Raw genomic sequence first — 111,769 nt, forward strand, 5'->3', positions numbered from 1 at the left:
GCGCGATCTTGGATCAGTGCGCGCCGGCTGCAGCTTCTGCGCCGGCGGCCGACTTCGCCGGCTTGGTCAGCCAGATGAAGACGATCAGCACGATAAACAGCACGGCCGAAATCCAAAAGATATCGTTGGCGCCCAGCATTGCGGCCTGCTGCGAGATCACACGTTCGATCACGCCATGGGCCTGCAGGTTGGGCATGCCCAATTGCGTGTACTGGTTGATCGACGACGCATAGGCCGGGTTGTACGGATTCACGTGTTCAACCAGTTGCGCATGGTGCAGGGCGGAGCGGTTGTCCCACACCGTGGTCGAGATCGATGCACCGATACCGCCGAACATGATCCGCACAAAGTTCGATAGCCCGGAGGCGGCCGGAATCCGCTCGGGCGACAGACCCGACAGGATGATCGACGTGAGCGGGATGAAGAACATCGCCATGGCCGCGCCCTGGATCAGCGTCGGGATCATCAGCGTCCACGTATCTACCTGTACGGTAAAGCGCGAGCGCATCCAGAACACCAGCGCGAAGGTCATAAACGCCGTGGTCGCGACCCAGCGTGCATCCATCTTCGGCAGGTTCTTGCCGATCACGGGCGAGAGAATGATGGCGAAGATGCCCACCGGTGCCATGATCAGGCCCGCATCGGTGGCGGTGTAGCCGACGATGGTCTGCAGCCATAGCGGCAGGATCACGAGGTTGCCGAAGAACAGGCCGTACGCCACGGAGATGGCGACGACACCCGCGCTGAAGTTGCGGCCCTTGAACAGCGTCAGATCGACCACGGGGTGATCTTCGGTCAGCTCCCATATGAGGAAGAACGCGAAGCCCACGATGGCGACGACCGTCAGCACCACGACTTCGGTCGAGTTGAACCAGTCGAGTTCCTTGCCGCGATCAAGCATCAACTGAAGCGAGCCGACCCACAGGATCAACAGCGCCAGGCCGATCTTGTCGATGGGCAGCGAACGTGTCGGCGATTCACGGTCCTTGTAGATGACCCACGTCGCATAGGCAGCCAGGATGCCCACCGGGATGTTGATGTAGAAGATCCAGGGCCAGCTCATGTTGTCGGAGATCCAGCCGCCGAAGATCGGGCCCATGATTGGCGCGACCAGCGTCGTCATACCCCACAGCGCCAACGCCATTGAGCTTTTGGCGGGCGGATAGGTCGACAGCAGCAACGATTGCGACAGCGGAATCATTGGGCCCGCCACAGCGCCCTGGATGATCCGGGCGGCGATCAGCATGCCCATATTGGGCGCCAGCCCGCACGCCCAAGACGACAACACGAACAGCAGGATCGACGTAACGAACAGGCGCACCTGCCCAAAACGCTGCGTCAGCCACCCCGTAAGCGGCACCGAGATGGCATTGGCCACCGCAAACGAGGTGATGACCCACGTGCCCTGGTTCGGGGCCACGCCGAGGTCTCCCGAAATTGCCGGGATCGACACGTTGGCGATGGACGAATCCAGCACGTTCATGAAGGTAGCCAGCGACAGCGCAACTGTGCCAATCGCCAGTTTGGCGCCGGTCAGTGGCGGTAGCGGCTTGGGCGCGGCGGTAGCCATGCGTCAGACCTTGGGTGCGGGTTGCGAAGTGCGCGGAGCCGATACGGCCGGCACGGTGGAAGCGGCCGGCGCCGTTGCACCGCCGCGACCTGCGTTGGCGCTGATGATGCTCGCGATGACCTGATCGGCGTCCTTGCCAGCCTGATCGTAGACGGTGGTTTGCAACGGCGATGCAACCGGTGCGGTCGCCAGGCTCTGGCCGCCTTCGTCATGGATGTCGACCTTGGCTTCCATCGACAGACCCACGCGCAGCGGATGGTCCTTCAACTCCTTCGGATCGAGCGACACGCGCACCGGCAGGCGTTGCACCACCTTGATCCAGTTGCCGGTGGCGTTCTGTGCCGGCAGCAGCGAAAACGCCGAGCCCGTACCCGCCGAGAAACCGACCACCTTGCCGTGGTACGTCACGCTGCTGCCATACACGTCGGCCACCAGTTCAACCGGCTGGCCCACGCGCATATGGCGCACCTGGACTTCCTTGAAGTTGGCGTCCACCCAGAGCTGATCCAGCGGCACGATGGCCATCAGCGGCGTGCCAGGCGCGACGCGCTGGCCGACCTGCACTGAACGCTTGGCTACATAGCCCGTGACAGAGGCGGGCAGGCTCGTACGCGCATAGGCGAGATAAGCCTCGCGGACCTTCGCCGCGGCTTGCAACACGTTCGGGTGACGCTCCAGCGTGGTCTGCTCGGTCAGCACGCGGTTGCCCTGCAGTTGTTCCTTGGCGGCTTCCAGGGCGGACTGCGCAGCCTGCACAGCGGTTTGTGCGTGCGAGATTTCTTCCTGCGAGACGGCGCCCGTACCGGCGATCTGCTTGCGGCGCGCCAGATCATCCTTGGCCTTGGCGAGATCGCTCTCGCGCATGGCGAGCGTGGCGGTGTAGGCGCTGGTGTTCGAATAGAGCGTGCGTACCTGGCGCACCGTCTGCGCTAGCGCGGCTTCGGCCTGCTCTAGTGCGACGCGCGCATCGGCACGGTCCAGTTCGATCACGGGCTGGCCGGAGGTCACAAGCTGCGTGTCATCGGCGCGAATGGCGATCACGGTGCCCGCCACCTGCGGCGTCACCTGGACCACGTTGCCTTGCACGTATGCATCGTCGGTGGACTCGAACCAGCGGCCGTACAGGCCCCAGTAGAGGCCGTAGCCGACGCCGGCAACCACCAGTGCGGCGGCCAGCGTGGTCAGCATGCGCTTGCGCTTGCCGTTGCCGTTGCCGGTAGGCGTTGCCGCGGGGGCTGCGGGCGCGGGAGCAGCGGACGGTGCGGCTTGGGGCTTGTTGTCACTCATGATGTTGGCTCGAAAGAATACGTTGGAACGGTCGGTTCAGTTCAATTCAGTACAGGTCAGCCATGCGAGGCGGCGGCCTCAGGCTTGGCGCCCGGCAGGTCTTCTGCCGTATAGCCGCCGCCGAGGGCCTTGATGAGGGCCATCTGTGCGTCGAGTCGGCGTGCCTGCAGGTCGGTCGCGAGCTTGCGTTGCTGCAGCACGGTCGTCTCGGCATTCAGCACCACCAGCTGGGTGCCGAGGCCTGCGCTGTAGCGCGTACGGGCCAGGCTGTAGGCGCGCTCGGCCTCGCTCAGGGCGGTACGCTGGATCGCGATCTGAGCATCGATGCTGTGCAGCGCGGTGATCTGGTCAGCGGTGTCGTGCAGGGCTTCGGTCAGCGTCTGGTTGTAGCTGGCGACGGCGGCGTCATAGTTGGCGTACTTGCCCCGCAGGTTGGCGCGCAGCTTGCCGCCCTCGAAGATCGGCAGCTTGAGCGCCGGACCGATGCCGAGCTGACGCGATGCGCCGAGCAGCAGGTTTTCCGGCGCGATCGAAGCCAGCCCCAGGAATGCAGTCAGGCTGATATCCGGCAGGAACTGTGCCTTGGCCACGTCGATGTCCTTCGACGCTGCTTCCACTCGCCAGCGTGCAGCCACGAGATCCGGGCGGCGGCCGATCAGATCGATGGTCAGATTGTTCGGCAGCTTGGGCGTGGCTTGTGCGAGTAGCGTCGGGCGCGCAATCGTCAAGCCGCGGTCCGGGCCCTTGCCCAGCAGCGCAGCCAGCTGGTTGCGTGCGAGCGTGATCTGCTCGTCAACCTGCTCCAGTTCCGTCTGCGCGGCAGCCACGTTGGCGCGCGCCTGCGTGGTCTCGACTTGCGTATCTAGGCCGGCACGCAAGCGTTGGCCGGCAAGGTTGGTCAAATCCTTGCGCTGCGCGATGGACCGTTCGGCCACGTCGCGCTGCGCGTAGAGTGCAGCCAGCTTGGCGTAGGTGCGTGCCACCGTGGTCGACAGCATCAGTCGCGAAGCCTGGCTTTCCGCTTCCATGGCCTTGTCGTCGGACAAGGCGGCTTCCAGCGCGGAGCGATTCTTGCCCCAAAAATCGAGGTCATAGCTCACGCCAAGTTGGATCTTCGATTCCGTGAACCAGCGGCCGGCCAGTGGCGTACCTTCAAACATGTCGTATTCCGACAGGCGCTGGCGTGTCATGTCGGCATCGAGCCCGACGCTCGGATACAGATTCCCGCGCACCACATCGGCCATCGCACGGGAAGCGCGCACGCGAGCAAATGCAACCTGCAGGTTCGGGTTGTCCTTGATCGCCTCGTCTACCAGCGCACGCAGTTGCGGATCGTTGAACTGGTCGACCCAGTCCAGTGACGGCCATTGGCCGCCTTGCGAGGGCAACGATTGCGTGCTCGCCAGTTGCCCGGGCGTTGTCAGTGTCTGCGTGCTGTGCGAATTGCCGAGGTTGGCGCAACCGGCCAGCACGGCCAGCGTCACGGCGGAAAGCGCCACGCCCAGGCGCGCCGGCCATTGCGCGCGCATGCTGCCTGCGCGGCTTAGGGGCGAAAGTGCCTGAGGGGCGGAGTGCAAGGCGTTCATGTTGTTCGATGTATCAAGCGGTCGGGGAGAGCAAGAAGCGTTTGGTGCTGCGTGTCCATTTCGGACAAGGTGGCGTCAGTGTCAGTGATCGGCGGGGCGCATGCGGTGGCCCTCCGTGGCGGCACCGTTATCGAGAATGCGCTTGAGAAGTCCGCGCAGCGTATCGACGTCGCCCGGCGTGAAGCCGGCAAAGAAACGGTTCAGCACGTGCGTATAGATGGCCGGCATGCGGTCGGCCAAGTCCCGGCCGGCTTCGGTCACCTCCAGATGCACGACGCGGCGGTCGGATTCGCTGCGCACGCGCTCGATCAAGCCGCGCTTTTCCATGCGGCTGAGCATGCGTGTAAGCGAACCGATGTCGGTGTTCAGTTCGCGGCCGAGGTCGGTCGCGGTCTGGCATCGGCCGTTAGCGAGCAGCACCAGGCAACTGGCCTGGGAATGGGTCACGTCCATCGCGGCAACTTCCTGCTCGATGGCCATGGACAGCGCTGTCTTAGCGCGCCCCACGAGGTAGCCCACGCTTTCGCACATGCGGTAGTCCTCCACCCGGAAGAGCGTTCCGGCAGCAACTTCGGTGGCGGGTCTTGTCTGTTTGGACATCTTATGTATGCACAATCATTGTCCGGACAAATATACGAATTGACGCAGCAAACGGCAAGGTACTGAATGTGTGATTCCATTTTTAGAAATAATGAGTGATCTCATATTCACCCAATCCACGTTCCTTCACCGATTCGTCAACGAGTGTCATGTCTTGCGCATCGCAGCATGCTAGAATGTCAGGTTATTCCGCGAGCTGAATTTGGGTGCTGTCCCGGGCTCGTGTCACGTCTTTTCGAGTTCACATTCCATGCGCGCGCTTCGCAACATCGCCATCATTGCCCACGTTGACCACGGCAAAACCACACTGGTCGACCAGCTCCTTCGCCAAGCCGGCACGTTCCGCGAGAACGAGCAGATCGCCGAGCGCGTGATGGATTCGAACGACATCGAAAAAGAGCGCGGTATCACGATCCTGGCCAAGAACTGCGCGGTCGAATACAACGGCACGCACATCAACATCGTCGACACGCCGGGGCACGCGGACTTCGGTGGTGAAGTGGAGCGTGTGCTCTCGATGGTCGATGGTGTGCTGTTGCTGGTGGATGCCGTGGAAGGCCCGATGCCGCAAACGCGTTTTGTGACGCGCAAGGCGCTGGCCCTGGGCCTGAAACCGATCGTCGTGATCAACAAGGTGGACCGCCCGGGCGCGCGTCCGGAGTGGGTGATCAACCAGACCTTCGACCTGTTCGACAAGCTGGGCGCCAATGATGACCAACTCGATTTCCCGGTGGTGTATGCATCGGGCCTGAACGGCTACGCCGGCCTGACCGACGACGTGCGCGAAGGCGACATGAAGCCGCTGTTCGAGACCATTCTCGACAAGGTGCCGCAGCGTAACGACGACCCGAACGGTCCGTTCCAACTGCAGATCATCTCGCTGGACTACTCGAGCTACGTCGGCAAGATCGGCGTGGGCCGCATTACGCGTGGCCGCGTGCGTCCGCTGCAGGACGTGGTGGTCAAGTTCGGCCCGGAAGGCAACCCGATCAAGGGTCGTATCAATCAGGTGCTGAAGTTCCGCGGTCTGGAGCGCGAACTGGTGCAGGAAGCCGAAGCCGGCGACATCGTGCTGATCAACGGTATTGAAGAACTGGGCATCGGCTGCACCGTGTGTGCGCCGGACGCCCAGGAAGCCCTGCCGATGCTGAAGGTGGACGAGCCGACGCTGACGATGAACTTCTGCGTCAACACCTCGCCGCTGGCAGGCCGTGAAGGCAAGTTCGTGACGAGCCGCCAGCTGCGCGACCGTCTGGACCGTGAGCTGAAGTCGAACGTGGCACTGCGCGTGAAGGACACCGGCGACGACACGGTTTTCGAAGTGTCGGGCCGTGGCGAACTGCACCTGACGATTCTGGTGGAAAACATGCGCCGTGAAGGCTACGAGCTGGCCGTGTCGCGCCCGCGCGTGGTGTTCAAGGAAATCGACGGTGTGAAGTGCGAGCCGTTCGAGCGCCTGACCGTGGACGTGGAAGACGGCCACCAGGGCGGCGTGATGGAAGAGCTGGGCCGCCGCAAGGGCGAACTGCTCGACATGGCGTCGGATGGCAAGGGCCGCACGCGTCTGGAATACCGCATTCCGGCCCGTGGCCTGATCGGCTTCCAGGGCGAATTCCTGACGCTTACGCGCGGCACGGGCCTGATCAGCCACATCTTCGACGACTACTCCCCGGTCAAGGAAGGTGATCTGGGCGAGCGTCACAACGGCGTGTTGATCTCGCAGGACGACGGCGCTGCCGTGGCCTACGCGCTGTGGAAGCTGCAGGATCGCGGCCGCATGTTCGTGTCGCCTGGCGACGCGCTGTACGAAGGCATGATCATCGGCATCCACAGCCGCGACAATGACCTGGTCGTGAACCCCATCAAGGGCAAGCAGCTGACCAACGTGCGCGCGTCGGGTACCGACGAAGCCGTGCGCCTGGTGCCGCCGATCCAGATGTCGCTGGAGTACGCGGTGGAATTCATCGCCGACGACGAGCTGGTGGAAGTCACGCCGAAGAGCATCCGCCTGCGCAAGCGCCACCTGAAGGAGCACGAGCGCAAGCGCGCATCGCGTGAAGAAGCGGTCTGATCGACAATCGATCTGCCAGAAAAACGCCCCGAGATTCCGGGGCGTTTTTTTTTGCTCGGCGATAACGCTGGCGTTATGGCCGAATGCGCGCGAAGGCTTGTGCCGGATCTTCGATCAGGTCCTGCGCATATTCCAATCCGATGTGCAGGCGCACGATCGGGCGGGGCCAGCTGCAGACTGATCCGCGCTAGTAGGCGTGCCCGCCACATTGCTGACCGTTGCCAGGCTTTCATACCCGCCTTACGAGGCGCCAATGCCGAACGGCGTCAGCGCATCGACGAAGCGTTCGGCGGCGACATGGTGCGTGGGTCTCAAAGAGGGGCGCGTCACGGCTGCGCGGCAGCGGCGCCCACGCGAAAAGCGCCAAGTTCCTGCGCGTCGAGCTGGGCGAGCAGGCCGGTTTCCCAAGCCAAATATTGCCTGGCCGCTGCTTTGTTGCCGTCGTGCCGATCATGCACGAAGAAGAGATAGTCGATGCAATCGGCGTCAGGCGGTGCGCTGTCGGAACCTTCGGTGGCGTAGCCGGCGGCAGTCCACGCGGTGATGCCACCGGCCAGCAACTTGAGACGCGATGCGGCTTGCGGCGCGTGTGCTGCCCAATCTGCCGCGGCGAGCTGAGCGATGCGCGGGTCGTCGGCGATCAGGACGGCATCGCGGTCGGCGGCCAGGGCCGGCAAGCGTGGACGAATGGCCCATGTCGCGCCAGGCACATGGGCGCGGCGGAAGCTCATGCTGGGGCGCAGGTCGATCACATGTGCGGTGCCGGCCGCGAGCGCAGTGGCGAGTGCTTGCGCGCTGACCTCGGGCAACGGTTGCGGCAATGCTGTTGTGGTTGCCGGCAGGCTCGCATGGCTGGCTAGGCCGTCGCGCAGCACATAGGCATCGTGACCGAGTTGCCGCAGCCAGCTGGCAACGATGGGCGCGCGGACGCCGTCGGCATCGAACAGCACGAGGCGCGCGTTGCGCACGCCGACGTACTGATCAGTTGCCTGGATCAATTGGCCGCCCGGCGCATGCTGGGCGCCCGGCAGGCTGCCGTGGGCAAACTCATCAGGGGTGCGGACATCGCACAGGAAGAGGCTGTGTTCGTCTTGTGCAACCCAGCGTGCGAGCGTTGCTGCATCCACCTCGGGCACGGCAAAGCGCGCTGCAAGTTGCTGACTGGCCTCGCGCATGTCCTTGACGGTAGCGGGCGCAATGACATCGGGATAGCGGCGGGTGCTGCCGTGTTCTAGTGGAAGGTCTTCCAGATACCAGCCTTGCGTGCCATTCTCCAGCGCCATCACGGGGTTCGGGATGCCGAGGTTGATCAGCGTCTGCGCACCGATGATGCTGCGCGTACGGCCCGCGCAGTTGACGACGATTGGCGTGGTTGCATCGGGGACAAGCTCGCGGATGCGCAGCCCCAGTTCGCCGTTCGGGCAGCAGATCGACGACGGGATCGTCATCTTCAGATATTCGCTGACGGGGCGGCCGTCGACGACGACGACGTCGTCGCCTCGTTCGCGCATGGCCGCTAGTTCGCGTGCGGTGACGCGCGGCGTGTGGTACGCCCACTCGACGAGTTCTCCGAAAGTTTTGGATGGCACGTTAACGCCGGCAAACAGCGTAAAGCCTGCCTGCGCCCAGGCTTGAGCGCCGCCTTGCAGTACGTGCACGTTGGTGTAGCCGATGGTGCTCAGGCGATCGGCCGCGCGATCGGCAACGCCATCGTCGTCGTCATAAACGACCATGCGAACCGCGCGGCGTGGCGCAAGGCGTGGGGCGTCAATCTCAAGTCGGCTGTACGGCAGCGGGACGGCGTAGAAGAGGTGGGCTTCGCCGTACTGGCCGTGCTCGCGCACGTCGAACAGCGCGATCTCTGCGCCGTCGTGCAGCCACGCTTTCAGGGTCTGGGCGGTAACGAACGATGTCATCTCGATGCGAAACGAATCAAAAGGGGTTAGCGACGCCCCTCCGCGCAAGCAGCGCGAATTGCAGGCAACGCGATGCGGGTTGCGCCTGAAACCGATTCAGTGTCGGACTGTGATTTTCCTGCGGCTCGGTGGCGGCCCGAACGTAGTGTTTGTTCAGCGTTATTTGTGTATCGGGCAGGTTATCGGCCAGAATTGGGCCGCACAATTTAATTTTTAGCGGAAATCGATTAGAAACTCTGAAGTATCGGGATCAGGATGCGAAATCTGGACATCGATCTGCTGCGCACCTTCGTGGCGATCGCACAGTACGAAACATTTGCCGCGGCAGCGGCGCGGGTGGTACGCACGCAGTCGGCGGTTACGCAGCAGATGCAGCGGCTGGAGGAGGAAATGGGCTGCGCGCTGTTCGAAAAACGCGGCCGCCACAAGACGATGACGCCCGACGGCGTGCGGCTCGTCGCCTATGCGCACAAGATCCTGGCGCTGAACGACCAGGCTGTGCAGGTCATCCAGACCGGCGGCCCAATCGAGAAAATCCGCATCGGTTCACCGCACGATGTGGCCGATTCGATCCTGCCCAATCTGCTGCGGCGGTTGTCCAAGCTGTCGCCGGAATTGCAGATGGAAATCAACGTTGGCCGCAGCCCGTTCCTGATGGACGCGTTGCGCGACAAGACGCTCGATCTGGCGATCTCGACACGCTATGACGATGCCTTTCCCGGCATCAAGCTGCGCACGTCGCCGATGGTGTGGATCTGCGCGGAAGACTTCATCTTCAATCCCGCCGCGCCAGTGCCACTGGTCCTGGCCGACGAGTTGAGTCTGTTCCGCAAGTTGTCGATCGAATGCCTGGACGCGCACCACATTCCGTGGCGCACGAGTTACCTGTCGCCCACGCTGACGGGCATCAAGGCTGCGATCAGCGCGGGGCTCGGCGTGACGGCGCGCACAACCGAATTGCTCGATGCCAATATGCGTGTGCTGACAGAAGCCGATGGCCTGCCGCGCCTGCCGGAAGTGGCGTTCTACCTGTACGTGCAGCCGACGTGCACCAGCGCCGTGCTGCGCGATCTGTTCGACTCCACCGATCGCATCGCCACCCGGTTCGGGCCGCCCTTCATGTGAGCGGCATCGCCTCGGCCGTGACCGCCGCGCGCGGGCTGCGCCACTCGGGCGGTTTCCACAGGTAGCGAATGTCCCGATCGCGGAACACATCAGCCCACATTTCGCGCCATTCGTGGAAGGTGAGGGTGATCGGGTTGTGCGTGTGAACCTGCCGCGTGATGCCGAAAACGGGGGCGTCCTCCTCCGGGACGAAGCTGCCGAACATGCGATCCCAGATGGTCAGCACGCCGGCATAGTTGTGGTCGATGTACTGCGGGTTCTTGGCGTGGTGCACGCGATGCACCGACGGCGTATTCACGTATTGCCCCAGCCAGCGCCAGAAGCCGGCGTAGCGCGAATCCAGCGCCCCCAGCCGTGTATGGACGAAAAACTGGAACGCGAGATTCAAGCCCACGGCGAGGATCACCCAGTCCGGCGTAAAGCCGATCCATGCAAGCGGAATCCAGAACAGCCACATGCCGGAAATCGGATAGGTCAGGCTCTGGCGGAACGCCGTCGAAAAGTTCATGCCTTCCGACGAGTGGTGCGTTACGTGCGAGGCCCACATCCAGCGCACGCGATGGCTGGCGCGGTGGAAGAAGTAGTACAGAAAATCCTGCAGCAGCAGGAGCAGCACGAATGACCACCACGTCTCGGGCACTGTGCGCAGGCCGTGGCTGTACGTCCACGAATACACCGTCTTGATCATCAGCCATAGGAAGAACGCATCCGACGCCTGGTGCATGAGCGCGAGGCAGGCGTTTGAAACGGTGTCTTTGAAGCTGTAGACAGACGGGTCGCGCTTGCGCCAGTACCACGCTTCGGCGCCGATGGTGAGCAGGAAAACCGGCGCAAAGGCCAGCAGGATCAGGCCGGGGTCGAAACTCGACGCGCCCGGGGCGGCGTTGGCAGGGGTCATTGGATTGTTGTGATGTGTGTCGTCTCCAACCGGCAGGTATACGCCCAACACCGGAGCTGCGAAAGGGGGCAGGCTAGAGCCATTCCTCGCTTCAATATGCTGTCGTGTACAGTGCGAGCCGTTATTCCCACAACAACATCCGAGACATGCAATCCACCGTTTCCATCGCGCCCCAGGCTGAAGTCCAACCCAACGTGATCGGCGAAGTACGCGGCGGCATCGGCTGGCTGACGCTGAACCGGCCGCAGGCGCTCAACGCGCTGTCGCTGGAGATGATCCGCGCGATGTCGCATGCGCTGCTGGCGTGGCAGCACGATCCGGAAGTCCACGCTGTCATCCTGCGTGGCGAGGGCGGCAAAGCCCTGTGCGCAGGCGGCGACATCCGCTTCTTCCACCGCGCCGCCACGGCCGGCGACCCGCAACTCATCACCTTTTTCACCGAGGAATACCGCCTCAACCACCTCATCTTCAGCTATGCCAAGCCCTACATCGCGCTGATGGACGGCGTCGTCATGGGCGGTGGCATGGGCATCTCGCAAGGCGCATCGCTGCGCGTGGTGACCGAACGCACGAAGATGGCCATGCCCGAAACCAACATCGGCCTGTTTCCGGACGTGGGCGGCGGGTGGTTCCTGGCGCGCGTGCCGGGTCATGTGGGCGAATACCTGGGCGTGACCGGCCAGATGATTGAAGCGGCCGATGCGTTGTCGGTCGGCCTTGCCGATTGCCACGTCACAACGGAGGCGCAGGCGGCTATCGTTCAGCGCCTGCGCGACGGCACCTGGGGCAGCGCCGAGCAGATCACCGCCTGCTTTACCGAAGCCGCATCGGCGCCCGATGATGCCAAGGCCATCATCGCGCCTCACCGCGAGGCCATCGATGCCTGCTTCAGCCAGAGCAGCGTGCAAGGCATCTTGGCCGATCTGGCTGGCAGCACGGATGCCGAATGGGCCGCGCAGACCGCCGCGCACATGGTCAAGCGCTCGCCGTTGATGATGGCGGTGACGCTGGAGTTGATCCGCCGCGGCCGCCACACCACGTTGGCCGATGAGCTGCGCCGCGAGCTGGACATGATGACGCACGTGTTTGCCGAAGGCGACGGTATCGAAGGCATTCGCGCCCTCGCGGTCGACAAGGATCATGCGCCCAAGTGGAAGCACGCCAGCATCGACGCCGTGCGTGACGATGAAGTGGCCGCCTTCTTTGTTTCGCCTTGGCGCCGTGAGCAGCATCCGCTGCTGGGGCTGTCGGACTAGAACCAGGCAACTGCGCGCCTGGATTTTGAACCGTTGACTTGCTGTGACCGCTGAACGCCCCTCGCCGAACCCGCGCCGCTTGTCGCTTGCGCCCATGAGGATCAGCCTTGTGATCACACATGACGAACTGATTTTCTGCGTGCCGCAGAAGTCCCCCAATCTTGTTCACGGCGTCGATTTCCGGGTTGGCCAGAACATGTGCCGCGACACCGGCAAGCAGCTCGAAGCCGCACGGCTGCACGTGCTGGGCCAGTTCGCCCGCGAGGAGCGCGATCGTCGCCTTATGGCAGCAGACGCGTTGTTCTCCAAGGCCATGGACTCCGGTGATGCCCCCAAAGCCCAGCAGGTCGGCCAATACCGGCAGGCGCTTCACGAGGTGCCGGAGCAACCGCGCTTCCCCGCCAATTTCACTTGGCCGGGACATCCCGGATGCGCTGTCGGATCCGGCGCCTTCCAACGACCAAAACACCAAGACCCAGACCACGGACACATGACGCAAGCCCCATAGGAAACCGACGCTGCGCTCCCTACCGTAGCAAGAGTCATCGGCGCGCATGTCACGCACATGCGCGCATGACGACCCATTCAACGCTTATCAACCGTGGAGCCATCATGACAAAAGTCATCGTCAATCTGGTAGGGGATAAAGAGAATCTGAAAACGCCGGCCGTCACAATCGACAAGGCGCGGTGGGGGCACAACGGATATACGGAGTTCGGCAAGGAGCAGGAAGTGCCTGCCAAAACATACACCGCGACGATCTACAGCGATGGGAAGGTCTATCGGACCAAAGAGGTCACAGTGCCGGCAAACGGCCCTGTGACGTTAAACATCAGCGTCGACTAGCACTGAAGACAGCGCCTGGACGCCCCCAGCGCCACACCCCGCAGCAAGCGAGCCCCGCCACCGCGCGGGGCGTTTTTTTTTCTTCTTCCCGTCGAGGAGCCGCATGGCATCTTCATTCTTCCACGGCATCACCACCACGATCATCGATAGCGGTCCACGGCCAATTGCCGTGCCCTCGTCGTCCATGATCGGCCTGGTAGACACCTACACCCCCGGCGCGGATCTCGCCCAGCCCGATGTGCCGGTGCAGATCACCAACCCGCGCGAGGCCGCGCAGGCCTTCGGCCAGAACAGCGCCATCCCCCGAACCATCAACGCCATCTATGCCCGTACCTCGGCTGTCATCGTAGGGATGGGTGTGGCGAAGACGGATGACGCCAACGTGCTTACTTCCGGCATCATCGGTGGCGTCATGCCGGGCTAAGCACCGGTCTGCAGTCGATGCTCGATGCCAAATCCCGCTTCAATCTGCAGCCGCGCCTGCTGATCGCGCCCGGATTCTCCGCGCGCCAGCCGGTCGCGACGGCCATGGATGGGCTTGCCGACTAGCTGAGCGCCGTCAGCCTCATCGAGGGCCCGAACACCACCGACGCAGCCGCGCTCGCGTATGCGCGCAACTTCGGTTCCAAGCGCCTCACGACAAAGGGCATTGCCAGTGTATTCAATGGAATCCCAATTCGACTTAAATGCGAGCCCGTCAGTAAGTTGGCAGAGGGTGTAACGAACAAAACTGCTTCGAACTGTTCCGATACAAGGCCCCGCTTTTCCGGATGTTTGTAGTGATGATGGCTGCCAGTGATGCGCCCCAGCTGCCAGCCGTTATCGAGGGGCATCTGGATTAACTGCCCAGACTGCATAGGGGTCTCCGGTTGTTCTGTGCGTAATTCCACACACGGATGCGACTGGGGCAAGTGCAAATGTGTGGTTGTGTGTGTGGAGGGGCGTGGAGTGCAGAGGCGCAGCGCCCTGTTCGGCTGGGTGAGGGGGCGCCACCCCCTCCGACGCCCTTCAGTTCAACCCGGCCGGGTTGGAGATGCGCAGCCTCCACCCACCGTCGCGGCCCTTTTCTATCACTTGCGTCGCGGTCCCGCGCTCTTCGTGATCGCGGCCGTCCGGTAGCGTCACGTTCAGGGTCCAGTCGAGCAGGACGAGGGCTATGTCGCCGCTCGTCAAGACGCGGCGCACTTCGTTCCGGATACGCGGGCGTAGTGGCAGCAACTGCGCCAGGCCGGCGCGCAAACCGCCGGGGCTTTCCTGCACCACCTCGCCATTCGTCATCCGCATCGTGGCTTGATTGCTGAACAAGCCGAGCACGGCATCGAGATCGCCGGCGTTCAACGCGGCATCGAAAGCGGCCGGAACCTCATCGGGCGAGCGGCATGCGACCGACTTGTTTTCGATCGCCGCGACAAATTGCCCAATGATCCGCGCCACCTCAGCCGGGGCTTCCAGCGGCGACAAGTGTCCCGTTCCGGGCAGGACGTGCATCGCCGCATGCGGAATGCGCGGCAACAGTTCTGCCTGGAGTGTTGCGATGCGATCGACCTGGTCGAGCTCGCCAGAGATGACGATTGTCGGTGCGTCGATAGACGTTGTTGCCGCAGTAATGTCTTCGCGCATGGCCAGCTCGGGCCAAGCCGATTTGGCCTGCGGCGCGCCCCTCAGACTGTCTTCGATGACTTGCTCGCGGTAAGCGGCGTCGAGCGGTTTCGCGGTCAACACGTGATCGATCACGAATTCCACTGACTCGCGCGTTTGATAGGCGCCCGTCAATGTCGCCCGCTGGGCGTCGGAAAGCAGCATCGGCGACGGCGGCGACGGCGCGACCAGTACGAGACCTTCCAGGCCGTTCGGCCGGCGCGATGCCATCAGTTGGGCAACCTTTCCCCCCATCGAATGACCGATCAGAACATAGCGGCGTAGACCTAGGGCTTCGATAACGCCTTCGGCGTCGGCGGCGAGATCAGCAATGCCGTAGTGGTCGGCGGGCGCCTCGGAGTCGCCCCAGCCGCGGTGATCGGTTGCAACGATCCTGTACCGGTCAGCCAGTTCGTCTGCTACCGCATCCCATGTTCGCGCCGAGCCACCGTAGTAGTGCAGGAACACCAGGGCCAGCTCGCCGTTGCCCCGCTGTTTGACGTGAATGTGCGTGCCGGTCGAATCGATCACCATGTTTGTGCCCCTGTCCGTTCGTTGATACAGGCATCGTAGATTCGATTTTTTCGTTTGATAATCTGTCAATCAGACTATTCAGCCGATAATGCTGTTATCGAATCGGAGGGCAGCATGGACCGGCTTACAAGCCTCGGCGTATTCGTCGCCGCTGTGGAGGAGGGCAGTCTGGCGGCGGCGGCGCGCCGCTTTGGGCTGTCGGCGGCGATGGCCGGCAAGCACGTGAGTGCCATCGAGGCCGATCTGAATGCGCGGCTGCTCCACCGCACCACACGGCGCTTGAGCCTGACCGATACAGGCCAGACCTACTACGAACGCTGCAAGCGGATTCTCGAAGCCTTCGATGAAGCGAGGCGGGAAGCGAGCGATACCCAAGGCGCGGCCCGCGGTGTGTTGCGCATCGCGGCGCCCGTCACGTTCGGCGCGATGCACCTGGGTGAGGTCGTGGCGCGCTACATGGAGGACCACCCGAACGTCGCTGTGGAGGCGCAGCTGGGTGACCGCTATGTCGATCTCATCGATGCGGGCGTTGACGTGGCGATCCGGATCGGACGGTTAGAGGCGCCTGGGCTTGCGACGCGCAGGCTCGCCCCCTGCCGAATGGTCGTGTGTGCCTCGCCCGCCTATCTCGAGCGCCACGGAACGCCCCGCAGGCCGGAAGAATTGCTGAGCGCGCAACGACTGGTGTTCAGCGAGGCCGTGTCGGCCGGAGATTGGACACTACGCGACCACGGGAATCGCGCGCACGTCATCGACGGACCTTGCCGGATGGCGGCCAACAACACACAGATGCTGCTCGCTGCCGCTGTTGCGGGAGCCGGTATCGCGTACGGCCCGACCTTCGTGTTCGGCGGGCACATCCGGCGCGGCGAGCTTGTGGAGCTGCTGCCAGCCTATCGCCCCGCGGAGCTGACGATTCAGGCGGTCTACCCAAGTACGCGACGCATTCCGTTGAAGGTGCGTCGGTTTGTCGACTACCTCGTCGAGACGTTTGGGGATGTCCCGCCTTGGGATCGCAAGGACATGTCTTAGAGGCAGCTGTGTGAGCTTTGAAAGCGGATGTTGAGATGGGCCAGAGTCTCTCGCATGAAATGACGGCACGATGACAGAGAGGGGTTCTGTTTTAATTAACAACAGAATTCAATATTAGTAATATCACTCTATGGAGCGCTCGGGTCACGACCTGTAGGCTTGCCCGTGACGATGCAATCTCGCACTCTCTCTCCACGTCTCCCGCATCGTCTTCTAGCGCAGCTTGCCTGCGCTTTTTTCTTTGCCCGGCGTTACGCAGCGGCGGCCTCTATCACGTCTACTCGATAGTGCCGTGCAGGTAGGAACGGAAAATCTCACATGGACATGAAATTGTCACAGATGTGGATTAACCGCTTCGTTGTTGATTTGTGAGCCGCCCATGCACAAAATGCCCGCAAGGGGATAGCGTGCGGGGAACGTCATGCAAGGTTGGTCAATTCAGGAGTTCAAAGGCTGCTCCATTCATGTTCTTGCTGTGCTGGGCCGGGGCACCCAATTCAGGTACGCATACACTGGATTTGTCTGCGCTCCGAAGGAGGGAGGCACGGCATATCCGCAGATGCAGCGGTTCCACCATACATCCGCTGACTTTGATTCCTTTGACGCTGCAATTTCGGCGGGCATGCGCGAGGGCCGTGCAATCGCCGAGCGGTGGTTTTCTATGGCCATCGAGGAGCGAAGCCAAGCGTTGTGAGAACACTCACAAAGGTGCTTGCCGATGCGTGTAGAACGGCAACAGCTTGTCCTCAAGAATCGCGTCTACCGCATCGAGGCTGCGCGGCTCCGGGTTCAGCCACGCATCAATGTTCTCCAGCTTGATCGGTACCGGGCAGCGGTCGTGCCCGGCCTCGGCAATCTCCGGCGGCGGATCGTCGGTGATGATGGCGAACGACAGCAGATCCTTCTCGCCGGGCCTGGTCGCGCGCCAGTGTGACCACACGCAGGCGACGAGCAGCGTCTGCGGCGGGTCGGGGCGGAATTCGAGGATGGCGTTTGTGCCGTCTGGCTGCGCAACGTATTCATAGAACGCGTCGACCAAGATCAGGCCGTGCGTGTGGCCGTACTGGCCTTTCCAGAAGCCGCGCAGATTGTCGCGGCGGGCGTTGTAGGTGCCGGGATATTGCTCGTCGTAGAAGGCAGGTTTGCCGGCGGGGCGGCACTGATACCGCATCGGTTTGACGACGCGCCGGCCGTTCTCCATCACCATCACGGGCGCGTACCAGCCGGGGTAGATGCGCGAGTCGCGCGGCTTGAGTTCGGTGCTTTTGAGTTCTTCGAGCTTGCCCTTGGCCGCCGCGATCTTGTTGGTGGCGATGCGGACGTCTTCAGCGGCTTTCTTGGTGGCCTTGGCGGCAAGGGACTGCTGGGCTTTCTCCAGCCGTTCCGTCTGCTTGGCCAGCTCCTGCAGCAGCGCGATCTCGTCTGCGGCCATGCGTGCGCGGATGACCTCGGCGATTTTCTTTTCTTCGTCCGTCTCGGGCGATTCGAGGAAGTGCGCGGTCATTGCCCTCGGCACGCGCATCTTCGGGTTGGCGAAGTACTCCATCACCATCCGCGTGAAGTCGTCGAGCGACATGATGGCGCCGTACTCATGTACGAACCGTCGATAGTCGGCTTCGATCTGAGCGGAGTAGCACATGGGCACTCCCTGGCGGTGGGTGTCTGATCATACGCCGCGTGGCGGCTTACCAGCCGTCGCCAGGATCGCGCTTGCCTCCGATCTTGACGATCATCTCTGACAGCCAGCTCTCTTGTTGCAGTGCTGCCCGCAGGACAAAAAGCGCGGCGCCGAGGGGATTGTCGGGATAGACGAAATACTGTTCGGCTTCTAGGCGCCAGGCGTGGTAGCCGACGTTGTGGAGCGCGCGGATCTCCCAGAGGAGCCGCGTGACGGTTTCGTTGTCGCGGTGCTCTTCGGCTTGCGATGGGGACAATCAAGTCGCGATTGATAGCCGGTTACGCCCGGTGCGTTTCGCTTCGTAAAGAGCCGAGTCAGCACGTGCGATGAGCTCATCGATCGCCTCGTTGGGAGCCAGCGTCGCGAGCCCGAGCGAAAGGGTCAGCGTGGGGATTTCCTCATCTTCATAAGCGTTGACGCGATCGAGAATGCGCTTGGCCAGGTCGACGGCATCCGTCTGTGAGCATTCGTTGAGCACGATCATGAATTCTTCTCCACCCCAACGAATGACAGCGTCGCGACTGCGGACCGCTTGCCGGAGCATGTCGGCCACCTCGGCCAGTACGCGGTCTCCGGTGGGATGACCGAACTCGTCATTGATCCTCTTGAAGTGGTCGATGTCGCACATGGCGAGGGTAAGGGGGCGCTGCAGCGTCCTGGCGGTCTTGTACCGCTCCGCAAGGAGCTGCTCGCCATGGTGACGATTGTGCAGGCCGGTGAGCTTGTCTTTGGTGGCTGCACGTAACAGTGCCTGTTCCCGCTCTACGCGTTTGGTAATGTCTTTGCTCACACTAACGTAGTGGCTTATACGCCCTTTCTCGCCGAATATCGGCGAGATGCTTTGTTCTGCATGGTAGAGCGAGCCGTCACGGCGCCGATTGATGAAGGTGGCGCGAAAGTTTTGTCCGCTGGCAAGCGAGCGGCGCATCGCCGCATAAAAAGCCTCGTCATGTTTGCCTGACTTGAACATGGCGGGCGTGCTGCCTTGGATTTCGTCGACCGTGTAGCCCGTTGATTTGGCGAAGGCAGCATTTGCGAAGATGATCCGAGCTTTTGCATCCGTAAGCATGACCGGGTCACTTGTTGCATCAAGCGCGCGTGCGAGCAGTCTGTTTGTCTGCTCTGCCTGTTCGTAGTCGGAAATATCCTGTTGCACCGAGACAAAATTGGTGACCGACCCGCTGTCGTCGCGAACTGGCGAAATGCTCCAGCGGACGGTGTAGCTTGAGCCGTCCTTTCGATAGTTCGTTGCGGCGCCCTCGAAGAGTCGCGCCTCTTCCAGGCAAATGCGAAGTTCATCAATCAACGCCGGATCGGTGTCAGGACCTTGAAGAATCCTAAGGGAGTGGCCGCGTAGCTCGTCCAGAGAATAGCCCGTCATGGCTGTGAACGCTGGATTGGCAAATTGCACTCGGCAACCGACAGCGATGTCGGCATCGGTGATCACGATGGCATTCCATGCCTGCGTGATGGCCGCCTCGAATAGTTTTAGCAGTGGTGTGCTCATAGGTTACCGGGCTCGGTTGTCCAATCGAACGGGGTTGATGGGAATCAGCCGTCCGCCAGCTCGGACGGATCGGCCCGAAGCTGGATAGCCGGTGTGCCCGCGGCCGGTCCGGCTAAAGTCCGTGTGACGCTCAGCGACTGTTTGATATCGGTGGCATTGCTCTGAACGCAGGCTTTGCGAACAGATAGCCTTGCATGAGCGTGATACCCGCGGCAGCCAGGAAGTCGCGTTCCGGCGCCGTTTCAACGCCTTCGGCAATGACCCGGATCCCGAGGTCGTTGCAGATGCTGAGCACGCCGCAAACAATGCGTTGACGCACCAGATCTGAATCGATTCCTCGGATAAGTGCCATATCCAACTTGATCAGGTCCGGCTGGAAATCGGCGAGTAGGGTGAGCCCCGAGTGGCCGGCACCGAAGTCATCAATCGCGGTTTGGAAGCCGAACGACTGATACGCCCGAAAGATTTCGAGGAGGTGGGGGCGGTTGATGATGTCTTCGCCTTCGATGGTTTCGAAGATGATCCGATTGATGGGAAAGCCGAATTTTTCGGCCGCCTCAAACGTCGTGCGGATACATGCGGCAGGCTGATACACCGCGTTCGGCATGAAATTGATGGATAGGAAGGTGTCCATTCCGATCCCGGCCGCCTGCTCAATTGCGGTGGTGCGGCACCGTTGGTCAAACCGGTAACGGCTTGCTTCGTCCACTTGCGTCAGCACCGATGCGGCAGGCTCTCCGTTGGGTCCGCGTACCAGCGCTTCGTGTGCGTAAGCGTCGCCCGTGCGCAGATCCACGATCGGCTGAAATGCGAAGGCCATCTCGATAGAGGTGCCATCATCGGAGTTGCATCCGGAGCAGCGCCTGTTGGGTGCCGATGGTTGGCTTGCGCTATGGATCTGAATCATCTTGGCAAAACGAGTAAAGGATTTTGGGCAACGGCTTCACGCCTGGTCGGGGCGTGGTCGTTGAATACTGCACACTCCTGCCAAGCAGGCTTGTGCGACGTTGACTTCACTCGAAGTGCAGTACAGCGCCAGTAGGGATCGACGCGAGCTAACTTCGCTCACGTGACGGGGAAGGGGGGGGTTGGATGATAGATCAATTGCCCATCCCGCGCAGTGCACTCTTAGTCGGCAGAGAGGGGGGGCGGGGGATGACCGATCACCGCTGCCGGCGGATCCAGCTCGCCAAGGCCAGTAGTACGCACAGGCCAGCCAGCCACAGCGGCAAACGTGTAAGTCCGAAGATCGCCGCTCGGTAGCTCGGGAGTGAGGCGTACCACTGGGCGGGTTCGGACTGGGCAGACAGCGTGTACGTCAAAAAATGAGCGGTGACGGCGACAAGCCAAGCGCAAACAACTACCCGCGTGCGAGCCATAGCTTGACCGCGTTATTTACTTCGGTGGTGATCTCAGGTGCCGCCAACCGGTCCTTGTAAATTGTTTGGTGCGCCTGAGCGGCTGGACAGATTCGCAGATGTACCGATCGATGACCTCCGAGAGCAGCGGATCTTCCTGCTTGGCGGTCTTCAGGGCGCCTGGCTGGTCGAGCTCCTTTTCGCGCTTCACGAGCCAGGCCTGCGCAGCCGGCGCACGGTCGAACGTCTTGGTCTCTGTATGTACGACAACGCCGCCTTCCTTCCGGCGGATTTGGGCCGTGTACCCTATACTCCCGTCCCTGCGTTTTCGCTCGCTGATCGAGCCGATTTTTCCTCGGTGCCACGCCGTAGCATCGGGCCGAAAAAATGAGCGGAAACCGCCACAAATCACATGAAATCGCGCAGAAAACAGTAGGGTGTAAGCGCTTGAATTCAAACCGTATTCCAATGAAATCAACGCCTAGGCGGCTGAGCGTGGCTCCGATGATGGACTGGACTGACCGACATTGCCGGTTCTTCCATCGCCAGATCTCGCGCCACACGTGGCTCTACACCGAAATGGTGACCACGGGCGCGCTGCTGCACGGCGACGTCCCCCGCCACCTCGATTTTGACGAGTTCGAGCATCCCGTGGCGCTCCAGCTCGGCGGCAGTGAACCGGACGATCTGGCCCAGGCCGCGCGCCTCGGACAGCAGTGGGGCTACAAGGAAATCAACCTCAACTGCGGCTGCCCGTCGGAGCGCGTGCAGCGCGGTGCGTTCGGCGCGTGCCTGATGGCCGAACCGAAGCTCGTCGCCCAGGGCGTCAAGGCGATGCGCGATGCGGTGTCGATTCCGGTCACGGTCAAGCACCGTATCGGCATCGACGCGATCGAGACCTACGATTTCGTGCGCGATTTCGTCGGCACCATCGCCGAGGCAGGTTGCGAGACGTTCATCGTGCACGCGCGCAATGCCATCCTGAAAGGCCTGAGCCCAAAGGAAAACCGCGAGATTCCGCCGCTGCGCTACGAAGTCGTCTACCAACTCAAGCGCGATTTCCCGCATCTGGAGATTTTGCTCAACGGTGGGGTGCAGACGCTCGAGCAGATCGACGCGCACCTGGCGCACGTTGATGGCGTCATGATCGGCCGTGAGGCGTATCACCATCCGCATCTGATGGCAGCGTTCGATGCGCGCTACTACGGCGCAGGCACCGAGGCCCCCACGCGCGCCGAGGTGGAAGACGCGATGATCGGCTACGTCGGCCGCTGGGTAGAGCGTGGCGGCTACGCAGGTGCGGCGGTGCGGCACATGCTGGGGCTGTATCGCGGTGTGGCGGGCGCGCGCGGCTGGCGGCGCGTGCTGTCGGACTCCAAGGCGCTGAGCCGCGTCAAGACGCTGGCCGACGCCCATGCACTGTTCGACGAGGCGCGTGCCCACCTGCGGCGTGGCGAAGAATCGAATGAGGAGGCGGTAGCGGTTTGATGCGGGGAAAGGGGCGTTGCCCCGATCGCTGAATGCAAAAAAGCCCGCGAATGCGGGCTTTTTCTTGAAACTTGGGGTGACTGATGGGATTCGAACCCACGACAACCAGAATCACAATCTGGGACTCTACCAACTGAGCTACAGCCACCGTTGTTACCTGACCAGCGTGTCGCCGTTCAAGGAAACAGCGATTATACAAACATTCTTTCGCCTTGCCTAGAGGGTTTCGCAACGGAGTTCAACGGCCCTCCGCCACGATGGTTCCCTGGTGGTACACAATCTTCCAGCCATCCGGCGTCCGTCGCCACAACGTCGCCCGGCGCGTCGTCCGGTTCGACTGCACCAGCGTGTAGGTCAGCAAGTAGTTATCCGGCGCAATCTCCTGGCAGCGGAAGTCCCGCGTTTGCCAAAAATCCTCGCCGATGTGGCCGTGGCGCGCATCGAGAACACCGAGCACATAGCTACGGCTGTAACGCTGACCCGAGGCTCCGGTTTCCCAGAAGTCTTCCGTGGTCATACGCTCGAAGTCTTCGCGGCGCGTGCCGAATTCCGGGCGATGGAAAATGGGTTCGCGCCGGCGCAGTTCTTCCAGCACGCTCAACAGACCGGGGGCGGTGTCCAGAGACGGTTCCATGCGGCAAGCCTCCTGGGAAAGCTCCAAGCATACCGCGCAGCGGGCGTGCCTTAGCGTTTTCGCGCTGCACAATGCGTGGCTTGCGCTTCGCCCCTATGATGGCGCCTTCGCCTTTTTCGGAAACCACTTCGATGCAACGCACTGCCCGTATTGGCCTGTCTTCGCTGACGATCGCACTGTCGCTGGCTTGCGGCACCGGCGCCTTTGCCGCCACGATTCAGAAACCGCAACTCGACGCGCTGCTCGCCGCCGAACAATCGAAGGCAGCGGCCGATCTGAACAGCTTTCTTGCGGAAGCCGCGAAGGCCGATCCGCAAGTCGCGGGCAGTGTCGCCGCGTACCAGAAGAAGGCTCCGGTGGCCGGCGATGACCTCGTCAACATCGGGCGCCTGCTGGGTCTGTACAACCGCCTGCACAACCAGCAGGCCGTGATTGGTTCGATCGAAAAGATGGTCGCGCTGCCCACGGTGCGCGACGACAAGATTCCGCAGTACGAAAACCCCGCCGTCGTCGCGTTTGGCAAGCTGATCGAGGGCATGGCGCGAGATTTCGGCTTGAAATACCGCAACGTCGACAACCGCGTCTTTGAAGTTACGCTGCCCGGCACCGGCTCGGACGAGTTCGGCATCCTGACGCACGCCGACGTCGTACCCGCCAAGGCCGAGGAGTGGGTGCTCGGCGACGGCACCAAGCTCGATCCGTTCAAGGTCACGCGCGTCGGCAATCTGCTGTACGGCCGTGGCACGATTGACGACAAGGGCTCGATTGCCGCTGCGATGTACGCCATGAAAACGGTCAAGGACAGCGGCGTGCCGCTCGCCCGCACAATCCGCCTGATGATCGAAACCACCGAAGAAACCGGTGGCGACGGCATGAAGTATTACCGTGAGCACACGCAATTGCCCGCGTACAACATCGTGCTCGACAGCAAGTACCCGGCCGTGGTTGCAGAGAAAGGCTCGGGCGCATTGAAGGTGTTCTTCCCTGCGCAAGCTGGCGATGCTTCGCATACGGCCATCGTTTCGATGACGGGCGCGGCGTCGGCCAGCTCGATCCCACAAACGGCCACCGCCACGCTCAAGGGCGGTGATCTGGGCGTGGCCGCTGCCGCGCTCGAAGCCAAGCGCGATGCGTTTGTGAACAGCTTGGCTGCGCAGGGCAAGTTCTCGATCGACATCGCACGCACGGCTGACAGCATCGTCGTGAAGGTCACCGGCACGTCTGCACACGGCTCGCGTCCGGAAGAGGGCGTCAACCCGCTGCCGCGCCTCGCGCTGTTCCTACGTGCAGCCGATCTCGGTCTGGCGGACAACGCCTACGCCCATGCCGTGCGCTACCTCACCGAACTTTACGGCACCGACTACCTCGGCAGTACCATGGGCGTCGCCTACAAGGACGACTTCATGGGGCCGCTCACCATTTCGCCTACGGTGATCGGCGACAAGAATGGCCGCGTGGAGGTGACCGCCAACGTGCGCATGCCGCGCGGCAAAACGCCCGACGCGCTGCGCGGCGAGATCGCCGGCAAGATCAACGCATGGGCCAACGCCAACCATGTCGCCCTTGAAATCAACCACGACCAGGGCAACTGGATGGCGCGCGATCCGAAGGGCGCGTGGCTGTCGACGCTGCTCAACATTTTTGGTGACACCACGGGCCTCGATGCCAAGCCCGTTCCGACGGCCGGCAGCACGACGGCCAAGCTGATGCCAAACGCCATTAATTTCGGCCCTGCGATGCCTGGCAAGAAGTACACCGCGCACAACGCCAACGAGTACAAGGAAGTACCGGACCTCGACCTCGATATGCAGATGTTCACCGAGATGCTCGTGCGCATTGGCAATCTGCAGTCGATGCAATAACCGACACCGACCCACGATCGCCATGAACATCATCCGCGCCAAATCGTTCACTGCCGAGCGTGCCTGGGGCGCGCTCGATATTGCCAATATGGGCGGCATCACCACGCGCCTGCACTGGACGGACCAGCCATACCGCTGGCACGTCAACGACGGCGAGGAGGTGTTCGTGGTGCTCGACGGCACGGTCGACATGCATTACCGCGAAGCCGGCGAGGAGAAAGTCGCGACGCTGGAACCCGGCGATATCTTCTTCGCCGGGGTCGGCTGCGAGCATGTGGCGCACCCGCGCGGCGAGGCAAGGATTCTCGTCGTCGAGAAAGCCGGGAGTGTTTAGCGGCTCGCCTGCCGGTCGCGGCGCAAAAAAAAGCCCGCAATGTGCGGGCTTCGAATTCAGCGATCTCATTGCCCCTGAGGGCATTCGCAATACTACTGTCACGTACGCCAAACAACATCGGGGTAAACGTCTGTGTCACCGACGGAACATCGTTAAATGTGCCGTTCCAGCAACTTGCGAACAGAAAAAACAGCCCGCTCAAGCGGCGGGCCGAAAATCAGTTGAAGAAAGCCCTGTCCTCAGGGCACGGCAAGTGTATGAAATCAGTTGCGGCGGCAGCATTGGGGTATGCCCTGATCGGGCGCCGCAACGAGGTTTGCGGCCCTTGCTCGTCCTTCTTTTCCTCAGCAGCTTTCGGCGCCAGCGGTACGCGAGGCCACCGGGATCGCGTCCAGCATGCGGCAGATGGCGGCCATGCTGCCGACCATCGTACGGCGCTGCTCCCCCTGGTAGATGCGCACGCCCTGGGTTTGGCGGAAGGGCACCGGCTGTACCGGGCGGCGGTGGGAAGACATCGATCCGAGTCGCATGGCAGACCTCGTGAGTTCGGGTGGAAAAGCGAGCGGCAAGACTCCGCCCTGGCGAGCCGCTGGCTCACCTCAAGGTGGAATCAAACAGCGAAGGTTTGGCGCTGAGATGCGCCGGGGACTTACGGAGCAGCAGGCCGGATCAGACCGACGGCCAAGCCCTCCAGGTGAAACTCATCACGATCCAGATCAACGTGGATCGGTTCGAAATCGGGATTCTCGGCAATCAGTTCGACATGGCGGCCCTTGCGCTGGAAGCGCTTGACCGTGACGTCGTCGCCCAGTCGAGCCACGACGATCTTGCCGTTGGTGGCTTCACTGGCGCGCTGCACGGCCAGCAGATCGCCATCGAGAATGCCGGCGTCGCGCATGCTCATACCACGCACCTTCAGCAGAAAATCGGGCTGCGCAGAAAACAGCGATGGATCAACCTGATACTGGCGATCAATGTGCTCCGCAGCCAGGATCGGACTACCGGCGGCCACACGGCCCACCAGCGGGAGAGTCAATTGCATCAGCCCCATCGACGGCAGCGAGAACTGATGCTGCGCCGTCTCGCCTGCCGCCCGCAGCCGAATGCCACGTGAGGCGCCCGGCGTCAGTTCGATCACGCCCTTGCGTGCCAGCGCGCGGAGGTGTTCCTCAGCCGCATTGGGCGACGAGAAGCCAAACTCCGCGGCAATCTCGGCGCGCGTGGGCGGGAAGCCCGTGCGCTGGGTCGTCTGGCGGATGAGGTCATAAATCTGCTGCTGGCGGGGGGTGAGGGTGGCCATCGGCGTACTGTATATTTGAACAGGTGCTGTGATTTTATACAGTGACGCAGGAAGCGCAAGTGATTTTGTTGTGATCTGTTGCGCGCGTGCCCAGTCCCTCTGATCGGCGTCAAAACCCATGCGACTGGTTAGAAGCTTATGTGCAATCCATGCAGGCGCGGCTGCAGGGAATCGCATAAAATCAAGGCCTTGACCGATTTTTGCATCGCCACATAACCCGATTGAGCTTCATTGGGTTGGCCCGAATGTCACCATGTCCGCCTTCAATCAAGAGACCGTTCTGAGCGTCCATCACTGGAATGACTCGCTGTTCAGCTTCAAGACCACGCGCGACCAGGCGCTGCGCTTCCATAACGGCCACTTCGTCATGATCGGGCTGGAGGTCGAAGGCAAGCCGCTGATGCGCGCCTACAGCATCGCGAGCCCGAACTACGAAGAGCACCTCGAGTTCTTCAGCATCAAGGTGCAGAACGGCCCCCTGACGTCGCGACTGCAGCATCTGAAGGTGGGCGACAAGCTGCTGGTGAGCAAGAAGCCGGTCGGCACGCTCGTACTGGATGACCTGCTACCCGGTAAGAACCTGTATTTGTTCGGCACCGGCACCGGCCTCGCGCCGTTCATGAGCATCATTCAGGACCCGGACACCTATGAGCGCTTCGAGAAGGTCGTGCTGCTGCACGGCGTGCGCCAAGTGAGCGAGTTGGCTTATGCCGACTTCATCACCCGGGAATTGCCGAACAACGAGTTCTTTGGCGATCAGGTGCGCGATAAGCTGATCTATTACCCCACGGTTACTCGCGAGCCGTTCCGCAACATGGGCCGCCTGACGGACCTCGTCGACAGCGGCAAGCTGTCTGTCGATATCGGCCTGCCCCCGATGGATCCGGCAGTCGACCGCGCCATGATCTGTGGCAGCCCGGCCATGCTGGAAGACACCTGCAAGCTGCTCGACGCCCGCGGTTTCAAGATCTCGCCGCGCATGGGCGAAGCGGGTGACTACGTGATCGAGCGCGCCTTCGTCGAGAAATAATCGATACGGCTTCTGTTGCAAACGCCGGCCTGGGTGCCGGCGTTTTGTTTTTGCCGGCGCCCCGGGCAATCCCGCGTCGGCAAAGGCGATGCGGGCGGATACAATGCGCGCCTTGCCCACCACGCATGTCTGCAACGATGTCCTTGCCTACCATCGCCATCCTCGCCACCGGCGGCACGATCGCCGGCTCTGCTGACGACGCTGGCTCCGCCGCACGCTATCGCGCTGGCGCCGTCCCCATCGATCAACTGCTCGCGGCCAGCAAGCTTGGTCTGGAGCGCCTCGCCAACGTGCGCGCTGAACAGGTCGCCCAGATCGACAGCAAGGACCTGACGTTTGACGTATGGGAAAGGCTGGTGGCGCGCATCCGTCACTGGATCGACGTCGAGCGTGTGGACGGTGTGGTCATCACGCACGGCACTGACACGCTGGAAGAAACCGCGATGCTGCTGCACCTTACGCAGCAGACCGATACGCCGATCGTCCTGACGGCGGCGATGCGGCCGTCAACGTCGCTGTCGGCGGATGGCCCGTTGAATCTGCTGAACGCGGTACGGCTCGCGGCCAGTCCGTCTGCGCGCGGGCGTGGGGTGCTGGTGGCGCTCAACCAGCGCGTGCATGCCGCCCGCGATGTCCAGAAGGGTCACACTTACGCGGTCGAGGCGTTTATTTCGCCGGATGCAGGGCCGGTCGGTTTCGTGCTCGACGCTCAGGTGCAGTTCCAGCGGGCAGCGCAACGTGTGGCTGCGGAAGATGTCTTGCCGATGCCGCCAGCGGGCCAATGGCCGTGGGTTGAAGTGCTGGCGAGCTATGCGCAGCCGGATGCGCGTGTCGTCGATGCGTTGGTTGCTGCCGGGGTGAAGGGGCTGGTGATTGCCGCAACGGGCGCCGGCTCCATCCACGCCAATCTTGAAGCGGCGCTGAACCGCGCGAGTCAGCAGGGCGTGTTCGTGCTGCGCTCCACGCGCACCGGTGCCGGCGTGGTGCCCGCGCAGCCTGGTGCGGAACGCTGGGCGGCAAGCGGCTCGCTCAATCCGTATAAGGCCCGTGTGCTGCTTACGTTGCTTCTGTCATCGGGTCGCGCCCAGGCAGAAGTTGCCTCCCTGCAGCAAGTCATTGATCGATATTGAAAAAATCGCCAAAGCCTGCGTATAATGGCAGGCTAACCAACCTTGCTGCACCGGAGTGTGACGCCCGGGCGGCTTAATCCACAAGGAGCGTCAATGCGTCATTACGAAATCGTATTCATCGTCCATCCGGACCAGAGCGAGCAAGTGCCCGCGATGATCGAGCGCTACAAGAGCACGGTCACCTCGCAAGGCGGCCAAGTGCACCGCGTCGAGGACTGGGGCCGTCGTCAACTGGCCTACATGATCCAGAAGCTCGCGAAGGCTCACTACGTGTGCCTGAACATCGAGTGCGGCAAGGAAACCCTGGCTGAGCTCGAGCACGCCTTCAAGTTCAACGACGCCGTGCTGCGTCACCTCATCGTTCAGACCAAAAAGGCTGAAACGGCGCCGTCGCCGATGATGAAGGAAGTCGCACGCGAAGAGGCCAAGAAGGCCGCCGCCCAGACCGAACAGGCCGCCTAATGCCGCGCGGTGCTGCGCAAGCCTGATCGCGCATCACCAGCATGAACGAAACCCTCGGGGACAACGCCATCAACCGCCTGCAGCTCGTCGCCACTCTGGTCGAGCGCGAGGTGATGCGATACACCCCAGCCGGCGTGCCGATCGTCAATTGTCTGCTGGCATACAGCGGGCAGGCGGTAGAAGCGCAGACAGTGCGGCAGATCGAGTTCTCGATGGAGGCACTGGCAGCCGGCAAGATGGCTTCCGTTCTAGATCGCATCGCTCCGGGCACCGTCCTGGATTGCGTGGGATTCCTGGCTCGCAAGCACCGCAGCAGTAAGGCACTGGTCTTTCACATCTCCGGATGTAACGTATTCGTAAAGGATTGAATCATGGCATTCATGAACAAGAAGCAGCGCGACGCGAAGAACAAGAAGCGCTTCCAGCAGCAAAACCCGTTGTTCAAGCGCAAGAAGTTCTGCCGCTTCACCGTGGCCGGCGTCGAGCAGATCGACTACAAGGATCTGGACACGCTCAAGGACTTCATCGGCGAGAACGGCAAGATCACCCCGGCCCGCCTGACCGGCACGCGCGCGATCTATCAGCGCCAGCTGGACACGGCCATCAAGCGCGCACGTTTCCTCGCGCTGATGCCGTACACCGATCAGCACAAGCACTAATCAGCGGGATAAGGAGAACTGACAATGCAAATTATTCTGCTCGAGAAGGTCGTCAACCTGGGTAACCTGGGTGACGTGGTGCGTGTGAAGGACGGTTACGCTCGTAACTTCCTGATCCCGAACAAGCAAGCTCGCCGCGCTACGGATTCCGCCATCAAGGAATTCGAAGCCCGCCGCGCTGAGCTGGAAAAGCTGGCTGCTGAAAAGCTGGCAGCTGCACAAGCCGAAGGCGAGAAGCTAAACGGCCTGACGCTGCAACTGTCGCAAAAGGCTGGTGTGGATGGCCGTCTGTTCGGCTCCGTCACCAACCACGACATCGCTGACGCACTGGTTGCACAAGGCTTCAAGGTCGAGAAGGCGCAAGTGCGTATGCCGAATGGCCCGCTGAAGACCGTTGGCGACCACCCGGTCGTCGTGTCGCTGCACACCGATGTCGCAGTCGACGTGACAGTGTCGGTGCAGGGCGACGCAGCCTAAGCTCGCAAGCTGCACCTCGCGGCGCCTGGGCAGCCGGCCGGCGCGAGTCAAGAAGGCAGGGACGAAAGTCTCTGCCTTTTTTGTTGTTCTTTGTGTCAGGGGTTCAAATTGAAGACTGAGCAGCGCCGTTATAATCCCGCCATGAACGCGCCCTCCGATCCCCAGCTCGATTCCCTCAAAGTGCCCCCGCATTCCATCGAGGCCGAACAGTCGGTGCTCGGCGGGTTGCTGTTGGATAACGCCGCCTGGGATCGCATTGCCGATTTCATCAACGAGCACGATTTCTACCGCTACGACCACAGGCTGATCTTCCACAATATCGGCAAGCTGATCTCGCAGGCCAAGCCGGCTGACGTGATCACGGTGTTCGAGCAACTGCAGGCCGCTGGCAAGGCGGAAGAGGTGGGTGGCCTGGCGTACCTGAACGCGCTGGCGCAGAACACGCCGAGCGCCGCCAATATCCGTCGCTATGCGGAGATCGTTCGCGACCGCGGCGTGCTGCGCCAACTCGTGACGATTGCCGACGAGATTTCCGCTGGTGCCTTCAACCCGCAGGGGCGCGACGTGCGCCAACTGCTGGACGAAGCCGAATCCAAGGTGTTCGCGATTGCCGAAGAGGGCTCGCGCGGGCAGAAGGGCTTCCTGGAAATCCAGCCGCTGCTGACGCAGGTGGTCGAGCGCATTGATGAGCTGTACCACCGCGATAACCAGAGCGACATTACCGGTGTGCCGACGGGTTTCGTTGACCTCGACCGCATGACCAGCGGTATGCAGGGCGGTGACCTGATCATCGTGGCCGGTCGCCCATCGATGGGTAAGACGGCATTCTCCCTGAACATCGGCGAACACGTGGCGGTGGAGCAGGGCCTGCCGGTGGCTGTGTTCTCAATGGAAATGGCGGGTACGCAGCTCGCCATGCGTATGCTGGGTTCGGTCGGTCGATTGGATCAGCACCGCCTGCGCACCGGCCGACTGCTCGACGAGGATTGGCCGCGCCTGACGCATGCCATCCAGAAGATGAACGACGCACAGCTCTTCATCGACGAAACCCCTGCGTTGAACCCGATGGAGTTGCGTGCACGTTCGCGCCGGCTTGCACGCCAGTGTGGACAGCTCGGCCTGATCGTGATCGACTACCTGCAGCTGATGTCGGGCTCGGGCAGCGGTGAGAACCGTGCGACCGAAATTTCGGAAATCTCGCGATCGCTCAAGGGTCTGGCGAAGGAACTCAACTGTCCCGTGATCGCGTTGTCGCAGTTGAACCGAAGCTTGGAGCAGCGCCCGAACAAGCGTCCTGTGATGTCGGACTTGCGCGAATCCGGTGCTATCGAACAGGACGCCGACGTGATCCTGTTCATCTATCGCGATCAGGTCTACAACCCCGATTCTCCGGACAAGGGTACGGCCGAAATCATCATTGGTAAGCAGCGTAACGGCCCGATTGGTACCGTTCGCCTTACGTTCCTGGGTGAATACACGAAGTTCGACAACTTCACCGGGGGCAATGCCTTCTTTGACAACGACACGTAACGTGTAATTCGTGTCGGCCTGCCACAACGTGCCACGCATGTCGCGAGGCTGGTTCCGGTAAAATATTGCGTTTTAATGACAGCGCCGGCGGTGATCCCGTCCGGCGTTGTTTTTATGCCTCCTGCTTTTTTTCCGTTCCCGAGGATCATCATGTTCGGTCGCTTCATGCCCACCGAAGGCAAGTTTTTTGAGTACTTCAACCAGCACGCCGAGTGCGCCGTCAAGGCGGCCCATGCGCTGACGGAGTTGGTCAACGATTTGCCCAATGCCGAAATGCATGCACGCAACGTGCAGAATTTTGAAAAGAAGGCCGATCGCATCACGCATGACACGATCGAACTGCTGCATAAGACTTTCATCACCCCGCTTGATCGTGACGAGATCCACAAGTTGATCACGACGATGGACGACATCCTCGACCTGATGGAAGACGTGTCGCTCACCATCTCGTTGTACGACGTGACCAACGTGACAGACGAGGCGCGCCAGCTCGCGACCATCTGCGTGGCTTGCTGCGAGGAAGTCCGCAAGGCCGTGGCGCTGCTCAGCGACATGAACAACGGCCGCCAGATCCTCACCATTGCCCACGAAATCGACCGTCTTGAGTCGGATGCCGATCGCGTGATGCGCGCCGCCATGGCAAAGCTGTTCCGCACCGAAAACGACATCAAGCTGCTGATCAAGCTGAAGGCGATCTACGAGCAACTGGAAAGCATCACCGACCGTTGCGAGGATGTCGCCAACATCATCGAAGGCATCGTGCTCGAAAACGCCTGACGAGACGACGCCTCATGCATACGCTTCAGATCAGTCTCTGGGTGGTCGTCCTGCTGGTGGCGCTGGCCATCGTATTCGACTTCATGAATGGCTTTCACGACGCGGCCAACTCCATTGCGACGGTGGTGTCGACCGGCGTGCTCAAGCCGCAGCAGGCAGTGGCCATGGCCGCAGCCTGCAACGTGATCGCCATTTTCATCTTCCACCTCAAGGTGGCAACCACGGTGGGACGGGACACGATCGATCCGTCCATCGTTGATCACTACGTCATCTTCGGGGCGTTGGTCGGCGCGATCGCGTGGAACATCATCACGTGGTACTACGGCATTCCGTCCAGCTCGTCGCATGCGCTGATCGGTGGCTTGGTGGGTGCGGCTGTGGCCAAGTCCGGCACGGGATCGCTGGTGGCAAGCGGTTTGCTCAAGACCGTGGCGTTCATCCTGATTTCCCCGTTGCTGGGCTTTATTCTCGGCTCGCTGTTGATGGTGGCGGTGTCCTGGCTCTTCTTCCGAACGCCGCCATCCAAGGTCGACCGATGGTTCCGGCGTTTGCAGTTGCTTTCGGCCTCGCTGTACAGCCTGGGCCACGGCGGCAACGATGCGCAGAAGACCATCGGCATCATCTGGATGCTGCTGATTGCGGGCGGCTACGCGTCGGCCACCGCAACTGAACCGCCGATCTGGGTCATCGTCTGCTGCTATGTGGCGATCGGTTTGGGTACGCTGTTGGGCGGCTGGCGAATTGTGCGCACGATGGGTCAGAAGATCACCAAGCTCAAGCCGGTGGGCGGTTTCTGCGCAGAAACTGGCGGAGCCATGACGCTGTTCTTTGCCTCAGCGTTGGGTGTGCCGGTGTCGACGACGCATACCATTACGGGCGCCATCGTCGGTGTGGGGGCGGCGCAAAAAGCTTCCGCCGTACGTTGGGGGGTGGCAGGCAACATCGTCTGGGCGTGGGTGTTGACGATTCCCGCATCGGCGTTCATGGCCGCAATCGCTTGGTGGATTGGCCGCCACGTGCTGTAAGCCGGCGGCAGATCGACGCCGACAAAGCGAAACGCCCACCAAATCGGTGGGCGTTTTGCGTTTTGCGTTCGCGCGAGCGCGGCGTGAGCTATTGCGTGGCGAAGCGAGCGATGGGGTCGTCTTCTGCGGGAGTCGTTGCAGTGGCTGGCCCACGCGTCGACATCAGGCTATCGGCTTGAGCATCGCGCGCGCGGGCAAGGGTACCGAGCGGATCATCATCGATCGGGCGAGCGGGGCTGGCCGGTGCCGGCGTCATCGGTGCGGTCGGCGCTGGTGAGTCGGGCAGGTTGCTCACGGCGACGACGCGTCGTGCGCCCACATAGCGGCTGGCCCAGTACGACTTGGTCATGTCTTCCAGTCGCACTGTGCCGCCGGTCGCTGGTGCATGAACAAACCGGTTCTGGCCAACGTAGATGCCCACGTGCGAATTGGGTTGGCCCGTCGTGTTGAAGAAGACGAGGTCTCCCGATGCAACGTCGCGGCGGTCCAATGACGTGCCGCGGCGACCCATTTCGGCGGCGGTGCGCGGCAGGTTCACGGCAGCGGCGCGCTGCACGACGTAGCGCACCAGTCCGCTGCAATCGAAGCCGCTGTCGGGCGTATTGCCGCCGTAGCGGTAGGGCGTGCCGACCAGCGCCATGGCTTCGATCGAGATTTCTTCCAGACCGGCGCTCGGATCCTGGATCGAGGCACCGCGCGTGCGCAGGCCAGTATCGCGCGAGGCGGTGGAGCGGGTCGGGGTCGAGGAGCATGCGGACAGCAGGCACACCAGCGCCAGCAGGGCGGCGCCTGCCAGTCGCATGTTGCCGTGGGGAAAGCTGTGCCGCGTGAGCATTGGCCATCAGGAGAGTCCGGATAGCGAGCATGCTATGCGCGCCGCGTCAGAAAGCCAAACTGCGTGTTGGCGAGGCGCAACGCCAAGCAGGGCGCGGGTCTGCGAATTTTGCCCTGATGGCGTCGCGCTTTGCGGGCAGGTTTACCAGCGTAGTTGGACGTTGCGCGTGCTGCCCGTCTGCACCGTCGCCCGCTTGGTGGTGCCTTGGTATGTGGCGATGACGTTGTAGCTGGCCGGCGGTGCCTTGATCAGACAGCGCGGGCCGTCGGCGCGGAAGCTTGCGACCTCCTTGCCGTGTCGCATGAGCTGGACGTCGACGTCGGCCAGATACTCGCCGCGCGCGCCTTGCGTAAACAGCAGAGAGAGGTTGTAGTTGCGCGCCTCACTGTTCAGCGCTTGCTGTTCGTCCTGTGCAACGCCGCCGCAGATGTAGCTGATCTGGCCGGCGGTCTTTGGCGTGAGGTCGTCGGCGAGCGCAATGGATGCGCCGGCGGTCAGCATCATGGCCAGCGCGGCCGACGTCAGGGTCAAGCGCGATCGGGTCTGCAGGTTCTGCTGCATGGGCATCATTGGCCTCCATCAGGGTAGAAAAAGAGAGGTGCGGGAGATGCAGCAAAAAAAAGGCCACGCAATCGCGTGGCCTGATGGCACAACGGTTTGCGGCAGACAGGTATGTCGCCGCGTGATTTTTACAGCACGTCCGATGCGTGATCTGCCAGCCGCGAGCGTTCGCCGCGCGCGAGCGTGATATGCCCGCTGTGGCTCCATCCCTTGAAGCGATCCACCACATAGGTCAGGCCCGACGAGCCTTCAGTCAAATACGGCGTGTCGATCTGCGCGATGTTCCCCAGGCAGACGATCTTGGTGCCCGGGCCCGCGCGCGTGACCAGCGTCTTCATCTGCTTGGGCGTCAGGTTTTGCGCCTCGTCGATGATCAGGAATTTGTTGACGAAGGTGCGGCCCCGCATGAAGTTCATGCTCTTGACCTTGATGCGCGAGCGGATCAACTCCTGCGTGGCGGCACGGCCCCATTCGCCGGCATTGTCGTCGGACTTCTGCAGCACTTCGAGGTTGTCATCGAAGGCGCCCATCCAGGGCTGCATTTTTTCTTCTTCCGTGCCGGGCAGGAAGCCGATGTCTTCACCCACAGGCACCGTGGCGCGCGTGATGATGATCTCGTTGTAGAGCTTCTGATCCAGAACTTGCTCAAGGCCTGCTGCCAGTGCCAGCAGCGTCTTGCCCGTGCCGGCCTGACCGAGCAGCGAAACGAAGTCCACCTCGGGATGCATCAGCAGGTTCAGCGCGAAGTTCTGCTCGCGGTTGCGCGCGGTCACGCCCCAGACGTTGTTCTTCTGGTGCGTGTAGTCCTTGAGCGTCTGCAGCACGGCGGTTTTGCCGTTCAGCTCCTTGACTTGCGCATACAGCGGCAGACTGCCGTCATTCGGTTCAAGGAAGACAAACTGGTTGACCAGGAACGACGGCACCAGCGGGCCCGACAAGCGGTAGAACGTCGTGCCCGTCTTGGGGTCCTGCCAGCTCTCGATGTTCTTGCCGTGCTTTTGCCAGAAGTCGGCCGGCAGGGCCATGATGCCGCTGTAGAGCAGGTCGGTGTCTTCCAGCACGCGGTCGTTGAAGTAGTCCTCCGCCGGCAGGCCGAGGGCGCGCGCCTTGATCCGCATATTGATGTCCTTGGACACCAGCACGACGGATCGATCCGGACGTTGCTGCTGCAATGCGGCCACCACGCCCAGGATCTGATTGTCGGCCTTGCCCTGCGGCAGACCGTCGGGCAGCTTGATGTCATTCAGACGCGTCTGGAAGAACAGGCGCCCCTGCGCATCGCGGTTGCCGAGCTTGGCGAGCGGCAGGCCGTCGTCCATGACGCCATCGGTGCCCGCCACAAGCTGGTCGAGCGTGCGGCTCACCGTGCGGGCATTGCGCGCGACTTCGCTCATGCCCTTCTTGTGGTTGTCCAGCTCTTCCAACGTCATCATCGGCAGATAGACGTCGTGTTCTTCAAAACGGAAGAGGGAGGTCGGATCGTGCATCAGCACGTTGGTGTCGAGCACAAATAGCTTGGTGGGGCCCTCATCCCGGCGGGTGCGGCGGCGGGCAGCGGTTTCGGTCGATTTGCCGGCTGCGCTCACCTTGTCAACCGCCTTGGCGAGGATGCCGGCGTGTTCGCGTGTGCCCTCTTTCGCCATGGGGGAAGCTTCGCCCGAGCGGGCGCGGGCCGGGGTGGCTGCATTGCGTTTAGGTTGCGCACGGCCGGTTTCTGATAACGCCTCGCGCTCGAGCGCTGGCACCGGTTTTCGAGGTTCCTGACCCGCCTTCGGCTTTCCGGCTTTGCCGAAAGGCTTGAATTCAGCCGGGTCAAGCAATTGGGCTGGCTGGGTGGGCATGGTCGGCAGCGGCATGCTTCGATTACCTCTCTGGGTGGAACAACGACGAAACACCGCCCGCGCACATGGCGAGACGGTGCTGGCGGAAAGCGCAGGAAAACGGATGGGCGCGTCGCAAAGTTTGATGCACGGACGACGGCCACAAAAAAGCCGCCATGACCTGCGAGAGGTGGGGCGGCCTAGGTGAACGCCACGACAAGCTGCACGATTCGGACGTCCTGCCCGGCCTGTTTGCCGGGAAAAACGCAGAAGCGGTATCAGGCCAACTTGGCCGCCGGTACCGTCGTGGGCTATCGGAATGGCATCCGGATTTCGTACTCATCGGTTCCGACTGTATCGGAAGCGTTTGTGATTTGCAATCGGTCACATGTGACGTGTGGTGCGGCGCAAACTGGTCACGACGGGTGTTGCGAAATCGGCGGGAAGCTACCGCCCGGATGGGTTGGGGGGCGCTTCGCCAAGAGCTGGCGCTACCTGCAGTTACAGCGCGCGCACCGCCGCGAGAACATCGTCCACATGGTTGGGGACCTTGACGCCACGCCATTCCTTGCGCAACACGCCCTTGCTATCGATCAGGAATGTGCTGCGCTCGATGCCGCGCACGTCCTTGCCGTACATCTTCTTCATCTTGATCGTGTCGAAGATATTGCAGACGGCTTCGTCGGTGTCGGAAATCAGCTCGAACGGCATTTCGAGTTTCGCTTTGAAGTTTTCGTGCGATTTCAGGCTGTCGCGCGAGATGCCGAACACCACGGCGCCGGCGGCTTCAAAGGCGTCGTACTGGTCGCGGAAGTTCATCGCCTCGGTGGTGCAGCCGGGCGTGTTGTCCTTCGGATAGAAATACAGCACGACGATCTTGCCGCGCTGCGATGCCGGTGAGAACGTGATGCCGCTGGTTGCCGGTGCGGAGAAATCGGGAAGAGGCTTGTCGATCGTGACGGGCATGGTGTGTTCCGGAAAACCGCAGGGAAGAGACGGGAAGCTTGTGGACGGGCAATGCTCAGGCACTGCGCCCGCCGCCCGACCGGAGATCGTGAGGATCAGGCCGGTTGGACGATCAGGCTGCCGCTGCGCCCAGCAACTTCGCCCCACGTGACGGGCTGCACGGGCAGGGTACTGCGATCCAGCGTTGCGTAGTAATCGCCCATCGACCCCAGCCGATGGCCCTGCGCGCGCCAGCCTCGCAGCAACTCGCGGAAGATCGGGGCGAGTTTCTGCCCTTCAAGTTCCGCATGCAAGGTAAATATCTGGTCGCGGTCGGACTCGGTCATCTTCAGGATGTGCCGGGCGACGTTGTCGAGGGTGATGTCTTCAACGCCAATCAGTTCGTCCAGCGTGGGCAGCGTGGTCGGCAATTGCACATGGTTCAGCGCTTTGCCGTCGATGCTCGGGATGTACGGATGCGTGCCCCGGCCGTCGGAGGCGTAGGCCATGCCCCAGTTGTCGATCTGGCGGAAGGCGTGGTCGTTCATCTGCCAGCCCGCAGCGCCGTGCGTCACGGGGGGCTTGCCGAATACCTGGATGAAACGCGCGTGGGCGGCGGTCATCTGCCGGGCGGTCCAGCCCGCATCGCGCTGGCGCACGTTGTCTTGCCAGAGCACGTGATCCCACGTGTGGATGCCGGTCTCAAAACCTGTCTCGGCAATGGCGCGCATTTCGGCAGCGGCTTTTCGGCCGATGTCGGGGCCGGGCAGCAGCACGCCGTACATCAGCGTGCGGAGGCCGTAATGCTCGACCACCGATGTACGGGAAACCTTTTTCAGGAAGCCCGGGCGGAAGGCCCGGCGCAGCGCCCAGCCGGTGTGGTCCGGGCCGAGGCTGAAAAGGAAGGTTGCCCCAGCTTCGTGCTCGCGCAGCATGCGCGCGAGGTTGGGCACGCCTTCGCGGGTGCCGCGCAGGGTGTCGACGTCAATCTTGAGGACGATGAGGGCCATGAACCTGCGCGGAAGGTGCGACTGAGATGCGGCTTTTACTTGTTGCCGTTGCCGTCTTCGACCAGGCTGCGGGCTTCAGCCACGTGCGTGCGATACGCTTCGAAGATGTTCGCCAGCGCGTCCTTCATCACCGTGGTCGGCTTCCAGCCGAGGTCTTCCATGGTGTTGGCGATCTTCGGCACGCGGTTCTGCACGTCCTGGTAGCCGTTGCCGTAGTAAGCGCCGGAGGTCGTTTCCACGAGTTGGACCTGCTTGGCGGTGTCCTTGTACTCGTCGATCTGGGCGGCTTGTTCCAGCATCATGTTGGCCAGCTCGCGCACCGAGTAGTTGTTCGACGGGTTGCCAATGTTATAGATCTTGCCCGAGGCCACGCCATCCTTGTTGGCGATGATGCGCACCAGCGCGTCGATGCCGTCGTCGATATACGTGAAGGCGCGCTTCTGGCTGCCGCCGTCGACGAGCTTGATGTTCTCGCCGCGCACGATATGGCCGAGGAACTGCGTCACGACGCGCGATGAACCTTCCTTCGGGGTGTAGATCGAGTCGAGGCCCGGGCCGATCCAGTTGAACGGACGGAACAGCGTGAAGTTCAGGCCTTCCATGCCGTAACCCCAGATCACGCGGTCCATCAGTTGCTTGGAGCAGGCGTAGATCCAGCGCGGCTTGTTGATCGGGCCGTAGACCAGCGGCGAGGCTTCTGGATCGAATTCCGAATCGCTGCACATGCCGTAGACCTCGGAGGTCGACGGGAAGACCAGGTGCTTGCCGTACTTGGCAGCGGAGCGAACGATCGGCAGGTTGGCTTCAAAGTCCAGCTCGAACACGCGCAGCGGGTCTTTGACGTAGGTCGACGGCGTGGCGATGGCCACCAGCGGCAGGATCACGTCGCACTTCTTCACGTGATACTCGACCCACTCCTTGTTGATGGTGATGTCACCCTCGAAGAAATGCATGCGGGGGTGGTTGACCAGGTCGCCCAGACGCTCGGTCTGCATGTCCATGCCATAGACCTCCCAATCGGTGGTCTCCAGGATGCGCTTGGACAGGTGGTGGCCGATGAAGCCGTTGACGCCGAGGATCAGTACTTTTTTCATGAAGGCAAACTCAAGATCAGGAGAGGGCGAGCTGGCTGGCGAGCTGCTGCGCAGTCACGACAGACGTTCCGCTGGCAGCTTGAGGCTCAACGCGCCAGAGCTCGTGGATGGCGATGGCTCCCCCATCGCCGCACACGCCGAACATCGCATTATCCACGACGTGCAGGCCCGGCGGCAAATTCGTAAAGGTTTGATGCGCCAGACGGGCTCGAGCGACAACAAAGCGCTCGCTGCCGGCGTCCGTAAAGGCGCCAGGGTAGGGCGGCGCCACGGCACGGATCAGGTTATAGACCTGCTGGGCCGGTTTGGACCAGTCGATCCGGCCGTCTTCGGGCTTGCGGCCGCCGAAATAGCTGCCGTTGGCCAACTCGTTCGGGTGCTGCGGAATGTGCCCGGCAATCATCGCGGGAAGCGCACGCCACAGGGTTTGCTCGGCCGCCACAGTGGCCTTTTCGAACACTTCGTGCGAGGTGTCGTCCGGCAGGATCGGCACGACGGTCTGGTCCACGATGTAACCGGCATCCGGCTTTTCGACCATTTCGTGCAGGGTGGCGCCGGTCTCGGTCTCGCCGTGCAGTACCGCCCAGTTGATGGGCACGCGGCCGCGGTACTTAGGCAGCAGCGAACCATGCATGTTGAATGCGCCAAATTTGGCGAGGCTCAACAAGCGCATCGGGATCATGTGCCGGTAATAGAACGAAAAGATGAAGTCCGGCGCGATGGCGGCGATCCGGGCGTGCAGATCATCACCGTTTGCATTGTCCGGCGTGATGTACGGGATACCCAGTTCTTGTGCGGTCGCGCGCACGCTGCCGAACCAGATGTTCTCGGTGGCGTTGTCTTCGTGCGTGACAACGAGTTCGACCTGGATGCCGCGGGCCACCAGCACGCGCAGGCAGCGTACCCCGACGTTGTGATACGCAAAAACGACGGCGCGCCGCTTGATGTCGGAACTCATGCAACACCTCGCTGCGAGCCCGTCTTCAGATCGGCAGCGCCTGCTTCATGCAAATGGGAGGTTTCCTCCAGCACGCCCTGCACCAGATAGCGCGGGCGCTCACGCACCTGTTGATAGATGCGGCCGATGTATTCGCCCAGCAAGCCGATACCAAACAGCAGTACGCCCATCAGGAAGAACGTGATGGCGAACAGCGTGAACACGCCCTGGACTTCAGCGCCCAGGACGAACCGCCGTACCACCAGCAGGATGAACAGGACCGCCGAGGCGAACGACAGCAGCATCCCGATCGCCGAGAACCATTGCAGCGGTACCACCGAGAAGCCCGTCACGAGGTCAAAATTCAGGCGTACGAGCTTGTACAGCGAGTACTTCGACTCGCCCGCGAAGCGCTCTTCGTGGTCGACTTCGATTTCGGTGGGGTTCTTGCTGAAGGTGTAGGCCAGCGCAGGGATGAAGGTGTTGACTTCGCGGCAGCGGTTGATGGTGTCGACGATGGTGCGGTTGTAGGCGCGCAGCATGCAGCCCTGGTCGGTCATCTTGATATGCGTGATGCGCTCGCGAAGCGAATTCATCGCACGCGACGCGGTGCGGCGGAACCAACTGTCCTGGCGCACGCGGCGGATGGTGCCGACGTAGTCGTAGCCTTCGTCGAGCTTTTCGACCAGGCGGCCGATTTCTTCCGGCGGGTTCTGCAAGTCGGCATCGAGCGTGACGACGCGTTCGCCGCGCGCATGTTCGAAGCCGGCCAGGATGGCCATGTGCTGGCCGTAGTTGCCGTTGAATAGCACGACACGTGTGCTGTCCGGACGCGCGCGGAACTGTTCGGCCAGCATGGCGGCGGAGCGGTCGCGGCTGCCGTCGTTGACGAACACGACCTCATACGACATGCCGAGCGCGTCGAGTGCGGGATACAAACGCGCAAACAGCGCGGCGAGCCCGTCTTCTTCGTTGTAAACAGGAATGACGACCGAGAGAGCGGGTGTCTTCATTATTGGATTATTGGTACTGGGCGCAAAGTTGGCGGACCGCGCTGACCACGCGATCCACATCGGAATCTTCCATGCCGGCAAACATCGGCAGCGTAACGATGGCACGGCCAATGCGCTCGGCCACCGGGAACATGCCCGGCTTCCAGCCGAGTTCGCGATAGAGCTTGAACAGGTGGATCGGCGGGTAGTGCACGCCCGCGCCGATGCCCAGCGTCTTCAGGCCGGCCATGAAACCGGCGCGATCGACCTTCAGGCGATCCAGCGGCAGCACGATCTGGAACATGTGCCAGTTGGTGTTCGTAAAGTTTTCCACCGGCAGTTCGACGCCGAACGACTCGATGTCGGCTGCACGCATGCCGGCAAAGTAGCGGCGGGCCAGCGCAGCGCGGCGTGCAGTCACGGCTTCCAGCTGAGCAAACTGTCCCAGGCCGATCACCGCATTCACGTCGGTCAGGTTGAACTTGCCGCCCACCAGGTCGACTTCCATGCCGTCAAAGCCGGTGCGCACGACGCCTTGCAGGCGATATTTTTCGGCCAGCACGGCTTCTTCAGGCGTGTTCAGGACGAGTGCGCCGCCTTCGATGGTGGTGATGTTTTTGTTGGCCTGGAAGCTGAAGCTGACGAGATCGCCGATCTGTCCGATGCGCTTGTCGCCCCAGCGCGATCCGATGGCCTGTGCGGCGTCTTCCACCACGCGCAGCTTGTGGCGGCGGGCGATGTCATACAGGCGATCCATGTCGACGGGCAGCCCCGACAGATAGACCGGAATGATGGCCTTGGTGCGCGGCGTGATGGCGGCCTCGACCTTGTCCAGGTCGATGTTGCGCGTCACCGGGTCGATGTCGACGAAGACCGGCTTGGCGCCGACCGTCAGCACCACGTTGGACGTGGCGACCCACGAGATCGGTGTGGTAATCACCTCATCGCCGGGGCCGATGCCCGCGATGCGCAGCGCAACTTCCATCGTCGCCGTGCCGTTGGCGAATGTGCGGACGATGCGGCCGCCAAAGTATTCCGACAGCCCGGCTTCGAATGCGGCAACCTTGGGGCCCGAGGTGATCCAGCCCGAGCGCAGCACATCGGCCACGGCGGCGATGGTCGCCTCGTCAATGGTCGGGCGCACGAAGGGCAGGAACGGGAGTTCGGCAGTGGCGGTGGTTTGCGTCATGACTTGAATAAGGTTGGGTGCTGGGGGTGGGCGCATCGGCTCACGAGCGTGCCAGCACAAGTACGCCGACGAGGATGATCGCGATGCCGATCAGGCGCTGCACCGACAGCACTTCGCCAAACAGATACCACGCCAGGAAGGCGTTGACCACGTAGCCCAGCGACAGCATCGGATACGCAATGGTCACATCCACGCGTGAGAGGCCGAGAATCCACACTACCACCGAGATGACGTAGCACGACAGCCCCCCAATGATGGGCCACTGCGTTGCAAGCTTGATGCCGATCGGCAGGATGTTGTCAGCCGAAAACGCAAAGCGGCCGATGTTGTTGACGCCCGCCTTGAGCAGCAGTTGGGCGCAGGCATTGAGCATGACGCCCGTCAGGATCAGCCCGAAAGTGACCAGATTCATGTGTTCTTTTGATGTTTTGCAGACTGCGGCGGTTTCCCCGTACGAATGTTCTCAATCCCGCCGCCGGGGCGCATGTTACGACAATTCCGCTCGCGCGCCCCTTTCGAGAATCCGTGGCGGTAAAACCTAGTTGCGCCGGACGATGACACGGCGGGCGTCGCGGGCGATCACGATCATCGGTACGCCCTGGGCTGTCAGCCGGTCATAGGTGCCTGGTCCCATCATCGCGACAGCCTGGCCGCCGGCTTTCCAGCGGGCCACGAACGCTTCGGTGGTCGAAACCCACTTGGCCGGCTCCTGTTCGACGCCAAAGGCCAATTCGTCGGGTTCCTGCACCATGATGGTGGCCCTGCCGAGGTAAAACGGCATTGTATGGTCCAGACGCTCCACCGCATAGAACGGAACGTCCGGCTTGAGCCACGCCTTGACGGGCGGTACGAGATCGATACCTGACATGGAGCGCCCGAACGCTTCGTGGCCCAACATCGCCGCCGTAAATGTCAGGAACCACGCGCACGCAAATGCCGCCACGCTCTCGAAGCGCCGGTCCGCCAGGCGAAGCGCGAGCCACGTGAACCCTGCTCCCGCCAGGAACGCCACAGCCAGGAACATCGCAAACCGGGAAAACACTGCGTTCGGGTACATGTCCGACGACATGGTTGCCACGTAACCGCTGGCCGCAAGGCCAACCAGTGCGAGTGCCAGGAAGGCCTTGAGTTGCCAGCGCCATGCGCGCTCGCTGGTGTGCTCGAGCACCAAGGCCGCCAGAATCGCCAGCGCGGGAATGATCGGGAAGATGTAACCCGGCAGCTTCGAGTCCGAAATGCTGAAAAACGCGAAGATCAGGATGGCCCACAGGCCCAGCACCAGCGTCGGGCGGAAGCCGTTGCTCGCGGTTTCGGCGCGTGCCATGGTCAGGCGCGCGGCGCCGGGCAATTGTGCCAGCCAAGGCAGGAAACCGGCGACCAGCAGAGGAACGAAATACCAGAGCGGCGCGTTGCGGTTGTGCACGGTCGACGTGAAGCGCTGGAAGTGCTCGTGCACGAAGAAGAACCAGGCGAATTCGGGGTTGCGCATCGAGATCAACACAAACCACGGCGCGCCCACGGCAAAGAAGATGATCAGCCCGGTCACGAGATGCAATCGTTTCCACAGGGCCCAATCGCGCGCGATCAGCGTGTAGACCACAAGCACAAAGCCTGGCAGCACCACGCCGATCAGGCCCTTGCTCAGCACCGCGAGCGCCATCGACGCCCAGCAGGCCCACATCCAGCCGCGTTGTTGGGCGCGGGTGGCATCCGGATGCTGCGCGAGCAGCAGCGCACCCAGCGCCATCGTCATGCAGCCGGCCACGCCCATGTCGAGCGAATTGAAGTGCGAACCGACGTTCCACAGGGGCGCGCTCACGAGCACCAGCCCGCTGATGATCGCCGTCCGCTTGCCCCACCAGCGCGCCGCCGCCAGCATCGTGAAAACAATGCCGACGATGCCGGAAAGCGCGGTGAACAGCCGCGCCTGCCAGTCGCCGATGCCGAACAGCGTGTAGGCAAGTGCAGTGCCCCACATCTGCAGTGGCGGCTTCTCAAAATACTTCAGAGCGTTGTAGCGGATGGTCACCCAGTCGCCGGAGACGAACATCTCGCGCGCAATTTCGGCGTAGCGGCCTTCGTCGGTGGGAATCAGGTGCCGATAGCCCAACGTACCGAGCCAGATGGCGAGCAACGCAGCAGCCAGCAGCCACAGGGAGGCATTGCGCCAGGGCAGGGTGGGCGCTTGAGCAGAGCGGTCGATCGGCATGCGGTCAGGCACGCTCGATCAGCAGGGCGGCGGCCACCTTGCGGCCTTCCAGCATCAGGATGTTGTACGTGCGGCCGGCGGCCTGCAGGTCCATCGCGTCTACGCCGATGCGCTTCTCGGTAAGCGGCACCGTCAGGCGCGGGTGCGGGAAGCGCAGCTTGTTGCCTGTTCCGAAGATGACCACTTCGGCGCCCAGCTCGAGTAGGCGGGCGAAATGCTCGGGCGTCAGGTCTTCAAAACGCGCAAGGTCCCACGGCACCACCGCGCCTTCGGGCATTACCAGCACGGAGTGCTCGTAACGCACCTTGTTGATTTCGATATAGCCGTCGCCATAGCCGGTAACGGTATTGAGAATGGTGGACGAATCGGAGGAATGGAGCTTCAAGGCGGGAATCCCATCGGGCGCGACCACTGCGGCGCATGCGGCGGCATGCTGCCAACGGCGCTAGGTTTTCATACGTTTGAGCAGGCTTCGCTGCGTTGCAAAAATGCCCGCCTAAGTCTGTCATAATGGGCTAAATTATATCTTTTTCTCTCCTTCGCCCGCCGCGCCATAAGCGATGCCCGGCAAGGAACAAGCGCAGCGGAGCCTGCCGCTGCGTGTGGCGTTACCGTCGCCGCTGTGCTGTGCCACAGAATGCCCGTAGATCAAGCCCGTTCAACGTCGCCCATCGCCGCCTTGCCCGTGAAAACGATCCAGAAATCCGCCAAGCTCAATAACGTCTGCTATGACATTCGCGGCCCCGTGCTCGAAAAGGCCAAGCAGATGGAAGAAGACGGCCACAAGATCATCAAGCTGAATATCGGCAACCTCGCCCCATTCGGTTTCGATGCCCCGGAAGAGATCCAGCTGGACATGATCCGTAACCTGCCGAATTCGGCCGGCTATTCGGATTCGAAAGGCATCTTCGCGGCGCGCAAGGCGGTGATGCACTACACGCAGGAACAGGGCATCAAGAACGTCGCGCTGGACGACATCTATCTGGGCAATGGCGCGTCCGAGCTGATTTCGCTGGCCACCAACGCGCTCCTTGACGCTGGCGACGAATTGCTGCTGCCGGCTCCCGACTATCCGCTGTGGACCGCCGTGACCAGCCTGTCGGGCGGCACGCCGGTGCACTACACCTGCGACGAAGCCAACGGCTGGATGCCGGATCTGGACGATATTCGCGCCAAGATCACGCCCAATACCAAGGGCATCGTCGTCATCAACCCGAACAACCCGACCGGCGCGCTGTATTCGGACGAACTGCTGCTCGGCATCGTTGCCATTGCGCGCGAGCACGGCCTGGTGATCTTCGCCGATGAGGTGTACGACAAGGTTCTGTTCGACGACAACAAGCACACCGCGATCGGCTCGCTGTCGGAAGACGTGTTGACGGTGACGTTCAACAGCCTGTCGAAGAGCTACCGCTCGTGCGGTTATCGCGCGGGCTGGATGGTCGTGTCCGGCGACAAGCGCCCGGCCAAGGATTACATCGAAGGCCTGAACATGCTGTCGTCGATGCGTCTGTGCGCCAACGTGCCGGGCCAGTGGGCGATCCAGACCGCGCTGGGCGGCTACCAGAGCATCAAAGACCTGGTGGCGCCGGGCGGCCGCATGCGCCGTCAGCGCGACCTGGCGCACGAACTGATCACGGCGATCCCCGGCGTGACGTGCGTGAAGCCCAAGGCTGCGCTGTACATGTTCCCCCGCCTGGACCCGGCCGTGTACCCGATCGAAGACGATCAGACCTTCATCCGCCAACTGCTGGAAGAAGAGCGCGTGCTGCTGGTGCAGGGCACAGGCTTCAACTGGCACTCGCCAGACCACTTCCGCATCGTATTCCTGCCGCACGAAGACGACCTTCGTGAAGCGATCGGCCGAATTGCGCGCTTCCTGGAGCGGTACCGTCAGCGTCACGGTACTGGCATCCGGGCCGCATAGGATCGGTCTTCCGCCAGACCAGTCACTGCGGGGCAGACCGAGGCGTCTGCCCTGTGTGTTTTTTGCTTCTCCGCTTTTTCGTTTTTCTACGACACGTCTCATGAATCCCATCAAGATCGGCCTGCTCGGGCTCGGTACCGTCGGTGGCGGTACCCTCAAGGTTCTGCAACGGAACCAGGAAGAAATCCGCCGTCGCGCGGGTCGCGGCATTGAAGTCGCCATGATTGCCGTGCGCAATCTCGACAAGGCCCGTGCCATCGTCCAGGAAGCCGGTGCGACCGTGCCGGTGGTGAACGACCCGTTTGCGATTGTGGATTCGCCCGAGATCGATATCGTCGTGGAGCTGATCGGCGGCTATGACCTGACGCGCGAGCTGGTGCTGCGTGCCATCGCCAATGGCAAGCACGTTGTGACAGCCAACAAGGCGCTGCTGGCCGTGCATGGCAATGAAATCTTCAAGGCCGCGCAGGACAAGGGCGTGATGGTGGCATTCGAAGCCGCCGTGGCCGGTGGCATCCCCATCATCAAGGCGCTGCGCGAAGGTCTGACGGCCAACCGCATCGAGTGGATCGCGGGCATCATCAACGGCACCACGAATTTCATCCTGTCCGAGATGCGTGACAAGGGCCTGGATTTCGACACCGTGTTGAAGGAAGCCCAGCGCCTGGGCTACGCCGAGGCCGATCCGACCTTCGACATCGAAGGTTTTGACGCCGCGCACAAGCTCACGCTCATGAGCGCCATCGCCTTTGGCGTGCCGGTGCAGTTTGAGCGCGCATACGTGGAAGGCATCACCAAGCTGGAAGCCGTCGACATCCGCTACGCCGAAGAACTGGGCTACCGCATCAAGCTGCTGGGCATCACGCGCCGCGCCGAGGCGGGCATCGAGCTGCGCGTGCATCCGACACTGGTGCCGGCCAAGCGCCTGATCGCCAATGTGGAAGGCGCGATGAACGCCGTGGTCGTCAACGGCGATGCGGTGGGCCCGACGCTGTACTACGGCAAGGGCGCCGGCGCCGAGCCGACCGCTTCGGCCGTCGTCGCCGATCTGGTGGACGTGACGCGCCTGCACACGGCCGACCCGGAACATCGTGTGCCGCATCTGGCGTTCCAGCCGGATGCGCTGTCCGACACGCCGGTGCTGCCGATCGACGAAGTGCGCTCGAGCTATTACCTGCGCATGCGCGTGGCCGACGAGACCGGCGTGCTGGCCGACATCACGCGCATCCTGGCCGAAGGCGGCATCTCCATCGACGCCATGCTGCAGAAGGAATCCCGCGAAGGCGAGCCGCAGACCGACATCATCATGCTGTCGCATGTGACGGTCGAAAAACGCGTGAACGCCGCCATTGCCGCCATCGAAGCGTTGCCGACCGTGCTGTCGAAGGTCACGCGCATCCGCATGGAAGAACTGAACTGAGCGCAGGACACGAGCATGCAATACCGATCGACCCGCGGCCACGCAGAGCCGCAAAGTTTTTCCCGCATCTTGTTGGGCGGCCTGGCGCCGGACGGCGGCCTGTACCTGCCGGAGCAATACCCGCAGGTCAGCGTTGACGAACTGACCCGCTGGCGCGACCTGCCGTACGCTGACCTCGCGTTCGAAATCCTGCGCAAGTTCGCCACCGACATTCCCGAGGACGACCTGCGTGCGCTGACCCGCCGCACCTATACACCCGACGTCTACTGCAACGCGCGCGCTGGCGACAATACCGCCGACATCACGCCGCTCCACAAGCTGGGCGAAGAGGGCGGCACGTCGCTCTCGCTGCTGTGTCTTTCGAATGGCCCGACGCTGGCCTTCAAGGACATGGCGATGCAGCTGCTGGGCAACCTGTTCGAATACGCGCTCGACCGTGAACACGCTGAACTGAACATCCTGGGTGCGACTTCCGGCGACACGGGCAGCGCAGCCGAATACGCGATGCGCGGCAAGCGCGGCGTGCGCGTGTTCATGTTGAGCCCGCACCGCAAGATGAGCGCGTTCCAGACTGCGCAGATGTTCAGCCTGCAAGACAAGAACATCTTCAACATCGCCATCGAAGGCGTGTTCGACGACGCGCAGGACATCGTCAAGGCGGTGTCGAACGATCTCGACTACAAGGCGCGCCAGAAGATCGGCACGGTCAATTCAATCAACTGGGCGCGCGTTGTTGCCCAGGTCGTCTACTACTTCAAGGGTTACCTGCTGGCGGCCCCGAAGATCGGCGACAAGGTGTCGTTCTGCGTGCCGTCGGGCAACTTCGGCAATGTCTGCGCCGGCCACATCGCGCGCATGATGGGTTTGCCGATCGACAAGCTGGTCGTTGCCACGAACGAGAACGACGTGCTCGACGAGTTCTTCCGCACCGGCACGTACCGCGTGCGTTCGGCCGCGCAGACGTATCACACGTCCAGCCCCAGCATGGACATCAGCAAGGCGTCGAACTTCGAGCGCTTCGTGTTCGACCTGCTGGATCGTAATCCGGCGCGCCTCGCCCAGCTCTTCCGCGACGTCGACGAAAAGGGCGGCTTCTCGATGACCGGCAAGCCGGAGTTCGACCGCATCGCCGAGTTCGGCTTTGTCTCGGGCCGCAGCTCGCACGACGACCGCGTCGATACGATCCGCGATGTGTTTGCCACCTACGGCACGATGATCGACACCCACACCGCCGATGGCGTGAAGGTGGCGCGCGAGAACCTGACGCCGGGCGTGCCGATGGTGGTGCTGGAAACGGCGTTGCCGGCCAAGTTCGGCGACACCATTCGCGAAGCGCTAGACCGGGAGCCGGAGCGCCCGGCTGGTTACGCCGATATCGAGTCGCTGCCGCAGCGCTTTGAAGTCATGCCGGCCGACGTTGACCGCATCAAGGGCTACATCGCCCAGCACACCGGTCTCTGAAGCGATGGAAGCAGTGCCGGATGACGTGGCCGGAGCAGCGTTTGCGCGCTGCCTGCACGATATCCGCGCCTGCCGCGAGTGCAAGGGCGCATTGGCGCACGAGCCTCGCCCTGTTGTCGTCGCGGACCGCCGCGCCCGTGTCCTGATCATCGGGCAAGCGCCGGGCCGCATCGTCCACGAAACCGGTATCCCCTGGAACGACCGCTCGGGCGACCGCCTGCGCCAGTGGCTGCAAATCTCGTACGACGATTTTTATGCCGACAGGCGCATCGCCGTGGTGCCGATGGGTTTCTGCTTTCCGGGCACCGGCGCGAACGGCGACTTGCCGCCCCGCCCGGAATGCGCACCCAGATGGCACCGGCCGCTGCTGACGGCGATGCCCGAGGTGCGGCTCACGCTGCTGGTGGGCACGTATGCCCAGCGCAACTACCTCGACGTGCCGCGCGACTGGACCTTGACCGACGTCGTGCGCAACGGGCCTGCGCATGACGCTGACGGCCGCGTGTTGTTTCCGCTGCCGCATCCAAGCCCGCGCAATCTGGCCTGGTTCAAACACAATCCGTGGTTTGACGCGCACATCGTGCCGGCGCTGCGGGCGGCGCTGGCAGAAGCATTTGCTTGATACGCCTGGGCTGATGCATGGCATCGGCCTGGAACCGATACAATCGAAATCTCCCGTTCGATTCCGCTTTCCCATTCCCGCATGTCCGCCAACGATGCTCCCGCCGTCAAACCGTCCTTGCTGACGCTCGATGCGGCGCTGTCGCAACTGCTTGCCGCAGTGCGCGCCTTGCACGAGACCGAAACCGTGTCGACGTTGCACGCCAACGGGCGCGTTCTCGCGCAGGCCGTGCGCAGCAGCTTGAACGTGCCGCCGGCCGACAACACGCAAATGGACGGATACGCAGTACGCGCCGCCGAGATCACCGCGCCGGGCACGCGCCTGAAGGTGGCGCAGCGCATTCCCGCCGGTCATGTCGGCCAGCCGCTGAATGCAGGCGAGGCGGCGCGTATCTTTACCGGCGCGCTGATCCCGCCGGGCGCCGATGCGGTGGTCATGCAGGAGCAATGCAAGGCTGACCCTGACTCGGGCACCGTCACCATTGACCACGTACCTGCATCGGGCGAGTGGATCCGCCGCGCCGGCGAGGACATTGCCGACGGCGCCGAGATCCTGCCGCGCGGCACGCGCCTTGGCCCGCAGCAACTTGGCCTGGCCGCTTCGGTCGGCCGCGCCAATCTGCACGTCGTGCGCCGCCCGCGCGTGGCCGTGTTCTTTACCGGCGACGAACTTGCCATGCCCGGCGAGCCGCTCAAGCCCGGCGCCATCTACAACTCCAACCGCTTCACGCTGCGCGCGCTGCTGGAAAACCTCGGTTGCGACATCACCGATTTCGGCATCGTGCCCGACACGCTGCAGGCCACGCGCGACACGCTGCGCGAAGCGGCCGAGGCGCACGACCTCATCATCACCTCCGGTGGCGTGTCGGTGGGGGAGGAAGACCACATCAAGCCGGCGGTGGAAGCCGAAGGGCGCCTGAATCTCTGGCAGATCGCCATCAAGCCGGGCAAGCCGCTGGCCTTTGGCGAGGTGCGCCGGCCCGAAGGCATGGTGGGTGGTCCGACCGCGTTTTTCATTGGCCTGCCGGGCAACCCGGTGTCGAGCTTCGTCACCTTCCTGCTGTTCGTGCGGCCGTTTATCCTGCGCCTGCAGGGCGTGCAAGACGTGGCCCCCAAGCGCATCCCGATGCGCGCCGACTTTGCATTGCCCAAGGGCGATCGCCGCAACGAGTTCCTGCGTGCGCGCATCAACACGGGCGGCGGGCTGGACCTGTTCCCCAATCAAAGCTCGGGCGTGCTGACCTCCACCGTCTGGGGCGATGGCCTGATCGACAACCCGCCCAACCAGCCGATCGCGCCGGGCGATGTTGTCAGCTTCCTGCCGTTTGCAGGCCTGGTGTAAGGAGCGATGGCCATGCAGATCGAGCTTCGTTTCTTTGCCAGCGTGCGTGAACAACTCGGAACCTCGCAGGAGCAGGTGGTCGTGCCGGAGGCCGTGTGCACCGTGGGCGATGTGCGTCGCTGGCTGGCGCAGCGCGGTCCGGTCTGGGGCGAAACCCTGGCCGAAGGTCGTGCGCTGCGCATGGCGGTGGACCACCAGATCGTGCCGGCCGATACCGCCGTGCACGACGGCTGCGAAGTCGCCTTCTTCCCGCCCGTGACTGGCGGCTGAGCGCAGGAGACCGACCATGTCCGTCCGCGTACAGGAAGCCGACTTCGACCTCGGCGCCGAGATTGCAGCGCTCCGCGCCGGCCGTCCGAACATTGGCGCGGTAGCCAGCTTCATCGGCACCGTACGCGACATCAACGACGGCACCGGTGTGTCCGAGATGGAGCTGGAGCACTATCCCGGCATGACCGAAAAGGCGCTCGCCGGCATCGTGAGCGCGGCCATGCAGCGCTGGGAGCTGATCGACGCACTCGTCATCCACCGCGTTGGCAAGCTCAAGCCGCAAGATCAGATCGTGCTGGTGGCGGTGGCGTCCAAGCACCGCGGCGAGTCCTTTGCCGCGTGCGAATTCATCATGGATTACCTCAAGAGCGAGGCGCCGTTCTGGAAGAAGGAACAGACGCCCCAGGGCGCGCGCTGGGTCGATGCACGCGTTACGGACGACAAGGCGCTTGCCCGCTGGGGCATTGCTTCCAACAACGCCGCGACAAGCACGGCCGATCAGCCCGGCGTATCGGCGCAACCCAACGACTACGAATAACAAGGACGCGACCGCATGAGCGGAATGGGCTTTCTGGCAGTTGGGGTAGGTGCTGCGCTGGGAGCCTGGTTGCGCTGGGCGCTCGCCGTCTTGTTGAACGCCATCAATCCGGCCTTGCCGTACGGCACGCTGGCAGCCAATCTTGTGGGTGGCTATCTGATCGGCATCGCGGTCGGATTTTTCGATACGCACGCGGGGCTGCCGCCGGAATGGCGTTTGCTGGTGATCACCGGTTTTCTGGGCGGGCTGACGACGTTCTCGACGTTTTCAAGCGAGGTGGTCGCCAACATCCTGGCCGGCGACCATGTCATGGGCGCGCTGCACATCGTGGCGCATCTGGGCGGCTCGCTGTTCCTCACCATGCTGGGACTCTGGACGGTGCGCACGTTCAGTTGATCGCAAGGGCGGTCGCGCCAATTGAGTTGCGAATGAGAAGTTGGGTTCACATACTGGTAGTGCCTGCGGTGGCTTAGGGACGTCCGGACGTCCACTAGGGACGTGCAGTATCGAAGGCCGCCGCGGGTTGCTTTGTGTTGTTCCAACCATAACGAGAAGGAGACGCAATGAAACCAACCCGAACGGCGCGCCTGCGAAGGCACGTCTCGCCAAGCAACCTCATCGCTGTCGGAGCCGTGCTGCTGGCCGGCTGCGGCGTGTTGAGCGCCTGCGGCGGCAGCAATGACGGCAACAACGTGCCGGGCAATACCAAGCCCGCCTTTGCCGGCAAGGTGACCGTCACGCGGTACGACGGCGTATCGGACGACCTGCTGACCGCCGGCCTGGGCGCAAGCGGCCTGGCATCGGCCACCGCGCCCGCCATCGCCAACCCCACCGCGCCCACGGCAGCCGAGCTGCGCCGCCTGGCGATCTACGCCAACTACCGCGCGCTGGTCGATACGGCGGCCAAGGGCGGCTACGGCACGCTCTATGGCCCGAACGTCGACGCGAGCGGCAACGTCACGCAGGGCTCCGGCATGATCGCCGGCACCGAATACGTGACGTACTCCGACGACGGCACAGGGCAGCAGAACGTCGTGCTGCTCGTGCAGATTCCGGACAGCTTCGACGTCAACAACCCCTGCATCATCACCGCCACCTCGTCGGGCTCGCGCGGCATCTATGGCGCGATTTCCACCGGCGAGTGGGGCCTCAAACGCAAGTGCGCCGTCGCCTATACCGACAAGGGCACCGGCGCCGGCCCGCACGACCTGGCTACGGACACCGTCGCCCTGCAGGACGGCACGCGCACCACGCGCAGCGCCGCCGGGTCTAACGCGCACTTTGCTGCGCCGCTCACCAGCAGCCAGTTGGCTGCCTTCAATGCGGCCACGCCGAACCGGCTGGCGTTCAAGCATGCGCATTCGCAGCGCAACCCAGAGAAGGATTGGGGCCTGTTCACGCTGCAAGCCGTGCAGTTCGCGTTCTGGGCGATCAACGACAAGATCGCTGGGACGAGCGGTGCGCTGGTCGGCAGCGCTCTGCCGGTCCGTCCGGACAACACCATCGTCATCGCGTCGAGCATCTCCAACGGCGGCGGGGCGGCCATCGCAGCGGCCGAGCAGGACACCGGCGGGTGGATCGACGGGGTGGCCGTCGGCGAGCCCGGCCTGAACCTGCCGCCCAACACCGGTGTGCAGGTCGTGCGCGGCGGCACCACGCTGCCGACGACTGGCAAACCGCTGTTCGACTACGTGAGCTTTGCCAATGTATTCCGGCTGTGCGCGGCGTCGTCTGCGAGCGTTGCCACCGCACCCGCGCAGGCGTTCTTTACGAGCCTCACGACGTTCCCGGCAGGTGTGCAGGCCAATCGCTGCGCTGCGCTCAAGGCGGCTGGGCTCCTGACGTCCACCACGGCGGCTGCCCAGGCCGACGAAGCGCTTCAGAAGATGCGCACCTACGGCTGGGAACCGGAGTCGGACCTGGTGCATGCGTCGATGTCGTTCTACGAGATCGACCCATCGGTGGCGACCACCTTTGGCAACGCACTCTCGCGCGCCAGCGTGACCGACAACCTGTGCGGATTGAGCTTCGCGGCAACCGACGCGTCGTTCCATCCGACCGCCGTGAGCGCCACGGCGCTCGCGCAGATGGCGGCGGTTGGCAACGGCATTCCGCCCACTTCCGGCGTGCAGCTCGTCAACAACAACGCCCAAGGTGGCCCGACGCGGAGCAACCAGTCGGTCGACTCCACCGGCACACGAGCCGCCAACCTCGATGGCGCGCTGTGCCTGCGCAACCTGCTGACGGGCGCCGATGCGGCTTCGCAATCGCTGCAGGCCGGCATCCGGCAGACGCTGCGTACCGGCAACCTGCAGGGCAAGCCGGCGCTGATCGTGCAGGGCCGCAACGACGCGCTGCTGCCGGTCAACCATGGTTCGCGGCCGTATCTGGGGTTGAATGCCAAGGTGGAGGGTGGCTCGAGCAAGCTGTCGTACATCGAGGTGATGAACGCGCAGCATTTCGACGGCTTCATCGACCTGGTGCCCGGCTACGACACGTTGTTCGTGCCGCTGGTGCTGTATGAGCAGCGCGCGCTGGACGCCATGTACGCGAACCTGAAGAACGGCACGCCGCTGCCGCCTTCGCAGGTGGTGCGCACCACCCCGCGCGGTGGCACGCCCGGTGCTGCACCGGCCATCAACGCGGCCAACGTGCCGAACTTCACCAGCACACCGGCGGCGGGCGACCGCATCTCGGTGAGCGTGTCGGGCGGCGTGGCGACGGTATCGGTGCCCAACTGATGCGATAGCCAGGACGGCTTCGGCTCACTTGGGACGGCGGCGTAGCCAGTAGGCGCGCCGCCGTTTGTTTTGGCGCAAATCTGCATCAAAACCGGCGTTTCCACGCTTGAAATGCCACCGAAGCTCCCTATCTTTCGGAGCAGTGAAACATTTTCCGCAAGGGGTTTTTAATGCGTTTGGACAAATTGACCACCCGCTTCCAGGAAGCGCTGGCCGACGCGCAGAGCCTGGCGCTGGGCAACGACAATCCGTACATCGAACCGGTCCACCTGCTGCTGGCCATGCTGCGCCAGCCGGATGGGGCCACCAAGAACCTGCTGGCCCGTGCGGGCGTCAATACCGGCGCCCTGGACACGGCGCTGGACCGCGCCATCAAGCACCTGCCGCAGGTGCAGGGTGGCGAACAGGTGCAGGTGGGGCGAGACCTCGGCAGCCTGCTGCAGGCGACCGAGAAAGAGGGCATCAAGCGCGGCGATCAGTTCATCGCCAGCGAGCTGTTCCTGCTGGCCGTGGCCGACGACAAGGGCGAGGCTGGCCGCATTGCGCGCGAGCACGGCCTGTCGCGCAAGCCGCTCGAAGCCGCGATCGACGCTGTACGCGGCGGCCAGACCGTCGGCAGCGCCGAAGCCGAGAGCCAGCGTGAAGCGCTCAAGAAGTACACCATCGACCTCACCGAGATGGCCCGGATCGGCAAGCTCGACCCCGTCATTGGCCGCGATGATGAAATCCGTCGAGCCATCCAGATCCTGCAACGCCGCACCAAGAACAACCCGGTGCTGATCGGCGAGCCGGGCGTCGGCAAGACGGCCATCGTCGAAGGGCTGGCGCAGCGCATCGTCAACGAAGAGGTGCCTGAAAGCTTGAAGAACAAGCGTGTGCTGGTGCTCGACATGGCGGGTCTGCTGGCCGGTGCCAAGTATCGCGGCGAGTTTGAGGAGCGCCTGAAGGCGGTGCTCAACGACATCGCCAAGGAAGAAGGCCGGACCATTCTCTTCATCGACGAAATCCACACGATGGTGGGCGCGGGCAAGGCCGAAGGCGCGATGGATGCCGGCAACATGCTCAAGCCGGCGCTTGCGCGCGGCGAGCTGCATTGCATCGGCGCGACCACGCTGGATGAATACCGCAAGTACATCGAGAAGGACGCCGCGCTGGAGCGCCGCTTCCAGAAGGTGCTCGTGGGCGAGCCGACCGTGGAGGCAACCATCGCCATCCTGCGTGGCTTGCAGGAGAAGTACGAACTGCACCACGGTGTGGAGATTACCGACCCGGCGATCGTGGCCGCGGCTGAACTCAGCCACCGCTACATCACCGATCGCTTCCTGCCGGACAAGGCCATCGACCTGATCGACGAGGCTGCGGCGCGCATCAAAATGGAAATCGACTCGAAGCCCGAGGCGATGGACAAGCTCGACCGCCGCCTGATCCAGCTCAAGATCGAGCGCGAGGCCGTCAAGAAGGAAACCGACGAGGCATCGCAGAAGCGCCTGGAGCTGATCGAGCAGGAAATCGAGCGTCTGCAGAAGGAATACGCTGATCTGGATGAAATCTGGAAGGCCGAGAAGGGCGCGGCGCAAGGTGCGGCTGCGCTCAAGGAAGAGATCGACAAGATCAAGCTGGAGATCACCAAGCTGCAGCGCGAAGGCAAGCTCGAGAAAGTGGCCGAACTGCAATACGGCAAGCTGCCCGAGCTGGAAGGCAAGCTGAAGGCCGCCACCGCTGCCGAGTCTGCCGGCCAGAAGCAGCCGAACAAGCTGCTGCGCACGCAGGTGGGCGCGGAAGAGATTGCCGAAGTCGTCAGCCGCGCCACGGGCATCCCCGTGGCGAAGATGATGACCGGCGAGCGCGAGAAGCTGCTGAAGATGGAAGACCGCCTGCACGAGCGCGTGGTCGGCCAGGACGAAGCCGTGCGTCTGGTGTCGGATGCCATCCGCCGCTCACGCGCCGGCATTGCGGACGAGAACAAGCCCTATGGCTCGTTCCTGTTCCTGGGTCCGACGGGCGTCGGCAAGACCGAGCTGTGCAAGGCGCTGGCCGGCTTCCTGTTTGATTCGGAAGAGCACCTCATCCGCATCGACATGAGCGAGTTCATGGAGAAGCATTCCGTGAGCCGCCTGATTGGCGCGCCGCCGGGCTATGTCGGCTACGAGGAAGGTGGTTACCTGACCGAAGCCGTGCGTCGCAAGCCGTACAGCGTGGTGCTGCTCGATGAAGTGGAGAAGGCGCACCCGGACGTCTTCAACGTGCTGCTGCAAGTGCTGGACGATGGTCGCCTGACCGACGGCCAGGGCCGCACGGTCGACTTCAAGAACACGGTGATCGTGATGACGTCGAACCTCGGCTCGCAGCTCATCCAGCAGATGGCGACCGAACCGGCGGACGTGATCAAGGGTGCCGTGTGGCAGGAAGTGAAGACGCATTTCCGCCCCGAGTTCCTGAACCGGATCGACGAGGTGGTGGTGTTCCACGCGCTGGACCAACGCAACATCGAATCGATCGCGCGGATCCAGCTCAAGCGTCTGTCTGCACGCCTGGCGCAGATGGACCTCGCGCTGGAGATCAGCGACGAGGCGGTGGCCAAGCTGGCCTCTGCCGGTTACGACCCGGTGTTTGGGGCACGGCCTTTGAAGCGGGCCATCCAGCAGCAGATCGAGAATCCGGTGGCACGGATGATCCTGGAGGGCAGGTTCGCGCCCAAGGATGTGGTGCCGGTGGATTATCGGGATGGGCAGTTTTCGTTTGAGAGGGTTGTGCACTGACGCTACGTTAGCGCTTCGAAAAACCGCTCTGGGTTCGCCAGAGCGGTTTTTTTTGTTCTTTGTTGGTGGTGCCTCCCTTGTTTCACCCCCTGCCGGGCCCGGAGGGTACGAGACAAGGGATGGACCATCATAGTTTTCCTTCAGCCACGAGCCTCACCGACCTATATGCAAAAAACGATGAACATTCCCTGAAACCATTCGTTCCCCGTACAAGACCTGCTCGGTAGTCTTGCTCCTATTCCAAATCCATCAGAGATCAGAAACGGAGCCTGCAAGATGATTCGCAAGTTTGTTTTCAACACGCTTGTACGTGCTACAGCGGCTGCCATCGTGGCGGGGGGAACCGTGGGTGCGCATGCGGCGACGACACTGCTGAATGTGTCGTACGACCCGACGCGCGAGCTGTACAAGGAAATCAACACCGAATTCGCCAAGAAGTGGAAGGCCGAAACGGGTGAGGACATCACCCTTCGCGCTTCGCATGGCGGTTCGGGCAAGCAGGCCCGCTCCGTGATCGACGGGCTGGATGCCGATGTGGTGACGCTGGCGCTGGGCTATGACATCGACGCGATCGCCGAGAAGGGCCTGACCGGCAAGGACTGGCAGAAGCGCCTGCCGCACAACGCCTCGCCGTACACGTCGACCATCGTGTTCCTGGTGCGCAAGGGCAACCCGAAGGGCATCAAGGACTGGAATGACCTGATCAAGCCGGGCATCGCCGTCATCACGCCCAACCCGAAGACCTCCGGCGGGGCACGCTGGAATTACCTGGCCGCCTGGGCCTATGCGCTGAAGCAGCCGGGCGGTTCGGACGCCACCGCCAAGGACTTTGTCCAGAAGCTCTACAAGAACGTGCCGGTGCTCGATTCGGGCGCGCGCGGTGCGACCACCACCTTTACCGAGCGTGGTATCGGCGATGTGCTGATCGCGTGGGAAGACGAGGCGCTGCTGGCGGCGCGCGTGGAAGGCAAGGACAAGTTTGACGTGGTGGTGCCGTCGATTTCCATCCTGGCCGAGCCGCCGGTGGCGGTGGTGGACAAGGTGGCCGACAAGAAGGGCACGCGCAAGGCCGCGGAGGCGTATCTCAAGTTCCTGTACACGCCGCAAGGCCAGGAGATCGGTGCGAAGAACTTCTATCGCCCGACCGACCCGGCCGTGGCCAAGAAGCACGAGAGCGAATTCCCGAAGGTGAAGCTCGTGACCATCGACGACACGTTCGGCGGCTGGCAGAAGGCGCAGAAGACGCACTTTGCCGACGGCGGGCAGTTTGACCAGCTCTATCAACCGGGCAAGTAAGCCCCACACGACGTAACGACATCGGGTGATCCGCATCATGCAAATCCTGACGATTTCCGGCAGCCCTTCGGCGCAATCGCGATCTGCGCGCCTGCTGGGCCACGTGCGTGCGCAGCTCGAACGCGCCGGCGAGCAGGCGGACCACCTGGACCTGCGCAGCCTTCCAGCCGACGCGCTGCTCGGCGCGCAGGTGTCCGACCCCGCCATCGCCGATGCGGTGGCGCGGGTGGAAGCGGCGGGCGTGGTGATCCTCGCCACGCCGGTCTACAAGGCGGCCTACAGCGGGCTGCTCAAGACGTTTCTCGATCTGCTGCCGCAGAGCGGGCTGCGCGACAAGGTCGTGCTGCCGATAGCCACCGGCGGCAGCCTCGCCCACACGCTGGCAATCGACTACGCGCTGCGCCCCGTACTGACGGCGCTGGCGGCGCGCTCGATCCTGCCCGGCATCTTTGCCGTCGACTCGCAGATCGTTGTGACCGATGACGGCGTGACCGTCGACCCATCGCTGCAGCAGCGCCTGGATGACGGCGTGGAGCGCGTGCATCAGGCACTGGCGCTGGCACGGCATCCGGCCGTGGCACAGGTCATTGTTTCAAGCCGCAGCGCGGTGCGTGCCGCAACGCTCGCCCATATGCAGCCCGATGCGCAGCCCAACGCACAGGCTGACGCCGACCGAATGCGATGTCTGGCGTGACGCGCTGAACGCGCCGCCATACACCACGCTCACTGCTTTTTTCCGTTGTTGTCACGCCGCGCAGCCGCTGCGCGCGGATCTTGTCGCCCATACACCCCGCATCGACCGGACTTGCCATGAAAACCCACTCGCCCCTGCGCAGGACTTTGACCATTGCCGCCACGCTGCTTGCAACGCTTGGCGCGCCCGCCGCATTTGCCAACAGCGATGCGCCGCCCCCGACCGCGGCCAAACAACTGCGCATCGGCTATCAGAAATACGGCACGCTGACGGTGCTCAAGGCACGCGGCACGTTGGAAAAGCGCCTGGCCGCCCAGGGCATCGAAGTGAAGTGGACCGAGTTTCCGGCTGGCCCGCAGTTGCTGGAAGGCCTGAACGTGGGCGCCATCGATTTCGGCACCACGGGTGAAGCACCGACGATCTTCGCGCTGGCTGCCGGGGCGCACCTCGTCTATGTCGGCAACCAGCCGCCCGCGCCGGCCGGCGAGGCGATCATCGTGCCGAAGACTTCGCCGCTCAAGAGCGTGGCCGATCTCAAGGGCAAGCGCGTCGCCTTCAACAAGGGCTCGAACGTGCATTACCTGCTGGTGAAGCTGCTGGAAAAGGCCAATGTGCCCTACAGCGATATCCAGCCCGTATACCTGACCCCCGCCGATGCGCGTGCCGCCTTCGAGCGCGGCGCCATCGACGCCTGGGTGATCTGGGATCCGTTCTTTGCCGCGGCCGAACAACAACTGGGCGCGCGCGTGCTGGCCGACGGCACGGGCGTGGTCAACAACTCGCAGTACTTCCTGGCGTCGAAGGGCTATGCGGGCGCGCGGCCCGATGTGCTGAACATCGTGCTCGATGAGCTGAAGAAGACCGACACCTGGGCCGCTGCCAACCCGAAGGACGTGACGAACATTCTTGGCCCGCAGCTCGGCCTGGAGCCGGCCGTGGTGGCGCGTTCGGTGTCGCGCATTGCCTATGGCATCCAGCCCGTCGGGCCCGAGGCCCTGGCTGACCAGCAGCGCATTGCCGATACGTTCCACGCGCTCAAGCTGATCCCGCGCCCCGTCAAGGTGGCCGAGTCTGCGTGGCAGCCGACGACGCAGCAAGCCGCGCGCTGATCGCCATGACCATCGATTTCCAACGCCGCCGCCTGCTCAGCGCTACCGTTGCCGGCGCATCGCTGGCCACGCTTGGGCCGGTTGCGCATGCCGCCAATGCCGCTACCGCCAGCCCCGCGGCTGGCGGCCTGCCCAAGGTGACGCCGCCGGCGCAACTGCGCATCGGTTTCCAGAAGAGCGCGGTCAACCTCGTCATCGTCAAAGAGAACCGGGCGCTGGAGCAGCGCTTTCCGGGTACCAAGATCAGCTGGCTGGAGTTTCCGGCCGGGCCACAGCAGCTCGAAGCGTTGTCTGCGGGCAGTCTCGACCTCGCCATCACGGGCGATACGCCGCCGGTGTTCGCGCAGGCTGCCGGCAAGGACCTGCGCTACGTGGGCGTGGAGCCGCCCAAGCCGGACAGCTCCGCCATCCTCGTGCAGCAGGATTCGACCCTCAAGACGCTGGCAGACCTGAAGGGCAAGCGCGTGGCGCTGCAGAAGGGTTCGAGCGCGCATTTCCTGATCGTGCGGGGTCTGCAGAAGGGCGGCCTGACATTTGCCGACATCCAGCCCGTGTACCTCACGCCAGCCGATGCGCGCGCCGCCTTCGAGCGCGGCAGCGTCGACGCCTGGGGCATCTGGGATCCGTACTACGCCGCCACCGAACTGGCGATCAAGCCGCGCGTGCTGGCCACCGGGCGCACGCTGTCGTCCAACAACTCGTTCTATTTCGCGCCGACGGCCTTTACGGAAAAGCACGGCGACACCATCGCCGCAATCTTTGCGGAGCTCTCGCGCGCCGACCGCCTCGTGCAGGAGAACCGAAAGGAAGCCGCGCAGCGCATTGCGGACTTCTCCGGGCTGTCGCTGGCGACGGTGCATCTGTTCCTGTCGCGCCGGCCGCCTTCGCCCGTGCGGCCGGTCACGCCGGAAGCGGTTGCCGAGCAGCAGCGCGTGGCCGATGCATTTCACGGGTTGGGGCTCATTCCGCGCCCGGTCAAGCCGATCGAACTGGTCTGGCACCCGACCCCCGCGCAACTGGCCATCGCCCGCGCTTGAGTTGTTGCGTTGATCTGAGAACAACACAGTCCAAGGAGCTGTCATGCAAGTTTTCTGGTTCATCCCGACGCACGGCGACAGCCGTTATCTCGGCACTGCCGAGGGCGCTCGCCAGGTCGATCAAACCTATCTGCAGCAGGTGGCCGTGGCCGCCGATACGCTCGGCTACGAGGGCGTGCTGATTCCCACTGGCCGCTCGTGCGAAGACCCGTGGATCGTGGCCGCGAGCCTGATTCCAGTCACGAAGCGCCTGCGTTTCCTGGTGGCGGTGCGCCCCGGGCTGATGGCGCCGACGCTGGCCGCGCGCATGGCCGCCACGTACGACCGTCTGTCGAATGGCCGCTTGCTCGTGAACCTCGTCACGGGTGGTGACCCGGCGGAGCTGGCCGGCGATGGCCTGTTCCTGGACCACGCACAACGCTACGAAGCCTCGGAAGAGTTCATCCGCATCTGGCGCGAAACGCTGGCGGCAAGCCACGAAGGCGCCGCGCTGGATTACACCGGCAAGCACCTCAGCGTGAAGGGCGCGAAGGTGCTGTATCCGCCCGTGCAGCGGCCGCATCCGCCGGTGTATTTCGGTGGCTCGTCGGAAGCGGCGCACGAACTCGCGGCCGAACAGGTCGACACCTATCTCACCTGGGGCGAGCCGCCCGCTGCGGTGGCCGAGAAGCTGGCCGACGTGCGGGCGCGCGCTGCCAAGCATGGCCGTACCGTGCGCTTCGGTATCCGCCTGCACGTGATCGTGCGCGAGACGGAAGACGAAGCCTGGGCTGCCGCAGACAAGCTCATCAGCAAGCTGGACGACGACACCGTTGCGCGCGCGCAAGAGGCTTTCCGCAAGATGGATTCGGCCGGCCAGCAACGCATGGCCGCGCTGCACGCCAACGGCGTCAAACGCACGCGTGCCGATCTGGAGATCAGCCCGAACCTGTGGGCAGGTGTGGGCCTGGTGCGCGGCGGTGCCGGCACGGCGCTCGTGGGCGACCCGCAAACCGTGGCCGCGCGCATGAAGGAATATGCCGACCTGGGGATCGATACGTTCGTGCTGTCCGGCTATCCGCATCTGGAAGAGGCCTATCGCTTTGCCGAACTGGTGTTCCCGCTGCTGCCGCGCTCGGTGCGCGACAAGCTGCCGGGCAACGTGCTGAACGGCCCGTTTGGCGAAGTGATCGCCACCGGTATCGTGCCGCGCGTGGCGGCAAGCTGAGCCGAAAGGAGCAGGGCAATGGCATCGCAATCCAAACCGAAACCGAAGGCAAACACCTTCCTGCGTACCGCCCGGCAACGATTGGCGCCGTGGATCGTGCCGCTTGTGCTGCTGGTGCTGTGGCAGGCCTCTGCCCAATGGGGCTGGCTGTCGAACCGCATCCTGCCGGCACCGCTGGACGTGGCGAAATCCGCCGTTGCGCTGGCGCGCTCTGGCGAGCTGTGGACGCACGTGGCCGTGAGCACATGGCGCGCGCTGCTGGGCTTTGTGATCGGCGGCTCGCTGGGTCTGGCGCTGGGGCTGCTGACCGGCACCTTCCGCACCGCCGAGACGCTGCTCGACACCACGCTGCAGATGGTGCGCAACATCCCGGTGCTGGCGTTGATTCCGCTGGTGATCCTGTGGTTCGGCATCGATGAATCGGCCAAGCTGTTCCTGGTATCGCTGGGCGTGTTCTTCCCGATTTATCTGAACACGTATCACGGCATCCGCTCTGTCGATCCGGCCCTGGTGGAGATGGCCCGCAGCTACGGCCTGTCGCGTGCGCAGCTGTATCGCGAGGTGATCCTGCCCGGTGCGCTGCCGCAGATCCTGGTGGGCGTGCGTTTCTCGCTCGGCCTGATGTGGGTGACGCTGATCGTGGCGGAAACGGTGTCTGCGCAGGCCGGCATCGGCTACATGACGATGAATGCGCGCGAGTTCCTGCAGACCGATGTGGTGCTGCTGGGCATCCTGCTGTATGCGCTGCTCGGCAAGCTGGCGGATTGGTTGTCGCGCGGGCTGGAACGTTACTGGCTGCGCTGGCACCCCGGATATCAAGCGGCCGCCTGAGGCTGAATTGGAGAGACGTATGCAAAGCAACGCCACTGAACACGCCGCGCTGGCCGGTACCGCCTTGCACATCGAGCACGTCGTCAAACGCTATGGCGACCGTGAAGTGCTGCACGGCATCGATCTGGACATCACCCCGGGCGAGTTTGTCGTCATCGTCGGGCGCAGCGGCTGCGGCAAGAGCACGCTGCTGCGGTTGATTGCCGGGCTGGAAGGCATTGACGACGGCCACCTGCGTCGCGACGGTGAAGCCGAAGACGGCCTGCACGACGATGCCCGCGTGATGTTCCAGGACGCCCGTCTGTTGCCGTGGAAGAAAGTGCTCGACAACGTCGCGCTGGGCTTGCCGAAAACACAGCGTGCGCAAGCCGCTGAAGTGCTTGCGCAAGTCGGACTGGCCGAGCGGGCAGGGGAATGGCCGGCACGCCTGTCAGGCGGACAGCGCCAGCGCGTGGCATTGGCGCGTGCGCTGGTGCATCGGCCGCGCCTGCTGCTGCTGGACGAGCCGCTGGGCGCGCTCGATGCGCTGACCCGCATCGACATGCAGAACCTCATCGAAGGCCTGTGGCAACGCCTGGGCTTTACCGCCGTGCTCGTCACGCACGATGTGGCCGAAGCGGTGGCGCTGGCCGACCGTGTGGTGCTGATCGAAGACGGCCGCATTGCGCTGGATGAGCGCGTCGATCTGCCGCGTCCGCGCCATCGGGGTTCGCCCGCGTTTGCCCGGCTGGAAGAAGCGATCCTCAACCGCGTGATGCAACGCAAGAGCGATCCGGACGAACTGACCGATGTGCGTTCGCACACGGCGTGGGCATCACCCTTTGACGTGTCCGCCACATCCGTGCGCTGGGCCGTGTAAGGCGCTGCAAACCTTTCTCCTGAAAACATTCATTGGCACGTAGTGCCGTTGTCATCTAAGAAGGATCATCATGAGCATCCAAGCGATTAACGTACGCAACCAGTTTCGCGGGCAGATCAAAGAGATCATCCGGGGCGACGTGCTCTCGGAGATCGACGTGGAGACCCCGGCCGGCATCGTCACCTCGGTCATCACCACGCGCTCGGTCGACAGCCTCGGCCTGAAGATCGGCAGCGAAGTGGTGGCGCTGGTGAAGGCGACTGAAGTCTCGATCGCCAAACTGTAAGGACGGGGAGGAGACGGCGACCCGACAAGGAGCCTCACCCATGAGCCTGATGCACACCACAGCACTCGCACAATTTCTCGGTACGCTGCCGAGCGCGCCCGCGCCAGATCGCCACTTGTGGCGTGATGCCACGGGCCGCGTGCAGGGTCAGTTCTTCCACTGCGCGCTCACCAGCCTGTTCGAACCGGTCTGGCAGCTTGCCGCCGATGGCGCCTTGACCCCTGCGGGCCACGAAGCCCTGATGCGCACCTGGACGCGCGACGGCGATCTGGGCCTGAACCCGTGGAAGGTGTTTTCGCTGGCGTCGGATGACAGCACGCTGGTCGAACTGGACCGCCTGTGCCGGCTGGTGCATACGCTCAACTATTTCTCGCGCACCGATGCGGGGCGACTGGTCGTCAATGTGCATGGCCGGTTGCTGGCAGCGGTGGCGGCCGACCACGGCAAGGCATTCCACCGTGCGGTGACGGCGCTGGGGCTGCACCCGGAGCAATTCGTCATCCAGGTGCCGTCCACGGCCAATGACGATCTGGGGCTGCTGCTCTTTGTGGTCGACAACTACCGGCGCAACGGTTTTGCCGTGGCGGTGCAGGCATCGGACCCGGCGGAAGCTGGCGCGCTGCTCGTGCATGCCCGGCCCGCCTATCTGAAGCTCGATGCACGGCGCGACTGGCGTACACGAAACGTGGTGTCGCTGGCCGATTCCGCACGTGAGCTGGGCGTGACGCTGGCCTTGCGGCGTTGCGAGCGCTCAAGCGACCTGGAACTGGCACGCGCAGCGGGTATCACGTATGTGCAGGGCAGCATCCTGCCCGGCGCGGAATCGGAGCCGGAACCTGCGCCCACGCCACAGGTGGTGCCGATGGCGCAGGCCCCGCTGGTGCAACAGCAGCAAAGCGCCACCGGCCTTTCTCTGACGCAGTGAGCACGACCTCATGGCACGCAGCGCACCCGCAACCACATCGGACGCACCCGTCTGGCAATGGCCGGCAGACGCCGTCATCCTGACCGTTCCGGGTTTGCATGGCAGTGGCCCGGGTCACTGGCAGACACGGTGGGAGCAGCGCTTCCCGGCTTGGCGCCGGGTGGAGCAGACCGATTGGTCAACGCCCGACTTGCCGCGCTGGTCCGCCCGTGTAGGCGATGCGGTGCGAGCGGCGCTTGCTGAGCGTCCGCCCACGCGCATCAAGCGCCCTGTGATTCTGGTCGCGCACAGCTTTGGCTGCCTGGCATCGTTGCATTGGGCGGTGCAGACCAAGGAAGCCGTGGCAGCGGTGCTGCTCGTCGCGCCGGCCGATCCGGACAAATTTGGTGTGCGGGATCTGCTCCCGGGCCGCACGCTGCCGTTCCCGGCCACCCTTATCGCCAGTCGAAACGACCCCTGGATGCAGCAAGGCAGCGCCATCGACTGGGCCGCGCGGTGGGGCACCGAGTTCATTGACGCTGGCGAGGCCGGCCATATCAACGCAGATTCCAATCTCGGTGAATGGAACGACGGCTTGGCAGTGCTCGATCGCCTGATCGGCAGAGCAAGTGCACAGGACACCACCCGCGACGGCGCCGACTGGCAAGCGCAATGGGATGTCTTACCGAGCACCCCTTATATCTAAAACGATGATGCACATGCGCAAATATTCGTTTTCGTCATAAGAACAGTCCGCCACAATCGGTTCATCTGCAGATCGGCCGCAGTGTTGTGCGCTGCGGCCATTTTTATCGGTGCGCTGATGAGCCTGTCTTCCGCGTTTTTTTCCTCCAAGCGGCGTAAGCCCGCCAATGTGCTGCCCGGCTTCGGGCTCGCGCTGGGGTTTTCGCTGCTGTACCTCGCGCTGATCGTCCTGATCCCGCTGTCGGCAACGGTCCTCAAGACGTTCACCATGACGTGGGATGCGTTCTGGACGACCGTCACCGCGCCGCGCGTGGTGGCGTCGTACAAGCTGACGTTCGGGGCTTCGCTGATCGCCGCGGTGATCAACCTCGTGTTCGGGCTGATCGTGGCGTGGGTGCTGGTGCGCTATCGCTTTCCGGGCAAGCGGTTGATCGATGCGCTGGTCGACCTGCCGTTTGCGCTGCCGACTGCGGTGGCCGGCATTGCGCTCACCGCGTTGTACGCGCCGAATGGCTGGATCGGCTCGCGGCTGGAACCGCTGGGGCTGAAGGTCGCGTTCACACCGCTGGGCATCGTGGTGGCGCTGACGTTCATCGGCCTGCCGTTTGTCGTGCGCACGGTGCAGCCGGTGCTGGAAGATCTGGAGGCCGAACTGGAAGAGGCGGCAGCCAGCCTGGGCGCCACGCGCTGGCAGACCTTCACTCGCGTGATTCTGCCGACCTTGCTGCCCGCATTGCTGACCGGTTTCGCGTTGGCCTTTGCGCGTGCCACGGGCGAGTACGGCTCGGTCATCTTCATCGCCGGCAACATGCCGATGGTTTCCGAGATCACGCCGCTGATGATCTATTCCAAGCTGGAGCAATTCGATTACGCGGGCGCCACGGCCATTGCCGTCGTCATGCTCGGTATCTCGTTCACGCTGCTGCTGGTGATCAATCTGCTGCAAGCGTGGACGCGCCGCCGCGGCAATCGCAATGACGCCATCGAGCGTGCCCCCGAACCTTCCACCGCCCACGCGGCAGCTGGAGCCTGACATGGCCGGTACCGTTTCCCGTCAACTTGGTCAGGCGCCCGCTGTGGGCCGCCGTGGCGCGACGGCTGAATCCGCCTGGGTGCGGGTCACGCTGATTCTCGTTTCGTTCGTGTTCCTGGCATTGTTTTTGTTCGTGCCGCTGGCGAGCGTGTTTGTCGAGGCGTTCAAGAAGGGCGTCGACGTCTATCTCGAAGCGCTGGTGGAGCCCGATGCGCTTTCGGCCATCTACCTGACGTTGACCACCGCAGCGATTGCCGTGCCGCTGAACGTGGTATTTGGCGTGGCAGCGGCATGGGCGATCGCCAAGTTCGAGTTTCGCGGCAAGAACCTGCTGCTCACGCTGATCGACTTGCCGTTTTCGGTATCGCCCGTCATTGCCGGCCTGATTTATGTGCTGCTGTTCGGCGCGCAGGGATGGTTCGGGCCGTATCTGTCGGACCACGATTTCAAGGTCATCTTTGCCGTGCCCGGCATTGTGTTGGCCACCGTGTTCGTTACGTTTCCGTTTGTGGCGCGCGAGCTGATTCCGCTCATGCAGGCGCAGGGCAGCGAAGAGGAAGAGGCGGCAATCGTGCTCGGCGCTTCGGGCTGGCAGACGTTCTTTCGCGTGACGCTGCCGAACATCAAGTGGGGCTTGCTGTACGGCGTGATCCTCTGCAACGCGCGGGCGATGGGCGAGTTTGGCGCGGTGTCGGTGGTGTCGGGCCACATTCGCGGGCTGACCAACACGATGCCGCTGCACGTGGAAATTCTCTACAACGAATACAACTTCGCGGCCGCGTTTGCCGTGGCGTCGTTGCTGACGTTGCTGGCGCTCGTGACGCTGGCGCTGAAGACGCTGGTCGAATGGCGCAGCCGCCGCGAGCTGGCTGATGCAGATGCCGGCGTGGGCGAAGGCCCCGGTGCACGCGTCGCAGCGTCCTCGTCATCGTCGAATCCGAATTCGCACATCTCCGTGCAATCTCCGCTCGAAGGGAGCGCAGCATGAGCATCCAGGTTCAACACATCACCAAGCGCTTCGGCAACTTCGTTGCCCTCAACGATGTTTCGCTCGACTTCAAGCAGGGCGAACTGACTGCGCTGCTGGGCCCGTCGGGCTGCGGCAAGACCACGCTGCTGCGCATCATCGCGGGCCTGGAGCATGCCGATTCGGGCAGCATTCATCTGAATGGTGAAGACGCATCGGACCAGCATGTGCGCGAGCGCCAGGTCGGCTTCGTGTTTCAGCACTACGCGCTGTTCAAGCACATGACGGTGTTCGAGAACGTGGCGTTCGGCCTGCGTGTGAAACCGCGTGCGCAGCGGCCGAGCGAAGCGCAGATCCGCGCCAAGGTGAAGGAGCTGCTGGAACTCGTGCAGCTGGATTGGCTGGCCGATCGTTACCCGCCGCAGCTGTCTGGCGGGCAGCGTCAGCGGATTGCCCTGGCGCGTGCGCTGGCGGTGGAGCCGCGCGTGCTGCTGCTCGACGAACCCTTCGGCGCGCTCGATGCCAAGGTGCGCAAGGAGCTGCGCCGCTGGCTGCGCCGCCTGCACGACGATCTGCATGTCACGAGCCTGTTCGTCACGCACGACCAGGAGGAAGCGCTGGAAGTGGCCGACAACGTGGTGCTGATGAACCGCGGCCAGGTGGAGCAGGTCGGCAGCCCCGCCGCGGTCTACAACACGCCAGCCACGCCGTTTGTCTATGGCTTCCTCGGTAACGTGAACCTGTTCCACGGGCGCCTGGAGGAAAGCGAGGGCGGCAGCGTGCTGCACGTGGGCGATTCGGCCATCGCCGTGCCGTCAGGCGGGGTGGATTCGTCCCGCGCCGATCAGGCGGTGGCTTTCGTGCGCCCGCACGAGATCGACCTGGAGCGCTATGCGCCGGGCGCCGAGGGCATTCCCGTGACGCTGCGCCGTGCGCTCACGCTGGGCGCCATCGCACAGCTTGAGCTGGAGCGCGAAGACACCGACGACATCATCGAAGTCTCCCTGCCCATCGAGCGCTTCCGCGCCGAGGGTTTCCGTGAAGGCGAAACGCTGGTGGTGCGCCCGCGCGCGATCCGTGTGTTCGCGCAAGGCAATGCACGGCCCGTCGCGCAAGCCGCCGTGTAACACGACGCTCCGACGACAACCAATACGAGAGGACACGAGCCATGAATTTCCAGCAACTGCGTTCCATCCGCGAGGCGGTGCGCCGCCAGTTCAACCTGACTGAAGTTGCCAACGCGCTGTACACGTCGCAGCCCGGCGTGTCGCGGCAGATTCGCGAGCTGGAGGATGAACTTGGCGTGGAGATTTTCGAGCGGTACGGCAAGCGTTTGACGGGCCTGACCGAACCGGGCCGCGAGATCGTCCGCATTGTCGAGCGCCTGCTGCTCGAGGCCGAAAACCTGCGCCAGGCCGGCGAGGAATTCTCCGGCCGGCAATCCGGCCGCCTGACCGTGGCGACGACGCACACGCAGGCACGCTATGCGCTGCCGAAGGTGGTGCAGTCGTTCCGCAAGGAATACCCGCACGTCACGCTGGCGCTGCAGGAGGCGTCGCCTTCGCACATCGTCGAGCTGTTGCTGACCGGGCAGGCCGATATCGGCATCGCCACCGAGGCCGTGGCCAACGAGCCGGGGCTGACGTCGTTCGAGGCATACCGCTGGCGTCACGTGCTGGTGGTCAGCCCGGATCATCCGCTGACGAAGAATCCGCTCCCGACGTTGGAAGACGTGGCGCAGTATCCGCTCATCACGTACGACGCGGGCTTCACGGGCCGACGCAACATCGACGCGGCATTTGCCAGCGCGGGCCTGCATCCCGAGATCGTGCTGACCGCCATGGACGCCGACGTGATCAAGACCTACGTGGCGCTGGACGTGGGCGTGGGCATCATCGCGTCGATGGCGTATGACGGACGCAAGGACGACAACCTTGTCTGCATCGGCGCGGACCATCTGTTCGAGCCGAATACCACGCGTGTGGCGGTGCGCCGTGGCGCGTACCTGCGTGGCTATGCGCATGACTTCATCGGGATGTTTGCGCCGCATCTGTCGCGCGAAACGGTAGCGGAGGCCGTGGCTTCGACGGTGGTGTCGCAGTCGGTGCGAGAGGTGCTGGCGGCGTAATCCTCCCGCCCTCGGGGCCGGCTGCGCGCCGTTCATCCGTCCAATCGCACCATTCGTCGCATCCGGATGGCGCCTGCCCAGGCGCCGTTCCTATACTGCGGACATCCTCGGTTCCACAAGAGACCGCCATGTCCGCCGTGCCCTATACGCAAACTTCCCCATCCGTCGAGTCTGACGACGCTCTGCTGCGCCGCGCACGCCACCGCGCCGGCGCGCGCCTGGGGTTCCGCATTCATCTGCTGGCGTTTCTGGCCGTGAACGCCGGGCTGGCGGTGATTGCGCTGTCACGCGGGCAATTCTGGTTTGTGTGGCCGCTGCTGGGCTGGGGCCTGGGCCTGGCCGCACACGGCCTGAGCCTGGCCTGGAGCCAGGGCAACGGTTACCAGCGTATGGTCGACCAGGAACTCGCCCGTTTGCGCGAGCAGGCCGGCCGCCGGTGATGCGGGAAACCCCACGCTTCAACGCCGGAGGACCGTCCGGTAAGATCGCCCGCATGTTCGCCAATGTGTCGTTCCCTTCGCTTGCCGATTGCCTGCGCCTGGTCCGGCGCTGGGTGATCCGCTACGCCGTCATCATCGTCATCAATACGCTGATTGCGGCGGTGCTTGCGTTCGGCATCCGGCCGGAAGAGACGTTCTGGAAAGACTTCATCTTCAGCCAGGCAATCGGGCTGTCGATGTTCTCGCTGATCGGCATCCCGCGCCACGTGCTGTGGGGAGACGGCCCGCCCAACAAGAAGATGTTTCCGTGGATCGTCGTGGGCGCAGTGCTGATCGGCGTGCCGCTGGGGCAGTGGATCGCGCGGACGATCCTGTGCCTGAACAACCCCAACGCGGAACCCTGGCGCGCCGACAGCCTGCGCATGAGCTTCATCATCGCCATGCTTGCCGCGCTCGGGGCAACGTATTACTACTGGTCGCGCGGCAAGCTGGCCGCATTGCAGCGCCAGGCTGCGCTCGATGCGCTGGAGCGGGAAGAAGCCGAGAAGCAGATGGTGCGTGCGCAACTGATGGCGCTGCAGGCGCAGATCGAACCGCACTTCCTGTTCAACTCGCTTGCGCACGTCGATGTGCTGATTGCGCGCGACCCGGCCGGCGCGCGGCGTCTGCTGCAGCATTTGATCGGCTTTCTGCGCAGCTCGCTCTCGCACGCACGTGCCGAGCAGTGCACGCTAGCGCAGGAATTTGCGCTGCTGCGCGCGTATCTCGACATCCAGGCGCTACGCTTCGGCAATCGCCTGCGTTTTTCATTGGCGCTGGACGATGCCATCGCCAACATCGTCATCCCGCCGATGCTGATTCAGCCGCTGGTGGAAAACGCCGTGGTGCACGGTATCGAGCCCGCACGCGAGGGCGGCGAGATCGCCTTGTCTGCGCGCCTGGCGGCCGGCAGCGAGGGCGAGCGGCTCGTGCTGGAAGTGCGCGATACGGGTATCGGCTTCGGCAACGATGGCACCAAGGGATCGGGGCTGGGCCTCACCCACGTGCGTGAACGCCTGTCGCGCTTGTTTGATGGCGATGCACGCCTGACGATCACGGAGACCGTTCCGCACGGCGTGACGATCATTGTCGAGCTGCCGTTGGCGCACGAAACCGCACGCGCGCCGTCCCAGCCCGACGCGCCGGAATGGCGTTGCCGCTTCTCCCGCTCAACCGCCAACGCCACCGGCGCGCTTTCTTCGCGCGCGTCCGCCGGAGCCTGACCGATGCCTGCTTCCCCCCGCGTGCTCATCGCCGACGACGAACCCGCACTGGCTGAAAACCTCGTCGCTGAACTGGCGGCGCTATGGCCCGAGGCCACGTTGCTGCCGGCCGTGCACGACGGTCAATCCGCTCTCGACGTGATTGACGACGCGGCCGACGGGCAGGCGCCCGATGTGGTCTTTCTCGATATCCGCATGCCGGGGTTGTCGGGCATTGACGTGGCGCGCGAGCTATCGCAGCGGGATGTGCGTCCGCTGGTGGTGTTCGTCACCGCGTATGACCAGTTCGCGCTCGATGCCTTCGAGCAGGCCGCGGTCGACTACGTGCTCAAGCCCGTGCAGACCGAGCGCCTGGCCGAGACCGTCAAGCGGCTGAAGGACCGGCTCGGCACGCGCCCGAACGGCAACGCCGACGCCCTTGCCACGAACCCCGCGCAGACGCTGGCGGAACTCGTCGAGCGCCTTGCCGGCCTGCAGGGCGCTGCCCAAACCCGAGCCACGCCGCAGGGCGGCTATCTGCGCTTCATCAAGGCGCTGGTCGGGCAGGAGGTGCGCTTTATCCCCGTGGATGACGTGATCTATCTGGAAGCGACCGACAAGTACGTCAACGTGGTGGCGGGCAGCGGCGAATCGCTCATTCGCACCAGCCTGCGCGACTTGCTGACCCAGCTCGACCCCGAGCACTTCTGGCAGGTGCACCGCGGTACGGTGGTCAACGTGGCGCATGTGTCGAGCGCCGTGCATCTGTCGCTGGGCCGTCTGGGGCTGAAAATCCGCGGACGCACCGAGACGCTGCCCGTCGCGCGGCAATACGCACATTTGTTCCGCCAGATGTAGTCGCCGCGGCGGCGCGTTCCGCTATGATCCATTGTGTCGTCAACGGATCGAGAGCGCGAGCACCCGCCATGGAGACACCAGCCGCACGCCCTGCCAGCCTTGTCGTTGAGCCCCGCCACGGCGGCCAGATCCTTGTGGATGCACTGCTGGCCCACGGCGTCGACATGGCCTTCGGCGTGCCCGGCGAGAGCTACCTGTCGGTGCTCGAAGGCTTCTACCAGCGCCGCGACCGCGCCCGCTTCATCGTCTGCCGGCAAGAGGGCGGCGCGGCCAACATGGCGGATGCGTACGGCAAGCTCACCGGGCGCCCCGGCATCGTCTTCTGCACGCGCGGGCCGGGCGCCACCAACGCCAGCATTGGCGTACACACTGCGTTTCAAGACTCCACGCCGCTGATCCTGTTTATCGGGCAGGTCGGCCGCGATTTCGTCGACCGCGAAGCATTTCAGGAAATCGACTACCGCCGCATGTTCGGCCAGATGGCCAAGTGGGTCGCGCAGATCGATAGCGTCGAACGCATCCCCGAATACATCGCACGCGCCTTCCAGACTGCCACCGCCGGGCGTCCCGGCCCCGTGGTGCTGGCGTTGCCCGAAGACATGCTGACCGACGTTGCGACCGTGCCGGATGTGCCGCCCGAGTTTGCAACGAAAGCTCGCGTGATGGCTTGGCCCGGCCCGCGTGATCTTGCCCAACTGAAGACGCTGCTGCAGGACGCCGAGCGCCCGATGCTGCTGCTGGGCGGTTCCGGCTGGACGCCGCAAGCCGCCGCCCGCATGCAGGCCTTTGCCGAGCGCTGGAATCTGCCCGCAGGCTGCGTGTTCCGTCGGCAAGACCTGTTCGACAACCGCCACCCGAATTACGCCGGTGATGTCGGTATCGCCATCAATCCGAAGCTGGCGGCGCGCGTGAAAGACGCCGACGTCGTGCTCGCCATCGGCACACGCCTGGGCGAGATGACGACCTCGGGCTACACGCTCTTCGATGTGCCCCGCCCGAAGCAGACGCTCGTCCACGTGCATGCCGGCGCGGAAGAGTTGGGGCGTATCTACCAGGCCGATCTGATGATCCACGCCTCGATGCCGGCGATTGCCGAGGCGCTGGATGGCGTGTCGCCGGATGCGCCGCCGCGTTGGTCCGCCTGGACAGAAGCCGCCAACGCCGACTACCGCGCCAACATCGCGCCGCCGCCGTTCGGTGGCAAGGGCATCGACATGGCCCGCGCCATGCAGTGGCTGCGCGAGCGCCTGCCGCAGAACAGCATCCTGACCAACGGCGCAGGCAACTACGCCACGTGGCTGCATCGCTTCTACCAATATGGCCCGCTGGCGGCCGGCTCGCGTACGCAGCTTGCGCCAACCAGCGGGGCGATGGGTTACGGCGCGCCGGCTGCGGTGGCGGCCAAGATCGTCTGCCCCGACACGCCCGTCATCTGCATGGCTGGCGACGGCTGCTTCCTGATGAACGGCCAGGAGCTGGCGACCGCCATGCAGTACAACGCGCCGGTGATCTTTATCGTGGTCAACAACGGCATGTACGGCACCATCCGCATGCACCAGGAGCGCGAGTATCCCGAGCACGTCAGCGGTACGGAGCTGCGCAACCCGGACTTCGCCGCGCTAGCGAGAGCCTACGGCGCTGAAGGGCACACGGTGCGCTCGCTCGAAGGCTTCCAGTCGGCGGTGGAGGCCGCGTTGACGGCAAGCGTTGCCACCGTCATCGAAGTGCAGACCGATCCGAACATCATCAGCCCACGCGCGACGATCGATTCGTTGCGCGCGCAGTCACGCAGTTGATTCCGCTTTCATTTTTCGTTTTCGCCAACGCCATTCACCCATTGCCATGACGATGATTCCTGTAACCGACCTGTGCGACATGCACGAAGACAAGCTGGTGTACGGCAGCCTGCGTGTGCTCGCGCCGGTGTTCCGCAGCTTTGGCAAGCGCGCTGCATTTGCCGGCCCGGCTTCCACGCTCAAGGTGTTTGAAGACAACGGCCTGGTACGCGCCGCCCTGGAAGAGCAGGGCGCGGGCCGCGTGCTGGTGATCGATGGCGGCGGCTCTTTGCGCTGCGCCCTGGTGGGCGGCAACCTGGGCAAGCTGGCAGAAGAGAACGGTTGGGAAGGCATTCTGCTCAACGGTTGCGTGCGCGATACGCGCGAGCTGGCCGAATGCAACGTCGGCATCCACGCCCTGGCCGTGCACCCGCGCAAGAGCATCAAGAAGAACGCCGGGCAGCGCGAAGTCGGCGTGCAGATGCCGGGCGCGTACATCCAGTCTGGCGAGTGGATCTATGCCGACGAAGACGGCGTGCTCGTTTCGCAGGACATGCTCGAATGACCCGCGCCAATGCCATCCACGTGTTCGTCTACGGCACGCTGCGGGCCGGTGAGGCGAATGATTTGCGCGTTGCCGCGGCCAGGCGCGGCATTCCCGAACCGGAGCTGCTCGGTATCGCCACGTTGCACGGCCGTCTGTACGACTTTGGTGCGTACCCCGGCCTCGTGCTGGACCCGACCGGCACCGCCGTACGTGGCGATGTATATCGCATCGATGCGGCGCTCGTTCCGGTGCTGGACGAGATCGAAGAGGTCTACCCCGGTGGGGACGCGCTGTTCCTGCGCGAGAACCACCCCGTCATGCTGGGCAGCGAACCGGTCGACTGCATTGTCTATCCGGTCAGTCCGCAGCACATTGCCGGGCGCCCCGTCATCACGGGCGGGGATTGGGTGGCGCATCGCTTGTCTCGAGGCTGATTCCGATTTGGAGGGGGAGGGGCGCACGATATAATTCGCGCGCTGTTTATTCGAGCAGCCGGGTTTAGCAGCCCACCAGATGTGCCATCTAGACGGACAATGTCCGGTGCTTGCGCACGCCTATGCTTCATGGCGGGCCGGGCGGTGAGACCTTCGGGTCTGCCGGTTTCTAGATGGCCGGTCTGCTAACGCCGTCGTCAGGCCCGCCACCCTCGTTTAGCAGCGAACGGCTGGCCTCTTCATCTAGGAGACGTCATGTCTATCGCATCAAGCGGGCATCGCCCCGCGTCTTATCCCCCCCCACCGTCTTGCATCCCCAGGCATCCGCTTTACGGAGGTGCACGTTGAACGCGCTACGGCACTACCAATCGGGCGCCCTCGCTGCCAAGGATTTTCTTTGCCGTACGCACATTGATACGCGTGCCGGCCGGCCCTTTGTGGCCATGCGCTTACGCTCGAAAATCGACGGCGTCACGCATGCACTGCCGCGCGAGTTTCGGGCCGGTTTCATCGATGCGATTTATCTGTTCGTAACAGCGGCCCTGCGGGGCAAGGCGCCGGATCTTCTGCAATGGGATGTGTTGGCGGACTTAGAGCGCCCGTCCTGAGCGCACACGCGATCATCGCCATCCTGAACGCCGCATCTGCGGCGTTTTTTTTGTGGCACCGCGATGTGATGGAGAGATCTCCACGATTTTTCATAATGCGGAAAGGGGTTTTGGTCCGCAAAAATTCGCACCGCGCGGCACCATCTCTGCCTTTCATGATAGAAAAAATCTTTCCGCATCATGAAATATTGTTGGTAAGTACTTGAAAAACAACAGATAAAAACTTCCGCCTGCACACATGTTCTCCTTGTTGCGCTGCACCCGCCCTTTCTACACTCTTATATAAGACATATGACTTGAGCCAACCAGCAGCGCCCCAAGAAGGCGCCAGCGGCTCAAGGCGCAGAGTGAGATACCGGTTTTTATTTGATGGATGCGATCAAACAGGAGAGTGCGATGTCACGCGAACTCGAAGTGCAAAAGCTGCAGAAGGAATGGGATACCAACCCGCGTTGGAAGGGCATCAAGCGTGGTTACACCGCTGAAGATGTCGTGCGCCTGCGTGGTTCGCTGCAGATCGAACATACGCTGGCCAAGCGTGGTGCCGAAAAGCTGTGGAACCTGATCAACAACGAACCCTTCGTCAACGCTCTGGGCGCACTGACGGGCAACCAGGCCATGCAGCAGGTCAAGGCCGGATTGAAGGCGATCTATCTGTCGGGCTGGCAGGTCGCGGGTGATGCCAACAGCAACGGCGAGATGTATCCGGACCAGTCGCTGTATTCGGTGGACTCGGTGCCCAAGGTCGTCAAGAAGATCAACAACACGTTCCAGCGCGCTGACCAGATCCAGTGGTCGGAAGGCAAGGACGACATCGACTTCTTCGCCCCGATCGTGGCCGATGCAGAAGCCGGTTTCGGCGGCGTGCTGAACGCGTTCGAACTGATGAAGGCCATGATCGAGGCCGGTGCGGCCGGCGTGCACTTTGAGGACCAGTTGGCCGCCGTGAAGAAGTGCGGCCACATGGGCGGCAAGGTGCTGGTGCCGACCCGCGAAGCCGTGAGCAAGCTCGTGGCCGCGCGTCTGGCTGCCGACGTGATGGGCGTGCCGACCGTGCTGATCGCCCGCACCGACGCTGAAGCTGCTGACCTGCTGACCACGGATGTGGACGAGAACGACAAGCCGTTCTGCACCGGCGAGCGCACCGTTGAAGGCTTCTACCGCACCAAGCCGGGTCTGCAGCAGGCCATCTCCCGTGGGTTGGCGTATGCGGAAGTGGCCGACCTCGTGTGGTGCGAAACCGGCAAGCCGGATCTGGAATACGCCAAGAAGTTTGCCGAAGCCATCCACGCCAAGTTCCCGGGCAAGATGCTGGCTTACAACTGCTCGCCGTCGTTCAACTGGAAGAAGAACCTGGACGACGTGACGATCGCCCGATTCCAGAAGGAACTCGGCGCAATGGGCTACAAGTTCCAGTTCATCACGCTGGCCGGTTTCCATGCCCTGAACTACTCGATGTTCAACCTGGCGTACGGCTATGCCCGCAACCAGATGAGCGCTTTCGTGGAGCTGCAAGAGGCTGAATTCAAGGCGGCAGAAAAGGGCTTCACCGCGGTGAAGCACCAGCGCGAAGTCGGCACGGGCTACTTCGATGCCGTGACGCAGACCATCGAGCGCGAGGCGTCGACCACGGCGCTCAAGGGCTCGACCGAAGACGAACAATTCTTCGAAGAAACGGCGCAAGCCAAGAAGGTTGCCTGAGGCCGCCGACGCATCCGGCACCCAGGTATCCGGGCCGGCCGTGCTGACCACACGCCGGCCTCTCAAACCGCGCTCCCTCAACGGCGCGGTTTTTTTTCGTCTTGGCCGACCGAAAAAGAGAAGCCGCCCGGGGCGGGGCGGCTTGCGTAGCGGGAGCGCCGCAGGCTTCAGCGATAGACGATCACCGGAATCTCGGTATGCGTCAGCACCTTCTGCGTTTCGCTGCCGAGCAGCAGCCCGGCCAACCCGCGCCGGCCGTGCGAGGCCATGAAGATGACGTCGCAGCCATGGCGTTCGGCCGCGTCGATGATGCCCATGTACGGGACGGCGAAGCAGCTCATGTCGGTGTCGCAGCGGATGCCGGCGCTAACGGCGGCGTCCTCCACGTCCTTGAGCACCACGCGGGCCTGCGCTTCGACCCGCTCCTTGAACGCTTGCGGTGTCTCCACGACGATCTCGGAAAATGGCGTGTAGGGGTATTCCTCAAGGCAGGTGTAGGCCGTCAGGCGCGCGCCCAACGTCTTGGCAAAGTCGAGCGCCCCTGCCACCGCCTTGCGCGACAGCTCGGAACCATCGGTCGGGATGAGGATGTGCTGGAACATGCGGCCTCCTGAGGTGGGATGCGGGAAGACGTTCTTGTCTTGATTGTAGGCCGCATGCGGCGTTTCACCCACTCGGGGTGATTGCTAATCCATCCCGATCAAGGCGTCCGCCCGGCGCCAGTAGGCCGGGTTGCCGTAGGTGTTCTTGAGGAAATCGATGAACAGACGCACGCGCAGCGGCAGGTGCTTGCGCTGTGGAAACACCGCATGGATGCCAATCGGCGGCGCTTCAAAGGCATCGAGCACCGTGACCAGCTTGCCCGTGGCAATGTCGTGTCCGACCTCCCACCACGAGCGCCACGCCAGGCCATAGCCTTGCAGGCACCACTCGCGCAGCACGGCGCCGTCGGTGCATTCCATCGTGCCCGACACCTTGACGGTGACGGCCTTGCCGCCTTGCTGGAAGACCCAGCCGCGCTGCACGTTGGCACTGGCGCCAAAGGCCAGGCAGTTGTGCGTCGAAAGCTGCTCCACCTGCGTCGGAACGCCACGGCGCTCCAGGTACGACGGCGCAGCCACCACCACGCGGCGGTTTTCCCACAGGCGGATCGAAACGAGGCTGGAATCGGGCAGGTCACCCAGGCGGATCGCGCAATCGAAGCCTTCGTTGACGAGGTCGACGACGCGGTCGCCCAAGTCCAGCGTCATCGAGACATCCGGATGTGCCTCAATGAAGTCCGGCACCATCGGCGCGACATGGCGGCGGCCAAAGCCGGCGGGGGCCGTTACGCGCAGGTGCCCGCTCGCTTTCACGCCGCCGGCCGAGACGCTGGCCTCGGCGTTGTGCAGGTCATTGAGAATGCGTTGGCAATCTTCGAGGAACGCCGAGCCCTCGAACGTGAGGGTGATGCGCCGCGTGGTGCGCACGAGCAGCTTCACGCCCAGGCGCTCCTCCAGCGCGTCGATGCGGCGCCCGATGATGGCAGGCGCCACGCCCTCAGCGGCGGCGGCGGCGGACAAGCTGCCGCGTGTGGCGACGGCGACAAAGGTTTCGAGCTGCTTGAAATGATCCATGCCTAATGTATACCGTGGCAACCGGGGCCTGCGGGATTGTGACGAATATAAAGGTTATCACTCGTCATTCCATCGGTAAAAGTTAAAGATCAAGTGACCAATGCCGTCTTTGTGCGGTGCGTCAGCTTTTCTACAATGGCCCTCGTTGCGAAGGTCGGCAAGGCGTTCTGCGTAATGGAACGTTCGAGCGCGTGGCCTTCGGGTCCGTGGAGCTTCTGATGCGTTCGATTCGCGCAGTGGTGTTTGATGCCTATGGCACGTTGTTCGACGTGTATTCCGTGGCCGCGCGCGCCGAGCAACTGTTTGCCGGCAAGGGCGAAGCACTGTCGGTGCTGTGGCGCGACAAGCAGATCGACTACACGCGCATCCGCTCGCTGGCCGGCCCCTCGGGTGAACACTACAAGCCGTTCTGGGACATCACCGTCGATGCGCTGCGCTATGCGGCGGCACGCCTGGGCGTAGAGCTTTCCGCCCATGACGAAGCCACGCTTATGCGCGAATATGCGTGCCTGTCGGCGTTTCCCGAGAACGTGCCCGCGCTGCGCCGCCTGCGTGAGATGGGCTTGCCGCTGGGCATCCTCTCCAACGGCAACCCGCAGATGCTCGACATTGCCGTGAAGAGTGCCGGCATGTCCGGGCTGTTCGATCACGTGCTGTCGGTCGACGCGGTCAAGCTCTACAAGACCGCGCCGCAGGCCTATGCGCTGGCGCCCCAAGCGTTTGGTGTGCCGGCGGAACAGATTCTGTTTGTCTCGTCCAATGGCTGGGATGCCTGCGGCGCGACGTGGTACGGCTTCACAACGTTCTGGATCAACCGCCTGGGGCATCCGCCCGAGGCACTCGACGTGGCGCCTACCGCGGCCGGCCACGATATGCGCGATCTGCTGCAGTTCGTGCAGGCAACACAAGCGACGTAAGGCATTGCATTGAATCGGCCCAGCCATAGGGCCAAAGTAAGACCAAAGCGCGTTCAACCCTCACATCATCCTCTGGAGAACAACCATGGCGCTCACGCTGCCCCAAGGCATGGAGATCAAGGCTGAGATTCTGCCGGCCTACGAAGACATTCTGACCCCCGAAGCACTGGCGCTGGTCGCCAAGCTGCACCGTGCCTTCCAGCCGCGTCGTAAAGAGCTGCTGGCTGCCCGTGTCGAGCGCGCCAAGCGCCTGGACGCCGGTGAGCGCCCGGATTTCCTGCCGGAAACCAAGGCCGTGCGTGAAGGCGACTGGAAGGTTGCTCCGATCCCGCCGGCACTGCATTGCCGCCGCGTGGAAATCACCGGCCCGGTCGATGCCAAGATGGTCATCAACGCGTTCAACTCGGGCGCGGACAGCTACATGACCGACTTCGAAGATTCGAATTCGCCGAGCTGGCACAACCAGATCCAGGGCCAGGTCAACCTGAAGGCCGCCATCCGCCGCACGCTCACGCTGGAGCAGAACGGCAAGACCTACAAGCTCAACGACAAGATCGCCACGCTGCAGGTGCGTCCGCGCGGCTGGCATCTGGACGAGAAGCATGTGCTGATCGACGGCGAGCGCGTGTCCGGCGGCATCTTCGACTTTGCGCTGTTCTTCTTCCACAACGCAAAGGAGCAGATTGCTCGCGGCGCCGGCCCGTTCTTCTATCTGCCGAAGATGGAAAGCCATCTGGAAGCGCGTCTGTGGAACGACATCTTCGTGATGGCGCAGGACGAGATCGGCCTGCCGCAGGGCACGATCAAGGCCACCGTGCTGATCGAAACCATCCTCGCCGCGTTCGAGATGGAAGAAATCCTGTACGAACTGCGCGAGCACAGCGCAGGCCTGAACGCCGGCCGTTGGGACTACATCTTCTCGTGCATCAAGAAGTTCAAGGTCGACAAGAACTTCTGCCTGGCCGACCGCGCCAAGGTGACGATGACCTCGCCGTTCATGCGCGCCTACGCGCTGCTGCTGCTCAAGACCTGCCACAAGCGCGGTGCGCCCGCAATCGGCGGCATGAGCGCGCTGATCCCGATCAAGAACGATCCGGAGAAGAACGCCATCGCCATGGCCGGCATCATCAACGACAAGAAGCGCGACGCGACCGACGGCTACGACGGCGGCTGGGTGGCGCACCCGGGCCTGGTCGAGCCGGCCATGAAGGAATTCGTGGCAGTGCTGGGCGAGAAGCCGAACCAGTTCGAGAAGCAACGCCCGGACGTGGAAGTGAAGGCTGCGGACCTGCTGGACTTCCAGCCGGAAACGCCGATCACCGAAGGTGGCCTGCGCATGAACATCAACGTCGGCATCCACTACCTGGGTGCCTGGCTGGCCGGCAACGGTTGCGTGCCTATCCACAACTTGATGGAAGATGCCGCCACGGCGGAAATCTCCCGCTCCCAGGTGTGGCAGTGGATCCGCTCGCCGAAGGGCAAGCTGGAAGACGGCACCAAGGTCACGGCTGAACTGGTGCGCAAGCTGATCCCGGAAGAATTGGCCAAGGTGAAGGAGACGGGCGCGGTGGGCCACTTTGACCGCGCTGCAGAAATCTTCGAACAGATGTCGACGTCGGAAGACTTTGCCGAATTCCTGACACTGCCGCTGTACGAAGAAATCTAAAAAAATCGCTCACGGTCCTACTGCGCGGCCCGATCTTGGCCCTGCGATGCTCGCCGTACCCATGTACGGCTGCGCTTCTCGCGCCAACCTCGGGTCGCTCGCTACGGACCGTGAACGATTTTTAAGCGACGCTTAAAGCGCGCAACGGAAACGCCGGCTGGGGCAACCCGCCGGCGTTTTTTCATTTGGCGAAGGCAGGCGAAGCCGCGCGATAATGTCACGAAATCTTGCGGAGGCCGCTTTGCGCTTTGAACACCTGGTGGAAGTCAACGATCCACTGAACCCCCTCATCGACACGCTCACCCTGAACCAGATCTGGCAAGGCCTGGTGCTGCGCGTGCGCGAGCAAACCGAATTTGTCGAAAGCCTGGACGCATGCATCATCACCGCTGAAGGTGACGGCTGGGTCGAGCGCGAACTCGTCTTCGGCAAGGCGCGCATCCAGGATCGCGTGACGCTCGAGCCGCACAAGCGCGTGACCTACACCACCGCAGCCACCGGCGAACACGCCGGCGGGTCGCTGACGATGACAATCGAGAGCAACGAGGCCAACGCCGCGTTCATCCGCTTCGTCTACGACACGACGCTGCCCAACGCCGACGAAACCGGCGACACGCGCTACGCCGAGATCGTCAAATCCGCCTACCGCGAATCCGACATCGACACCGTGCGCCGCATCCGCGAGATCGCCGCCACCGGCCGCCTCGGCTGACGTGTTCCGCCCAGCCGGCGCTGGAGGAGGCGCCGGCCGGGTTTGCCCTGCCTGCCCCTGGTCGTCTCACACATCACGACAACGAGACCATGACGACATTCACGCCCACCCTGGAGGCGCTGCGCGCGCGTTACGGCGAGCGCTTCAAATGGCTCGTTCTCTTCACGCTGATGGTGGGCGCGGTGTCGTCCGTCATCTCCGCCACGATCGTGAACGTGGCGATTCCCGATCTGAGCCGGCACTTCGTGCTTGGGCAGGAACGCGCGCAGTGGGTGTCGGCCAGCTTCATGGTGGCGATGACGCTGTCGATGTTGCTCACACCTTGGCTGCTGTTGCGCTTCGGGTTGCGGCGCACATTCATCGGCGCATTGCTGCTGCTAGGGTTGGGCGGGCTGGCAGGCGGCCTGTCGCCCAATTACGGGGTGATGATTGCCATGCGGGTTGTGGAAGGCATTGCGGCCGGCATCATGCAGCCGCTGCCCAACATCCTGATCCTGCGCGTGTTTCCCGAGCGGGAGCAGGGCAAGGCGTTCGGCCTGTTCGGCTTTGGCGTGGTGCTGGCGCCGGCCGTGGGTCCGAGCGTGGGCGGTTTCCTGGTGGAGCTGTTCGGCTGGCGCTCGATCTTTTTCGTGGTGATGCCGTTCACGCTGATCGGCTGGGCGATGGCGCGGCGCTTCATGGCCATCAATTCGTCGATGGCGGGCGAGCCCAAGCCGCTCGATTGGCGTGGCCTGCTGCTGATCGGTGGTGCGACCGTCACGCTGCTCAACGGGCTGGTCGCGCTGCACGGCGATGTGACGCACGGCGTTGTGCTGATGCTCGTGTCGGCCGTGTGCCTGGCGGGCTTCGTGTTCTGGCAGCGGCGGGTGGAGTCGCCGTTGCTGAATCTGCGGCTGTTCAGCTACCGGCAGTTTGCGATGGGGGCGGTCGTAGCCTTCATCTACGGGGCAGGGCTGTATGGCTCGACGTACTTGGTGCCCGTGTATATGCAGGTGGCGCTGGCCTATGCGCCGTCGCGTGCCGGACTGGTGCTGCTGCCGGCCGGCCTCGTGCTAGCCGTGACGATCATGCTGGCGGGGCGGCTGACCAATCGCATCGAGCCGTTCCGGTTGGTGTCGTTCGGGCTGGCAGCGCTGGCGCTTTCGTTCTTCCTGATGGCGACCAACACCCGGGCGACGAGCTACCTGCTGCTGATCGCCATCGCCGTCATCGGGCGGATCGGGCTGGGTTTCGTGCTGCCGTCGCTGAGCCTGGGCGCCATGCGCGGTGTCGATTTCACGTTGATCGCGCAAGGCTCCAGCGCCGTCAATTTCCTGCGCCAATTGGGCGGGGCGATCGGCGTGTCGGCTACGGGCATTTTTCTGCAATGGCGGCTCGCTACGCGCGGTATCGAAACGGTGCACGGTGCGGCAGTCGACCCGGAGGCCCGCATCCTGGCCTTTGACGAGACCTTCGTCTTTCTCGGCACGCTGTGCGCACTGGCCGTGCTGGCTGCATGGCGCATGCGCCGCCGCGAGCTGCCGTCCGCCATTCCTGCAGCGCAATAAAAAACCGGGCACGGGGCCCGGTTCTTCGTTGGCGATTCGACGATCAGGTCGTTGCGCCGCTCTTCAGTTCTTCGACGAGGTCGATGTACTTTTGCTTGGCCTCGTCCTGCGACGTGCCTTTCAGGCCTTCCCAGGCCTCAAATTTGTAGCGGCCGACGATGTCGGTAAAGCCCGGCTTGTCGCCATGCGCGTCGCCTTCGGCGCCTTGCTTGTACAGCGCGTACAGGCGCAGCAGCGTCATGTTGGCGGGGCGCTCGGAGAGGCCCTTGACGTCGATTTGGGCTTGGTCGAAACGGGCTTGCAGGTCGCTCATGATGATTCCCGGCTGAAAACAATGGTCTGGCGATGATAGCGCCGGGGTTGGGCGGTCGGGCCGTTTGAATTCGAGGACGGCTTCGGTTTTCTGCGCGATGTTTGGCCCGGTTTCCCGAGGCGCAGCCACGGGTTTGCGCATTCAGGCGCCACACCAGCCGGTACAATGCCGCCATGCCCTGGATTCTTGCTTTCGATACCTCCACCGAGTTCTGTTCCGTCGCCCTTGGTGACGGCACGCGCACGCTGTTCCGCCATGAACACACCGGCCCGCGCTCCAGTAGCCGCGTGCTGCCGGCGGCTTCCGAATTGCTGGCCGAGGCGGGCATCGCCCTGGCCGATTGCGCTGCGATTGCTTTTGGCGCCGGGCCGGGTTCCTTCACCGGGCTGCGCACAGCGTGCGGCGTGGCGCAGGGTTTGGCGTTTGGTGCGGATCTGCCGGTCGTGCCCGTCAACTCGCTTGTTGCCTGTGCCGAGCAGACGCGCGCAACGTTGCCCGCCGGCACGGCTGTGACCATCGCCCTTGATGCGCGTATGGACGAGTGCTACTGGGCCAGCTTCATTCCCGCCGATGCGGCGCAGGACGCATCCGGTTGGCACGCGCTTTCTGCCATCCAGGTCAGCGGGCCGCAGAGCGTTGCCGCGCCGTCGCAGCCGTATTGGCTGGCGGGCAATGCCGCCGCGGTGTTCGGCGATCAGTTGAGCATCGCTGCAGGGGCCGCCGCTGTGTTGCCCGAGGTCGCGCCGCACGCCCGGGAAATCATCGCCGTGGGTCTGCGCCTCCTGGCCGCCGGCCATACGGTGCGGCCTGAAGATGCGGCGCCGCTGTATGTCCGTGACAAGGTTGCGCTCACCATTGAAGAGCGCCAAGCGGTGCAGCAGGCCAAGGCTGCCGCAGGTGTCCAGCCATGAGCCTGATCGACAACGCACTGGCCCGCGTCATCACGCAGGCGCCGCTGCCTGCGGGCTGGCGCGCAGAGCGCATGACGGCACGCGATCTGGAGGGCGTTGCGGCGGTGGAGCTGGCGGCGTTCAAATTTCCCTGGTCGCGCGGCAACTTTGAGGATTCGCTCAAGTCTGGCCACCTCGCCATTGTCCTGCGTGATGGCGGTAACGAAGTCGCGGGCTATCTGATCCTCATGCCGGTGGTCGATGAGATGCACCTGCTCAACGTGACCGTGGCGCCGGCGTGGCAGCGCCAGGGGCTGGGGCATTGGCTGCTGCGTCTGGCGCGGGCGCTGACACTGGCGCATGGTTTCGGCAGCCTGCTGCTGGAAGTGCGCCCATCCAATGCCGGCGCGGTCGCGCTGTATCACCGTAGCGGGTTTGCAGAGATCGGCCGGCGCAAGCGCTATTACCCGGCCGAAAACAACACGCGCGAAGATGCGCTCGTCATGCGCATGGTGTGTGAAGCGAGCGGGGTGGAGGCAGCATGAACCGTCGATCCCGAATGCTCGAAGCGCTGGGCGTTTCGACCGAATGGACCTTGCGCGGGGCTGAGCCGGCCGGGTTGGAGGCCGTCGAGGTCGCCGCCGCCGAGCCGGTTGCCGTAGAGGTGGAAGCCGATTCGTTTGTTGCGGCCGAGTCCGTGCCCGTGCGAGGTGAACCGCCTGTCATGCACGCGTTATCGGACACGGCTGCACCACGCGCCCAGCGCATCGCCGCATTCGACTGGGCACAGCTCGAAGCTGCCGTTTCCAACTGCACATCGTGCAAGCTCTGCGAGCGTCGCACGAACACCGTTTTCGGCGTTGGCGATCGCGAGGCGGAATGGATGCTGATCGGCGAGGCGCCGGGTGAGCAGGAAGACAAGCAGGGCGAGCCGTTTGTCGGCCAGGCCGGCAAGCTGCTCGACAGCATGCTGCGATCGATCGGCTTGTCGCGCGAGAAGGGCGTGTTCATCGCCAACGTGCTCAAGTGCCGCCCGCCCGGCAATCGGGATCCGGAGCCGGACGAAGCAGCGATGTGCGATCCGTATCTCAAGCGTCAGATTGCGCTGGTCAAGCCGCGCATCATCGTCGTGCTGGGTCGCATTGCCGCGCAGAACCTGCTGCAGACGCAAACGCCTGTTGGCAAGCTGCGCGGCAAGGTGCATGAGGTGGAAGGGGTGCCCGTGGTGGTGACGTACCACCCGGCTTACCTGTTGCGCACGCTGACCGACAAGGCGCGCGCATGGGAAGACCTTTGCCTGGCGCGCAAGATCTACGCGGAGCGCGGCGGCCAGTAGTCAGCTGCCTGCCTGCGGGCAGGCTCCGCGTCAGTGGTGCTTGTCTTCGCCGATGAGCGCGGCGGTGTGAAACAGCTTTTCGTTGAGGCGATGCCGGCGCATGACCAGCGCCATCGTCAGGCAGACGAAGATGCCGAACGACACGATCACCACGCCCACCGACACATTGAGCTTGATGAGCAGCGCATACAGGCACAGCATCAGCAGCACGGAGACATTCTCGTTGAAGTTCTGCACCGCAATCGAGTGGCCGGCCGAGAGCAGCACATGCCCGCGGTGCTGCAGCAGCGCGTTCATCGGCACCACGAAAAAGCCCGACATGGCGCCCACGATCATCAGGAACAGGTAGGCGATCATCATGTACAGCGGCAGCTTCATGTTGCCGATGTGGAATGTGACTTCCGGGATCGTGTGCTTGGTGTAGAACGCCATCAGCATCACAACTGCGCCCATTGCCACGCCCACCGGCAGCACGTCGAGCGAGCGGCGTAGCGGAATTTTCACGGCGGCAGCCATGGCACCGGCGGCCACGCCCACGGCCACCACGGCCTGCAGAATGGCGCCCTGCGAGAGGTTCAGCTCCAGCGATTGCTCGGCCCACTTCAGCACGATGAATTGCAGCGTGGCGCCTGCGCCCCAGAACAGCGTTGTCACCGCCAGGGAGATCTGGCCGAGCCTGTCGCGCCACAGCGCGTTGAAACAGTCGGCAAACTCCGAAATGAGACGTACCGGGTTCTTTTCCTGCTGCGGATAGCGCGCGCCGGTATCGGGAATGCGCGTGTTGAACAGCGCCGCGATCAGGTAGATCACCATGATCACCAGCATCGCCGCTTCAGCCGGCGTGTCGATGCGCTCGAGCCCGGGAATGTCGAACGACAGCAGCCAGGCCGACACATGGTTTGAGATGAGCGCCCCACCCAGCACCGTGCCCAGGATGATCGAGCCGACGGTCAGGCCTTCGATCCACCCATTGGCGGCGACGAGTTTTTCAGGCGGAAGAAGCTCGGTGAGGATGCCGTACTTAGCCGGAGAATACGCCGCCGCACCGAAGCCGACCACACCATAGGCGAGCAACGGATGCAGGCCGGTGAGCATCACGCCACAACCAACCAGCTTGATGGCATTGGTGATGAGCATCACCTTGCCTTTGGGGCGGGAGTCGGCAAATGCGCCCACGAAGGCGGCAAGTAGAACGTAAGAGAGTACGAAGAACAGCTTGAGCAGCGGGGTCATCCACTGCGGCGCATGCATCTCTGTCAGAAGGGCGATGGCGGCAATGAGCAGCGCATTGTCGGCGAGCGACGAGAAAAACTGCGCCGCCATGATGGTGTAAAAACCCTTCTTCATACCTTCGAATTCGTCCCCGTAGACCGCGGTGCCATCTTCCTCTTCACGACCTGCCGGCAGCATGCCGACATTCGGAAGTGCCCCCCGGGGGTGCCGGCCAGGCGTTGCGACGGCTGACCGGCCGTGCAGCGCACAGGTGCGCGGTGGTGGCATCGAAGCCTGTGCCCGCGCGGGCTCCCCTGGTTGTGGTTCCCTTGGACGGGGCCCATGCACTGCTGTGAGACATGCATCGCCGGGCAACCGCGGGAATCTTCACTGACAGGCGTTCGGGCCATGCGTTCCGCCCGGAGTGTGTTTTGGTCTCGCCTGTTCGCATGGTCAGACCGGATGTGACCGCATCGCGCAAAAAGAAGTGGCGGGTGCCCAACTTTCCTTATGCTCACAGCGCATCACGACGGTTTTCCCATGCCTGAATTGAACGGCTTTATATCATGAAACTTGTGCGCTTCCGGTGACGGCCGCGCACTTTCTTTTTGGCGCGCCGATGACAGCCGCGAACCAGTTGGCGTCCTGTGGTCAAATAGAACGCTCATCGCGTGAGGCCGGGCGCACGGCCCGCTCACAGCCTATTTGCCTGTTGCATTGCAGCACCGACGCCGCGCCACGAGCGCGCCATCGCATTCACGTTTTGCAGGTTTGCCGTCATGCCAAGACCCATCCAGGCCGTCATCCACGGCCCAGCACTTGCCAATAATCTCGAGGTTGCCCGCCGTCATGCGCCCAACTCGCGCGTGTGGGCTGTCGTCAAAGCCAACGCGTACGGTCACGGCATCGAACGCGTGTATGAAGGCCTGCGCCAGACCGACGGTTTCGGCCTGCTCGATCTGGACGAGGCCGTCCGACTGCGACAGCTCGGTTGGCAGGGGCCGGTTCTGTTGCTGGAAGGTTTTTTCAAGCCGGAAGACTTGGCCATTGTCGAGCAGTACCGCCTGACCACCACCGTCCACTGCGAAGAGCAGCTTCGCATGCTCGAACTGGCCCGCCCGAAAGGGCCCATCAGCGTGCAGCTCAAGATCAATACGGGCATGAGCCGCCTCGGCTTCGCGCCCGCTGCCTACCGCGCCGCATGGGAGCGCGCCCGCGCCATTTCGGGCGTCGGCACGATCGTTCACATGACGCATTTTTCGGATGCCGACGGCCCGCGCGGCATCGAGCATCAACTTGTCGCGTTTGAACAGGCCACGCAGGGTTTGCCCGGCGAGGCGTCGCTGTGCAACTCCGCGGCAACGCTGTGGCATCCGAAAGCACATCGCGACTGGGTGCGCCCCGGCGTGATCATGTACGGTGCATCGCCGACGGGCGTGGCGGCGGACATCGACGGCACGGGGCTGATGCCCGCCATGACGCTCAAGAGCGAGCTGATCGCCATTCAGGATCTGCAGCCCGGGGCGACGATCGGTTACGGCTCGCGCTTTACCGTGGAGCACCCGATGCGCATCGGCATCGTCGCGTGCGGTTATGCCGACGGCTACCCGCGCCATGCGCCAGGTTGGGACGGCAACCACACGCCGGTGCTGGTGGACGGCGTGCGCACGCACATCGTGGGCCGCGTGTCGATGGACATGATTACCGTTGACCTGGCTGGGGTGCCCGAGGCGCGTGTCGGCACGTCCGTCACCCTGTGGGGCGAGGGCCTGCCGATAGACGACGTTGCACACGCTTCGGGCACGGTCGGGTATGAGCTGATGTGCGCCCTGGCGCCCCGCGTACCGGTGTCGGTCGAGCCCGTCAGCACCGCGGACGCCGGCGACCTGGGCAAGGCTGCCTGAACGCAGCATCGTCAATACAAAGATCAAGCGGCGGCCGCCCATGCGCGGCGCCGTAAGCAGGGGGTTGTTTGGCCAAGAGCAAGACGGTCTATACGTGCACCGAATGTGGCGGCACGGCACCGAAGTGGGCGGGGCAGTGCCCGAATTGCCAGCAGTGGAACACGCTGGTGGAAACCGTCGCGCAGCCGACGTCCGGCGCCGGCGCGCGCTTCCAGTCGCTGGCATCCAGCGCGACGGTGCGCAAGCTGTCGGACATCGACGCGGTGGATGTGCCGCGCTTCTCCAGCGGCATCGACGAATTTGACCGCGTACTAGGCGGTGGCCTGGTCAGCGGCGGTGTGGTGCTGATCGGCGGCGACCCGGGGATCGGCAAATCGACGCTGTTGCTGCAGGCGCTGTCCAACCTGTCAGTCGACCGACGGGTGTTGTACGTGAGTGGCGAAGAGTCCGGCTCGCAGATTGCGCTGCGTGCGCGTCGCCTGGGCATCGAAAGCCCGAACCTCGCGCTGCTGGCAGAAATCCAGCTTGAGCGCATCCAGGGGACCATCGAGGCGGAAAAGCCGGAAGTCGTCGTCATCGATTCGATCCAGACGCTGTACTCCGAGGCGCTGACTTCGGCGCCGGGCTCGGTGGCCCAGGTGCGCGAATGCGCGGCGCAACTCACGCGCATTGCCAAGCGGCTGGATGTGACCACTATCCTGGTCGGCCATGTGACCAAGGAAGGCGCGCTGGCGGGCCCGCGTGTGCTCGAACACATTGTCGATACGGTGCTGTATTTCGAGGGCGATACGCATTCCGCCTACCGGCTCGTGCGTGCGTTCAAGAACCGCTTTGGCGCGGTCAACGAGCTGGGCGTGTTTGCGATGACGGAGCGGGGCCTGCGTGGCGTGGCGAATCCGTCGGCGCTGTTCCTATCGCAGCACGAGCAGGTGGTGCCGGGTTCGTGCGTGCTGGTGACGCAGGAAGGCACGCGGCCGCTGCTGGTGGAAATCCAGGCGCTGGTGGATACGGCCAACGTGCCGAATCCGCGCCGCTTGGCGGTGGGGCTGGAACAGAACCGGCTGGCGATGTTGCTGGCGGTGCTGCACCGCCACGCCGGCATTGCATGCTTTGACCAGGACGTGTTCTTGAACGCGGTGGGCGGCGTGAAGATTACCGAACCGGCTGCAGACCTGGCGGTGCTGCTCGCGATCCATTCGTCGATGCGCAACAAGGCGCTGCCGCGCGGGCTGGTCGTGTTCGGCGAAATCGGCCTGGCCGGGGAAATCCGCCCGACGCCGCGCGGTCAGGAGCGGTTGAAGGAAGCGGCCAAGCTGGGCTTCTCGATTGCCGTGGTCCCGAAATCCAACGCCCCCAAGCAGGCGATCGACGGACTGGAGGTCATCGCCGTTGAACGTATCGAGCAGGCCATCGACCGCGTGCGGTCGCTCGAGGCTTGATCGTTCAACATTTCGCAACGGTATCGCGGGTGCCATTTGAAAATGCATGTGCCGTTGCGGTGCGATAATCCGCCAACTTTTCTCCATGACTCCTCTGAACTGACGCCGCCATGCAAGCCAACTCGCGCGCCTTTTTCCTGCTGATTGCCGTGATCTCCTTCGGGGTGGTCGGTTATGCGCTTTACCTGCAGCACGTTGAGGGTCTGCAGCCGTGTCCGCTGTGCATCCTGCAGCGGTTTGCGTTCCTGGGCATCGGCGTGTTCTCGCTGCTCGCGGCGCTGTCGTCGGCCACGCGGCTGCTGTGGCACGGGCTGGGCATGCTGTCGGGGCTGGCCGGCCTGTGTGTCGCGGGGTACCACGTATCGCTGCTGCTGAACCCCAAGGCAACGTGCGGCATTGACCCGATCGAGAACTGGATCAACGCGCTGCCGACTGCCAAATGGTTGCCGCAGGTGTTCGAAGCCGATGGCCTCTGCGTCGGGCCGATGCCGCCAGTGCTGGGCCTGTCGGTGCCGGTGTGGTCGCTGATCTGGCTGCTGATTCTTTCGCTGACGCTGGTGGTGGGGATGATCCGCCGCGAGCGCCGCTAAGTCGGAGCCGCAAATCATGCAGCGCGTGCTGGTGAGTGCCTGCCTGCTGGGCCAGCCGGTGCGCTATGACGGCGGCACGGTCGTCACTGAAGGCGGCATCCTGGCCCGCTGGCAGATGGAGGGGCGCATCGTGCCGATGTGCCCGGAGATGGCCGGCGGTTTGCCGGTGCCGCGTCTGCCCGCGGAAATTCACGGCGAGGGCGGTGGCGCGGCGGTGCTGCGCGGCGCAGCCCGTGTCGTCGAACACCACGGCCACGATGTCACCGAAGCGTTTCTCCAAGGCGCACAGCGTGCACTGGAAGCGGCGCAGGCGGCCGGCGTGCAAGTCGCCGTGCTCACCGAGCGCAGCCCGTCCTGCGGTTCCGCATTTCTCTACGACGGGACGTTTTCCAGCCAACTGCAGCAAGGCGAGGGCGTGACGGCGGCGCTGCTGCGCCAATACGGCATCCGAGTGTTCAGCCAGCACCAGCTGGAAGAAGCCGGGCGGCTGCTCGATTCGCTCGATGCACTGGACCGCGCCGGTTCGTCAATCGGCAAACCGTAGCGGCAAGGCGAGCTGCACGGGCTCGCCGTTCTCCTGCACGACGCTGTTGCGCTCGACAAAGAGCGGATGTTGCAGCGCTTCTTCCATGCGCAGCACGGGCGTGACACAGCAATCGGCATCGGCAAAACGCGCGGTCCATTCTGCTTGCGTGGCGGTCCGGAACAGCGCAGCCAGTTCGTCGCGAATGGCGCGTGCCTCTTCGCCGCCCACGCGCTGGCCGAGCGACCAGTGGCTGTCTTTCCACGCGGGCTTGCCGATCACGTCGCACATCACCTGCCAGAACTTCAATTCAAGGGCGCCGACGGCCATGAAGCGATCGTCCGCCGTGCGATAGACACCGTAGCACGGCACACCGCCATTGAGCAGATCGGTGCCCGCGGGGCTGGCCTTGCCGCGCGTGCCAACGGCAAAGAACGCCATCAGGTTGTGCGCGAACACCGAGTCGGTCATCGATACATCGACGTAGCGGCCGCGGCCGGTGGCTCGAGCGTCGACCAGCGCCGCCAGGGTGCCGACCACCGCCGTGAGCGCGCCGCCCAACAGGTCGCCGATCTGCACGTTGGGGACGATGGGTGTGCCGTCCGCGCTCGCGAGCTGATCGAGCATGCCCGCATAGCCGATGTAGTTGATGTCGTGGCCTGCAGCTTTCGCGAGCGGTCCGCCCTGGCCGTAGCCGCTGATGGAACACATGACGAGCGCCGGGTTGGCCGCACGGAGGGTGTCCCAGCCGACCCCGAGGCGCGCCATGACGCCAGGGCGGAAGCTTTCGATCAGCACATCGGCGTGGCGTATGAGTTCGATGAGAGCTTCGCGGTCTTCGGCGCGTTTCAGGTCGAGCCGCATTTCGGTCTTGCCGCGATTGAGCGAGCGGAAGAACAGGCTCGGGCGTTCGGCCGCGCGGTCAGCGGGGGTGCGCATCATGTCGCGGGCGTAGTCGCCGGGGCCGGGGTCTTCGATCTTGATGACTTCAGCGCCGAGGTCGGCCAAGTGCCGCGTGGCGGCCGGGCCGGGCAGCAGGCGCGTCAGGTCGAGCACGCGCACGCCGGCCAATGGCTGGTGCGTGGCGGTGTCCGGCGAGGGCGATGTCATCAACAGGTCTCCTTGGCCGGACGCGCCAGCCTCAATTGATTTGTTCGAGTTGTTCGTGCAGCTCGAGCCAGCGTTCTTCCAGCTCGTCGAGTTCGGCGTTCAGCTCGGCCTGGCGGCGCAGGCTTTCCATCATGCGCGTCTTGTTCGCGTCTTCATACGCGGCGCCGTCGGCGAGGAAGGCTTCGAGTTCCGCCTTTTCTTTTTGCAGCGGCGCCATGCGTTTTTCAATCGCGTCGACGTTCTTTTGCAGCGGCTTGCGCAGCGCATTCAGGCGTTGACGTTCGGCGGCTTCCTCGCGCTTCTGGTCGCGGCGGTTGGTGGTCCGCGCGCCATCCGCATCGGCCGGAGCAGCCTGGGCGCTGGCGGCTGCGCGCTTGGCCGCGGCTTGCTTGAGCAGCCAGTCGCGGTAGTCGTCCAGATCGCCATCAAACGGGGCGACGGTGCCCTGGCCGACAAGCAGGAACTGGTCGGTCGTGGCGCGCAGCAGATGCCGATCGTGCGAGACGAGGATCAGCGTGCCGTCGAACTGGGCCAGCGCCATTGTCAGGGCTTCGCGGGTGTCGAGATCGAGGTGGTTGGTCGGCTCGTCGAGCAGCAGCAGGTTGGGGCGCTGCCAGACGATCAGGGCGAGCGCCAGGCGTGCCTTCTCGCCGCCCGAGAACGGCTCGATGGGCGAGGTCGCCATGTCGCCGCGGAAGTTGAAGCTGCCGAGAAAGTCGCGCAGTTCCTGCTCGCGTACGTCGGGCGCCAGCCGCGCCAGATGCAGCAGAGGGGAGGCGTGATCGTCCAGCGTTTCCAACTGGTGCTGGGCGAAGTAGCCGATCTGCAGGCCCTTGCCGCGCCGGATCGTGCCGGACAGCGGCGCCAGCGTCTCGGCCAGCGTTTTCACCAGCGTCGACTTGCCCTGGCCATTGGCCCCCAGCAGGCCGATGCGCTGGCCGGTCTGGATGGAGAACGTCAGGTGCTTGAGGATGGTGATGGGTTCATCAGCGCTCGGGCCGGGATAGCCGCAATCGACGCCTTCAAACGTGAGCATCGGGTTGGGCGCCGCCTCGGGCTCGCGGAATTCGAACGAAAAACCCGCCGCCGCATGCACGGGCGCAAGGCGCTCCATGCGCTCCAGCGCCTTGACGCGGCTCTGCGCCTGTTTGGCCTTGCTGGCCTTCGCCTTGAAGCGCGTGATGAACGATTCCAGATGCGCGATCTGCTTTTGCTGGCGCGCATACGACGCTTCCTGCAACGCCATCTGCTGCAGGCGTTGCGTCTCAAACTGCGTGTAGTTGCCGCCGTAACGTTTGAGCTTCTGGTTCTCGATATGCAGCGTGACGTTGCATACGCCGTCGAGGAATTCGCGGTCGTGCGAAATCATGACGAGCGTGCCGGCGTAGCGCGACAGCCAGTCTTCCAGCCAGACCACGGCGTCCAAATCCAGGTGGTTGGTGGGCTCGTCGAGCAGCAGCAGGTCGGACGGACACATCAGCGCCTGGGCCAGATTCAGACGCATGCGCCAGCCGCCGGAGAAGCTCGCCACGGGTTGCGTGGTCTGCGCCATCGTGAAACCGAGACCGAGCAGCAGCGCCTGTGCGCGCGCCGGTGCGGTGTAGCCGTCGGCATCGGCAAAGGCGGTGTGGGCTTCGGCCTGTGCGTGGCCGTCGTGCGCGGCTTCGGCCGCGGCGAGGCGGCGTTCGATGTCGCGCAGGCGGGTGTCGCCATCGAGCGTGTAGTCGAGCGCGCTGCGGTCGACTGCCGGCGTTTCCTGCGCCACGTGCGCGACCTGCCAGGTGGGCGGGATGGCGACTTCGCCGCCGTCGGCGTGCAATTCGCCGCGCAGCATGGAAAACAGCGTCGACTTGCCGCTGCCGTTCACGCCGACAAGGCCGACCCGTTCACCGGGGTTGAGTGTGGCGGTGGCGTGGTCGAACAGCACCTTGGTGCCGCGCTGGAGGACGAGGTCGTCGAATCGGATCACGAAAAACTGCGCTTGAAGGCAAATCGAAGAAGGGTGCGATTGTAGCGTGCTGCGTCGCACGATCCTGGCGCCTCAGGTGCGTTTGGACTGGTGCATTGCACCGTGCCGAGGCAGCGCTCGCCCGCAATCTGTGCGGTGGCATTAGACCTAGGGAAAACCATAGGTCTTCATGAAAGTTTTTTTCTTTACACGGTCGGCTCGTGAAAATACATTTACACAAAATTTTCACGGCCCATGAACATGGCGAAATCCACCAGCAAGCGCACGGATGTGTCGAAAGGCGCATTCGCCGCCGATGCGACGGTCTCCGAGCGCATTGGGGCGGCCCTGGCCACGCTCACGCCCGCGCACCAGCGCATGGCGGAATACGTGCTGGCGAACCCGTTCCGCGCCGCCACCATGCGCATCGACGAGTTTGCCGCGGCGGTCGACATGTCGATTGCCACGGCCAACCGTTTTGCGCTGGCGCTGGGCTTTGACGGCTATCCGCAGTTCCGCGCGGGGCTGCTGCGCGGCTTCGAAGCGACGCTCGCGCCAGTGGAAAAACTGCGCCACGAGCTGGCACGCCCGGCCACCAGCGCGGAGATCTTTGCCGCCTCGCTCAACGAAGACATCGCCAACCTTGATGCCACGCGCCGCATGCTCGACGCCGCCGCGTGCGAACGCGCGGTCGACGCCATCCTCGGCGCACAGCGCATCTACGTGATGGGCTTTGGCGCCAGCGGCTATCTGGCGGGGCTGCTGCGCCATGGGCTCGATCTTTACTGCGACACGGTGATCGCCGTTTCGCAGCCGGGCGGCGCATCGGATGCGGCACGCCAACTGCGCAAGATCGGGCCGAAGGATCTGCTGATCGCCATCGCTTTCCCCCGCTATGCGGCAGACACCATCACGCTGGCCAAACGGGCCGGCGAGCAAGGCTGCCAACTGCTGGCACTGACCGACAGCCCGACGTCGCCGCTCGCGCCGCTGGCCGACATTGCGTTATATGCACGGCCGGAGCGGCAGTTCTCGGCCACGTCGGACACGGCTGCCGTGGCGCTGTTCGAAGCGCTGTGCGGCGCAGTGGCGCATCGCTCGGCGCATTCGCTCGAATCTGCTGAGCGCCTGACTGAATTCGTGCTGCCGTGGCTGCATACCGCCCCCGCGCCCCGCGCCAACGACGCCGCGAACGCTTCCGGCACACCCAAGACGACCCGACGCGGACGCAAACGCACCGCTGAAAACTGATTGCCATTGAGCCACGCATGACTACGCCCATCCTCGCCATCCACGGTGGCGCCGGCACCATCACCCGCACGGCCATGAGTGCCGACAAGGAAGCCGCTTACCAGCAGGCGCTGCATGACATCCTGGCCGCTGGGCAACGCATCCTCGTGGACGGCGGCAGCGCTGTAGATGCTGTGACCGAAGCCGTGCGCCTGCTCGAAGAGTGCCCGCTGTTCAACGCCGGCAAGGGCGCGGTGCTCACCAGCGCCGGCACGTATGAACTCGATGCGTCGATCATGGACGGCGCCACGCTGGCGGCCGGCGCAGTCACCTGCGTCAAGCGCCTGCGCAATCCCATCCTGGCTGCCCGCGCAGTGATGGAGCGCAGCGAACACGTGCTGTTCACCTCCGAAGGCGCCGAGGCTTTCGCGCAAGCGCAGGGCCTGGAGTTTGTCGAGCCGGACTACTACTACACCGAAGCGCGCTACGCCCAATGGCAGCGCGCCCGCCAGCAAGACGGCATGGCGCTGCTCGATCACGATGCCGCATCGCTCATGGCGAAGGAAGCTGCACCCATCGACCCGGACAACAAGTTCGGCACCGTGGGCGCCGTGGCATGCGACGCGCAAGGGCGCCTCGCGGCGGCCACCTCCACGGGCGGCGTGACCAACAAGAAGGTCGGCCGCGTGGGCGACACGCCCATCTTCGGCGCCGGCTGCTTTGCGAATAACGTTGCGGCCGTGTCGTGCACGGGCACGGGCGAGATGTTCATCCGCGCCGTGGCTGCCTACGACATTGCCGCGCAGATGGAGTACGCCGGCAAGTCGCTGGCCGATGCGAGCAACGACGTGGTCATGCGCAAGCTGATGGCCATCAGCGGCCGCGGCGGGCTGATCGCCGTGGACGCGCAAGGCAACGTCGCGTTGCCGTTCAACACAGAAGGGATGTACCGCGGGTTCGCACGCGGCGCGCAAGCGCCCGTGGTGTCGATCTATCGGTAAGAAGCCGCCAAGCAGGACAGCAGGAGATTTGTCGTGACAGCAACCAAACAGCCCGGCTCCAACAGCGTCATTGCCATGCCCGACCAGCGTGTCGTGCAGGTGCAAGACCTGAGCGTGCGCTTTGCCACGTCCGAGCGCGTGGTCGACGCGGTGCGCAACCTGTCGTTCCACGTCGACCGGGGCGAGACGCTGGCCGTGGTGGGCGAATCGGGTTCGGGCAAGTCGGTGACGTCGCTGGCGCTGATGCGGCTGGTGGAACACGGCGGCGGCAAGATCATCGGCGGGCAGATGCATCTGCGCCGCCGCAACGGCGAGGTGCTGGACCTGGCCAACGCCAGCCCGGCGGCCATGCGCGGCGTGCGCGGCGCCGATATCGCGATGATCTTCCAGGAGCCGATGACCTCGCTCAACCCGGTGTTCACCGTGGGCGAGCAGATTGCCGAATCCATCCGCCTGCACCAGGGCAAGTCTGCCAGCGAAGCCAAGGCTGAGGCGCTACGCATGCTGGAGCTGGTGCGCATTCCGGAAGCGCGCAATGTGCTGGGGCGCTATCCGCACCAGTTGTCGGGCGGCATGCGCCAGCGCGTGATGATCGCGATGGCGCTGTCATGCAAACCGTCGCTGCTGATTGCGGATGAGCCGACCACCGCGCTAGACGTCACCATCCAGGCCGAAATCCTGCAACTGATCCGCGCGCTGCAGCAGGAGCTGCACATGGCCGTGGTGTTCATCACGCACGACATGGGCGTGGTGGCGGAAGTGGCCGACCGCGTGCTCGTGATGTACAAGGGCGATCGCGTGGAAGAGGGCCCGTCGGCCACGGTCTTCGCACAGCCGGCGCATCCGTATACGCGTGCGCTGCTGTCGGCCGTGCCGCGCCTGGGCTCGATGCAAGGCACCGATGGCCCCGCGCGTTTTCCGCTGTTGCGGGTGGATGGCACGTCCGCTGCGGTCGATACGACACCGCAGCCGGCAGCGTCGCACGATGTGCAACCCATTTTGCGTGTGCGTGATCTCGTCACGCGCTTTGACGTGCCCACGGGCATCTTCGGCCGCGTTACGCGCCGGGTGCATGCGGTGGAGCAGGTCAGTTTCGATCTCTACCCTGGTGAGACGCTGGCGCTGGTCGGCGAATCGGGCTGCGGCAAGTCGACGACGGGACGGTCGCTCTTGCGCCTGGTGGACAGCCAGAGCGGCAGCATCGAATTTTCCGGCCAGAACATCGGCGAGCTGAAGGGGCCCGCGCTCCAGACGCTTCGCCGAAACATCCAGTTCATCTTCCAGGACCCATTCGCCTCGCTGGACCCGCGCGTGCCGGTCGGCTACTCCATCATGGAGCCGCTGCTGGTGCATAAGGTGGCCTCCGGCAAAGAGGCACAGCAACGCGTGGAATGGCTGCTGGACAAGGTGGGCCTGCAGCCCGTACATGCGTCGCGCTATCCGCACGAGTTCTCGGGCGGGCAGCGCCAGCGCATCTGCATTGCGCGCGCGCTGGCATTGAACCCGAAGGTGGTGATTGCCGATGAGTCGGTGTCCGCGCTGGATGTGTCGATCCAGGCGCAGATCGTCAACCTGATGCTCGACCTGCAGAAGGAGTTTGGCGTTGCGTTCCTGTTCATCTCGCACGACATGGCCGTGGTGGAGCGCATCAGCCATCGCGTGGCGGTGATGTACCTCGGCCAGATCGTCGAGATCGGCCCGCGTCGCGCCATCTTCGAAAACCCGCAGCACCCTTACACGAAGAAGCTGATGTCGGCCGTGCCGATAGCGGACCCGGCGCGCCGTCACCTGAAGCGTGAACTTTCCACGCACGAAATCCCCAGCCCGATCCGTGCCGTTGGCGACCTGCCGGTGGTGCAGCCGTTGGTGCAAGTGGCGCCAGACCACTTTGTTGCCCGCCATTCGATTGGCGGCGCGTATTAATCGCAATACAGAACGCAGTGAGACGTCATCTTTGATGAGGAGGAAGGAAATGTTCAATCGCTTTGCTTTCAGCCCGCGCGCAGCCATGGTTGCCAGCGGCCTGGCCCTGGCGGCATTCACCATGCCGGCCTTTGCCGCCAAGGACGCCGTGATGGCGGTCTACTCGACCTTCACCACGATGGACCCGTACGACGCCAACGACACGCTGTCGTTCAGCGCGGCCAAGTCGTTCTATCAAGGCCTGTTCGGCTTCGACAAGGACATGAAGCTGGTCAACGTGCTGTGCGACAGCTACGACGTGAGCAAGGACGGCCTCGTCTACACGTTCAAGCTGAAGAAGGGTGTGAAGTTCCACGACGGCACCACGTTTGATGCCAACGCCGTCAAGGCCAACCTGGACCGCGTGACCGACCCGGCCAACAAGCTCAAGCGTTTCGTACTGTTTAACCGCGTGGCCAAGACCGAAGTGGTTGACCCGACCACCGCCCGTGTGACGCTCAAGGAGCCGTTCTCGCCGTTCATCAACGTGCTGGCGCATCCGTCGGCGGCCATGATTTCGCCCACGGCACTCAAGAAGTACGGCAAGGACATCGCCTTCCACCCAGTCGGCACCGGCCCGTTCGAATTTGTCGAGTGGAAGCAGACCGACTACCTGAAGGGCAAGAAATTCGACGGCTACTGGAAACACGGCCTGCCGAAGATCGACACCATCACCTGGAAGCCGGTGGTCGACAACAACACGCGCGCCACCATCATGCAGACGGGCGAGGCCGACTTTGCGTTCACGATTCCGTTCGAGCAGGCCGCGGTGCTCAAGAGCAGCCCGAAGGTTGACCTGATTGCAGCGCCGTCGATCATCCAGCGCTATGTCAGCTTGAACACCAACGTGAAGCCGTTCGACAACCCCAAGGTGCGCCAGGCCATCAACTACGCCATCAACAAGGATGCGCTGACCAAGGTGGCGTTTGCGGGCTACGCCGTGCCGTCTGAAGGCGTGGTGCCGCCGGGCGTTGACTACGCCGTCAAGTTGGGCCCGTGGCCGTACAACCCGGCCAAGGCGAAAGAGCTGCTTAAGGAAGCGGGTTACCCGAACGGCTTCGAGACGCAACTGTGGTCGGCCTACAACCACACGACGGCGCAGAAGATCATCCAGTTCGTGCAGCAGCAACTGGCGCAGGTCGGCATCAAGACGTCGGTGCTGGCGCTGGAAGCCGGCCAGCGCGTCGAGCGTGTGGAAAGCGTGCCCAAGCCGGAAGACGCCGGCGTGCGCATGTATTACGCAGGCTGGTCGTCGTCGACGGGTGAGTCGGATTGGGCGCTGCGTCCGTTGCTGGCATCGGAAGCCATGCCGCCCAAGTCGTTCAACACCGCGTACTACAAGAACGAGCAGGTGGATGCCGACATCGCCGGCGCACTGCGCACGACCGATCGCGCTGAGAAGTCGAAGCTCTACACCGACGCGCAGAAGCGCATCTGGGAAGACGCACCGTGGGCCTTCCTGGTGACGGAGAAGATCGTCTACGCGCGCTCGAAGCGTCTGTCGGGTGCCTATGTGGCACCGGACGGCTCGTTCAGCTTTGAAGACGTCGACATCAAGCAATAAGCCTCATTGCCGTACCGGCCCGCGCAATCTTTGCGCGGGCCATTGAATTGCCGCCTGCGGTGGATTTGCCATGCTGAACTACTTCATTAAACGTGCGCTGGGCGTGATCCCGACACTGCTGATCGTGGCAGTGCTGGTGTTCCTGTTCGTGCATCTGTTGCCCGGCGACCCGGCGCGTTTGGCCGCCGGCCCCGAAGCGGACGAGACGACGGTCGATCTCGTCCGCAAGGACCTGGGCCTGGACAAGCCGATGCACGAGCAGTTCGTGCGCTTCTTCGCCAACGCCGCTCGCGGAGAGTTCGGCAACTCCATCCGCACCAAGCGTCCGGTGAGCGAAGAGATTGGCGAGCGCTTCTGGCCAACGCTCAACCTGACGATCACCAGCATGGTGTGGGCGGTGGTCTTCGGCATGGTGATCGGTATCACATCCGCCGTGTGGCGCAACAAGTGGCCGGACCGCCTGGGCATGACGCTCGCCGTGTCGGGCATTTCGTTCCCCGCGTTCGCACTGGGCATGCTGCTGATGGAAGTGTTCTCGGTGCAGCTTGGCTGGCTGCCAGCCATCGGTGCGGACACCTGGAAGCACTACATCCTGCCCTCGCTCACGCTGGGCGCTGCGGTGGCCGCCGTGATGGCGCGCTTCACGCGTGCGTCGTTCGTGGAAGTGCTGCAGGAAGATTTCGTGCGCACCGCCCGTGCCAAAGGCGTGCGCGAGACTGTGGTGGTCATCAAGCATTGCCTGCGCAACGCGATGATCCCGGTGGTCACGATGATGGGCCTGCAGTTCGGTTTTCTGCTGGGCGGCTCGATTGTCGTGGAGAAGGTGTTCAACTGGCCAGGCCTCGGCCGTCTGCTGGTGGATGCGGTGGAAATGCGCGACTACCCGGTCATCCAGGCCGAGGTGCTGCTGTTCTCGCTGGAGTTCATCCTGATCAACCTCGTGGTGGACATGCTGTACACCGTCATCAACCCCACCATCCGCTACAAGAAGTAAGGGCCCATCATGACGCAGGCATCCAATCCGGCCATCGCTGCACAAGCTTCGACCGAGCCCGTCCGCACCCCGTGGACGGAGTTCTGGCGCAAGTTCCGCAAGCAGCATCTGGCGATGGGCGCCGGTGTGTTCGTGATCGCGCTGGTACTGATCGCCATCCTCGCGCCGCACATCGTGCCGTTCGATGCGGAGAACTATTTCGACTACGACGCGCTCAACGCGGGCCCGTCGGCGCAGCATTGGTTTGGCGTCGATTCGCTGGGCCGCGACATCTTCAGCCGCATCCTGATGGGTACGCGCATCTCGCTGGAAGCGGGCTTCGTGTCGGTCATCATCGGCGCCATCGTCGGCACCATGCTCGGCCTGCTAGCCGGCTACTACGAAGGCTGGTGGGACCGCATCGTCATGCGCATCTCCGACGTACTGTTCGCCTTTCCCGGCATCCTGCTGGCCATCGGCATTGTGGCCATCCTGGGCAACGGCATGATCAACGTGATCTTTGCCGTGGCGGTGTTCAGCATTCCGGCGTTTGCGCGGCTGGTGCGCGGCAATACGCTCATGCTCAAGCACCTGACGTATGTGGAAGCTGCGCGCAGCATCGGCGCGTCGGACTGGACGATCATCATGCGGCACATCCTGCCGGGCACGATTTCGTCCATCGTCGTGTATTTCTCGATGCGGATCGGCACCTCGATCATCACCGCCGCCAGCCTCTCGTTCCTGGGCCTGGGTGCACAACCGCCCACGCCGGAGTGGGGCGCGATGCTCAACGAAGCGCGCGCCGACATGGTGACGGCGCCGCATGTGGCGATCTTCCCAAGCCTGGCCATCTTCCTGACCGTGCTGGCGTTCAACCTGCTGGGCGACGGCCTGCGCGACGCGCTGGATCCGAAGATCGACCGTCGCTGAGTTGGTCGCATGTCTTTAAGCCTTCCGCACATCGGCGCTCTGCCGGCCGGCACACGCAACAGCATCACCGACGTGGCTGGCGTGACCGTCGGCCACGCAACGATTGCCGGCGGCGACATCCAGACCGGCGTGACGGTAGTACGCCCGCATGCCGGCGACCCGTTCCTCGACAAGGTGCCGGCCGCCAGCGTGGTGCTCAACGGTTTCGGCAAGAGCATCGGCCTGGTGCAGGTGGACGAGCTGGGTGTGCTCGAAACGCCGATTGCGCTGACCAACACGTTCGCTGTGGGTGCGGTGGCGCAGGCGCAGATCCGCCAGGCGGTTGCCGCCAACCCGCAGATCGGCCGCGCGTGGTCGACCGTCAATCCGCTCGTCTTCGAATGCAATGACGGCTATCTGAACGACCTGCAGGCGTTTGCCGTGCAGGACGTGCACTACGACGCGGCCTACGCTGCGGCAGCCCAAGCGTTCGAGCAAGGCGCGGTGGGGGCAGGGCGCGGGATGTCGTCGTTTGGCGTGAAGGGCGGCATCGGTTCTGCGTCGCGCGTGGTGACACTCGCCGACGGCGCACAACGTACGGTCGGCGCGCTCGTGCTGTCCAACTTTGGCGTGACCAAAAACCTGACACTAGGGGGGCGCAACGTCGGTGCGGAATTGGCGAGCGCGCTCGCCGCGGCCACACCGGAGTCGGAGAAGGGTTCAATCATCATGCTGCTCGCCACCGACGCGCCGCTGGACGCGCGCCAGTTGCGCCGCCTCGCCTTGCGCGCGGGCGCCGGCCTGGCACGTACCGGCTCCGTCTTCGGCCATGGCAGCGGCGATATCGCACTGGCGTTCTCCACTGCCTACACCTTGCCGCACGAGGGCGTGCGCGCCATGCCAGCCGTCTCCATGACACACGAATCGCATCTCGACCCGCTGTTCCAGGCCGCCGCCGACAGCGTCGAACAAGCCATCGTGCACGCGCTGTTCCGCGCAACAGCCGTCACCGGCCGCGACGGCAACACCCGCCGCGCACTGACCGAATTGCTCTGACCTGACTCATGCGAATCCTGATTTCCGCCGACATCGAAGGCGTGGCCAACGTGTTCCACCCCGAGCAGACGCGCGCCGGCAACGGCGAATACGAACGCGCCCGCCGCTGGATGACCGCCGAAGCCGACGCCGCCGTGCGCGGTGCCTTCGACGGCGGCGCCACGGACGTGCTCGTCAACGATTCGCACGGAGGTTTCCGCAACCTCATCCCCGATTCCATCGACCGCCGCGCACGCTTCGTCCTCGGCAAGCCGCGCTACCTGAGCATGATGGCCGGCGTGGACGGCTGCGACGCCGTCTGCATGATCGGCTACCACGCGCGCGCCGGCAGCCGCGGCGTGCTGGCACACACCATCAACAGCTTTGCCTTCGCGCGCGTCTGGTTCAACGAGCAGGAATTGGGCGAGGCCGGCCTCTACGGCGCCCTGGCCGGCGAGCGCGGTGTGCCGGTGGCCGTGGCCAGCGGCGACGACGTGTTCATCAAGGAAACCAAGCCGCTGCTGCCGCACACCACGTTCGTCGAGACCAAACAGGCGGAAGGACAGAACGCCGGCACATCGCTCTCGCCCGAGCAGTCGTGCGAGGCGATCTATGCGGCGGTAAAGGCCACGGTGCGGCGCGGTCATTTCAGCATGCCGCTACGCCTCCAGGCACCGATCGTCTGCCGCCTGCAGACGCAAACGCCCGCATTGGCCGACCTCTTCTGCCAATGGCCCGCCCTGGAGCGCGTCGACGGCACGATGCTGCGCTTCGCCGCCGACTCCGTGGAACATGCCGTGCGCATGCTCAACAGCCTCTCCGCCATGTCCGCGATGCTGCGCTGAGAAAGGTGTGGCGCAAGTCATGGCGCCATCCCACGCACTCAGACGGTGTGGCCGTTGACGTTCCTGCCCTAGATGGCGCCTTGAATTTCTGTAAGCGGGCGGAAGAAAGACGGGGAACTGTCTGAGCACAGCGAGTTTTCCCCGTCTCCGTCCGGTTACAGAAATTCAAGGAGTGGGTCGCCAACTCGGGCGCGCCTTTCTTTGCCTACCTTTGTTTGGCAAGACAAAGAAAGTAGGTCGGCCCCGCCAGGGGACGAAACAGGGATGGACCAAAAACGCCAACCCCAGCGTAAACTTCAGGACATCCAACCCCGAAGGAGCCCCCCCATGACCCGCGCACTCACACTCGGCATGCTGCTGTGTGCGCTAGCACTAACGGCTTGCGACCGTCGCCCATCCCCGAACCCGCCCACGCCGCAGACGTCGAAAGCCGAAAAGGCGGCCGCCGCGCTCGCCAAGGCCGCCGCAGAATTCAAATGCCCCGCGCCATCGGGCCGCTTCATGATCGACGACGGCACCAACCGCGGTCCCAAGCAACCCGTGCGCACCAACTGCACCACCGCCTACGCCACCTGCGACGCACAGTCGCACGCCGTCTTCGACCACTGCCCAAGCGGCCAGGTGTTCGATCAGCGCTTTTCCATTTGCGTTGTGAAAGACGCCTGTGACGAGATCAAGTCCTGACGCTGTTTCCGTTGTTTCCGCTGTGACGGCCGTTGCAGCCTCGCCGGAGTGTTGCACTCGGCGCGTCGGGTTCCGAACGTCAAATGCGCGGTTCAAAGCCCGGCGCATGGGGTTCTGAACGGCAATCTTCGAGTCCAGAACCAAAGATGTGGGGTTCGGAACCCGGAGACCAGGCGTTCCGAACCCCACACATGGCGTTCTGAACGTCAATCGCGGCGTTTGTAACCGGAAACGCGGCGTTCGCAACCCGGACCACGGCGTTCCGAACGCCAACCTGCCGAGTTCCGAACCCCACGCGTGCGGTTCGGAACCCCATTCGCCTAAAGCGCCTCGCGCGTAACCAGGAACACCTGGTCTTCACCTGCGCTGGTCGGCAGCCAGACCAGGTCCAGATCCGGGAACGCCGCCTCAACGTTTTCACGCTCGTTACCGATTTCCACCACCAACACGCCATGCGGCTTCAGGTGACGCGGTGCATCGGCCAGGATGCGGCGCACGATGTCCATGCCGTCGTTGCCTCCTGCCAGCGCCATGTGCGGCTCGGCACGGTACTCGGGCGGCAATGCCTGCATCGATGCCTCGTTCACGTACGGCGGGTTCGTCAGGATCACGTCGTAATGCACGCCCGGCGGCAGCGGCGCATACAGGTCGCCTTCGTGCAGGCGGATGCGGTCTTGCAGGCGGTATTCGTCGACATTGCGATTGGCCACTACCAGTGCATCCGGCGACAGGTCCACTGCGTCGATGGTCGAGTTGGGCCATTGCAGCGCCGCCAGGATCGACAGGCAGCCCGAGCCGGTACACAGCTCCAGCACATCGGTCGGACCGTCTTCCTGGTCGATCCACGGTTCCAGCCCGTCTTCCAGCAATTCGCCGATGAAGCTGCGCGGCACGATCACGCGTTCGTCCACGTAGAAGCGCATGCCGTGCATGAATGCCTCGTGCGTGATGTACGCGGCGGGCACGCGGTCGACAGCACGGCGGTCGATCACCTTCAGCACGGCAGCCACTTCTTCGGGCAGCAGGCGTGCGTCCAGGAACGGCTCCAGCGTATCGATCGGCAGATGCAGCGTGTGCAGGATCAGGTAAGCGGCTTCATCGTAGGCGTTCTCGCTGCCGTGGCCGAAGACAAGCCCGGCGGCGGTGAAGCGCGACACGGCGTAGCGCAGCAGGTCGCGAACGGTCGTGAACGGGTGGGAGGAGGGCAGGGTGGGCGTGGGCATCTTCGGCTCAATGTTGTTGTGCGGCCAGCAAATCGACGTAAGCGACGTCGAGCTGGTCGGATTCGGCAATGCCGAGGATTTGCATCAGGGCGTGCGCGATGGCCACGCCATCGTCTTCGGATTGGTCTTCGCGCAGCACGACTTCAAGTTCAACGAAATCGCCAAGGTCTTTCACCGCATCCACATGAATGCGCGTCTGGCCCGCGAGATAGAGCTGGCGCAACTTGATGACGCGGCCGGCGGTGCCGATGGCGGCGGCCAGCGTGGCGCGCAGGGCGTCGGGCGCGCTGGTCGGAACGATGTGGTAGCTGGACACGCGCGGGCCGGCGCTGTTGGCGCGGAAGTAATGGATCAGCTCGCCGCGCCCGGTCGAGAACTGCCGCAGCTTCAGGCGCCCATTCGCACAGGCAAAGAACGTGTCGTCCTGCTCGATGCGCTCGGGGCCGGAATCCGCGATGGCAGCCGCGCGCTCAATGAGTGCAGCCACATCGTGCACATGCGCCTTGATCTCCACGTTGCGCGCCATCGGGGCAACCTCAGGCGATCAACGTTTCCAAGACGCGGCGATACACGTTTTTCAGCGGCTCGATAAACGCCACTTCGACGTGTTCGTCGATCTTGTGGATGCTCGCGTTCGGCGGGCCGAACTCGATCACCTGCGGGCAGATCTTGGCGATGAAGCGGCCGTCCGAGGTACCGCCCGTGGTTGACAGTTCGGTGGTCACGCCGCATTCGGCCTGGATGGCGGAGGCGAGGGCATCGGACAGCTCGCCGCGCTCGGTCAGGAAGGGCTCGCCGCCCAGCGTCCAGTCGAGCGTGTAGTCGAGGCCGTGCGCATCGAGGATGCCGTGCACACGCGCCTTGAGGCCGTCTGGCGTGCTGGCGGTCGAGAATCGGAAGTTGAAGTCGATCGTGACGTGGCCGGGAATGATGTTCGTCGCGCCCGTGCCGCCGTGGATATTCGACATCTGCCACGTGGTCGGCGGGAAGTATGCATTGCCGTCGTCCCAGTTTGCGGCGGCCAGCTCAGCCAGCGCCGGGGCAGCCAGGTGGATCGGGTTCTTGGCCAGATGCGGGTACGCGATGTGTCCCTGCACACCATTCACTGTGAGCTTGCCCGACAGCGAACCGCGCCGCCCGTTCTTCACCATATCGCCGAGGGTCGACACCGAAGTCGGCTCACCGACCACGCAGTAATCGAGGCGCTCGCCGCGTGCGCGGAGCAGGTCGCATACCTTGACGGTGCCGTCGTGCGCGGGGCCTTCTTCGTCGCTGGTGATCAGAAAGCCGATCGAGCCGGCGTGGTCCGGGTGCTTGGCAACAAATTCCTCCGAGGCCACCACGAAGCCCGCAATCGACGTCTTCATGTCGGCCGCGCCGCGGGCGTAGAGCTTACCGTCACGGTGCGTGGGCACGAACGGATCGGAACTCCATTGCTCGACGGGGCCGGTCGGCACCACATCGGTGTGGCCTGCGAACACGAGCAGCTTGCCGTCGGCGCCGGCGCGCCCGCGCTTGACGGCCCACAGGTTGGTTACCCGAAAGTGGTCCGGGCCGCTGATCACGGTTTCGCATTGGAACCCGGCGGCGGTCAGGCGTTCGATCAGCACGTCCTGGCAGCCCTTGTCTTCGGGCGTGACGGAGCGGCGGCGGATCAGGTCTTCAGTGAGGGCAAGCGTGGGCTGCATGACGGTGACGATGTTGTCGTTATTGTTAGAAGAGGGCGGCGTACTGGTCCGCCGAGAAACCGACGTTGACGCTCTTGCCGTGCACCAGCACCGGCCGCTTGATCAGCGACGGGTTGGCCTGCATCAGCGCGATTGCGCCAGCCTCGTCTTCAGCGCGGGCCTTGTCGGCATCCGACAGTGCGCGCCACGTGGTGCCCTTGCGGTTGAGCAGCGTGGTGAGCGGCACATGCTTGAGCCAGCCGGCCAGCATGTCGGCGCTCACGCCTTGCTTCTTGAAATCGTGAAACGTGTAGGCAACGCCGTTCGATTCGAGCCACGTGCGGGCTTTCTTCACGGTGTCGCAATTGGGGATGCCATGCAGAGTCGTCATGGTGGGATTCGCAATCAGTGTCGAGAGGCTTGCAGGGCAAAGGAGAGCGCGGCAACCGCCAATGCAAAGCCGACGGACGCCAGCCATGTCATGCGCTTGAGGCGGCGCTCCAGCCGCGCGGCCTCGTCGCGCAGGGCGTCGATCGTGATGGCGTGCTGTTCGGCCAGCAGCTTGACGGATTCGGCCTGCTGCAGGATCGCCGCTTCCAACTCGGCAATCCGCGTATTCGGGTCGGGCGCTGCGCCTTCTGCGCGGGCAGGGTCGGCGCCAGTCTTCTTGCGGTTCTTGAACTTGTCGATGGTCTTGTTCGCCTGCTCCAGGATGGTGGGCAGCAGCGACAGGACGGTACCGATGGTGTTTGGATCAAGACCCATGATGCGTTGGCGCAGCTTGCCGAAGCGGGTGCCGGTGGCATTGGGTTCGGACATGGCTGCGCTTGAAGTGGTTGGCATGCCTGCAAGACTAGCAGGCATGCCTTGCGCCGGGGCTTAGTCGCCGCGCAGCAGCTCGTTCAGGCCAACCTTGGCGCGCGTCTTGGCGTCGACCTTCTTGACGATCACGGCGCAGTACAGGCTGTGCGAGCCGTCCTTCGACGGCAGGTTGCCCGCCACCACCACCGAGCCCGCCGGGATGCGGCCGTAGCTGACTTCACCGGTTTCGCGGTCGTAGATCTTGGTCGACTGGCCCAGGTACACGCCCATCGAGATCACCGAGTTTTCTTCAACGATCACGCCTTCCACCACTTCCGAGCGGGCACCGATGAAGCAGTTGTCTTCGATGATGACCGGGTTGGCCTGCAGCGGCTCCAGCACGCCGCCGATGCCCACGCCGCCCGACAGGTGGACGTTCTTGCCGATCTGTGCGCACGAACCGACGGTGGCCCACGTGTCGACCATCGTGCCTTCATCCACATAGGCGCCGATGTTCACGTACGACGGCATCAGCACGGCGTTCTTGGCGATGAACGAGCCACGGCGCGCCACGGCCGGCGGCACGACGCGGAAGCCGCCCGCCGCGAAGTCTTCGGCCGTGTAGTTGGCGAACTTGCTCGGCACCTTGTCGTAGAACTGCGTGAAGCCGCCGGCAGCCATCGGTGCGTTATCTTCCAGGCGGAACGACAGCAGCACGGCCTTCTTGATCCACTGATTGACGATCCACTCGCCGTCCTTCTTCTCGGCCACACGCAGCGCGCCACGATCAAGTTGCCCGATCACGTTGGCGACGGCTTCGCGGATATCGGCCGGAGCGGACTTGGGCGACAGGTTGGCGCGGTCTTCCCACGCTTGGTCGATCAGGGATTGCAGTTGTTGCGTCATGGTCTTGTTGGCTCTCGGAGAGGAAACAGAAGAGAAAATTACGGATCAGCGTTGCTGGCAGAACTCGACAATCCGGCGCGCGCCTTCGAGGCATTCGTCCACGCCGGCCACCAGCGCGATGCGCACGTAGTCCTGGCCCGGGTTCGTGCCATGCGCCTCGCGGGCAAGGTAGCTGCCCGGCAGGACGGCGACGTTCTTGGCGGCCAGCAGCTGGCGTGCGAATTCAGTGTCCGACAGGCCCGTGCGCTTGACGTTGGCCCACAGGTAGAAGGCGGCGTCGGGCAGGGCCACGTCCAGCACCTCGG

At 63.7% G+C, this 111,769-nt stretch carries 109 protein-coding genes, 1 tRNA gene and 1 pseudogene (1 of these 111 cut by a window edge); 71 read left to right on the forward strand and 40 right to left on the reverse strand.

All coding sequences use genetic code 11. The features are described from left to right. Positions 1-13: 13 nt before the first annotated feature. From AAHM38_RS10915 to AAHM38_RS10930, 4 genes are all read right to left on the reverse strand, one after another. Entirely contained in the window at positions 14-1,570 is a 1,557-nt protein-coding gene (locus AAHM38_RS10915; RefSeq protein WP_116575829.1) for a DHA2 family efflux MFS transporter permease subunit, read from the reverse strand. A 3-nt stretch (positions 1,571-1,573) separates the two neighbouring features. After that, a complete protein-coding gene (locus AAHM38_RS10920; RefSeq protein WP_116575828.1) occupies positions 1,574-2,857 on the reverse strand; it encodes an HlyD family secretion protein in 1,284 nt (427 codons plus the stop codon). Between the two features lie 56 nt (positions 2,858-2,913). Continuing rightward, complete coding sequence (locus tag AAHM38_RS10925; RefSeq protein WP_116575827.1) at positions 2,914-4,443, reverse strand: AdeC/AdeK/OprM family multidrug efflux complex outer membrane factor; 1,530 nt, start codon at positions 4,441-4,443, stop codon at positions 2,914-2,916. Positions 4,444-4,524: 81 nt separating this feature from the next. Further along, positions 4,525-5,043, reverse strand: a complete 519-nt coding sequence (locus AAHM38_RS10930) for a MarR family winged helix-turn-helix transcriptional regulator (protein ID WP_009277542.1) — start codon at positions 5,041-5,043, stop codon at positions 4,525-4,527. Positions 5,044-5,293: 250 nt separating this feature from the next. Here AAHM38_RS10930 and typA point away from each other — a divergent pair, with 250 nt between their 5' ends. Then, positions 5,294-7,114, forward strand: coding sequence for a translational GTPase TypA (gene typA, locus AAHM38_RS10935; protein ID WP_009238349.1), 1,821 nt, complete (start codon positions 5,294-5,296; stop codon positions 7,112-7,114). Positions 7,115-7,440: 326 nt separating this feature from the next. Here typA and AAHM38_RS10940 read toward each other — a convergent pair whose 3' ends face one another. Beyond that, positions 7,441-9,030 (reverse strand): rhodanese-like domain-containing protein, encoded by a 1,590-nt coding sequence (locus AAHM38_RS10940; protein ID WP_116575826.1) that lies wholly within the window; start codon positions 9,028-9,030, stop codon positions 7,441-7,443. A 255-nt stretch (positions 9,031-9,285) separates the two neighbouring features. Between AAHM38_RS10940 and AAHM38_RS10945 the strand changes: the two genes are divergently transcribed. Then, positions 9,286-10,155, forward strand: coding sequence for a LysR substrate-binding domain-containing protein (locus AAHM38_RS10945; protein ID WP_116575825.1), 870 nt, complete (start codon positions 9,286-9,288; stop codon positions 10,153-10,155). On the opposite strand, the gene AAHM38_RS10950 is transcribed toward AAHM38_RS10945, so the two are convergent. Then, positions 10,148-11,053, reverse strand: coding sequence for a sterol desaturase family protein (locus tag AAHM38_RS10950; RefSeq protein WP_116575824.1), 906 nt, complete (start codon positions 11,051-11,053; stop codon positions 10,148-10,150). The genes AAHM38_RS10945 and AAHM38_RS10950 overlap by 8 nt on opposite strands. Positions 11,054-11,199: 146 nt before the next feature. On the opposite strand from AAHM38_RS10950, the gene AAHM38_RS10955 reads away from it, so the two are divergent. From AAHM38_RS10955 to AAHM38_RS10970, 4 genes and pseudogenes are all read left to right on the forward strand, one after another. Beyond that, the gene (locus AAHM38_RS10955; protein ID WP_116575823.1) at positions 11,200-12,309 is read left to right on the forward strand and encodes an enoyl-CoA hydratase/isomerase family protein; all 1,110 of its coding nucleotides are present in this window, start codon (positions 11,200-11,202) and stop codon (positions 12,307-12,309) included. Positions 12,310-12,403: 94 nt separating this feature from the next. After that, the gene (locus AAHM38_RS10960; RefSeq protein ID WP_257019839.1) at positions 12,404-12,817 is read left to right on the forward strand and encodes a phage tail assembly chaperone; all 414 of its coding nucleotides are present in this window, start codon (positions 12,404-12,406) and stop codon (positions 12,815-12,817) included. Positions 12,818-12,921: 104 nt separating this feature from the next. Further along, positions 12,922-13,155, forward strand: coding sequence for a hypothetical protein (locus tag AAHM38_RS10965; protein WP_009238343.1), 234 nt, complete (start codon positions 12,922-12,924; stop codon positions 13,153-13,155). Between the two features lie 103 nt (positions 13,156-13,258). Continuing rightward, positions 13,259-13,791, forward strand: a pseudogene (locus AAHM38_RS10970) (phage tail sheath family protein); the annotation flags it as partial. Positions 13,792-14,163: 372 nt separating this feature from the next. On the opposite strand, the gene AAHM38_RS10975 reads toward AAHM38_RS10970, so the two are convergent. Continuing rightward, the gene (locus tag AAHM38_RS10975) at positions 14,164-15,327 is read right to left on the reverse strand and encodes an alpha/beta fold hydrolase (RefSeq protein ID WP_116575820.1); all 1,164 of its coding nucleotides are present in this window, start codon (positions 15,325-15,327) and stop codon (positions 14,164-14,166) included. A gap of 114 nt (positions 15,328-15,441) precedes the next feature. Here AAHM38_RS10975 and AAHM38_RS10980 point away from each other — a divergent pair, with 114 nt between their 5' ends. Continuing rightward, the gene (locus AAHM38_RS10980; RefSeq protein WP_116575819.1) at positions 15,442-16,359 is read left to right on the forward strand and encodes a LysR family transcriptional regulator; all 918 of its coding nucleotides are present in this window, start codon (positions 15,442-15,444) and stop codon (positions 16,357-16,359) included. Between the two features lie 700 nt (positions 16,360-17,059). On the opposite strand, the gene AAHM38_RS10985 is transcribed toward AAHM38_RS10980, so the two are convergent. From AAHM38_RS10985 to AAHM38_RS11000, 4 genes are all read right to left on the reverse strand, one after another. Next, positions 17,060-17,998, reverse strand: a complete 939-nt coding sequence (locus tag AAHM38_RS10985; RefSeq protein ID WP_116575817.1) for an SOS response-associated peptidase family protein — start codon at positions 17,996-17,998, stop codon at positions 17,060-17,062. 46 nt (positions 17,999-18,044) lie between these two features. Next, positions 18,045-18,293: a hypothetical protein gene (locus AAHM38_RS10990; RefSeq protein ID WP_116575816.1), complete on the reverse strand. Its 249-nt coding sequence runs from the start codon at positions 18,291-18,293 to the stop codon at positions 18,045-18,047. Next, positions 18,294-19,544 carry a sensor domain-containing diguanylate cyclase gene (locus AAHM38_RS10995; RefSeq protein ID WP_116575815.1) on the reverse strand — a complete coding sequence of 417 codons (1,251 nt, stop codon included), beginning with the start codon at positions 19,542-19,544 and terminating at the stop codon, positions 18,294-18,296. It abuts the gene before it with no gap. 130 nt (positions 19,545-19,674) lie between these two features. Then, a complete protein-coding gene (locus AAHM38_RS11000; protein ID WP_012761819.1) occupies positions 19,675-20,451 on the reverse strand; it encodes an EAL domain-containing protein in 777 nt (258 codons plus the stop codon). Between the two features lie 919 nt (positions 20,452-21,370). On the opposite strand from AAHM38_RS11000, the gene dusA reads away from it, so the two are divergent. After that, the gene (gene dusA, locus AAHM38_RS11005; protein ID WP_080517516.1) at positions 21,371-22,390 is read left to right on the forward strand and encodes a tRNA dihydrouridine(20/20a) synthase DusA; all 1,020 of its coding nucleotides are present in this window, start codon (positions 21,371-21,373) and stop codon (positions 22,388-22,390) included. A gap of 72 nt (positions 22,391-22,462) precedes the next feature. Here dusA and AAHM38_RS11010 read toward each other — a convergent pair. Then, a tRNA-His gene (locus tag AAHM38_RS11010) sits at positions 22,463-22,538 on the reverse strand. A gap of 90 nt (positions 22,539-22,628) precedes the next feature. Beyond that, positions 22,629-23,024, reverse strand: coding sequence for a nuclear transport factor 2 family protein (locus tag AAHM38_RS11015; RefSeq protein ID WP_009238333.1), 396 nt, complete (start codon positions 23,022-23,024; stop codon positions 22,629-22,631). Between the two features lie 131 nt (positions 23,025-23,155). Here AAHM38_RS11015 and AAHM38_RS11020 point away from each other — a divergent pair, with 131 nt between their 5' ends. Continuing rightward, positions 23,156-24,886 carry a dipeptidase gene (locus AAHM38_RS11020; RefSeq protein WP_116575814.1) on the forward strand — a complete coding sequence of 577 codons (1,731 nt, stop codon included), beginning with the start codon at positions 23,156-23,158 and terminating at the stop codon, positions 24,884-24,886. A gap of 22 nt (positions 24,887-24,908) precedes the next feature. Continuing rightward, positions 24,909-25,220 carry a cupin domain-containing protein gene (locus tag AAHM38_RS11025; protein WP_009238331.1) on the forward strand — a complete coding sequence of 104 codons (312 nt, stop codon included), beginning with the start codon at positions 24,909-24,911 and terminating at the stop codon, positions 25,218-25,220. 344 nt (positions 25,221-25,564) lie between these two features. Here the strand turns inward: AAHM38_RS11025 and AAHM38_RS11030 are convergent, their stop codons facing one another. Both AAHM38_RS11030 and lexA read right to left on the reverse strand, forming a co-directional pair. Then, positions 25,565-25,750 carry a hypothetical protein gene (locus AAHM38_RS11030; protein WP_009238330.1) on the reverse strand — a complete coding sequence of 62 codons (186 nt, stop codon included), beginning with the start codon at positions 25,748-25,750 and terminating at the stop codon, positions 25,565-25,567. Between the two features lie 119 nt (positions 25,751-25,869). Then, complete coding sequence (gene lexA, locus AAHM38_RS11035) at positions 25,870-26,520, reverse strand: transcriptional repressor LexA (protein WP_116575813.1); 651 nt, start codon at positions 26,518-26,520, stop codon at positions 25,870-25,872. Between the two features lie 253 nt (positions 26,521-26,773). Here lexA and AAHM38_RS11040 point away from each other — a divergent pair, with 253 nt between their 5' ends. From AAHM38_RS11040 to AAHM38_RS11080, 9 genes are all read left to right on the forward strand, one after another. Beyond that, positions 26,774-27,550, forward strand: a complete 777-nt coding sequence (locus AAHM38_RS11040) for a ferredoxin--NADP reductase (RefSeq protein WP_116575812.1) — start codon at positions 26,774-26,776, stop codon at positions 27,548-27,550. 137 nt (positions 27,551-27,687) lie between these two features. Further along, entirely contained in the window at positions 27,688-28,680 is a 993-nt protein-coding gene (locus tag AAHM38_RS11045; RefSeq protein WP_009238328.1) for an asparaginase, read from the forward strand. A gap of 93 nt (positions 28,681-28,773) precedes the next feature. Next, positions 28,774-29,142 carry a 30S ribosomal protein S6 gene (rpsF, locus tag AAHM38_RS11050; RefSeq protein WP_003265889.1) on the forward strand — a complete coding sequence of 123 codons (369 nt, stop codon included), beginning with the start codon at positions 28,774-28,776 and terminating at the stop codon, positions 29,140-29,142. A gap of 41 nt (positions 29,143-29,183) precedes the next feature. Continuing rightward, positions 29,184-29,510, forward strand: a complete 327-nt coding sequence (priB, locus tag AAHM38_RS11055; RefSeq protein WP_004626487.1) for a primosomal replication protein N — start codon at positions 29,184-29,186, stop codon at positions 29,508-29,510. Positions 29,511-29,522: 12 nt separating this feature from the next. Continuing rightward, complete coding sequence (rpsR, locus tag AAHM38_RS11060; RefSeq protein WP_037022304.1) at positions 29,523-29,801, forward strand: 30S ribosomal protein S18; 279 nt, start codon at positions 29,523-29,525, stop codon at positions 29,799-29,801. Between the two features lie 24 nt (positions 29,802-29,825). Continuing rightward, a complete protein-coding gene (gene rplI, locus AAHM38_RS11065; protein WP_009238327.1) occupies positions 29,826-30,278 on the forward strand; it encodes a 50S ribosomal protein L9 in 453 nt (150 codons plus the stop codon). A 141-nt stretch (positions 30,279-30,419) separates the two neighbouring features. After that, complete coding sequence (locus AAHM38_RS11070; RefSeq protein ID WP_009277536.1) at positions 30,420-31,808, forward strand: replicative DNA helicase; 1,389 nt, start codon at positions 30,420-30,422, stop codon at positions 31,806-31,808. A 150-nt stretch (positions 31,809-31,958) separates the two neighbouring features. Continuing rightward, on the forward strand, positions 31,959-32,585 hold the full coding sequence (locus tag AAHM38_RS11075) for a DUF47 domain-containing protein (protein WP_116575811.1): 627 nt from the start codon (positions 31,959-31,961) through the stop codon (positions 32,583-32,585). Between the two features lie 14 nt (positions 32,586-32,599). Further along, positions 32,600-33,610, forward strand: a complete 1,011-nt coding sequence (locus tag AAHM38_RS11080) for an inorganic phosphate transporter (protein WP_004626498.1) — start codon at positions 32,600-32,602, stop codon at positions 33,608-33,610. A gap of 88 nt (positions 33,611-33,698) precedes the next feature. Here the strand turns inward: AAHM38_RS11080 and AAHM38_RS11085 are convergent, their stop codons facing one another. The 12 genes from AAHM38_RS11085 to AAHM38_RS11140 form a co-directional block, all read right to left on the reverse strand. Beyond that, the gene (locus AAHM38_RS11085) at positions 33,699-34,445 is read right to left on the reverse strand and encodes a C40 family peptidase (RefSeq protein ID WP_116575810.1); all 747 of its coding nucleotides are present in this window, start codon (positions 34,443-34,445) and stop codon (positions 33,699-33,701) included. A gap of 141 nt (positions 34,446-34,586) precedes the next feature. Next, complete coding sequence (locus tag AAHM38_RS11090; RefSeq protein WP_116575840.1) at positions 34,587-35,012, reverse strand: hypothetical protein; 426 nt, start codon at positions 35,010-35,012, stop codon at positions 34,587-34,589. Positions 35,013-35,134: 122 nt separating this feature from the next. After that, positions 35,135-36,862 carry a PhoH family protein gene (locus AAHM38_RS11095; RefSeq protein WP_009238322.1) on the reverse strand — a complete coding sequence of 576 codons (1,728 nt, stop codon included), beginning with the start codon at positions 36,860-36,862 and terminating at the stop codon, positions 35,135-35,137. 465 nt (positions 36,863-37,327) lie between these two features. Further along, positions 37,328-37,792, reverse strand: a complete 465-nt coding sequence (locus AAHM38_RS11100) for a peroxiredoxin (protein ID WP_065857779.1) — start codon at positions 37,790-37,792, stop codon at positions 37,328-37,330. A 95-nt stretch (positions 37,793-37,887) separates the two neighbouring features. Continuing rightward, complete coding sequence (locus AAHM38_RS11105; protein WP_116575809.1) at positions 37,888-38,781, reverse strand: 4-deoxy-4-formamido-L-arabinose-phosphoundecaprenol deformylase; 894 nt, start codon at positions 38,779-38,781, stop codon at positions 37,888-37,890. Positions 38,782-38,816: 35 nt separating this feature from the next. Next, complete coding sequence (locus AAHM38_RS11110) at positions 38,817-39,875, reverse strand: bifunctional UDP-4-keto-pentose/UDP-xylose synthase (protein WP_012435402.1); 1,059 nt, start codon at positions 39,873-39,875, stop codon at positions 38,817-38,819. A 16-nt stretch (positions 39,876-39,891) separates the two neighbouring features. After that, on the reverse strand, positions 39,892-40,821 hold the full coding sequence (locus tag AAHM38_RS11115; protein WP_165835786.1) for a formyltransferase: 930 nt from the start codon (positions 40,819-40,821) through the stop codon (positions 39,892-39,894). An 8-nt stretch (positions 40,822-40,829) separates the two neighbouring features. Then, entirely contained in the window at positions 40,830-41,825 is a 996-nt protein-coding gene (locus tag AAHM38_RS11120; RefSeq protein ID WP_116575807.1) for a glycosyltransferase, read from the reverse strand. 7 nt (positions 41,826-41,832) lie between these two features. Continuing rightward, the gene (locus AAHM38_RS11125; protein ID WP_116575806.1) at positions 41,833-42,993 is read right to left on the reverse strand and encodes a DegT/DnrJ/EryC1/StrS family aminotransferase; all 1,161 of its coding nucleotides are present in this window, start codon (positions 42,991-42,993) and stop codon (positions 41,833-41,835) included. A 40-nt stretch (positions 42,994-43,033) separates the two neighbouring features. Then, entirely contained in the window at positions 43,034-43,405 is a 372-nt protein-coding gene (locus AAHM38_RS11130) for an SMR family transporter (protein ID WP_004626520.1), read from the reverse strand. A 126-nt stretch (positions 43,406-43,531) separates the two neighbouring features. Further along, positions 43,532-45,202 (reverse strand): glycosyltransferase family 39 protein, encoded by a 1,671-nt coding sequence (locus tag AAHM38_RS11135; protein ID WP_116575805.1) that lies wholly within the window; start codon positions 45,200-45,202, stop codon positions 43,532-43,534. Positions 45,203-45,206: 4 nt separating this feature from the next. Beyond that, positions 45,207-45,587: an Mth938-like domain-containing protein gene (locus AAHM38_RS11140; protein WP_037028697.1), complete on the reverse strand. Its 381-nt coding sequence runs from the start codon at positions 45,585-45,587 to the stop codon at positions 45,207-45,209. Positions 45,588-45,887: 300 nt separating this feature from the next. On the opposite strand from AAHM38_RS11140, the gene AAHM38_RS11145 reads away from it, so the two are divergent. The 32 genes from AAHM38_RS11145 (at position 45,888) to aceA (ending at position 78,941) form a co-directional block, all read left to right on the forward strand. Then, a complete protein-coding gene (locus tag AAHM38_RS11145) occupies positions 45,888-47,129 on the forward strand; it encodes a pyridoxal phosphate-dependent aminotransferase (RefSeq protein ID WP_116575839.1) in 1,242 nt (413 codons plus the stop codon). Positions 47,130-47,229: 100 nt separating this feature from the next. Next, positions 47,230-48,549: a homoserine dehydrogenase gene (locus tag AAHM38_RS11150; protein ID WP_116575804.1), complete on the forward strand. Its 1,320-nt coding sequence runs from the start codon at positions 47,230-47,232 to the stop codon at positions 48,547-48,549. A 15-nt stretch (positions 48,550-48,564) separates the two neighbouring features. Continuing rightward, entirely contained in the window at positions 48,565-50,010 is a 1,446-nt protein-coding gene (gene thrC / locus AAHM38_RS11155) for a threonine synthase (protein ID WP_116575803.1), read from the forward strand. Positions 50,011-50,014: 4 nt separating this feature from the next. Continuing rightward, entirely contained in the window at positions 50,015-50,632 is a 618-nt protein-coding gene (locus AAHM38_RS11160; RefSeq protein ID WP_065857796.1) for a uracil-DNA glycosylase family protein, read from the forward strand. A gap of 81 nt (positions 50,633-50,713) precedes the next feature. Then, a complete protein-coding gene (locus AAHM38_RS11165; RefSeq protein WP_116575802.1) occupies positions 50,714-51,973 on the forward strand; it encodes a molybdopterin molybdotransferase MoeA in 1,260 nt (419 codons plus the stop codon). 12 nt (positions 51,974-51,985) lie between these two features. Further along, positions 51,986-52,243 carry a molybdopterin converting factor subunit 1 gene (moaD, locus tag AAHM38_RS11170; RefSeq protein WP_116575838.1) on the forward strand — a complete coding sequence of 86 codons (258 nt, stop codon included), beginning with the start codon at positions 51,986-51,988 and terminating at the stop codon, positions 52,241-52,243. 16 nt (positions 52,244-52,259) lie between these two features. Next, positions 52,260-52,781 (forward strand): molybdenum cofactor biosynthesis protein MoaE, encoded by a 522-nt coding sequence (locus AAHM38_RS11175; protein WP_065857800.1) that lies wholly within the window; start codon positions 52,260-52,262, stop codon positions 52,779-52,781. 15 nt (positions 52,782-52,796) lie between these two features. Then, positions 52,797-53,177, forward strand: coding sequence for a fluoride efflux transporter CrcB (gene crcB / locus AAHM38_RS11180; protein WP_012761837.1), 381 nt, complete (start codon positions 52,797-52,799; stop codon positions 53,175-53,177). A 167-nt stretch (positions 53,178-53,344) separates the two neighbouring features. Beyond that, entirely contained in the window at positions 53,345-55,522 is a 2,178-nt protein-coding gene (locus AAHM38_RS11185) for a 3-hydroxybutyrate oligomer hydrolase family protein (RefSeq protein ID WP_116575801.1), read from the forward strand. Between the two features lie 170 nt (positions 55,523-55,692). Continuing rightward, on the forward strand, positions 55,693-58,281 hold the full coding sequence (gene clpB / locus AAHM38_RS11190) for an ATP-dependent chaperone ClpB (protein ID WP_012761839.1): 2,589 nt from the start codon (positions 55,693-55,695) through the stop codon (positions 58,279-58,281). Between the two features lie 276 nt (positions 58,282-58,557). Continuing rightward, positions 58,558-59,577, forward strand: coding sequence for a sulfate ABC transporter substrate-binding protein (locus tag AAHM38_RS11195; protein WP_009238302.1), 1,020 nt, complete (start codon positions 58,558-58,560; stop codon positions 59,575-59,577). A 37-nt stretch (positions 59,578-59,614) separates the two neighbouring features. Continuing rightward, the gene (gene ssuE, locus AAHM38_RS11200) at positions 59,615-60,271 is read left to right on the forward strand and encodes an NADPH-dependent FMN reductase (RefSeq protein ID WP_116575837.1); all 657 of its coding nucleotides are present in this window, start codon (positions 59,615-59,617) and stop codon (positions 60,269-60,271) included. A gap of 116 nt (positions 60,272-60,387) precedes the next feature. Beyond that, a complete protein-coding gene (locus AAHM38_RS11205; protein WP_024972989.1) occupies positions 60,388-61,380 on the forward strand; it encodes a sulfonate ABC transporter substrate-binding protein in 993 nt (330 codons plus the stop codon). Between the two features lie 5 nt (positions 61,381-61,385). Continuing rightward, the gene (locus AAHM38_RS11210) at positions 61,386-62,417 is read left to right on the forward strand and encodes a sulfonate ABC transporter substrate-binding protein (protein ID WP_116575836.1); all 1,032 of its coding nucleotides are present in this window, start codon (positions 61,386-61,388) and stop codon (positions 62,415-62,417) included. Between the two features lie 43 nt (positions 62,418-62,460). Further along, positions 62,461-63,624, forward strand: a complete 1,164-nt coding sequence (gene ssuD / locus AAHM38_RS11215; RefSeq protein ID WP_065857808.1) for an FMNH2-dependent alkanesulfonate monooxygenase — start codon at positions 62,461-62,463, stop codon at positions 63,622-63,624. 18 nt (positions 63,625-63,642) lie between these two features. Beyond that, positions 63,643-64,455 carry an aliphatic sulfonate ABC transporter permease SsuC gene (ssuC, locus tag AAHM38_RS11220; RefSeq protein ID WP_012435417.1) on the forward strand — a complete coding sequence of 271 codons (813 nt, stop codon included), beginning with the start codon at positions 63,643-63,645 and terminating at the stop codon, positions 64,453-64,455. Between the two features lie 19 nt (positions 64,456-64,474). Beyond that, positions 64,475-65,314, forward strand: a complete 840-nt coding sequence (locus AAHM38_RS11225; protein ID WP_009238296.1) for an ATP-binding cassette domain-containing protein — start codon at positions 64,475-64,477, stop codon at positions 65,312-65,314. Between the two features lie 70 nt (positions 65,315-65,384). Then, complete coding sequence (locus tag AAHM38_RS11230) at positions 65,385-65,600, forward strand: TOBE domain-containing protein (RefSeq protein ID WP_004626558.1); 216 nt, start codon at positions 65,385-65,387, stop codon at positions 65,598-65,600. A gap of 40 nt (positions 65,601-65,640) precedes the next feature. Next, complete coding sequence (locus AAHM38_RS11235) at positions 65,641-66,525, forward strand: EAL domain-containing protein (protein WP_116575800.1); 885 nt, start codon at positions 65,641-65,643, stop codon at positions 66,523-66,525. A gap of 10 nt (positions 66,526-66,535) precedes the next feature. Continuing rightward, entirely contained in the window at positions 66,536-67,210 is a 675-nt protein-coding gene (locus AAHM38_RS11240; protein ID WP_116575799.1) for an RBBP9/YdeN family alpha/beta hydrolase, read from the forward strand. 117 nt (positions 67,211-67,327) lie between these two features. Then, positions 67,328-68,242 carry a sulfate ABC transporter permease subunit CysT gene (gene cysT, locus AAHM38_RS11245; protein WP_116575835.1) on the forward strand — a complete coding sequence of 305 codons (915 nt, stop codon included), beginning with the start codon at positions 67,328-67,330 and terminating at the stop codon, positions 68,240-68,242. A gap of 1 nt (position 68,243) precedes the next feature. Continuing rightward, a complete protein-coding gene (gene cysW, locus AAHM38_RS11250; RefSeq protein WP_009238292.1) occupies positions 68,244-69,230 on the forward strand; it encodes a sulfate ABC transporter permease subunit CysW in 987 nt (328 codons plus the stop codon). Continuing rightward, on the forward strand, positions 69,227-70,336 hold the full coding sequence (locus AAHM38_RS11255) for a sulfate/molybdate ABC transporter ATP-binding protein (protein WP_116575798.1): 1,110 nt from the start codon (positions 69,227-69,229) through the stop codon (positions 70,334-70,336). Before cysW ends, AAHM38_RS11255 begins: the two co-directional genes overlap by 4 nt. A 41-nt stretch (positions 70,337-70,377) precedes the next feature. Beyond that, entirely contained in the window at positions 70,378-71,337 is a 960-nt protein-coding gene (locus AAHM38_RS11260; RefSeq protein ID WP_009238290.1) for a CysB family HTH-type transcriptional regulator, read from the forward strand. Positions 71,338-71,465: 128 nt separating this feature from the next. Further along, on the forward strand, positions 71,466-71,777 hold the full coding sequence (locus tag AAHM38_RS11265) for a 2TM domain-containing protein (RefSeq protein ID WP_116575797.1): 312 nt from the start codon (positions 71,466-71,468) through the stop codon (positions 71,775-71,777). After that, positions 71,777-73,039, forward strand: a complete 1,263-nt coding sequence (locus AAHM38_RS11270) for a sensor histidine kinase (protein ID WP_009238288.1) — start codon at positions 71,777-71,779, stop codon at positions 73,037-73,039. The genes AAHM38_RS11265 and AAHM38_RS11270 overlap by 1 nt, the downstream gene beginning before the upstream one ends. A gap of 3 nt (positions 73,040-73,042) precedes the next feature. Next, positions 73,043-73,876, forward strand: a complete 834-nt coding sequence (locus AAHM38_RS11275) for a LytR/AlgR family response regulator transcription factor (protein ID WP_116575796.1) — start codon at positions 73,043-73,045, stop codon at positions 73,874-73,876. 68 nt (positions 73,877-73,944) lie between these two features. Next, positions 73,945-75,672, forward strand: coding sequence for a thiamine pyrophosphate-binding protein (locus AAHM38_RS11280; protein WP_116575795.1), 1,728 nt, complete (start codon positions 73,945-73,947; stop codon positions 75,670-75,672). 46 nt (positions 75,673-75,718) lie between these two features. Then, a complete protein-coding gene (gene rraA, locus AAHM38_RS11285) occupies positions 75,719-76,216 on the forward strand; it encodes a ribonuclease E activity regulator RraA (protein WP_009238285.1) in 498 nt (165 codons plus the stop codon). Then, positions 76,213-76,632 carry a gamma-glutamylcyclotransferase family protein gene (locus AAHM38_RS11290; protein ID WP_116575794.1) on the forward strand — a complete coding sequence of 140 codons (420 nt, stop codon included), beginning with the start codon at positions 76,213-76,215 and terminating at the stop codon, positions 76,630-76,632. Before rraA ends, AAHM38_RS11290 begins: the two co-directional genes overlap by 4 nt. A gap of 344 nt (positions 76,633-76,976) precedes the next feature. Further along, complete coding sequence (locus tag AAHM38_RS11295) at positions 76,977-77,240, forward strand: hypothetical protein (protein ID WP_116575793.1); 264 nt, start codon at positions 76,977-76,979, stop codon at positions 77,238-77,240. Between the two features lie 396 nt (positions 77,241-77,636). Next, positions 77,637-78,941, forward strand: coding sequence for an isocitrate lyase (aceA, locus tag AAHM38_RS11300; protein WP_004626576.1), 1,305 nt, complete (start codon positions 77,637-77,639; stop codon positions 78,939-78,941). 167 nt (positions 78,942-79,108) lie between these two features. Here aceA and AAHM38_RS11305 read toward each other — a convergent pair whose 3' ends face one another. Both AAHM38_RS11305 and AAHM38_RS11310 read right to left on the reverse strand, forming a co-directional pair. Beyond that, positions 79,109-79,543: a universal stress protein gene (locus tag AAHM38_RS11305; protein ID WP_004626578.1), complete on the reverse strand. Its 435-nt coding sequence runs from the start codon at positions 79,541-79,543 to the stop codon at positions 79,109-79,111. An 84-nt stretch (positions 79,544-79,627) separates the two neighbouring features. Further along, the gene (locus AAHM38_RS11310; RefSeq protein ID WP_116575792.1) at positions 79,628-80,557 is read right to left on the reverse strand and encodes a LysR family transcriptional regulator; all 930 of its coding nucleotides are present in this window, start codon (positions 80,555-80,557) and stop codon (positions 79,628-79,630) included. 218 nt (positions 80,558-80,775) lie between these two features. On the opposite strand from AAHM38_RS11310, the gene AAHM38_RS11315 reads away from it, so the two are divergent. The 4 genes from AAHM38_RS11315 (at position 80,776) to AAHM38_RS11330 (ending at position 85,399) form a co-directional block, all read left to right on the forward strand. Further along, the gene (locus AAHM38_RS11315; protein WP_004626582.1) at positions 80,776-81,474 is read left to right on the forward strand and encodes a haloacid dehalogenase type II; all 699 of its coding nucleotides are present in this window, start codon (positions 80,776-80,778) and stop codon (positions 81,472-81,474) included. 85 nt (positions 81,475-81,559) lie between these two features. Beyond that, entirely contained in the window at positions 81,560-83,140 is a 1,581-nt protein-coding gene (aceB, locus tag AAHM38_RS11320) for a malate synthase A (RefSeq protein ID WP_116575791.1), read from the forward strand. Between the two features lie 241 nt (positions 83,141-83,381). Further along, complete coding sequence (locus tag AAHM38_RS11325; RefSeq protein WP_009238279.1) at positions 83,382-83,852, forward strand: SRPBCC family protein; 471 nt, start codon at positions 83,382-83,384, stop codon at positions 83,850-83,852. Between the two features lie 89 nt (positions 83,853-83,941). After that, on the forward strand, positions 83,942-85,399 hold the full coding sequence (locus tag AAHM38_RS11330) for a DHA2 family efflux MFS transporter permease subunit (protein ID WP_116575790.1): 1,458 nt from the start codon (positions 83,942-83,944) through the stop codon (positions 85,397-85,399). Between the two features lie 43 nt (positions 85,400-85,442). Here AAHM38_RS11330 and AAHM38_RS11335 read toward each other — a convergent pair whose 3' ends face one another. Continuing rightward, positions 85,443-85,712 carry an acyl-CoA-binding protein gene (locus AAHM38_RS11335; RefSeq protein ID WP_004626591.1) on the reverse strand — a complete coding sequence of 90 codons (270 nt, stop codon included), beginning with the start codon at positions 85,710-85,712 and terminating at the stop codon, positions 85,443-85,445. A gap of 173 nt (positions 85,713-85,885) precedes the next feature. Between AAHM38_RS11335 and tsaB the strand changes: the two genes are divergently transcribed. The 3 genes from tsaB to AAHM38_RS11350 are packed head-to-tail and all read left to right on the forward strand — an operon-like array spanning position 85,886 to position 87,938. Next, on the forward strand, positions 85,886-86,623 hold the full coding sequence (tsaB, locus tag AAHM38_RS11340; protein WP_116575789.1) for a tRNA (adenosine(37)-N6)-threonylcarbamoyltransferase complex dimerization subunit type 1 TsaB: 738 nt from the start codon (positions 85,886-85,888) through the stop codon (positions 86,621-86,623). Further along, positions 86,620-87,147, forward strand: coding sequence for a ribosomal protein S18-alanine N-acetyltransferase (gene rimI, locus AAHM38_RS11345; protein WP_009238275.1), 528 nt, complete (start codon positions 86,620-86,622; stop codon positions 87,145-87,147). Before tsaB ends, rimI begins: the two co-directional genes overlap by 4 nt. Beyond that, positions 87,144-87,938: a uracil-DNA glycosylase gene (locus AAHM38_RS11350; protein ID WP_116575788.1), complete on the forward strand. Its 795-nt coding sequence runs from the start codon at positions 87,144-87,146 to the stop codon at positions 87,936-87,938. The genes rimI and AAHM38_RS11350 overlap by 4 nt, the downstream gene beginning before the upstream one ends. A gap of 30 nt (positions 87,939-87,968) precedes the next feature. On the opposite strand, the gene lplT is transcribed toward AAHM38_RS11350, so the two are convergent. Next, positions 87,969-89,285, reverse strand: a complete 1,317-nt coding sequence (gene lplT / locus AAHM38_RS11355) for a lysophospholipid transporter LplT (RefSeq protein WP_041668485.1) — start codon at positions 89,283-89,285, stop codon at positions 87,969-87,971. Between the two features lie 644 nt (positions 89,286-89,929). On the opposite strand from lplT, the gene alr reads away from it, so the two are divergent. The 4 genes from alr (at position 89,930) to AAHM38_RS11375 (ending at position 93,627) form a co-directional block, all read left to right on the forward strand. Next, the gene (alr, locus tag AAHM38_RS11360; RefSeq protein ID WP_116575787.1) at positions 89,930-91,054 is read left to right on the forward strand and encodes an alanine racemase; all 1,125 of its coding nucleotides are present in this window, start codon (positions 89,930-89,932) and stop codon (positions 91,052-91,054) included. Between the two features lie 68 nt (positions 91,055-91,122). Beyond that, entirely contained in the window at positions 91,123-92,493 is a 1,371-nt protein-coding gene (gene radA / locus AAHM38_RS11365) for a DNA repair protein RadA (RefSeq protein WP_116575786.1), read from the forward strand. Between the two features lie 110 nt (positions 92,494-92,603). Beyond that, on the forward strand, positions 92,604-93,083 hold the full coding sequence (locus AAHM38_RS11370; protein ID WP_116575785.1) for a disulfide bond formation protein B: 480 nt from the start codon (positions 92,604-92,606) through the stop codon (positions 93,081-93,083). Between the two features lie 16 nt (positions 93,084-93,099). Further along, positions 93,100-93,627 carry a DUF523 domain-containing protein gene (locus tag AAHM38_RS11375; protein ID WP_009238269.1) on the forward strand — a complete coding sequence of 176 codons (528 nt, stop codon included), beginning with the start codon at positions 93,100-93,102 and terminating at the stop codon, positions 93,625-93,627. On the opposite strand, the gene AAHM38_RS11380 is transcribed toward AAHM38_RS11375, so the two are convergent. After that, positions 93,610-94,716, reverse strand: coding sequence for a CaiB/BaiF CoA transferase family protein (locus AAHM38_RS11380; RefSeq protein ID WP_116575784.1), 1,107 nt, complete (start codon positions 94,714-94,716; stop codon positions 93,610-93,612). The two genes, AAHM38_RS11375 and AAHM38_RS11380, sit on opposite strands and share 18 nt — an antisense overlap. A gap of 31 nt (positions 94,717-94,747) precedes the next feature. Next, a complete protein-coding gene (locus tag AAHM38_RS11385) occupies positions 94,748-96,685 on the reverse strand; it encodes an ATP-binding cassette domain-containing protein (RefSeq protein ID WP_179817538.1) in 1,938 nt (645 codons plus the stop codon). Between the two features lie 240 nt (positions 96,686-96,925). Here AAHM38_RS11385 and AAHM38_RS11390 point away from each other — a divergent pair, with 240 nt between their 5' ends. From AAHM38_RS11390 to AAHM38_RS11430, 9 genes are all read left to right on the forward strand, one after another. Then, complete coding sequence (locus AAHM38_RS11390) at positions 96,926-97,915, forward strand: MurR/RpiR family transcriptional regulator (protein WP_116575834.1); 990 nt, start codon at positions 96,926-96,928, stop codon at positions 97,913-97,915. A gap of 17 nt (positions 97,916-97,932) precedes the next feature. Then, the gene (locus AAHM38_RS11395) at positions 97,933-98,895 is read left to right on the forward strand and encodes an isoaspartyl peptidase/L-asparaginase family protein (protein WP_116575782.1); all 963 of its coding nucleotides are present in this window, start codon (positions 97,933-97,935) and stop codon (positions 98,893-98,895) included. Positions 98,896-98,970: 75 nt separating this feature from the next. Beyond that, positions 98,971-100,818 (forward strand): dipeptide ABC transporter ATP-binding protein, encoded by a 1,848-nt coding sequence (locus AAHM38_RS11400; RefSeq protein WP_218909876.1) that lies wholly within the window; start codon positions 98,971-98,973, stop codon positions 100,816-100,818. 49 nt (positions 100,819-100,867) lie between these two features. Then, positions 100,868-102,421, forward strand: a complete 1,554-nt coding sequence (gsiB, locus tag AAHM38_RS11405; RefSeq protein WP_116575780.1) for a glutathione ABC transporter substrate-binding protein GsiB — start codon at positions 100,868-100,870, stop codon at positions 102,419-102,421. A gap of 70 nt (positions 102,422-102,491) precedes the next feature. Beyond that, positions 102,492-103,415, forward strand: coding sequence for a glutathione ABC transporter permease GsiC (gene gsiC, locus AAHM38_RS11410; protein ID WP_012761875.1), 924 nt, complete (start codon positions 102,492-102,494; stop codon positions 103,413-103,415). A 9-nt stretch (positions 103,416-103,424) separates the two neighbouring features. Continuing rightward, positions 103,425-104,324, forward strand: a complete 900-nt coding sequence (gsiD, locus tag AAHM38_RS11415; RefSeq protein WP_116575779.1) for a glutathione ABC transporter permease GsiD — start codon at positions 103,425-103,427, stop codon at positions 104,322-104,324. A gap of 9 nt (positions 104,325-104,333) precedes the next feature. After that, the gene (locus tag AAHM38_RS11420) at positions 104,334-105,359 is read left to right on the forward strand and encodes a DmpA family aminopeptidase (RefSeq protein WP_116575778.1); all 1,026 of its coding nucleotides are present in this window, start codon (positions 104,334-104,336) and stop codon (positions 105,357-105,359) included. A gap of 8 nt (positions 105,360-105,367) precedes the next feature. Further along, on the forward strand, positions 105,368-106,183 hold the full coding sequence (locus tag AAHM38_RS11425) for a M55 family metallopeptidase (RefSeq protein WP_009238259.1): 816 nt from the start codon (positions 105,368-105,370) through the stop codon (positions 106,181-106,183). Between the two features lie 327 nt (positions 106,184-106,510). Then, positions 106,511-106,867 (forward strand): chitin-binding domain-containing protein, encoded by a 357-nt coding sequence (locus AAHM38_RS11430; RefSeq protein WP_009238258.1) that lies wholly within the window; start codon positions 106,511-106,513, stop codon positions 106,865-106,867. A gap of 320 nt (positions 106,868-107,187) precedes the next feature. On the opposite strand, the gene prmB is transcribed toward AAHM38_RS11430, so the two are convergent. The 7 genes in view from prmB to dapC are tightly spaced (at most 60 nt apart) and all read right to left on the reverse strand, a layout consistent with a single transcriptional unit that may run on beyond the window. Beyond that, a complete protein-coding gene (prmB, locus tag AAHM38_RS11435; RefSeq protein ID WP_116575777.1) occupies positions 107,188-108,090 on the reverse strand; it encodes a 50S ribosomal protein L3 N(5)-glutamine methyltransferase in 903 nt (300 codons plus the stop codon). A 7-nt stretch (positions 108,091-108,097) separates the two neighbouring features. Further along, positions 108,098-108,616, reverse strand: a complete 519-nt coding sequence (locus AAHM38_RS11440) for a class IV adenylate cyclase (RefSeq protein ID WP_116575776.1) — start codon at positions 108,614-108,616, stop codon at positions 108,098-108,100. Between the two features lie 10 nt (positions 108,617-108,626). After that, positions 108,627-109,778: a succinyl-diaminopimelate desuccinylase gene (gene dapE / locus AAHM38_RS11445; RefSeq protein ID WP_116575775.1), complete on the reverse strand. Its 1,152-nt coding sequence runs from the start codon at positions 109,776-109,778 to the stop codon at positions 108,627-108,629. 25 nt (positions 109,779-109,803) lie between these two features. Further along, positions 109,804-110,148 (reverse strand): arsenate reductase, encoded by a 345-nt coding sequence (locus AAHM38_RS11450; RefSeq protein WP_027677486.1) that lies wholly within the window; start codon positions 110,146-110,148, stop codon positions 109,804-109,806. A gap of 14 nt (positions 110,149-110,162) precedes the next feature. Further along, complete coding sequence (locus AAHM38_RS11455) at positions 110,163-110,576, reverse strand: hypothetical protein (protein WP_116575774.1); 414 nt, start codon at positions 110,574-110,576, stop codon at positions 110,163-110,165. Between the two features lie 60 nt (positions 110,577-110,636). Beyond that, a complete protein-coding gene (dapD, locus tag AAHM38_RS11460; RefSeq protein WP_116575773.1) occupies positions 110,637-111,464 on the reverse strand; it encodes a 2,3,4,5-tetrahydropyridine-2,6-dicarboxylate N-succinyltransferase in 828 nt (275 codons plus the stop codon). 45 nt (positions 111,465-111,509) lie between these two features. Beyond that, positions 111,510-111,769, reverse strand: the 3' portion of a protein-coding gene (gene dapC / locus AAHM38_RS11465) for a succinyldiaminopimelate transaminase (protein ID WP_116575772.1). It continues 940 nt past the right edge of the window; only the last 260 of its 1,200 coding nucleotides appear in the window; its start codon lies beyond the right edge, outside the window — the gene reads right to left on this strand; the stop codon is at positions 111,510-111,512.

The sequence above is a fragment of the Ralstonia sp. OTU4908 genome (assembly GCF_038440115.1).
Lineage (GTDB): Bacteria > Pseudomonadota > Gammaproteobacteria > Burkholderiales > Burkholderiaceae > Ralstonia > Ralstonia pickettii.

What these genes read in the sequence shown, in the direction of transcription:
- AAHM38_RS10915 (WP_116575829.1), bottom strand. Translation starts at nt 1,570, where the DNA reads ATGGCTACCGCCGCGCCCAAGCCGCTACCGCCACTGACCGGCGCCAAA.
- AAHM38_RS10920 (WP_116575828.1), bottom strand. Translation starts at nt 2,857, where the DNA reads ATGAGTGACAACAAGCCCCAAGCCGCACCGTCCGCTGCTCCCGCGCCC.
- AAHM38_RS10925 (WP_116575827.1), bottom strand. Translation starts at nt 4,443, where the DNA reads ATGAACGCCTTGCACTCCGCCCCTCAGGCACTTTCGCCCCTAAGCCGC.
- AAHM38_RS10930 (WP_009277542.1), bottom strand. Translation starts at nt 5,043, where the DNA reads ATGTCCAAACAGACAAGACCCGCCACCGAAGTTGCTGCCGGAACGCTC.
- typA (WP_009238349.1), top strand. Translation starts at nt 5,294, where the DNA reads ATGCGCGCGCTTCGCAACATCGCCATCATTGCCCACGTTGACCACGGC.
- AAHM38_RS10940 (WP_116575826.1), bottom strand. Translation starts at nt 9,030, where the DNA reads ATGACATCGTTCGTTACCGCCCAGACCCTGAAAGCGTGGCTGCACGAC.
- AAHM38_RS10945 (WP_116575825.1), top strand. Translation starts at nt 9,286, where the DNA reads ATGCGAAATCTGGACATCGATCTGCTGCGCACCTTCGTGGCGATCGCA.
- AAHM38_RS10950 (WP_116575824.1), bottom strand. Translation starts at nt 11,053, where the DNA reads ATGACCCCTGCCAACGCCGCCCCGGGCGCGTCGAGTTTCGACCCCGGC.
- AAHM38_RS10955 (WP_116575823.1), top strand. Translation starts at nt 11,200, where the DNA reads ATGCAATCCACCGTTTCCATCGCGCCCCAGGCTGAAGTCCAACCCAAC.
- AAHM38_RS10960 (WP_257019839.1), top strand. Translation starts at nt 12,404, where the DNA reads ATGAGGATCAGCCTTGTGATCACACATGACGAACTGATTTTCTGCGTG.
- AAHM38_RS10965 (WP_009238343.1), top strand. Translation starts at nt 12,922, where the DNA reads ATGACAAAAGTCATCGTCAATCTGGTAGGGGATAAAGAGAATCTGAAA.
- AAHM38_RS10975 (WP_116575820.1), bottom strand. Translation starts at nt 15,327, where the DNA reads ATGGTGATCGATTCGACCGGCACGCACATTCACGTCAAACAGCGGGGC.
- AAHM38_RS10980 (WP_116575819.1), top strand. Translation starts at nt 15,442, where the DNA reads ATGGACCGGCTTACAAGCCTCGGCGTATTCGTCGCCGCTGTGGAGGAG.
- AAHM38_RS10985 (WP_116575817.1), bottom strand. Translation starts at nt 17,998, where the DNA reads ATGTGCTACTCCGCTCAGATCGAAGCCGACTATCGACGGTTCGTACAT.
- AAHM38_RS10995 (WP_116575815.1), bottom strand. Translation starts at nt 19,544, where the DNA reads ATGAGCACACCACTGCTAAAACTATTCGAGGCGGCCATCACGCAGGCA.
- AAHM38_RS11000 (WP_012761819.1), bottom strand. Translation starts at nt 20,451, where the DNA reads ATGATTCAGATCCATAGCGCAAGCCAACCATCGGCACCCAACAGGCGC.
- dusA (WP_080517516.1), top strand. Translation starts at nt 21,371, where the DNA reads ATGAAATCAACGCCTAGGCGGCTGAGCGTGGCTCCGATGATGGACTGG.
- AAHM38_RS11015 (WP_009238333.1), bottom strand. Translation starts at nt 23,024, where the DNA reads ATGGAACCGTCTCTGGACACCGCCCCCGGTCTGTTGAGCGTGCTGGAA.
- AAHM38_RS11020 (WP_116575814.1), top strand. Translation starts at nt 23,156, where the DNA reads ATGCAACGCACTGCCCGTATTGGCCTGTCTTCGCTGACGATCGCACTG.
- AAHM38_RS11025 (WP_009238331.1), top strand. Translation starts at nt 24,909, where the DNA reads ATGAACATCATCCGCGCCAAATCGTTCACTGCCGAGCGTGCCTGGGGC.
- AAHM38_RS11030 (WP_009238330.1), bottom strand. Translation starts at nt 25,750, where the DNA reads ATGCGACTCGGATCGATGTCTTCCCACCGCCGCCCGGTACAGCCGGTG.
- lexA (WP_116575813.1), bottom strand. Translation starts at nt 26,520, where the DNA reads ATGGCCACCCTCACCCCCCGCCAGCAGCAGATTTATGACCTCATCCGC.
- AAHM38_RS11040 (WP_116575812.1), top strand. Translation starts at nt 26,774, where the DNA reads ATGTCCGCCTTCAATCAAGAGACCGTTCTGAGCGTCCATCACTGGAAT.
- AAHM38_RS11045 (WP_009238328.1), top strand. Translation starts at nt 27,688, where the DNA reads ATGTCCTTGCCTACCATCGCCATCCTCGCCACCGGCGGCACGATCGCC.
- rpsF (WP_003265889.1), top strand. Translation starts at nt 28,774, where the DNA reads ATGCGTCATTACGAAATCGTATTCATCGTCCATCCGGACCAGAGCGAG.
- priB (WP_004626487.1), top strand. Translation starts at nt 29,184, where the DNA reads ATGAACGAAACCCTCGGGGACAACGCCATCAACCGCCTGCAGCTCGTC.
- rpsR (WP_037022304.1), top strand. Translation starts at nt 29,523, where the DNA reads ATGAACAAGAAGCAGCGCGACGCGAAGAACAAGAAGCGCTTCCAGCAG.
- rplI (WP_009238327.1), top strand. Translation starts at nt 29,826, where the DNA reads ATGCAAATTATTCTGCTCGAGAAGGTCGTCAACCTGGGTAACCTGGGT.
- AAHM38_RS11070 (WP_009277536.1), top strand. Translation starts at nt 30,420, where the DNA reads ATGAACGCGCCCTCCGATCCCCAGCTCGATTCCCTCAAAGTGCCCCCG.
- AAHM38_RS11075 (WP_116575811.1), top strand. Translation starts at nt 31,959, where the DNA reads ATGTTCGGTCGCTTCATGCCCACCGAAGGCAAGTTTTTTGAGTACTTC.
- AAHM38_RS11080 (WP_004626498.1), top strand. Translation starts at nt 32,600, where the DNA reads ATGCATACGCTTCAGATCAGTCTCTGGGTGGTCGTCCTGCTGGTGGCG.
- AAHM38_RS11085 (WP_116575810.1), bottom strand. Translation starts at nt 34,445, where the DNA reads ATGCTCACGCGGCACAGCTTTCCCCACGGCAACATGCGACTGGCAGGC.
- AAHM38_RS11090 (WP_116575840.1), bottom strand. Translation starts at nt 35,012, where the DNA reads ATGCCCATGCAGCAGAACCTGCAGACCCGATCGCGCTTGACCCTGACG.
- AAHM38_RS11095 (WP_009238322.1), bottom strand. Translation starts at nt 36,862, where the DNA reads ATGCCGCTGCCGACCATGCCCACCCAGCCAGCCCAATTGCTTGACCCG.
- AAHM38_RS11100 (WP_065857779.1), bottom strand. Translation starts at nt 37,792, where the DNA reads ATGCCCGTCACGATCGACAAGCCTCTTCCCGATTTCTCCGCACCGGCA.
- AAHM38_RS11105 (WP_116575809.1), bottom strand. Translation starts at nt 38,781, where the DNA reads ATGGCCCTCATCGTCCTCAAGATTGACGTCGACACCCTGCGCGGCACC.
- AAHM38_RS11110 (WP_012435402.1), bottom strand. Translation starts at nt 39,875, where the DNA reads ATGAAAAAAGTACTGATCCTCGGCGTCAACGGCTTCATCGGCCACCAC.
- AAHM38_RS11120 (WP_116575807.1), bottom strand. Translation starts at nt 41,825, where the DNA reads ATGAAGACACCCGCTCTCTCGGTCGTCATTCCTGTTTACAACGAAGAA.
- AAHM38_RS11125 (WP_116575806.1), bottom strand. Translation starts at nt 42,993, where the DNA reads ATGACGCAAACCACCGCCACTGCCGAACTCCCGTTCCTGCCCTTCGTG.
- AAHM38_RS11130 (WP_004626520.1), bottom strand. Translation starts at nt 43,405, where the DNA reads ATGAATCTGGTCACTTTCGGGCTGATCCTGACGGGCGTCATGCTCAAT.
- AAHM38_RS11135 (WP_116575805.1), bottom strand. Translation starts at nt 45,202, where the DNA reads ATGCCGATCGACCGCTCTGCTCAAGCGCCCACCCTGCCCTGGCGCAAT.
- AAHM38_RS11150 (WP_116575804.1), top strand. Translation starts at nt 47,230, where the DNA reads ATGAATCCCATCAAGATCGGCCTGCTCGGGCTCGGTACCGTCGGTGGC.
- thrC (WP_116575803.1), top strand. Translation starts at nt 48,565, where the DNA reads ATGCAATACCGATCGACCCGCGGCCACGCAGAGCCGCAAAGTTTTTCC.
- AAHM38_RS11160 (WP_065857796.1), top strand. Translation starts at nt 50,015, where the DNA reads ATGGAAGCAGTGCCGGATGACGTGGCCGGAGCAGCGTTTGCGCGCTGC.
- AAHM38_RS11165 (WP_116575802.1), top strand. Translation starts at nt 50,714, where the DNA reads ATGTCCGCCAACGATGCTCCCGCCGTCAAACCGTCCTTGCTGACGCTC.
- moaD (WP_116575838.1), top strand. Translation starts at nt 51,986, where the DNA reads ATGCAGATCGAGCTTCGTTTCTTTGCCAGCGTGCGTGAACAACTCGGA.
- AAHM38_RS11175 (WP_065857800.1), top strand. Translation starts at nt 52,260, where the DNA reads ATGTCCGTCCGCGTACAGGAAGCCGACTTCGACCTCGGCGCCGAGATT.
- crcB (WP_012761837.1), top strand. Translation starts at nt 52,797, where the DNA reads ATGAGCGGAATGGGCTTTCTGGCAGTTGGGGTAGGTGCTGCGCTGGGA.
- AAHM38_RS11185 (WP_116575801.1), top strand. Translation starts at nt 53,345, where the DNA reads ATGAAACCAACCCGAACGGCGCGCCTGCGAAGGCACGTCTCGCCAAGC.
- clpB (WP_012761839.1), top strand. Translation starts at nt 55,693, where the DNA reads ATGCGTTTGGACAAATTGACCACCCGCTTCCAGGAAGCGCTGGCCGAC.
- AAHM38_RS11195 (WP_009238302.1), top strand. Translation starts at nt 58,558, where the DNA reads ATGATTCGCAAGTTTGTTTTCAACACGCTTGTACGTGCTACAGCGGCT.
- ssuE (WP_116575837.1), top strand. Translation starts at nt 59,615, where the DNA reads ATGCAAATCCTGACGATTTCCGGCAGCCCTTCGGCGCAATCGCGATCT.
- AAHM38_RS11205 (WP_024972989.1), top strand. Translation starts at nt 60,388, where the DNA reads ATGAAAACCCACTCGCCCCTGCGCAGGACTTTGACCATTGCCGCCACG.
- AAHM38_RS11210 (WP_116575836.1), top strand. Translation starts at nt 61,386, where the DNA reads ATGACCATCGATTTCCAACGCCGCCGCCTGCTCAGCGCTACCGTTGCC.
- ssuD (WP_065857808.1), top strand. Translation starts at nt 62,461, where the DNA reads ATGCAAGTTTTCTGGTTCATCCCGACGCACGGCGACAGCCGTTATCTC.
- ssuC (WP_012435417.1), top strand. Translation starts at nt 63,643, where the DNA reads ATGGCATCGCAATCCAAACCGAAACCGAAGGCAAACACCTTCCTGCGT.
- AAHM38_RS11225 (WP_009238296.1), top strand. Translation starts at nt 64,475, where the DNA reads ATGCAAAGCAACGCCACTGAACACGCCGCGCTGGCCGGTACCGCCTTG.
- AAHM38_RS11230 (WP_004626558.1), top strand. Translation starts at nt 65,385, where the DNA reads ATGAGCATCCAAGCGATTAACGTACGCAACCAGTTTCGCGGGCAGATC.
- AAHM38_RS11235 (WP_116575800.1), top strand. Translation starts at nt 65,641, where the DNA reads ATGAGCCTGATGCACACCACAGCACTCGCACAATTTCTCGGTACGCTG.
- AAHM38_RS11240 (WP_116575799.1), top strand. Translation starts at nt 66,536, where the DNA reads ATGGCACGCAGCGCACCCGCAACCACATCGGACGCACCCGTCTGGCAA.
- cysT (WP_116575835.1), top strand. Translation starts at nt 67,328, where the DNA reads ATGAGCCTGTCTTCCGCGTTTTTTTCCTCCAAGCGGCGTAAGCCCGCC.
- cysW (WP_009238292.1), top strand. Translation starts at nt 68,244, where the DNA reads ATGGCCGGTACCGTTTCCCGTCAACTTGGTCAGGCGCCCGCTGTGGGC.
- AAHM38_RS11255 (WP_116575798.1), top strand. Translation starts at nt 69,227, where the DNA reads ATGAGCATCCAGGTTCAACACATCACCAAGCGCTTCGGCAACTTCGTT.
- AAHM38_RS11260 (WP_009238290.1), top strand. Translation starts at nt 70,378, where the DNA reads ATGAATTTCCAGCAACTGCGTTCCATCCGCGAGGCGGTGCGCCGCCAG.
- AAHM38_RS11265 (WP_116575797.1), top strand. Translation starts at nt 71,466, where the DNA reads ATGTCCGCCGTGCCCTATACGCAAACTTCCCCATCCGTCGAGTCTGAC.
- AAHM38_RS11270 (WP_009238288.1), top strand. Translation starts at nt 71,777, where the DNA reads ATGCGGGAAACCCCACGCTTCAACGCCGGAGGACCGTCCGGTAAGATC.
- AAHM38_RS11275 (WP_116575796.1), top strand. Translation starts at nt 73,043, where the DNA reads ATGCCTGCTTCCCCCCGCGTGCTCATCGCCGACGACGAACCCGCACTG.
- AAHM38_RS11280 (WP_116575795.1), top strand. Translation starts at nt 73,945, where the DNA reads ATGGAGACACCAGCCGCACGCCCTGCCAGCCTTGTCGTTGAGCCCCGC.
- rraA (WP_009238285.1), top strand. Translation starts at nt 75,719, where the DNA reads ATGACGATGATTCCTGTAACCGACCTGTGCGACATGCACGAAGACAAG.
- AAHM38_RS11290 (WP_116575794.1), top strand. Translation starts at nt 76,213, where the DNA reads ATGACCCGCGCCAATGCCATCCACGTGTTCGTCTACGGCACGCTGCGG.
- aceA (WP_004626576.1), top strand. Translation starts at nt 77,637, where the DNA reads ATGTCACGCGAACTCGAAGTGCAAAAGCTGCAGAAGGAATGGGATACC.
- AAHM38_RS11305 (WP_004626578.1), bottom strand. Translation starts at nt 79,543, where the DNA reads ATGTTCCAGCACATCCTCATCCCGACCGATGGTTCCGAGCTGTCGCGC.
- AAHM38_RS11310 (WP_116575792.1), bottom strand. Translation starts at nt 80,557, where the DNA reads ATGGATCATTTCAAGCAGCTCGAAACCTTTGTCGCCGTCGCCACACGC.
- AAHM38_RS11315 (WP_004626582.1), top strand. Translation starts at nt 80,776, where the DNA reads ATGCGTTCGATTCGCGCAGTGGTGTTTGATGCCTATGGCACGTTGTTC.
- aceB (WP_116575791.1), top strand. Translation starts at nt 81,560, where the DNA reads ATGGCGCTCACGCTGCCCCAAGGCATGGAGATCAAGGCTGAGATTCTG.
- AAHM38_RS11330 (WP_116575790.1), top strand. Translation starts at nt 83,942, where the DNA reads ATGACGACATTCACGCCCACCCTGGAGGCGCTGCGCGCGCGTTACGGC.
- AAHM38_RS11335 (WP_004626591.1), bottom strand. Translation starts at nt 85,712, where the DNA reads ATGAGCGACCTGCAAGCCCGTTTCGACCAAGCCCAAATCGACGTCAAG.
- tsaB (WP_116575789.1), top strand. Translation starts at nt 85,886, where the DNA reads ATGCCCTGGATTCTTGCTTTCGATACCTCCACCGAGTTCTGTTCCGTC.
- rimI (WP_009238275.1), top strand. Translation starts at nt 86,620, where the DNA reads ATGAGCCTGATCGACAACGCACTGGCCCGCGTCATCACGCAGGCGCCG.
- AAHM38_RS11350 (WP_116575788.1), top strand. Translation starts at nt 87,144, where the DNA reads ATGAACCGTCGATCCCGAATGCTCGAAGCGCTGGGCGTTTCGACCGAA.
- lplT (WP_041668485.1), bottom strand. Translation starts at nt 89,285, where the DNA reads ATGAAGAAGGGTTTTTACACCATCATGGCGGCGCAGTTTTTCTCGTCG.
- alr (WP_116575787.1), top strand. Translation starts at nt 89,930, where the DNA reads ATGCCAAGACCCATCCAGGCCGTCATCCACGGCCCAGCACTTGCCAAT.
- AAHM38_RS11370 (WP_116575785.1), top strand. Translation starts at nt 92,604, where the DNA reads ATGCAAGCCAACTCGCGCGCCTTTTTCCTGCTGATTGCCGTGATCTCC.
- AAHM38_RS11375 (WP_009238269.1), top strand. Translation starts at nt 93,100, where the DNA reads ATGCAGCGCGTGCTGGTGAGTGCCTGCCTGCTGGGCCAGCCGGTGCGC.
- AAHM38_RS11380 (WP_116575784.1), bottom strand. Translation starts at nt 94,716, where the DNA reads ATGACATCGCCCTCGCCGGACACCGCCACGCACCAGCCATTGGCCGGC.
- AAHM38_RS11390 (WP_116575834.1), top strand. Translation starts at nt 96,926, where the DNA reads ATGGCGAAATCCACCAGCAAGCGCACGGATGTGTCGAAAGGCGCATTC.
- AAHM38_RS11395 (WP_116575782.1), top strand. Translation starts at nt 97,933, where the DNA reads ATGACTACGCCCATCCTCGCCATCCACGGTGGCGCCGGCACCATCACC.
- AAHM38_RS11400 (WP_218909876.1), top strand. Translation starts at nt 98,971, where the DNA reads ATGCCCGACCAGCGTGTCGTGCAGGTGCAAGACCTGAGCGTGCGCTTT.
- gsiB (WP_116575780.1), top strand. Translation starts at nt 100,868, where the DNA reads ATGTTCAATCGCTTTGCTTTCAGCCCGCGCGCAGCCATGGTTGCCAGC.
- gsiC (WP_012761875.1), top strand. Translation starts at nt 102,492, where the DNA reads ATGCTGAACTACTTCATTAAACGTGCGCTGGGCGTGATCCCGACACTG.
- gsiD (WP_116575779.1), top strand. Translation starts at nt 103,425, where the DNA reads ATGACGCAGGCATCCAATCCGGCCATCGCTGCACAAGCTTCGACCGAG.
- AAHM38_RS11420 (WP_116575778.1), top strand. Translation starts at nt 104,334, where the DNA reads ATGTCTTTAAGCCTTCCGCACATCGGCGCTCTGCCGGCCGGCACACGC.
- AAHM38_RS11425 (WP_009238259.1), top strand. Translation starts at nt 105,368, where the DNA reads ATGCGAATCCTGATTTCCGCCGACATCGAAGGCGTGGCCAACGTGTTC.
- AAHM38_RS11430 (WP_009238258.1), top strand. Translation starts at nt 106,511, where the DNA reads ATGACCCGCGCACTCACACTCGGCATGCTGCTGTGTGCGCTAGCACTA.
- prmB (WP_116575777.1), bottom strand. Translation starts at nt 108,090, where the DNA reads ATGCCCACGCCCACCCTGCCCTCCTCCCACCCGTTCACGACCGTTCGC.
- AAHM38_RS11440 (WP_116575776.1), bottom strand. Translation starts at nt 108,616, where the DNA reads ATGGCGCGCAACGTGGAGATCAAGGCGCATGTGCACGATGTGGCTGCA.
- dapE (WP_116575775.1), bottom strand. Translation starts at nt 109,778, where the DNA reads ATGCAGCCCACGCTTGCCCTCACTGAAGACCTGATCCGCCGCCGCTCC.
- AAHM38_RS11450 (WP_027677486.1), bottom strand. Translation starts at nt 110,148, where the DNA reads ATGACGACTCTGCATGGCATCCCCAATTGCGACACCGTGAAGAAAGCC.
- AAHM38_RS11455 (WP_116575774.1), bottom strand. Translation starts at nt 110,576, where the DNA reads ATGTCCGAACCCAATGCCACCGGCACCCGCTTCGGCAAGCTGCGCCAA.
- dapD (WP_116575773.1), bottom strand. Translation starts at nt 111,464, where the DNA reads ATGACGCAACAACTGCAATCCCTGATCGACCAAGCGTGGGAAGACCGC.